Origin of the sequence: Marinomonas fungiae (assembly GCF_001418205.1) — a bacterium.
GTDB lineage: Bacteria > Pseudomonadota > Gammaproteobacteria > Pseudomonadales > Marinomonadaceae > Marinomonas > Marinomonas fungiae.
On the sequence record NZ_LIQF01000013.1, the window covers coordinates 1 to 101,416 of the forward strand.

86 protein-coding genes, 3 tRNA genes and 1 other RNA gene are annotated in these 101,416 nt (G+C 46.3%); 72 read left to right on the forward strand and 18 right to left on the reverse strand.

Annotated elements, in window-relative coordinates; all coding sequences use genetic code 11:
- The first annotated feature begins 15 nt into the window (after window positions 1-15).
- Both ASC49_RS19915 and ASC49_RS19810 read left to right on the forward strand, forming a co-directional pair.
- A complete protein-coding gene (locus tag ASC49_RS19915) occupies window positions 16-8,709 on the forward strand; it encodes a cadherin-like domain-containing protein (RefSeq protein ID WP_211262072.1) in 8,694 nt (2,897 codons plus the stop codon).
- A gap of 114 nt (window positions 8,710-8,823) precedes the next feature.
- The gene (locus tag ASC49_RS19810; RefSeq protein WP_055464216.1) at window positions 8,824-8,997 is read left to right on the forward strand and encodes a hypothetical protein; all 174 of its coding nucleotides are present in this window, start codon (window positions 8,824-8,826) and stop codon (window positions 8,995-8,997) included.
- Here ASC49_RS19810 and ASC49_RS15800 read toward each other — a convergent pair.
- A complete protein-coding gene (locus tag ASC49_RS15800; RefSeq protein ID WP_055464217.1) occupies window positions 8,987-10,558 on the reverse strand; it encodes a methyl-accepting chemotaxis protein in 1,572 nt (523 codons plus the stop codon). The genes ASC49_RS19810 and ASC49_RS15800 overlap by 11 nt on opposite strands.
- A gap of 244 nt (window positions 10,559-10,802) precedes the next feature.
- Here ASC49_RS15800 and ASC49_RS15805 point away from each other — a divergent pair, with 244 nt between their 5' ends.
- From ASC49_RS15805 to ASC49_RS15820, 4 genes are all read left to right on the forward strand, one after another.
- Window positions 10,803-11,840: a pirin family protein gene (locus ASC49_RS15805; protein ID WP_055464218.1), complete on the forward strand. Its 1,038-nt coding sequence runs from the start codon at window positions 10,803-10,805 to the stop codon at window positions 11,838-11,840.
- 220 nt (window positions 11,841-12,060) lie between these two features.
- Window positions 12,061-12,945 (forward strand): DMT family transporter, encoded by an 885-nt coding sequence (locus tag ASC49_RS15810; protein ID WP_055464219.1) that lies wholly within the window; start codon window positions 12,061-12,063, stop codon window positions 12,943-12,945.
- A gap of 15 nt (window positions 12,946-12,960) precedes the next feature.
- Window positions 12,961-13,311 (forward strand): VOC family protein, encoded by a 351-nt coding sequence (locus ASC49_RS15815; RefSeq protein ID WP_055464220.1) that lies wholly within the window; start codon window positions 12,961-12,963, stop codon window positions 13,309-13,311.
- Window positions 13,312-13,365: 54 nt separating this feature from the next.
- Window positions 13,366-13,566: a CPXCG motif-containing cysteine-rich protein gene (locus ASC49_RS15820; RefSeq protein ID WP_055464221.1), complete on the forward strand. Its 201-nt coding sequence runs from the start codon at window positions 13,366-13,368 to the stop codon at window positions 13,564-13,566.
- A 13-nt stretch (window positions 13,567-13,579) separates the two neighbouring features.
- Here the strand turns inward: ASC49_RS15820 and ASC49_RS15825 are convergent, their stop codons facing one another.
- From ASC49_RS15825 to ASC49_RS15840, 4 genes are all read right to left on the reverse strand, one after another.
- Entirely contained in the window at window positions 13,580-13,987 is a 408-nt protein-coding gene (locus ASC49_RS15825; RefSeq protein ID WP_055464293.1) for a DUF2721 domain-containing protein, read from the reverse strand.
- A gap of 118 nt (window positions 13,988-14,105) precedes the next feature.
- Window positions 14,106-15,122: an asparaginase gene (locus ASC49_RS15830; RefSeq protein ID WP_055464222.1), complete on the reverse strand. Its 1,017-nt coding sequence runs from the start codon at window positions 15,120-15,122 to the stop codon at window positions 14,106-14,108.
- Between the two features lie 16 nt (window positions 15,123-15,138).
- Entirely contained in the window at window positions 15,139-16,542 is a 1,404-nt protein-coding gene (locus ASC49_RS15835) for an aspartate ammonia-lyase (RefSeq protein ID WP_055464223.1), read from the reverse strand.
- Between the two features lie 73 nt (window positions 16,543-16,615).
- Window positions 16,616-18,031, reverse strand: coding sequence for an alanine/glycine:cation symporter family protein (locus tag ASC49_RS15840; protein WP_055464224.1), 1,416 nt, complete (start codon window positions 18,029-18,031; stop codon window positions 16,616-16,618).
- A 198-nt stretch (window positions 18,032-18,229) separates the two neighbouring features.
- Between ASC49_RS15840 and ASC49_RS15845 the strand changes: the two genes are divergently transcribed.
- From ASC49_RS15845 to ASC49_RS15875, 7 genes are all read left to right on the forward strand, one after another.
- Window positions 18,230-19,042 carry a helix-turn-helix domain-containing protein gene (locus ASC49_RS15845; protein ID WP_055464225.1) on the forward strand — a complete coding sequence of 271 codons (813 nt, stop codon included), beginning with the start codon at window positions 18,230-18,232 and terminating at the stop codon, window positions 19,040-19,042.
- A 22-nt stretch (window positions 19,043-19,064) separates the two neighbouring features.
- On the forward strand, window positions 19,065-20,312 hold the full coding sequence (locus ASC49_RS15850; protein WP_082443861.1) for an amidase family protein: 1,248 nt from the start codon (window positions 19,065-19,067) through the stop codon (window positions 20,310-20,312).
- A gap of 129 nt (window positions 20,313-20,441) precedes the next feature.
- A complete protein-coding gene (locus ASC49_RS15855) occupies window positions 20,442-20,714 on the forward strand; it encodes a PepSY domain-containing protein (RefSeq protein ID WP_055464226.1) in 273 nt (90 codons plus the stop codon).
- A 25-nt stretch (window positions 20,715-20,739) separates the two neighbouring features.
- Entirely contained in the window at window positions 20,740-21,255 is a 516-nt protein-coding gene (locus ASC49_RS15860) for a cytochrome b/b6 domain-containing protein (protein ID WP_055464227.1), read from the forward strand.
- Window positions 21,256-21,568: 313 nt separating this feature from the next.
- The gene (locus tag ASC49_RS15865; RefSeq protein WP_055464228.1) at window positions 21,569-23,128 is read left to right on the forward strand and encodes a methyl-accepting chemotaxis protein; all 1,560 of its coding nucleotides are present in this window, start codon (window positions 21,569-21,571) and stop codon (window positions 23,126-23,128) included.
- Between the two features lie 4 nt (window positions 23,129-23,132).
- The gene (locus ASC49_RS15870; RefSeq protein ID WP_055464229.1) at window positions 23,133-25,187 is read left to right on the forward strand and encodes an EAL domain-containing protein; all 2,055 of its coding nucleotides are present in this window, start codon (window positions 23,133-23,135) and stop codon (window positions 25,185-25,187) included.
- Between the two features lie 287 nt (window positions 25,188-25,474).
- A complete protein-coding gene (locus tag ASC49_RS15875) occupies window positions 25,475-27,376 on the forward strand; it encodes a PhoX family protein (protein ID WP_055464230.1) in 1,902 nt (633 codons plus the stop codon).
- A gap of 150 nt (window positions 27,377-27,526) precedes the next feature.
- Here ASC49_RS15875 and ASC49_RS15880 read toward each other — a convergent pair.
- Window positions 27,527-27,612, reverse strand: a tRNA-Leu gene (locus ASC49_RS15880).
- 225 nt (window positions 27,613-27,837) lie between these two features.
- Between ASC49_RS15880 and queA the strand changes: the two genes are divergently transcribed.
- The 5 genes from queA to secF all read left to right on the forward strand — a co-directional run bounded on the left by queA (window position 27,838) and on the right by secF (window position 33,309).
- On the forward strand, window positions 27,838-28,899 hold the full coding sequence (gene queA, locus ASC49_RS15885) for a tRNA preQ1(34) S-adenosylmethionine ribosyltransferase-isomerase QueA (RefSeq protein ID WP_055464231.1): 1,062 nt from the start codon (window positions 27,838-27,840) through the stop codon (window positions 28,897-28,899).
- 32 nt (window positions 28,900-28,931) lie between these two features.
- On the forward strand, window positions 28,932-30,050 hold the full coding sequence (tgt, locus tag ASC49_RS15890) for a tRNA guanosine(34) transglycosylase Tgt (RefSeq protein ID WP_211262073.1): 1,119 nt from the start codon (window positions 28,932-28,934) through the stop codon (window positions 30,048-30,050).
- Window positions 30,051-30,134: 84 nt separating this feature from the next.
- Window positions 30,135-30,461: a preprotein translocase subunit YajC gene (gene yajC, locus ASC49_RS15895; protein ID WP_055464233.1), complete on the forward strand. Its 327-nt coding sequence runs from the start codon at window positions 30,135-30,137 to the stop codon at window positions 30,459-30,461.
- Between the two features lie 74 nt (window positions 30,462-30,535).
- Window positions 30,536-32,389 carry a protein translocase subunit SecD gene (secD, locus tag ASC49_RS15900; RefSeq protein WP_055464234.1) on the forward strand — a complete coding sequence of 618 codons (1,854 nt, stop codon included), beginning with the start codon at window positions 30,536-30,538 and terminating at the stop codon, window positions 32,387-32,389.
- A gap of 14 nt (window positions 32,390-32,403) precedes the next feature.
- Window positions 32,404-33,309, forward strand: coding sequence for a protein translocase subunit SecF (gene secF / locus ASC49_RS15905; protein WP_055464235.1), 906 nt, complete (start codon window positions 32,404-32,406; stop codon window positions 33,307-33,309).
- Window positions 33,310-33,378: 69 nt separating this feature from the next.
- On the opposite strand, the gene asd is transcribed toward secF, so the two are convergent.
- Both asd and ASC49_RS15915 read right to left on the reverse strand, forming a co-directional pair.
- On the reverse strand, window positions 33,379-34,236 hold the full coding sequence (asd, locus tag ASC49_RS15910) for an archaetidylserine decarboxylase (RefSeq protein ID WP_055464236.1): 858 nt from the start codon (window positions 34,234-34,236) through the stop codon (window positions 33,379-33,381).
- 23 nt (window positions 34,237-34,259) lie between these two features.
- A complete protein-coding gene (locus ASC49_RS15915; protein WP_072242147.1) occupies window positions 34,260-35,732 on the reverse strand; it encodes an HDOD domain-containing protein in 1,473 nt (490 codons plus the stop codon).
- A 128-nt stretch (window positions 35,733-35,860) separates the two neighbouring features.
- On the opposite strand from ASC49_RS15915, the gene motA reads away from it, so the two are divergent.
- Entirely contained in the window at window positions 35,861-36,715 is an 855-nt protein-coding gene (gene motA / locus ASC49_RS15920; protein ID WP_055464238.1) for a flagellar motor stator protein MotA, read from the forward strand.
- A 9-nt stretch (window positions 36,716-36,724) separates the two neighbouring features.
- Complete coding sequence (locus ASC49_RS15925; protein WP_055464239.1) at window positions 36,725-37,627, forward strand: OmpA family protein; 903 nt, start codon at window positions 36,725-36,727, stop codon at window positions 37,625-37,627.
- A gap of 29 nt (window positions 37,628-37,656) precedes the next feature.
- Here ASC49_RS15925 and rsgA read toward each other — a convergent pair whose 3' ends face one another.
- Entirely contained in the window at window positions 37,657-38,691 is a 1,035-nt protein-coding gene (gene rsgA, locus ASC49_RS15930; RefSeq protein WP_055464240.1) for a small ribosomal subunit biogenesis GTPase RsgA, read from the reverse strand.
- Window positions 38,692-38,765: 74 nt separating this feature from the next.
- Between rsgA and orn the strand changes: the two genes are divergently transcribed.
- From orn to ASC49_RS15995, 13 genes are all read left to right on the forward strand, one after another.
- The gene (gene orn / locus ASC49_RS15935; RefSeq protein ID WP_055464241.1) at window positions 38,766-39,320 is read left to right on the forward strand and encodes an oligoribonuclease; all 555 of its coding nucleotides are present in this window, start codon (window positions 38,766-38,768) and stop codon (window positions 39,318-39,320) included.
- A 101-nt stretch (window positions 39,321-39,421) separates the two neighbouring features.
- On the forward strand, window positions 39,422-40,903 hold the full coding sequence (locus tag ASC49_RS15940) for a bifunctional ADP-dependent NAD(P)H-hydrate dehydratase/NAD(P)H-hydrate epimerase (RefSeq protein ID WP_055464242.1): 1,482 nt from the start codon (window positions 39,422-39,424) through the stop codon (window positions 40,901-40,903).
- 44 nt (window positions 40,904-40,947) lie between these two features.
- Entirely contained in the window at window positions 40,948-41,415 is a 468-nt protein-coding gene (gene tsaE / locus ASC49_RS15945) for a tRNA (adenosine(37)-N6)-threonylcarbamoyltransferase complex ATPase subunit type 1 TsaE (protein WP_055464243.1), read from the forward strand.
- Between the two features lie 107 nt (window positions 41,416-41,522).
- Window positions 41,523-42,851, forward strand: coding sequence for an N-acetylmuramoyl-L-alanine amidase (locus tag ASC49_RS15950; protein WP_055464244.1), 1,329 nt, complete (start codon window positions 41,523-41,525; stop codon window positions 42,849-42,851).
- A gap of 23 nt (window positions 42,852-42,874) precedes the next feature.
- A complete protein-coding gene (gene mutL, locus ASC49_RS15955) occupies window positions 42,875-44,872 on the forward strand; it encodes a DNA mismatch repair endonuclease MutL (RefSeq protein ID WP_055464245.1) in 1,998 nt (665 codons plus the stop codon).
- A gap of 3 nt (window positions 44,873-44,875) precedes the next feature.
- A complete protein-coding gene (gene miaA / locus ASC49_RS15960; protein ID WP_055464246.1) occupies window positions 44,876-45,808 on the forward strand; it encodes a tRNA (adenosine(37)-N6)-dimethylallyltransferase MiaA in 933 nt (310 codons plus the stop codon).
- A gap of 88 nt (window positions 45,809-45,896) precedes the next feature.
- Window positions 45,897-46,142: an RNA chaperone Hfq gene (gene hfq, locus ASC49_RS15965; RefSeq protein WP_055464247.1), complete on the forward strand. Its 246-nt coding sequence runs from the start codon at window positions 45,897-45,899 to the stop codon at window positions 46,140-46,142.
- 36 nt (window positions 46,143-46,178) lie between these two features.
- Window positions 46,179-47,468, forward strand: coding sequence for a ribosome rescue GTPase HflX (hflX, locus tag ASC49_RS15970; RefSeq protein ID WP_055464248.1), 1,290 nt, complete (start codon window positions 46,179-46,181; stop codon window positions 47,466-47,468).
- Window positions 47,469-47,506: 38 nt separating this feature from the next.
- Complete coding sequence (hflK, locus tag ASC49_RS15975) at window positions 47,507-48,745, forward strand: FtsH protease activity modulator HflK (protein ID WP_055464249.1); 1,239 nt, start codon at window positions 47,507-47,509, stop codon at window positions 48,743-48,745.
- Window positions 48,745-49,611, forward strand: coding sequence for a protease modulator HflC (hflC, locus tag ASC49_RS15980; RefSeq protein ID WP_055464250.1), 867 nt, complete (start codon window positions 48,745-48,747; stop codon window positions 49,609-49,611). The genes hflK and hflC overlap by 1 nt, the downstream gene beginning before the upstream one ends.
- Window positions 49,612-49,730: 119 nt before the next feature.
- Entirely contained in the window at window positions 49,731-49,928 is a 198-nt protein-coding gene (locus ASC49_RS15985; protein ID WP_055464251.1) for a DUF2065 domain-containing protein, read from the forward strand.
- A gap of 14 nt (window positions 49,929-49,942) precedes the next feature.
- On the forward strand, window positions 49,943-51,118 hold the full coding sequence (locus tag ASC49_RS15990) for an ATP phosphoribosyltransferase regulatory subunit (RefSeq protein WP_055464252.1): 1,176 nt from the start codon (window positions 49,943-49,945) through the stop codon (window positions 51,116-51,118).
- A gap of 40 nt (window positions 51,119-51,158) precedes the next feature.
- On the forward strand, window positions 51,159-52,457 hold the full coding sequence (locus ASC49_RS15995; RefSeq protein WP_055464253.1) for an adenylosuccinate synthase: 1,299 nt from the start codon (window positions 51,159-51,161) through the stop codon (window positions 52,455-52,457).
- 83 nt (window positions 52,458-52,540) lie between these two features.
- Here ASC49_RS15995 and ASC49_RS16000 read toward each other — a convergent pair whose 3' ends face one another.
- Window positions 52,541-53,536, reverse strand: a complete 996-nt coding sequence (locus ASC49_RS16000) for a GGDEF domain-containing protein (RefSeq protein ID WP_055464254.1) — start codon at window positions 53,534-53,536, stop codon at window positions 52,541-52,543.
- Between the two features lie 167 nt (window positions 53,537-53,703).
- Here ASC49_RS16000 and yegD point away from each other — a divergent pair, with 167 nt between their 5' ends.
- On the forward strand, window positions 53,704-55,065 hold the full coding sequence (yegD, locus tag ASC49_RS16005) for a molecular chaperone (protein ID WP_055464255.1): 1,362 nt from the start codon (window positions 53,704-53,706) through the stop codon (window positions 55,063-55,065).
- Between the two features lie 16 nt (window positions 55,066-55,081).
- Here the strand turns inward: yegD and ASC49_RS16010 are convergent, their stop codons facing one another.
- The 5 genes from ASC49_RS16010 to ASC49_RS16030 form a co-directional block, all read right to left on the reverse strand.
- Window positions 55,082-55,486: a DUF2069 domain-containing protein gene (locus tag ASC49_RS16010; RefSeq protein WP_055464256.1), complete on the reverse strand. Its 405-nt coding sequence runs from the start codon at window positions 55,484-55,486 to the stop codon at window positions 55,082-55,084.
- Between the two features lie 103 nt (window positions 55,487-55,589).
- Window positions 55,590-56,192, reverse strand: coding sequence for an NAD(P)H:quinone oxidoreductase (gene wrbA / locus ASC49_RS16015; protein ID WP_055464257.1), 603 nt, complete (start codon window positions 56,190-56,192; stop codon window positions 55,590-55,592).
- The gene (gene arsC, locus ASC49_RS16020) at window positions 56,192-56,536 is read right to left on the reverse strand and encodes an arsenate reductase (glutaredoxin) (RefSeq protein ID WP_055464258.1); all 345 of its coding nucleotides are present in this window, start codon (window positions 56,534-56,536) and stop codon (window positions 56,192-56,194) included. The genes wrbA and arsC overlap by 1 nt, the downstream gene beginning before the upstream one ends.
- 113 nt (window positions 56,537-56,649) lie before the next feature.
- Complete coding sequence (locus ASC49_RS16025; protein WP_055464259.1) at window positions 56,650-58,377, reverse strand: proline--tRNA ligase; 1,728 nt, start codon at window positions 58,375-58,377, stop codon at window positions 56,650-56,652.
- Window positions 58,378-58,410: 33 nt separating this feature from the next.
- Window positions 58,411-59,280 carry an SMP-30/gluconolactonase/LRE family protein gene (locus ASC49_RS16030; protein WP_055464260.1) on the reverse strand — a complete coding sequence of 290 codons (870 nt, stop codon included), beginning with the start codon at window positions 59,278-59,280 and terminating at the stop codon, window positions 58,411-58,413.
- 85 nt (window positions 59,281-59,365) lie between these two features.
- On the opposite strand from ASC49_RS16030, the gene ASC49_RS16035 reads away from it, so the two are divergent.
- The 25 genes from ASC49_RS16035 (at window position 59,366) to mutT (ending at window position 88,308) form a co-directional block, all read left to right on the forward strand.
- On the forward strand, window positions 59,366-59,791 hold the full coding sequence (locus tag ASC49_RS16035; RefSeq protein ID WP_055464261.1) for an HIT domain-containing protein: 426 nt from the start codon (window positions 59,366-59,368) through the stop codon (window positions 59,789-59,791).
- Window positions 59,792-59,882: 91 nt separating this feature from the next.
- Window positions 59,883-61,628, forward strand: a complete 1,746-nt coding sequence (locus ASC49_RS16040) for a DUF2786 domain-containing protein (protein ID WP_055464262.1) — start codon at window positions 59,883-59,885, stop codon at window positions 61,626-61,628.
- Window positions 61,629-61,809: 181 nt separating this feature from the next.
- Entirely contained in the window at window positions 61,810-63,327 is a 1,518-nt protein-coding gene (locus tag ASC49_RS16045; RefSeq protein ID WP_055464263.1) for a fumarate hydratase, read from the forward strand.
- A gap of 178 nt (window positions 63,328-63,505) precedes the next feature.
- Window positions 63,506-64,201 (forward strand): response regulator transcription factor, encoded by a 696-nt coding sequence (locus tag ASC49_RS16050; protein WP_055464264.1) that lies wholly within the window; start codon window positions 63,506-63,508, stop codon window positions 64,199-64,201.
- A gap of 25 nt (window positions 64,202-64,226) precedes the next feature.
- A complete protein-coding gene (locus ASC49_RS16055; protein ID WP_055464265.1) occupies window positions 64,227-65,549 on the forward strand; it encodes a sensor histidine kinase in 1,323 nt (440 codons plus the stop codon).
- 63 nt (window positions 65,550-65,612) lie between these two features.
- Window positions 65,613-65,964: RNase P RNA component class A (gene rnpB, locus ASC49_RS16235), an RNA gene on the forward strand.
- Window positions 65,965-66,125: 161 nt separating this feature from the next.
- A complete protein-coding gene (gene mraZ, locus ASC49_RS16060) occupies window positions 66,126-66,581 on the forward strand; it encodes a division/cell wall cluster transcriptional repressor MraZ (RefSeq protein WP_055464295.1) in 456 nt (151 codons plus the stop codon).
- A complete protein-coding gene (gene rsmH, locus ASC49_RS16065; RefSeq protein WP_055464266.1) occupies window positions 66,578-67,516 on the forward strand; it encodes a 16S rRNA (cytosine(1402)-N(4))-methyltransferase RsmH in 939 nt (312 codons plus the stop codon). The genes mraZ and rsmH overlap by 4 nt, the downstream gene beginning before the upstream one ends.
- Complete coding sequence (gene ftsL / locus ASC49_RS16070; RefSeq protein ID WP_072242150.1) at window positions 67,509-67,787, forward strand: cell division protein FtsL; 279 nt, start codon at window positions 67,509-67,511, stop codon at window positions 67,785-67,787. The genes rsmH and ftsL overlap by 8 nt, the downstream gene beginning before the upstream one ends.
- A complete protein-coding gene (locus tag ASC49_RS16075) occupies window positions 67,784-69,571 on the forward strand; it encodes a peptidoglycan D,D-transpeptidase FtsI family protein (protein ID WP_055464267.1) in 1,788 nt (595 codons plus the stop codon). Before ftsL ends, ASC49_RS16075 begins: the two co-directional genes overlap by 4 nt.
- Before the next feature lies 1 nt (window position 69,572).
- Entirely contained in the window at window positions 69,573-71,048 is a 1,476-nt protein-coding gene (locus ASC49_RS16080; protein ID WP_055464268.1) for a UDP-N-acetylmuramoyl-L-alanyl-D-glutamate--2,6-diaminopimelate ligase, read from the forward strand.
- Window positions 71,032-72,393 (forward strand): UDP-N-acetylmuramoyl-tripeptide--D-alanyl-D-alanine ligase, encoded by a 1,362-nt coding sequence (locus tag ASC49_RS16085; RefSeq protein ID WP_055464269.1) that lies wholly within the window; start codon window positions 71,032-71,034, stop codon window positions 72,391-72,393. The genes ASC49_RS16080 and ASC49_RS16085 overlap by 17 nt, the downstream gene beginning before the upstream one ends.
- Before the next feature lie 14 nt (window positions 72,394-72,407).
- On the forward strand, window positions 72,408-73,490 hold the full coding sequence (mraY, locus tag ASC49_RS16090; RefSeq protein WP_055464270.1) for a phospho-N-acetylmuramoyl-pentapeptide-transferase: 1,083 nt from the start codon (window positions 72,408-72,410) through the stop codon (window positions 73,488-73,490).
- A 6-nt stretch (window positions 73,491-73,496) separates the two neighbouring features.
- Window positions 73,497-74,846, forward strand: a complete 1,350-nt coding sequence (gene murD / locus ASC49_RS16095) for a UDP-N-acetylmuramoyl-L-alanine--D-glutamate ligase (RefSeq protein ID WP_055464271.1) — start codon at window positions 73,497-73,499, stop codon at window positions 74,844-74,846.
- Complete coding sequence (ftsW, locus tag ASC49_RS16100) at window positions 74,843-76,060, forward strand: putative lipid II flippase FtsW (protein WP_055464272.1); 1,218 nt, start codon at window positions 74,843-74,845, stop codon at window positions 76,058-76,060. The genes murD and ftsW overlap by 4 nt, the downstream gene beginning before the upstream one ends.
- Window position 76,061: 1 nt before the next feature.
- Window positions 76,062-77,135: an undecaprenyldiphospho-muramoylpentapeptide beta-N-acetylglucosaminyltransferase gene (gene murG, locus ASC49_RS16105; protein WP_055464273.1), complete on the forward strand. Its 1,074-nt coding sequence runs from the start codon at window positions 76,062-76,064 to the stop codon at window positions 77,133-77,135.
- Window positions 77,132-78,553: a UDP-N-acetylmuramate--L-alanine ligase gene (murC, locus tag ASC49_RS16110; protein ID WP_055464274.1), complete on the forward strand. Its 1,422-nt coding sequence runs from the start codon at window positions 77,132-77,134 to the stop codon at window positions 78,551-78,553. Before murG ends, murC begins: the two co-directional genes overlap by 4 nt.
- Before the next feature lies 1 nt (window position 78,554).
- Complete coding sequence (locus ASC49_RS16115; protein WP_082443860.1) at window positions 78,555-79,508, forward strand: D-alanine--D-alanine ligase; 954 nt, start codon at window positions 78,555-78,557, stop codon at window positions 79,506-79,508.
- A gap of 4 nt (window positions 79,509-79,512) precedes the next feature.
- Window positions 79,513-80,205: a cell division protein FtsQ/DivIB gene (locus ASC49_RS16120; protein WP_055464275.1), complete on the forward strand. Its 693-nt coding sequence runs from the start codon at window positions 79,513-79,515 to the stop codon at window positions 80,203-80,205.
- Window positions 80,206-80,269: 64 nt separating this feature from the next.
- Window positions 80,270-81,544 (forward strand): cell division protein FtsA, encoded by a 1,275-nt coding sequence (ftsA, locus tag ASC49_RS16125; RefSeq protein ID WP_055464276.1) that lies wholly within the window; start codon window positions 80,270-80,272, stop codon window positions 81,542-81,544.
- Window positions 81,545-81,587: 43 nt separating this feature from the next.
- Window positions 81,588-82,829: a cell division protein FtsZ gene (ftsZ, locus tag ASC49_RS16130; RefSeq protein WP_055464298.1), complete on the forward strand. Its 1,242-nt coding sequence runs from the start codon at window positions 81,588-81,590 to the stop codon at window positions 82,827-82,829.
- 111 nt (window positions 82,830-82,940) lie between these two features.
- The gene (gene lpxC, locus ASC49_RS16135) at window positions 82,941-83,855 is read left to right on the forward strand and encodes a UDP-3-O-acyl-N-acetylglucosamine deacetylase (protein WP_055464277.1); all 915 of its coding nucleotides are present in this window, start codon (window positions 82,941-82,943) and stop codon (window positions 83,853-83,855) included.
- 131 nt (window positions 83,856-83,986) lie between these two features.
- Complete coding sequence (gene secA / locus ASC49_RS16140; RefSeq protein WP_055464278.1) at window positions 83,987-86,677, forward strand: preprotein translocase subunit SecA; 2,691 nt, start codon at window positions 83,987-83,989, stop codon at window positions 86,675-86,677.
- Window positions 86,678-86,704: 27 nt separating this feature from the next.
- Complete coding sequence (gene argJ / locus ASC49_RS16145) at window positions 86,705-87,925, forward strand: bifunctional glutamate N-acetyltransferase/amino-acid acetyltransferase ArgJ (protein WP_055464279.1); 1,221 nt, start codon at window positions 86,705-86,707, stop codon at window positions 87,923-87,925.
- Window positions 87,925-88,308 (forward strand): 8-oxo-dGTP diphosphatase MutT, encoded by a 384-nt coding sequence (mutT, locus tag ASC49_RS16150; RefSeq protein WP_055464280.1) that lies wholly within the window; start codon window positions 87,925-87,927, stop codon window positions 88,306-88,308. The genes argJ and mutT overlap by 1 nt, the downstream gene beginning before the upstream one ends.
- A gap of 48 nt (window positions 88,309-88,356) precedes the next feature.
- On the opposite strand, the gene ASC49_RS16155 is transcribed toward mutT, so the two are convergent.
- Complete coding sequence (locus ASC49_RS16155) at window positions 88,357-89,154, reverse strand: response regulator transcription factor (RefSeq protein ID WP_055464281.1); 798 nt, start codon at window positions 89,152-89,154, stop codon at window positions 88,357-88,359.
- Between the two features lie 93 nt (window positions 89,155-89,247).
- Here ASC49_RS16155 and ASC49_RS16160 point away from each other — a divergent pair, with 93 nt between their 5' ends.
- The 4 genes from ASC49_RS16160 (at window position 89,248) to ASC49_RS16175 (ending at window position 92,096) form a co-directional block, all read left to right on the forward strand.
- Window positions 89,248-89,526 carry a peptidylprolyl isomerase gene (locus ASC49_RS16160; RefSeq protein ID WP_055464282.1) on the forward strand — a complete coding sequence of 93 codons (279 nt, stop codon included), beginning with the start codon at window positions 89,248-89,250 and terminating at the stop codon, window positions 89,524-89,526.
- A gap of 15 nt (window positions 89,527-89,541) precedes the next feature.
- Window positions 89,542-89,967 (forward strand): TIGR01244 family sulfur transferase, encoded by a 426-nt coding sequence (locus ASC49_RS16165; RefSeq protein WP_055464283.1) that lies wholly within the window; start codon window positions 89,542-89,544, stop codon window positions 89,965-89,967.
- A 130-nt stretch (window positions 89,968-90,097) separates the two neighbouring features.
- Window positions 90,098-90,709 (forward strand): helix-turn-helix domain-containing protein, encoded by a 612-nt coding sequence (locus ASC49_RS16170; protein ID WP_055464299.1) that lies wholly within the window; start codon window positions 90,098-90,100, stop codon window positions 90,707-90,709.
- 37 nt (window positions 90,710-90,746) lie between these two features.
- A complete protein-coding gene (locus ASC49_RS16175) occupies window positions 90,747-92,096 on the forward strand; it encodes a class II 3-deoxy-7-phosphoheptulonate synthase (RefSeq protein ID WP_055464284.1) in 1,350 nt (449 codons plus the stop codon).
- A gap of 90 nt (window positions 92,097-92,186) precedes the next feature.
- Here ASC49_RS16175 and ASC49_RS16180 read toward each other — a convergent pair whose 3' ends face one another.
- Both ASC49_RS16180 and ASC49_RS16185 read right to left on the reverse strand, forming a co-directional pair.
- Entirely contained in the window at window positions 92,187-92,945 is a 759-nt protein-coding gene (locus ASC49_RS16180) for a GIY-YIG nuclease family protein (RefSeq protein ID WP_055464285.1), read from the reverse strand.
- 96 nt (window positions 92,946-93,041) lie between these two features.
- Window positions 93,042-93,668, reverse strand: a complete 627-nt coding sequence (locus ASC49_RS16185) for an O-methyltransferase (RefSeq protein WP_055464286.1) — start codon at window positions 93,666-93,668, stop codon at window positions 93,042-93,044.
- A gap of 245 nt (window positions 93,669-93,913) precedes the next feature.
- On the opposite strand from ASC49_RS16185, the gene thrS reads away from it, so the two are divergent.
- From thrS to ASC49_RS16230, 9 genes are all read left to right on the forward strand, one after another.
- Window positions 93,914-95,830 carry a threonine--tRNA ligase gene (gene thrS, locus ASC49_RS16190; protein WP_055464287.1) on the forward strand — a complete coding sequence of 639 codons (1,917 nt, stop codon included), beginning with the start codon at window positions 93,914-93,916 and terminating at the stop codon, window positions 95,828-95,830.
- 29 nt (window positions 95,831-95,859) lie between these two features.
- Window positions 95,860-96,396, forward strand: a complete 537-nt coding sequence (gene infC, locus ASC49_RS16195; RefSeq protein WP_055464288.1) for a translation initiation factor IF-3 — start codon at window positions 95,860-95,862, stop codon at window positions 96,394-96,396.
- A gap of 73 nt (window positions 96,397-96,469) precedes the next feature.
- Window positions 96,470-96,664, forward strand: coding sequence for a 50S ribosomal protein L35 (gene rpmI, locus ASC49_RS16200; RefSeq protein ID WP_055464289.1), 195 nt, complete (start codon window positions 96,470-96,472; stop codon window positions 96,662-96,664).
- A gap of 40 nt (window positions 96,665-96,704) precedes the next feature.
- Entirely contained in the window at window positions 96,705-97,061 is a 357-nt protein-coding gene (gene rplT, locus ASC49_RS16205) for a 50S ribosomal protein L20 (protein ID WP_013661637.1), read from the forward strand.
- 110 nt (window positions 97,062-97,171) lie between these two features.
- Window positions 97,172-98,167, forward strand: a complete 996-nt coding sequence (pheS, locus tag ASC49_RS16210) for a phenylalanine--tRNA ligase subunit alpha (RefSeq protein WP_055464290.1) — start codon at window positions 97,172-97,174, stop codon at window positions 98,165-98,167.
- Between the two features lie 15 nt (window positions 98,168-98,182).
- The gene (gene pheT / locus ASC49_RS16215) at window positions 98,183-100,567 is read left to right on the forward strand and encodes a phenylalanine--tRNA ligase subunit beta (protein WP_055464291.1); all 2,385 of its coding nucleotides are present in this window, start codon (window positions 98,183-98,185) and stop codon (window positions 100,565-100,567) included.
- Between the two features lie 4 nt (window positions 100,568-100,571).
- Window positions 100,572-100,868, forward strand: coding sequence for an integration host factor subunit alpha (locus tag ASC49_RS16220; protein ID WP_055464292.1), 297 nt, complete (start codon window positions 100,572-100,574; stop codon window positions 100,866-100,868).
- A 382-nt stretch (window positions 100,869-101,250) separates the two neighbouring features.
- Window positions 101,251-101,327 (forward strand) — tRNA-Pro (locus tag ASC49_RS16225).
- Window positions 101,328-101,340: 13 nt separating this feature from the next.
- A tRNA-Thr gene (locus ASC49_RS16230) sits at window positions 101,341-101,416 on the forward strand.

The following is a 101,416-nucleotide window of genomic DNA, read 5'->3' on the forward strand; positions in this document are numbered from 1 at the left end:
AGTGATGCCAAGTACATGGCAGTGGCCTTCGCACCAGATGTCGCGGTGTATAGTCCCGATACAAAATTGGCTGACCAAGTAGGATCTATCGATATTACCTTTACTAACGGTGATGCCACTGGAGCCAATGCACAGACAGCCCATGATGGTTCGGAAGATTTTAATAACACCTCTCAGACATCTGTTAATTTAGGTGATGTAATTTCTACATCAGCATTTGATGACTACTTAAGTGATAACGGAGAGAAATTCACCGTTACGATCGATGATGGTAGCTACAAGCATCCAGATGCAGGAGCAGTGTATGAAGACGTAACTGTCGATACATCGCCAGTTACAACAACTATTGTCGATAACCCGTCTACAACCGATCAATCAGATGACTATCCAGGCTCTGATCAACCAACTGGCAGCTACGGTCCAGAAGACAGTATCTACGCTATCATTGAAAATAGTCCAACGGTCTTTGAAGGTAATGAACTAACGCATACTGTGAAGCTGGTTGATAAAGATGGTAAGGAAGTAACGGTTCCAACCGGTGAAACCATCACCATCACACTTACCTATAATCTAGATGCAACGGTAGATGCTGACTTTAAAAATGATACGGCCAAAACAGTCACGGTTACCATTGGCGAAGGGCAAAGTAGCGCGACGATTACGCATACTTCCAAAGATGATTTTGTGCAAGAAAGCGATGAGTCGTATACCGCAACAATAACAGCCATCAGCCAAGATAAAGATACCTATGAAAATATCGCCATTGGTGATGTGAGTGGGAATAGAAAATCCGCTACTGGAACGATCAAAGATGGCGTTAGTCTTGGTGATCCAGCTGATGCCTATGTCGATGAAGATGATTTTGTAGCCAGTGATGCAGCGAGCACTATTACAGACACCAAAACGTTAAATATCAGTGCATCAACCGATGATGATGACTATGTGCTGAGCTTTGTAGGTGCTCCTACGTTTACATCGGATGATACTAACTACTCAAGTACTGCACCCGCTAATTTGACATCAAATGGCACAGCCATTGAGTATGTCGTCAATAATAATACCATCACGGCTTATGCGGGCAATGGACGTGCAGATAGCGATAAAGTATTCGATATCACTCTAGATAAAAATGCACCTGGCGGTAGCAATGATAGCTATACCTATACTCAGTATAAAAATATCGATCATCCAACTGTTAATGTAGATGACAATGTAGTACTGACATTTGGCTATCAGATCACTGATCAAGGCGCTACCAGCGCCACCGAAGAGTTTACAGTGACTGTTAATGACTCATTACCTGAGGCTTCTCCAGATACTGTTACTATGGACGAAGACACGTTAGCAACGGATTCTGAAGCAACATTCTGGTTGTCCAGCGAAGACTTCAAAGGTGGTCAAATCACCATTGATAATGGCGATGGTACAGGTAATCGAACGCTAAATACCAGTGAGACCATCAACTTATATGACTCCAATGATAGCGATCACTCAAATCCCATTGGCGTGTTAACCAACAATGGTGATGGTTCGTTAACTTTCGTTCCCAAAGCAAACTACAGCGGTGCGCCAGACTTCGATTACACCGTAACGGATAACGATGGTGATACGGCGACTGGTACAGTAAATATTACCGTGACTCCTGTAACAGATACGCCACTTGGGTCCGATGTTAACATCAAGATTGTCGAAGATGATGCAAATACTCAGGAGGGCAGCTACTCAGTAGACCTAGAACTGAGTTTGCCAACATCCGGTGATGCGACCGATGAGACAGCAAATGATAGCGAAAACGATGAGCCGGAGCGCTTTGGTCTAATTACCCTGTCTAATATTCCAGATGGTGTCATCATAGAGAAAGCCGATGGCACAGATCTAATTAATGGCACAGCTAATACTGGTAACTCGCTCACCATTTATATTACTGATCCTGTGCAATACCATCATACCGATGTCACCGCTGAAGATGCGGATGTTTCATTGACACAAGCCGAATTTGAAGGCCTGAAGTTTATCCATGTGGAAGATGATGCCAGCAACTTCACGATCAAACAGAGTGTTACCGCCTATGAAGTCAATGATGATGGATCAGTTAAGGCTGATGTTACTCCTGTCACTAAAACCATTGATATAAAGGTCGATGTCTTAGCCGCGACCGATCCGGTCGAGCTAGTATTTAATGATGGAGATGCATCGCCAGGTGACGGTAATGTCGACAGCGATGGTGATAATAAAACCTACTCCAATACTATGGTAGAGGATACTTGGTTTGATATTGACTATATTCTGCGTGAAACCGTCAATGATAACGACATGTCTGAGGCTTACAGCATCAAACTGACGGATTTGCCAGTAGGCTCAACCATCAAAGTGGGTAGCAGTAACCATACCATTACAGCTACCGAAGCGACCAATGGCTACACGTTTGAATTATCAGGTAAAGAAATTCCAAACCTAGAGTTTAGACCTCCACAAAACTTTAGTGGTGATATTAAAGGCATCGGCATCAAGTTGATTGCCCATGACGATGATACGGATTCAAGTCACAGCGATGTTTCAACAACAGGTACAACGACGACTGTTCATACAACCATTTATGATACTTATGACCAAGTCACATTAAATCTATACGTTAGTCCTGATGCAGATAACGTAAAACTACCGGATCAAAGTACTCAAGAAGACACGGCTGTTAAGGCGTTCTCTGGTTTAGCGCTGAATGATAAAGATGGCTCAGAAAGCATCACTCAAGTTGTGATCAAAGATCTTCCAATAGGCTGGGTGCTTAAAGACCATCTAGGAAAGATACTTCGAACTGGAGACGGTAGTGCAGATGAAACTGTAGATATTACCAGGGTTGGCTTAGCGAATTTTAAAAATTACACACTCACTCCGCCAGCTCACAGCAGTACAGATATTAATTTATCTATTGATATAACTGTTCAAGATTCAGCTTCCGGTGATGTGAGCTACACAACAGATAACGAGACGTTTGAACACACATTGAAAGTAACCGTTACGCCTGTAGCGGAAGTCACTAGCCCTAATGACGGTGGTTCACTTAGTACGGATAGTGATGGTCTAGGTGTCCAAGATCTAACCATTAACCCAAATCACAAATACAGCAACAACCCAACAGAGGATGGTGAAGATCCAAGTGACCCTAATGCTGCTATAGCATGGTTTAAATTAGGTAAAGAAGGCACTACTTTCAATCTGAAAGATGGCTGGACGAACCAAGATGATCCTGATTTGGCTTACGATCAAACCGATAATTCTACACAGCAGCAGACAAACTCTGAGCAAACCTTCGCCTTATTCACCTTTATGGATAGCAGTAATAACCCTATTACTGGCTCTCAATATCGTTACAAGGACGGTAGTAATAATTGGGTGGAGCAGACTGATGCCAGTGGACGAGTGGAAATCCCAGTAGAATACTTGAACACACTGGAGTTTATTGCGCCGCCAAACTTATCGGGTGAGCATAAAATTCTAGTGGAAGCGAAAACGGTTGATCACGACGAAGATAATCCAAATACGCAAAATACCCAAATTAGCGGTGAGTCTTACCTAACCTTTACCATTGATCCAGTGGCGGATGATGTCACCGTCGCGATCAAACAGTCATTCGGCAACGAAGATGCTGGACGCAATGCCGATGGCACCGCTGATGATACAAGCGCAGCTAATGGTATCGATTTGAACGTTAGACTGACCACCGAAGACGATGATAGCTCCGAGTCGCAGACGATTATCTTAAGTAAAATCCCTGATGGTGCAGCTATTTACTACAACGGAATATTATATAAAGAAGATTCATCTCTAACTCAAATAGGTGCCGCTGACAATGGTCAATGGAAGGGCACTAATTATCAAGTCACACCAGCTGATTCAGGCGCTGGTACATGGAAAATCACTATTGATAACTTTGATAACGACGCTGACTTCAAATACATTCCAGTCTACAACGATAACCGCGATGTGGATCTGTTAGCGACGGCTTACTCAGTTGATGGAAGCAGTACCAGTACGCCTATTGAAGATCTAGAGATAAATATCAAAGTTCAGGGTGTCGCTGATACGCCAACTTCTAATGACAAAAAAGAGGTCGAGATGACTGACCTTGATGGGGTGAAACACATCTATCAAGCGGTGGTGCATGAGGACACAGCAAGTATCACGCTAGACAGTTTGTTTGTTGGCGATAAGGCCGTCTTTGGCTCAGATGATATTGATGACTCAGAAGATTTGTTTGTAACGATTAAGCTTACTCAAGATCAAGTGGATGCTGGTTTTGGTATCAGTGGCTCGGGTGTTACCCAAATTACGGCAACAGAGTGGATTGTTGAGTCTGTGAACTTTGGTAATGCTAACCTAGATATCCCTACAGACTTTAATGGTACGGTTGGTTTTAATTTAGACCTGCAAACGGTTGAAGACGATGATTTGAGTGGCAATACCCAAGGGGATTCTGACAAAGTTAACATTGGATTATCGGTGCTTGTTACTCCAGAAGCCGAAGGCACGGTCAATAATAGTGCGACCCAAAGCGAAGATACAGATCAAATTTTAGATTTCACCTTCTCTGGTAATGGTGGCCCGAACGAACAATTAACAGGGGTATGGATCAATACTGAAAGTATTCCTGATGGTATTGAATTGATTACAGCCTCACAAACATTGGTGAAAACCAACGCAGGTGAAAACTGGGTTAAGCTTGATGTTTCAAATAATACCGTTGAGCAAGTGATAGCGCGCTTCCAAGACAGCCGTCATGACAGCGATGCAGACTATACCTTTGACTTCCGCTATACCGTTTCGGATAGTTCGCCAGCAGGCGATCATCCGTACACAGACACGACGCCAACAGGCAATAGTTACGATGGTACGGTGCCAACGACAGATTACGTGACGGCGACCTACACTGTCACAGTCAATGCAGTGACCGATACCGCAACGCTAAATCTAGGCGCAATTACCGATGTTGATAGCGATGGCAACAATGACCTGACCTATGATGCCGGCACTCAACCAGTTACGGTGACGGTGACAGATAACACTATCTTCGAGGTTCCCTTTACGCTAATCGCCGATGATATGAGTAGCGAAGGTAGCAACGGTCAAGATATCGACGGCTCAGAAACGATTAAACAAACCGTTGAACTATTTGGTGTGCCAAAAGGTATTGATATCGAAGGTGGTACGTACTTAGGTGACATTACCGACAGTAATGGTGACTCCGTTCATACAGGGCGCTGGCGTGTAGATATTAATAATGATTTGACGATTGATAACGCTACGGGCGAAACCAACAGCATTCGCTTTATTGTGGACCGTGAGACCTATACGGATATCGATCAGGATATTACCATTCGTGTGAGTCACCAAGATAATGGCGGCAATACGTTATCGAATGACGTAACATTTAAATTAGTCATTGATGGTAATACTTTTGGTGATAACGGTATCGGTAGTGATCCTGCGTCAACCGATCCAATGGATCTTGTTGTGGAGCTCAACAATGTCGATTTTGTCGAAGATACGGCGCGTACATTAGATGACTTGGTAACCGTTACTGATGGCGCAACGGGCGGTGATAGCAGTAAATACACTATTACTATTAAAAACCTCGATGGGGCCTCTTTATCTGGTGCCGAGTATATTGACGAAGACGGTGGGTACTACACACTATCAGGTGAAGGTGACGTAGATGACGTAATGGCTTCACTAGGTCAGTTATCGATAACGCCAGATAGTAATGAAAACATTAATACACCAACGACGGTGGACTTTGATATTGCCATTACGACCTACGGTCTAAATGAACACAATAGCTACCCGATAGACGATGCTAGCTTTAAGATTGCGCCGGTTACAGATGAAAGTAGTCTGTCTATCACAGGCTCAACAATACAAGAAGATACCGCCACGGACTTTGTTATCAATTTGACTAACGCCGCAGATGACCCACGCCAAATATTGGTTGATGGCAAGCTGTATATTCAAGTGACTCAGACGGTGAGTACGGATGGTGGTAATCTAGGGGTATTTACATTAAATGGCAGTGCATTAGCCACTACAACGATCAATGCTAACGAAGTGACAGACGGTCAGTCGCCTTCGAATGCACTTCCTGCAGGTGATTATATCGTTATTGATGCTAACTTTGGTAACAGCATCACCATCACTTACACACCGCCAGCGAATCAGCACGGTAATGAAGTTAGCATTAAAGCTTGGGCGTTAACGCAAGAAAATCCGCAATCTTCTGGTTATAATACGGCAACTTGGCTTACTTCGGATGAAGTCACTGCAACGGTGCAGTCTGTGAATGATGGGTTGGTTAATCCTGACCCAATCATGGCGGGTGATGAAGATGGCATAGCATTGCTAGATCTAGGGGATAATGCGGCACTCGGAGATGACAGTGAAAGCATCACCTCAGCCACGCTTAGCGGTGTACCTTTAGGCTTTGAAGTTGTGCTAGATGGTGTTGTGCAAACGGGCACTATATCCGGTGTGGACGCTAATGGCGATTACCTTTACGACTACACCTTTAATGTCAACTCTATCGTCGATCTAGAAAAGATTGGTATTCAACGCACTGCGACGGTAGAGCACTTCTCTGGCACTATTGAAGTAGGATTGGCCATTACTGTGGGTGAATCCGGCAAAGAAAGTGCCCAGACCTGGCCTAATCTTCAGGTCAACTTCAATCCGGTAGCCGATGACTTACTGAATATGGAAGCTACGAAAACCTTTGGCGATGAGTACACTTGGACGGCACTGAACCTGAATGCCAACGTGGCGGATACCGATGGTTCCGAAACGTTAATGGTAACATTCGAGGGTACAACGACGCCTTTAGACGATACCGCGTTGTTCCGCCTAAACGGCACAGTGTTAGACGCACCTCAAGCGAGCTTTAATAGTGGTAAATGGACCATTACCAATGTGCCTTATGATCAGATCGGCGATATTGAACTGCTTTATCATGCTTTTAATGATGATATAGATGTGACGGTGCGAACGGTAGACAGCGTAACAGGTCTGCCAAAAAGTACGTTGACATCAGGTTCAACAGACACTTTCAACTTACGCTTGGATGAAAGCCAAACAATCACCACCGGCGACGAAGATAATACTATTGTCGTCACGACAGCTGATGGCGCGACCGTAAACTCTGGTGCCGGTGATGACACGATTGTTGGTGGTGCAGGGGATGATACCGCTATATATGGCTCAAATATTACCGATTATCAAATGCGCTACGATGTCAGCTCTGGAGAACTAACGATCTCAGGGATTGAGGGTACAGATACGCTAACCAATATCGAGCAGCTAACCTTCAACAGCACGACTTACACGCTTGAGTTAGGCTCTAATAATGGTGACACCATCAACGTGGCAGGCAGTGGACGTTACCTGATCATTGCCGGTGCGGGAAATGACAACATCACAGCCGATGCCGATGACTACATTGTGCCCGGTGATGCTAGTAGCTTGAGGACGCCAGTACTGTTTAGCTCGTTGGATACAACTGATAATGGCGGCACTGCGAACGATGGCATCATCATTGATGGCATCGTTGAAGGCATGTACTACGAGACCTCATCGGGCATCACAGGCTACACCGATGTCAACGGTGGCTTTAGTTACCAAGATGGCGACAGCGTGACCTTTAGCGTGGGTGGTGTATTGATCGGTACCGCGATGGCGGATGACTTGGCGCGTGGTAACGTCTTCTTGCAGGATCTTGCCGATGTGTCTCGTACCGACCTGTCTAATGACTACGTACAGAAAATGGCTGTTTTCCTACAGTCACTGGACAGCGAAGGCAACACTGCAGGCGGGATTCAAATATCGGCTGCATCGCGCGATGCCCTTGCTTCGACTTCGTTGAACTTAAGCTCGGCAAGCATGGACGACGTCAATAACTTACTTGTGAGCCAAGGTATTACGCCAGTAGAGCTGATGACGGCAATGGAGCACGTTCAAGACATGCTGGTCAACTACACTGAGCTTGAAGAAGAAGACTTTGGTGATGCCCTAGAAGAGCTAGTCGTCGCTGAAGAGAGTTTAGAGCAAGCTCTAGAAGAAACAGCCCCAGAAGCGGAGTCCGATGATAGCAACGACGGCAAAGTCGATGAAAACATCACCGAAGTAGAAGATGTCCTAGCGGAAGCTACTGACGCTACAGAAGATGCAACGGGAGCAGACATACCAGAGACTGACGTGATAGAAGAGGCTGAAGGCGATACCGTTGATGAAACGGAAGAGTCTGACTTGGAAGAAGGCGGTCTTTTAACAGATGACAGCTTGATGTTCGACGCTCCGGAAACAGTCTCGACTGAGACTGAGACTGAGACTGAGACTGAGACTGAGACTGAGACTGAGACTGAGACTGAGACTGAGACTGAGACGGCTGAAGAAGAAAGCTTCGATAGCTTACTGATCGACGATGCCATCATCATCGAAGAAAACGCCTTCGAAGAAGAGGGATCCAACTCAGAGCCTGAAGTCGAAATTCCAGCAGAAGAAGACATCTTCGAGCCAGAGTCAGAAGAAGTCCCATTGCCAGAGTCATCTCTTGAACAAGCTGCAGAAGAAACCGACTCTGATACAGAGCCTGCAAACGATACCGTGGTTATTTTGGATAACCCTGATATTCAACCCGTGCAAGAGCAGAACTATAGCGATTTCTAATATCAACTGAATGTAAAAAGCCCGTGATGCTGGCTAGCATCACGGGCTTTTTTATTTTTGTTACCCCGTCCTAAATGAGGTTGCCACTTTTTAATTGATAAATTGGAGAGTGCAATGACCGTAACAACTACGCGAACTCAACACGATTATTCTCTTGCCTTTAAATTGGCAGTTGTCGACCAAGTAGAAAAAGGCGAGTTCACATACAAACAAGCTCAAAACAAATACGGTATCCCGAACATGGCGTGTTTTCACGGATGTTGGCTTGCTGTAATGATTAATAACTAGCTTGAAATCCGATCCGAAAACCGCCCCAGTGTTTGCCTTTCACATAGATAGGGATAGATAGATCGTGCAAGATATCACCGGTGTCCCGCTTGTAGGTTTGCATTAAAAACGAGTCTGTATGTGCACCACAGCGACTGCCAGTAGGATCGCTAAAGATACGTTTGGTGCGGTTATTTACAAGATCTTTATCGTAATCACCTGTTAGCGGTTTTGTGTAGCGACGATTATGGGTGGGAAAATATCCTTTGCGATCAACTGCGCCAGCGTAGAGGATGTGTCGATGTCGTTCTAAGATTGGCTCTTGGATATCAGGTAGAAACTGATCAGTGAGCTGGTCATAAGCGGTTGAGTATTTAGTTGGGTTCGTATTAGAAATCGGTGTGTAAGTTTGATCAAATAAAGCGTCTAAACTAATTTTACCTTGATCGATCCAAGATTCGAACAGCTTGCCTATCTGATCTGCGGCCTGACGCCCCTCAGCAAGTGTGTCTTTAAAAAAGCTATCGTGTGGAATGCCATCTAGCGTTAAGAAAACACTTTCAGCCCCCTGGCTCAAGCCTCCTGCTTGATGCGAGAGCTCTTTACTACGTTGCGAAAGGGTTGCGAGAGAGACGCTGATATCGTCAATGGAGCTGTTGATCTGCAAGCTGGTGGATTGGAAGCCAAGGCTGGACTGCTTAATCTCTTCCATTGAGGTTGATGCATTTCGGACATCTTGCGTTATCTGCAAGAAAATCTTGGTCACATCGCCAAGTTCCTGTTCGAGTAATTGGCTTTGCTCAGTGACTTGGGCCATGTCATCGCGTGTGCGCAAGGTGTTATTACGAACTTCATTAAGCATATCTGCAATTTGCTGGGACGCCTCAGCACTTTTCCCTGCTAGGGTGCGAACCTCATCCGCGACCACAGCAAAGCCTCGGCCTTGTTCACCAGCGCGAGCCGCCTCGATGGCGGCATTCAGTGCCAGTAAATTGGTTTGCTCAGACACGCCCTTGATGACATCGGTAATGGTTTCGATGTCATCAGCGCTTTGTTTTAGGCGTTCCAGTTGTTCAGCCGCACTGTTGACAGCCTTTGCAAGTGCGGCAATGCGTTCAGCGCCTTCTCGCAATTTGTACTCTGACTGGGATGCAGCTTGTGCGGTTTGCTCCATTGTACCGTTCACCATCACAATGTGGTTTGACACTTGCTCACCGGTGGAGCTTAGATCTGAAGTGGCTTGGGAAATTTGTTGGCTATGATCTTCTACGGTCTGAATACTTCTTGTCAGGCTGTCTACAGCATAGGAAACCTCAGCAGAGCCAATCGCCATTTTAGAAGCAGTAGAAGACACATTTGCGGCAATGCGGCTGTAGGGAGTGGTAGCTTTGCCTTGGGGAGCGGATGTCTGGCCAGCTTGATTTCGTTGAAAAAACTTGCGGTGGCTAACCATGGCAATTACACCATTTGAAGCGCATACACACCACACTAGCACGGCAAACCAAATTGGGATGTCGAACTTGATAACACCTACTACTGACACAACAGCCATGATCAAGGTGGCAATCCATATCTGCACCATACAGTCACTCCACGTAATTTTTATTTTTTAGTCGCTTGATTAAAACATTTAGGCGGTGATAAAGCGTTATGAGTAAGACGAAAGTATTAGAGAACTGGCTAAAATTCATGGTTCTGCATAGTGCTTTTTCATTTAGAACAGTGCTTAAGAAAAGAATGAAGTATGGAAGTCATTGCCATCATATCGAAACAAATGGCTGCATACGCTAGGCTTGCAGGACAGTGACAGTTTACGGGAGAGAATCATGTCAGCAGCGATAAAACAGCGCCTAAAACTGCAAATGTTTTGGCCCACCTTCGACCCATTTCTATTTTGTGCGTTTCATAATGACCGCTTTCCTGAAGGTAATGGCACACTTGGCCCAGCTGCGTCGTTAGCGGGGCGAAACATTGGTCAAGACTTCGCAGATATTAATGGTTGGCGTATGTATCACGGTAGTAAGGTACCGGGCTTTCCAGCGCATCCGCATCGAGGTTTTGAGACAGTTACCATTGTTAACGAAGGCTTCGTCGATCATGCAGACTCTATGGGAGCAGCAGGGCGCTACGGTCAAGGGGACACGCAGTGGATGACGGCCGGAAAAGGTGTGCAACATTCGGAAATGTTTCCTTTAGTATACGAGGATAAACCTAACCCAATTGAGCTGTTTCAAGTTTGGCTGAACTTGCCAGCGAAAAGCAAAATGGTCGAACCTCATTTTGGCATGTTGTGGAACGAGCAAACCCCCGTCGCTAAACTGCAGGATAACGCGGGTAATGCAACGCAAGTCAAAATCGTGGCAGGCGCTTATAGGACCCCAGCGGGTGAGAATATTTTGCCCTTAGCGCCGCCACCGGATTCTTGGGCGGGTGATACCGATAATGAGGTTGCCATTTGGATAATTGACTTAGAGCCTAATGCCATATGGACACTGCCTGCTGCGAGTCGTGGCTTAAACCGTACGCTGTATTTCTTTGAGGGGAAATCCGCCCAAATGGACGGCACAGATGTGTCGGTACAGGAAGCTTATGTGCTTGACAGTAGCATTAGTGCTGAGATTCAAAATACCGGAACCAAAGCTCGTTTCCTTTTGCTGCAAGGGCGTCCAATAAACGAGCCAGTACAACAGCACGGGCCATTTGTAATGAATACTCGTCAAGAACTTCAGCAAGCATTTTCTGATTACCAGCGTACTCAGTTCGGTGGTTGGCCTTGGCAAGAGCATGATCAAACCCATGGTAAGGAGCAAGGTCGATTTGCCAAATTTGCCGATGGTCGGGTCGAAGCGCCAAAACCGTCTTAAACGCAACTATCCGCTTTGTGAATAAGGAAACACGGCTTAGCAAACTGGCATGGACGCCAAGTTCTTAGTTATCATTCTTCGAACGATTTAACAGCGTAAGGTATAAAATTAAGCATTCCGATTTGGAATGGTGGAGATTCTTATTATTCCTTTTACAAATAGCAATTAGGGGCGCATTCTTCCCGCTATTAAATAAATCTTTAGGAATACATACTTCGACATGTGGATTTTTGTCACTCTGTTTGCCGCGACCTGTCAGGCTTTTCGTACCGCCCATCAAAAAACACTTTCCCAAGAGCAAGGTTTTCTGCATGCGACGATGGCACGCTCCTTATATGGTCTACCCTTGGTTACGCTTTATCTAATCGTTTGCTGGTTCACAATAGGAAGTATCTCATTTCCTAATGCGCTGGTTTTTATCGCTTATGCGACGGCCTGTGCGGTGGCGCAGGTATTAGCAACGTACTTGATGCTACGTGTGTTTCAGTCCGGGAGTTTTGCCTTGGGGACTTTGTTGGCTAAGACCGAGGCAGTTCTGGCCGCTTTGATTGGTATTCCATTATTGCATCATTCTTTAAGTTTTATGGCTTGGATGGGCATTGTCTTGGGAGTGTTTGGGGCGCTGGTGATGAGCATTAAATTGCAAAACTTACGTCACGCTCACAAAGATATGTCTTTGATTGCAGGTCTTGGTAGTGGCTTATGTTTTGCGATTACCTCGGTCACTGCCTCGTTAGCCAGCCATTCTTTAGAAGGCTCGATTATTACCAGCGCTGGCGTGACGTTATGGTATGTACTAGCTTTACAGTCGATAATTTTATGTGGCATCCAGATCATCTTAACTCAGGATATGCGAGCACCGGTGAATCGATCTGTGAAGCTGAGTTGGAAAGTGGGTATTTTAAGTTCGCTTGGCTCGATAGGTTGGTTTACTGGTTTTGCATTGGTGAATCCTGCGTTGGTAAAAACCTTAGGGCAAGCGGAAATTTTGGGCACGCTTTACTTATCAAAACGCCGCTTTAATGAGCGCATCAGTGCGCAACAATGGTTAGGGGGCGTAATGATTCTAGGCAGTGTGATTTTGGTAACGATGGCCACGATTTGATTGAGGAGCTCGATCATGCAAAGTAATCATATTAATTATGTAGAGTTGCCCGCTAAGGACTTAGAAGCAAATAAGACGTTCTTTAGTCAATGCTTCGGCTGGCAATTTGAAGATTTCGGAGCGGACTACACGGCGTTCTCCAACTCAGGTTTGGAGGGCGGTTTCTTTAGCGCGGATTTCACCTCTCGACCACAGTCTGGCGCTGCATTAGTGGTGCTCTATAGCGATGCATTAGAAACCACGCTGGCGAATGTTGAGCGCTGTGGCGGCAGCATCGAACAGCCTATTTTTGAATTTCCTGGTGGCCGCCGTTTTCATTTTCTCGACCCTTGCGGCAATGAATGGGCGGTTTGGTCTAAACTATAAATCTTCCCACGTCCGTGCGGAGGAATCATGCTAGGCAGTAATGGAGGCACAGTAATGAACTCAGTCTTAACGAACGAATTGATCGGTTGCCCTTATTGCGGCGAAACCATTGAGGTGTTGGTTGAAGCGTCAGATGAAAGTTATGAGTACATAGAGGACTGCCAAGTATGTTGTCGCCCGATAGTGTTTTCTGTGGACGTTAGCATTTCTGGCGAGCAGACACTGAGTGTCTACTCGGAGAATGAAAGCTTTTAAGATAGGCTAGGAGTTAGCGCTTTTTGGTACTGTTTTTAAAGTCTACTTTGAAGTTTTTCAAATGCACATCTAAGGCATCACAGGAAATATTGATCTCACGTACGGACAAAAACAGTGAGTACAATAAGCAGGCGAGGCTGGCAGCAAAGATATAGCCACCAATTAGATCGTAATTCCAGTACAGCGCCATCATAGACACCACACACAAACAAAAGCTGATGACGCCAGCTTCCTGCATGCGTCGAATCAAATAGATGCGTTTTCGTAGATTGGCGATTTGTTGTTGAGTGCTTTCCGTACTGTGTTCGGGATCAAAGTTGCGAATTAGCGACGCCAGTGTGACGAAACGATTGGTGTAAGCAAGAAGCAACAACGACACGGCTGGGAAAAGCATGGCAGGTGTGGTCAGCGATATGGTCATATGCATCTTCTGGTAGTAAATGGGGATACCAGAATCATCCTCTATGGTTGTAATGGTTTCAACCTGCCATGTGTGTTTTTCGAAGCTTAAGCGTTATTGTAAGTTTCGAAATCGCGTTTTATTCGTTTACTTCTCCGATGACTGACTGTGACCAGTTGGCTTGAATCTCTTCGAAGCCATAGCCCTGAGCTAGCAACCAATGGACCTTGGTAAAGGCCGCTTCAAGGGTGATGTCTTTGCCATCTAAAATCGACAAGCGATTTAACAGCGACCCCGCCGCATAAGCTCCTTGTGACGTTCCGCCGTGAGCACATTGAGTCACATTGATAACGACTTTCTTGCGCGCTTGCATTGCCTCAAGAAATTCAACCAAATCTTGGTTGGAATCCGCGATATTGCCTGCACCATAGGTTTGTAAGATAACCGCTTTACATTGCGCATCCTCTAAAAAGCCTTGGTAAGCGCACTTGGGCAAACTTGGGTAGAGTGGAAGCACTCCCACACTGTTTTGTAAAAACTCATAATCACGAGCTTTGGGGGCCGCTGTGCGATGAGCATTCAACTGAGTGCCGATGAAGTTCTTGTGGATCGACAATTTTGCCAATGGCTCAGCATTAAATGATTGAAATGCGGCAAAGTCATGGCTTGAAAATTTGGTCACTCGGTTGCCTTGCATCAGTGTGTGATGGAACAATACGGTTGCCATCCCAAAGCTTTCTTCAGCGGCAATTGCCAAGGCGGCTTCAAGATTGCTGATGCCATCACTACGACTCATACCCAACGGGATTTGAGAACCAGTAATGATGACGTTTTTGTCACAAGCACCAAGCATATAAGACAGCACCGATGCGGTGTAGGCTAGTGTATCCGTACCGTGCAACACGATAAAACCTGCGTAAGCAGACCAGTTTTGTTGCAAGGTGTCATAGATTTTGCTCCAGTGACTTGGCGTAATGTTCGAACTGTCAATCAATGGATTGAGTTCAATTACGTCAAATTCCGGTAGGCCATTCAAGCTGTCGCCAAGAGTTTCTTGAATACGGCTGGCAAGGCCTGCCGCTGGGGCAAGGCCTTGCTCGGTCGGCACCATACCAATGGTGCCGCCGGTGTAGATAATAAGCAGTTTATCTGTCACTTTATCTCCTTGACGATCAGCTTTTTGCCCGAGTGGGAGCGATCATATTTTCTGGCTTCAGCAATTCATTTAACTCATCTTCGGTTAATAGTGCTTCTTCTAATATTAGCGATTTTACTGTCAGGCCGCTTAGCAATGCGCGACGTGCAATGCGTGAAGAATTGGCGTAACCGATACGAGGTACCAATGCTGTAATGATGCCAATGCTGTTTTCGACATGCGCCAAACATGCTTCTTGGTTGGCTTGGATGCCGCGGATACATTTGTGCTCTAGCATTTCGCACGCTTGCTTCAGCATTTTTAATGAGTTCAATAGATTATAGATAATCATTGGTTCCATGGCATTTAGCTGCAACTGACCTGCTTCAGCGGCTAATGTAACGGCCAAGTCAGAGGCCATTACCTGATACGCTGTTTGGTTCATGGCTTCTGGGATTACCGGGTTGACCTTACCCGGCATAATAGATGAACCAGGCTGCATTTCCGGTAGTTTAATCTCACCAAAGCCTGTACGCGGACCGCTTGATAGTAAGCGTAGGTCGTTGCTCATCTTGCTCAGTTTAATCGCCAAACGCTTTAAAATACCAGAGAAGAACACAAACGCACCCATGTCAGAAGTGGCTTCGACTAGGTTAGACGCAGGTACTAATGGCTTAGTTGAAATGGTCGCTAGCTTCTCCACCGCTTTCGCAGAATAGCCTTCAGGCGTGTTGATACCAGTACCGATTGCTGTACCACCAAGGTTTACTTCACACAGTAGCGCACAAGCTTCTTTAATACGATCAATGTCTTCGCCCAGGTTCACGGCAAAGGCATCAAACTCTTGACCAAGGGTCATAGGCACTGCGTCCTGCAGTTGGGTACGGCCCATTTTCAAAACGTGAGCAAATTCTTTGCCTTTTTCTTCAAGAGCAGCTTTGAGGGAAGCTAAAGAAGGCACAAAATTGTCCGCTGCAAATTGAATACCCAGACACGCGGCCGTTGGGTAAGCATCGTTAGTGGACTGTGAGCGGTTAACATCGTCATTCGGGTGAAGGTGTTGGTAATCTCCCAAACTATGGCCTAGTTTGGTCAATGCAATGTTCGCAATGACTTCGTTGGCGTTCATGTTGGTGGATGTACCTGCGCCTCCTTGAATCACATCAACGATGAATTGGTCATGATATTGACCATTGATCAAGTCCTGACAGGCATACACAATGGCGTCGGCTTTGGTGTCATCTAGCAAACCAAAATCTTGGTTGGCACGAGCGGCCGCAGCTTTCACCATTGCCAGAGCTTTAATGAGCTCTGGGAAATGCGAAATAGGGACGCCTGTGATCGAGAAGTTTTGTGCCGCACGCAGGGTTTGGATGCCGTAGTAGGCATCCGCCGGAACGTCTAAATTGCCAAGCAAGTCGTATTCAGAACGAGTATTCATAACAGCATCCTAAAAAATGGTGTGCAGCGATACCGAACACACTGCACACCCAAGGTGGAAAAAGTGTTCGTGCTTAGCGTTTAGGCCAAGCACTTTCATCCAAGTTAAGGTCAGGGAAGTCTTCCGCGGCAAAGGTAGGTGTTGTGACCCCCATTTTGCGTTGGTCTTCATAATGTTTCATGACACGCTTCGCTGGTTTAAACAGCAATGCTAGCGCAATCAAGTTCACCAAGGCCAATAGGCCCATGGTCAAATCTGCAAAGGCGAATACCGTACCTAGATCCAGAATGGCACCCACACAACATAGGCAAATGGTGATCACACGGAAGGCATTCATTACAAAATCATTGTTGCCACTATGGGTGACGTAGCTAACGCTGTTTTCGCCCAAGTAGTAGTTATAAAGGATGGTGGAGAAGCCAAACAGCAACAGAGCAATACTCACAAATACGCGACCCCATTCCCCCAGATGCGTTGCCAGAGAAGCTTGAGTCAGAGCGACCCCTTGAACTGAAGAATCTTGGATACTTGGATCGTAAGCTGAGCCCAATAAAATGATCAGAGCGGTACAAGTACACAGCAGGATGGTATCAATGAAGACTGAAAATGATTGTACAATACCTTGGTTGGCTGGGTGTGGAACGTAGGCCACCGCCGCAACGTTTGGTGCGCTACCGAGCCCCGCTTCGTTAGAGAACAAGCCACGTTTTACGCCCATCATGATGGCAGCACCGATACCACCACCGATGGCTGGCTCAAGTCCAAAAGCGCTTTTAACAATCAATTCCAACATGGCCGGGATTTCGGAAAGGTTTAGGGCAATCACGATAATCGCAATAAGTAGGTAGCCGCCAGCCATGATAGGCACCAGTACTTCTGCAACTTGTGCGATACGTTTAACGCCGCCGAAAATGATAAGGCCTACCACTAACGCCAAACCGATACCGCTAAAGTACAGCGGGATACCAAAAGCATCTTCTAGAGAAGTTGCGACGGAGTAAGACTGAAGCGTCGTAAAAGCGATACCGAACGTTGCAAATAGTAGAATAGAAAAAATGACGCTTAGCCATTTCCAGTGTTTACCAAGACCTCGCTCGATGTAAAACGCTGGACCTCCGCGGTAACTACCATCTTCTTCGGAGGACTTGTACATTTGGGCGAGAGTACATTCAAAAAAGCTGGTCGCCATGCCCATTAGGCCGACAATCCACATCCAGAAAATGGCACCAGGACCACCAAGGGTAATGGCGACTGCAACCCCTGCGATATTGCCGCCACCAACTCGGCCGGCAACAGATAATACTAAGGCTTGAAAGGAGCTTAGGTGTTTGTCGTCATGTTGGCGGTTTTTGCATGACAGGATGCTAAACATGTTGCCAAAATAACGAAATTGAACAAAACGAGAGGCGACAGTGAACCAAACACCTAAACCTATCAGTACGGCTATCAGCACTTTGCTCCATAGCAAGTCGCTAAGGATAGTTAACATAGATACTCCTAGTGATTTAATTGTATTTATTTGATTTGAGTAGGAGTGCTATTGAAACGAATTAGATGCGGAAAAGGGAGTTTGTAAATTGGTCTAAATAGATGTTATTTGGCGTATTAAAAGAGTCATCTAGCGCTACATTTGAGGTTTAACTACCCCTATGAAAGCGCTACTATGCGGACAATTAAGGGGGATTATATGAACGACAGCTTTCCGGAAAACTTACGCTTACTGTGCAGCTACTACAAATCCATTGCGGATGTGTGTCGACGCTTGTCGATCAATCGTCCACAGTTCAACCGCTATTTAAGCGGTACTACCTTTCCATCCAACAGTACTCTACGTCGTATTTGTGACTTTTTTGGTGTAGAGGAACACGAAATCCTGTTGCCACACAGCCAGTTTAGGCGCTTGCTACAGGTGCGCCCCATTGCGGAACAAGAGCCAGTTGCGAGCACGCCAGAGCAGCAGTATTTCGATCAGCTTAATAGCATCGGTCAGCATGGCATTGATAAATATGTGGGTTATTACTTTGAGTACTACTTGTCAATGGCTTACCCAGGCAAGGTTCTACGCACTTTGGTTTGCCTAGAGCGTCAAGGAAATAAAACCTACTACCAACGCACGGAGAGATTGAACCCGCGAGCCACGGGAAAGCCCTTCCATGGTATGTATAAAGGTGTCGTACAATTCCTAGGCGATCGTATTTTTTTACATGATTATGAAACCCTGACGAACTTAGAAATGACGCAAACCATTCTCTACCCAACCTTTAAAAACCGGGTTGATCGTCTAACGGGCCTGCGATTAGGGGTGTCGGGAAGTGGTGAGCGTATGCCATGCTGTACTCGCGTGGTGTATGAATTTATTGGTAAAGAAATTAAGCGTAATAAAGTTATGCGACTGCTTGGCTTATATGATTTTAATGATGAACGCTTAGACGATGATATTCGCGAGTCGATTAAAAATGACATTGCTGATGGCGAATGGCATTTTAGAGCTCGCTTTTAATATTAAAAAGGATGGATGCATTATGACGGACACCTTGCCTTGGCAATTGCGTGATTACAACACTTACTTGGAAACTGTGCGCAATGCAGCTCAAGCCGATGAAGAGCACATTCTGATTGCTCCTTTTGTTGAGCCAACTTCCTTATCAGAGGGAGTGTTAGTGGGTGCAGTGGTGTCTGTGAAAGCGACTTTCGATGTACAAGGCTATGCCACGACTGCTGGAACGAAGTTATTAGGCCAGGTGCCCGCAGAACAGGATGCCGACGCTGTGGCACGACTTAAAGCCGCAGGAGCAAGCATTTTGGGTCATACCAATATGACTGAGCTGGCGTATTCGGGAGTTGGGCTTAATCCCCATTACGGCACACCTCGAAACCCCCTAAATGCAGAGCGTATACCCGGCGGCTCCACCAGTGGCGGAGCGGTATCTGTGGCAATGGGGTTAGCCGATATTGCCTTAGGGACCGATACGGGAGGCTCACTACGAATTCCTGCTGCATTCTGTGGTTTGGTGGGGTTTAAGCCGACACAGCAATCCGTGCCCAGAAAAGGGTGCGCACCGTTATCTAATTCATTAGACAGTGTGGGGCCGATTGCCGAAGATGTTGCCACCTGTCGCTTGGCTTGGCAGGTATTGTCAGACAGCCAAAATACCGATATTAATGTTCAGGCGATGACTTTGATCGTGCCTGAAAATTTTGGTGTAGATCAGCTGGATGATTCGATCAAACACGGCTTTGAATCGGTGATTGCGCAAATCAAAGCGAACGGCTTTAACGTTGAGCAAATGTCGATAGATGTGTTTGAAGACTACAAACAGCTACCTGTTTGGCAGTTTTCTGCGATTGAAAGTCGCCGTCATTATGGTCAACTATTAGACCTAGAGTCCGAGCAGTTAGATCCGCGTGTTCGAAAACGTATTGCTCGCGGGGCAAGTGTCTCGGATCAAGAGTTTGCTGATACCTGTTGGCGGCGCCAACAACTGATTTCTCAGTTTCATAAACAATTTGACAATACGGTATTCTTATTGCCAACGGTAGCCTGTTGTGCTCCCAAGTTCAGTGATTTTGCCATGGATGAAGACTTTGACCGTATCAATTTACTTTGTCTAAGAAATACAACCTTCGCTAATGTGATTGATGGTTGTAGTATTTCATTGCCCTTTTCATATCAAGATGAACCTATGGGACTACTGCTAACCGCAATGAACGGGCAGGACACTGCTTTATTGGCACTGGCCGAGCAAATCGAATCTGTACTTCGCCGCTAAGACGAACTCTTCTCCAGCCCTACTAAGAAGCCTTTGTAAGTTTGTGCAAAGGCTTTTCTAATTAAGCTTTGTTTAAGAAAACCCTCCTACTCTTGCCTGGTTCTATTTATTTACCCTAGGAGAGAGTCCATGAAAGCATTACTAATTTCTTCCGTTATCACTCTAACATTTGCTGGTTCTGCCATTGCTGGCCCAAAGTGTACCGATGTAGAGCGCAGTTCTTGGATGTCACAAGACGCCATGAAACAACAGATTTCAGATCAGGGTTATCGCATCAAGAAATTCAAGGAAACCAGTGGCAACTGTTACGAAATTTATGGCTACGATAATAAAGACCGCAAAGTGGAAATCTACTTTAATCCGGTAACCGGTGAAGCAGTGAAAACTGAAATTGATGACTAACTAACACTGCGATTGGAGAGTTGTCATGACGGTAAGTCGAAGTATATGGGATCCTGTTATTAGGGTTTTTCATTGGACCGTTGCGTTTGCGTTTTTGCTGAATTTCTTCTTTTTAGAAGAAGGTGCAGATCCCCATGAATTTGCTGGCTATTACATTCTTTGTGCAGTAGCGGTGCGATTTGTATGGGGGATTTTGGGATCGAAAAACGCTCGGTTTGTGAACTTCTTTCCATCGATTTCAGGTATTAAGCAGCATATACAAGCGCTTCGTTCAGGTAAGATTCCTGAGGAGGACGGTCATAATCCAGTGGGGGCACTAATGGTATTTGCTCTGTTACTTGGTTTAACGGTTACTGGGCTAAGTGGCTGGGGATTAGATGGACTCTTCTGGGGGGAAGATTGGGCCGAAACATTGCATGAAGTGGCGGCGAATATAACCTTTAGCTTAGTTGTTGTGCACGTCTTTGCAGTGGTGATATTTAGTATTCTTGGTCCTCGCAACCTAATTTTACAGATGTTGTCAGGACGAATTAGTAAATAATCAAACTATACTTAAGTTGCTATTACCTAAGGAGCTCATTTGAGCTCCTTTTTTTATGTCGTAGCAGAGGAGTCATATTGTTTGTTGCTATTTGTTAATAGTGTGAATAAAAAGATCACTTACATGCTTATTTGGTGCTGAGTATTCTTATTGAAATCATATATCGAATGCTTATGTTTTGACTTATATCATCTTAATTATGTAATACGTAATAATTTTGTAAAAAAATATTTCTGACAGGTTCTACCTTCGCTGGTTTGTTGGCATTATCCGCCGGCTTAGTATTACAACAATTTATTGCCATGGAACGATTATGAGGAAGAACCTTCCTGTCACTGCAAATGAACGTCGCTTTTCCCAAGACACGCTTCTTATTTCGACAACAGATGTAAAGGGACGTATTACAAGCTTTAATCAGGAATTCGTTGAAATTTCTGGTTATGAGCCAGAGGAGTTACTTGGTCAGCCTCATAACTTAGTACGTCATCCTGATATGCCTTCTGCGGCTTTTGAAAATATGTGGCAGACCCTTAAAGCAGGGAAAGCTTGGATGGGATTGGTTAAGAATCGCAGTAAAAATGGCGACTTCTATTGGGTTGACGCTTATGTAATGCCCATGTATCGCGATGGCAAAGTTATTGGCTATGAATCGGTGCGCTCTTGTCCAAAGCGCGAAGATATCAGTCGTGCTGAAAAGTTCTATGCCAACGTAAATACCCCCAATCCATTTACTAAGATTAAAACTTGGTGCTTAACACCGTGGTTTTGGTTGGCCTTGGCAATGCTGTCGCTTTTAACTATGCAGGGGCTTATGGGCGGTCAAGCTACACTGGCTTTGGCACTTTGTTTTAGTCTTGCTTTTAGTGTCATTCAAGCAGTCAAAAATCAGCGCACCCTATCAGCCATAAGAGAGAGTCTAGGTGAAAATGCTTTTCAAGATCCGTTGATTGCCAAAACCTACTCTGATTACTCTGGGTCCGCCGCTCGTTTAGTGCTAGGTATCAAGTCACTTCACAGCCGTATGATAACGGTTCTGACACGTATTGAAGAGTCCAGTGCCGACGTTGAAAAGCAAATGGAGACTTGTTATCGCGGACTCGAACAGGGCCGAGTGAAATTAACAGACCAAAATAATCAAACCGACTTGATGGCAACAGCCATGACAGAAATGTCTTCAACGACAGATGAGGTATCACGTCATGTGGCGGAGACAGCTGACTTTACTCAAACTGGCGCCGCGCTTACTAAAGATGCTGTGGAGCTTGGTAGTAGAGTAAAAGGTTCAATTGGTGAACTAAAAGAGCGTGTGCAGTCTGTCGAGCAGGCCATTCAAGGGGTGCAATCGCTAACGGAAAATATTATTCACGCTACCCAGTCAATTGATCAAATTGCCGAACAAACCAATTTGCTTGCCTTAAATGCGGCGATTGAGGCCGCCCGAGCTGGGGAGCATGGCCGAGGTTTCGCGGTCGTGGCGGATGAAGTGCGTAACTTGGCGAGTAAAACGCAAGCGTTAACCCATGATATTGATGAGCAAATTCGTGCGCTACAAGACAGCGTGACGCATTCTGCTAAGCTTGCTCATCAAGGTGGTGAGGCCTCGTTGATGAGCATGAGTTTGGTGGAGCAAGAGGAATTATTGATTCATCAGGTCACGGAGCGGATGGATGATATCGCTGAACGCACCATGCAAATGTCTGCAACAGCAGTGCAGCAAGCCGGTGTAGTTGAAGATAGTAGTAATCAAGTGGTTCGCATTGCCCAGTTAGCCCACGAAAATACCGAATTAATGGAAATGCTCAGCAATGCAGTTGAGCGGTCCATGCGTTCCTCTGTCGATTTGCACGAATTGGTACAGCGCTTTAGGAAATAGGAATATGAGCAGTCAAGAGGGAATTTTGTACCAAGCGCTGTTAAATGCAGCGGCGGATGGAATCATTATTATTAATTACCGAGGCATCATTGAAACTTTTTCTCCTGCAGCAGAGCAGCTGTTTGGCTATCAGGCTGAAGAGGTGATTGGTCGTAACGTATCGATTCTGATGCCAAAAGAGATAGCAATAAAGCATGATGAATATATTCATGGTCATCTAACCACGGGTAAAACGGAAATTATTGGCCGTGGGCGCGAAGTCGTGGCGTGTCGTAAAAATGGTGAATTGTTCGAAATGCACTTGTCGATTGGTAAAACCATTGGTTTAGATCAAAAGCCTGCTTTTGTTGGTATTTGTCATGACTTAACAGAATACAAGCGCGCACTGTACCAGCTTGAGCGAATCGATATGCGCTATCGAAGTGTATTTGATAGTCAAGGTCTGTTTATTGTGCGCATGACCTTAGACGGCGAGATTATGCTAGCCAACCGCACGTTTGAAAGCTTATTCAATGTGCCAGTTACCAAGCGCGTTGATAAGTTCGTCGACTGTTTATTTGAAAGTAGTAAAAGTGAGTTTGTCAGCCGTCTGGAAATGATGCGTCATGGTGGAGAAAATGAGTTTAAGTTGCCTCTAACCCTGCAAGTAGGAGGGCAGTGCAATGAGGTGGAGTGGTGGCTGCGTCGTGTGACAGATCGCGATGGTACGCATATTCAGGCGGTGGGTATTGATGTCTCTGAAAAAGTCATTGCGGCAAATGAGGCTTTTTTCTTAAAGCATTTTGATACGGTTACTAGGCTGCCAAATCTTGAATTCATTCGTAAAAAATTTGATCTTTTGGGGCCCGCCAGTAAAGCGCAACCTTATGCTTTTGTTCAGTTTGAATTAGCCAACTTAAAACGCATACTGAAGCTGGACGGTAATACAGAGGTAGATGAGAAGTTACGACGTATTACCTCCGTGTTTGATCAGGATTCGACTATTGTCATGGCAAGTCGCCTTGCGCAGGGATGTTTTTTAGTCGTCTATCGCGTACCTCATTACTGCGATGTAGAGGATTATGTCGGTGCGTGTTTGAACAATTTGCAAGAGATGTTGAATTTACACGAGGTTATCGCGACGGAGCTACGGGCTGGTTGTGCAGTGTATGAGCCGGGTGAAAGTTTTGATCAATCAGTGGCTCGTTCGCATATGGCTCTGGTTCATTCTGAGCAAGAAAATATTCCGCTGGTGCTCTATAACGAGGCAATTCAAAAGCAATATGAGCGTTCTAAGCTGATTGAAAAGAATCTTCTGACCGCATTAGGTTTGGGTAAGATTAAGGTCTTTATGCAACCCAAAATAGACTTGCGCTCAAAAGAGGTGTGTGGATTCGAAGCCTTAATGCGCTGGCACGACAGCAAATTGGGTTTTGTCTCGCCCCTTGAAATCATCAATGTGGTCAATGAATTGGATTTAGTGGTTGAGCTGGATAAGTACATCATTACTAAGACACTTAATGCGATTCAAGCACATCGTTCGATATTCTGTGAAGCGACGCCGGTCTCAATCAATGTCTCTGCTCGAAGCTTTGTGCGTAGAGATGTGATTGAGCACTTGATTTTGGGGTTGCAAGAACGAGGGTTGCCATCTCAAGTGGTTGAAGTGGAAGTCACCGAGGATGCGGTTCTTTCCATCGGAGAAGCCGTGAAAGCGAATGCGGATCTATTGCGTACTCATCGCATAAAGATTTGTTTGGATGACTTTGGTACGGGGTATTCTGCATTGAGCTATTTGGGCAAACTGCCGCTAGACAACTTAAAAATAGACCGCGCCTTTGTTAATGATGTGAAAACCCATCGCGGTCGTGTGATGTTGGAAGCCATCGTCTCGATTGCTAAATCTCTGAACTTAACGGTGACGGCCGAAGGGATTGAAGATCAGGAGCAGCACGATATTTTAGCAGGAATGGGGTGTGATTTTGCTCAGGGTTTTCTCTATTCCAAAGCCATACCGACTGAAGATCTTCACCAGTTTTTATCTGGGCGTCGAGAGTGTTCTCAGTTTCTGAACTCTTAATCCTATTTGAGCTAAAAACCTACCTTTCGTTTGGTTCAGGTTATTTTTAGAAGTAACCTGATCTTCATTTGTATGGCGTCTTTACCTGAGCATAGATTATCGGCCATAGTTTCTAACGTTTTAATATAAAAGAGCTTTTCTTCACGATCACTTTAAATTGTAATCAAATTGTCACTCAAATATCACGCAAATGACATTCAATCACGGCTAAATATGTTTCGAATGAAACCTATTGCGCAGCCAGAGCGCGAATAAATACAAACAATTGATAGATTGAGGGAATTGCAATGTCAGTTAAGCACGATCAAATGCTAGGTTTTGATGAGCACGATGAGTTAGTCCGTCCAGCGGTTGAAGTGGTTGAATTTGAAGAAACAGCGAAAGCGATGGTGTCTCGTCGTGGTTTCTTAACCGGTGGTGCTGCAATGGGCGCAACAGCGTTTGTTATGGGTTCAACAACACTGGCGGCAGGTAAAGCCTTAGCGGGCGAAGAGATGAAAATGTCTCGCCTAGCATTTGAAATGGTAAAAGCGAATGCGCTGGATACTGTGACTGTGCCAAAAGGTTACAACTGGCAGGTGTTGGCATCTTGGGGTGAGCCGCTATTCTCGAACGCACCAGAATTTGATCCAGCAACAGGTGGAACCGGTGAGTCTCAGGAACTAGCGTTTGGTGACCACAACGATGGTATGGCGCTATTCTCTCACAACGGTCGTCAAATCCTTTGTGTTAACAATGAATACACCAATGCTACGACGCTGCATGCTAACCGTGCAGATGGTAAGCCGATCAATGCGGATGACGTGCGTAAAAACAAAGCAGCACATGGTGTATCTGTGGTTGAAATCGCGCGTAAAGACGGTAAATGGGGCATTGTAAAAGATTCTGAATTCAACCGTCGTATTACTGCTGATACGGAAATGGACATCACAGGTCCTGCACGCGGCCATGATCTAATGAAGACCAAAGCCGATCCAAAAGGTGTGGTAGCGAAAGGTACTTGGAACAACTGTGGTAACGGTCAAACGCCATGGGGTACTTACCTAACGTGTGAAGAAAACTTCAACGGTTACTTCTCTTCAAGCTCAGCTGACTTTGCGCTAACGCCACAAATGAAACGTTACGGTATCAGCCATAAAGACCGTGGTTACAACTGGGCGCTAGCGGACGATCGCTTTGATCTGTCGAAAGACCCACAAGAGCCAAACCGTTTTGGTTACATCGTTGAGATCGATCCACTAAACCCGAAAGCGCGTCCGAAGAAACGTACGGCACTAGGTCGCTTCAAGCACGAAAACGCGGAAGTCGAAGTGGCAGCCAACGGTCACGTGGTGGTTTACCTAGGTGATGATGAGCGTGGTGAATTCCTATACCGCTTCGTATCTAAGAACAAATACGTGGTGGGTGGTGACAACACGGATCTTCTAGAAGAAGGTACGTTGTATGTTGCTAAATTCAACGAAAACAACACTGGTCACTGGATTGCACTAACGCCAGAGTCGACTGGCATGAGTGCGCCAGAAATCGCGATCTACACTCGTGAAGCAGCTTCCAAAGTGGGCGCGACGACGATGGATCGTCCTGAGTGGGTAGCGTCTAACCCGAACAAAGCAGAAGTTTACTGCTCTCTAACGAACAACAAAAACCGTGGCGTTAAGCCAAATGCGGGTGGCGATGAAACACCTGCGGTAGGTCCAAATCCACGTGTGAAAAACAACTACGGCCAAATCGTTCGTTGGGTACCAGCTAACCAAGATCACACTGCTGAGAAATTTACTTGGGATCTATTTGTCCTAGCGGGTAACCCTGCGGTTTACGATGATGCTTACGCGGGTTCTAAGAACGTCAACAAAGACAACATGTTTAACTCTCCAGACGGCTTGAAGTTTGACAAGAAAGGCATGCTTTGGATTCAAACGGACGGCAACTATTCAAACGAAAAAGACTTCGCTGGTCAGGGCAACAACCAAATGTTGGTAGGTGATCCAGAAACAGGTGAAATCAAACGTTTCCTTGTGGGTCCTAAAGAGTGTGAAATCACTGGTGCAGCGTGGAGTGCAGATCGTACGACCATGTTCGTAAGTATCCAGCACCCAGGCGAAGGTGGTAACTCTAACTGGCCAAACGGCGGCACACCGCGTTCAAGTGTGATCGCGATCTCTCGTGATGACGGCCAAATGATTGGCTAAGTTTCCAATTTGAAGTTTCCTGCAACGGCGCCTACTAAATAGGCGCCGTTTTTTTGCTTTGGTGCTCAAGAGAGATTTGCTGATTGCTTGTCAGTGGCTAAAACGAAAAAAGCCCCAAGCTTTCGCTTGGGGCTTTTCGCATCATAAAGATGGTACCAGTGGCCGGACTCGAACCGGCACGCTTTATAGGCAATGGATTTTGAATCCATCGTGTCTACCAATTCCACCACACTGGCTTTGAAAAAGGTGAGGCGTATTATGGTTATTTATTTTGGGGTGTCAACGGTTTTTTCCGAAATAAATCAAAAAACTTTAGCTTGATTAGCTTTTGTTTAAAAGCTGACCAAAAGCAAAAATTAACCAAGCAGTTAAATGGGAAATCTTCTTATATCGTACCCAAGTGAATAGAAATTCGCTAAAATGCCGCATCATTTTTCTAGGTTGAAGTTAAAATAGCTATTATGCGCGTTTCTGATTATCGCTTTGAGCTACCTGAGGAACTCATTGCACGCTACCCGATGCCTGAACGAACGGCGAGCCGCTTGCTTAAACTTGACGGCCCAACAGGCGAACTGTCACACCATACATTTAAAGATGTTTTAGACTTCGTTGAACCGGGCGACTTAATGGTGTTTAACAACACCCGAGTGATTCCTGCTCGGCTTTACGGCCAAAAAGCGTCGGGCGGTAAGCTTGAGCTGTTGGTTGAGCGTTTGTTATCAGAACACGAAATCTTAGCGCATGTTCGTTGTAGTAAGTCACCTAAAGTCGGTAACCGTTTAGAACTGGGTACAGACCGGGGTGCTTGCCATGGAGCCGAGATGATCGGTCGTGACGATACCTTGTTTCATTTGCGCTTTGATGAGCCGGTGCTAGAAGTATTGGAAAAGGTAGGGCACATGCCTTTGCCACCATATATTGAGCGTCCTGATGACGAAAGCGACCAAGAACGTTATCAAACGGTATACAACAAAACCCCGGGGGCGGTGGCAGCTCCGACCGCAGGTTTGCATTTTGATGATGCCTTGTTGGCAAAATTAAAAGAGAAAGGGGTGGATACGGCATTCGTCACTCTTCACGTAGGTGCGGGGACTTTTCAGCCCGTGCGTGTTGACGATATCAAAGATCACGTGATGCATTCTGAATACGCTGAAGTATCACAAGAAGTCGTTGATAAAGTGCGTGCCACCAAGGCCGCTGGTAAGCGAGTCATTGCCGTTGGTACCACCAGTGTACGTTCGTTAGAGTCCGCTAGCCAAACGGGTCAGATTGAACCGTTTGCGACCGATACCAGTATTTTTATTTACCCTGGTTATGAATTTAAAACCGTTGATGTGTTGGTGACTAACTTCCACCTACCAGAATCGACCCTCATCATGTTGATCAGCGCTTTTGCTGGCTATAGCAATGTGATGAATGCTTACCGCGTTGCTGTCGCAGAGAAATACCGTTTCTTCAGTTACGGCGATGCCATGTTTATTACTCGAAACCCAAAGGCCGAAGGGCCGACTGCTGAGGAATAAGACGAATGTCAGATAAACGTCCAGAGTGTTTTATGGACTTTGAGGTGTTAGCGACCTCAGGTAAAGCTCGCCGTGCGCGCTTGAGCTTTCCTCGCGGCGACATTGAAACGCCTGCGTTCATGCCTGTTGGTACCTACGGTACTGTTAAAAGTATGTTAACCAAGGATATCGAAGCCATTGGCGCGGATATTATTCTTGGTAATACTTTCCACCTTTGGTTGCGTCCAGGAACGGATGTGATTAAAGCTCATGGTGACTTGCATGATTTTACTCAATGGCAAAAACCTATCCTGACCGACTCGGGTGGTTTCCAAGTATTCTCTTTGGGTGATATGCGCAAAATCACTGAAGAAGGCGTTAGTTTTCGCTCGCCTGTCAACGGTGACAAGGTGTTCCTGAGCCCTGAGATTTCGATGCAGGTGCAGCGCGATCTAGGCTCTGATATCGTGATGATTTTTGACGAATGTACGCCATACCCAGCTACCGAAGATGAAGCAGCAAAGTCCATGCGCATGAGTTTGCGTTGGGCTCAACGTTCGAAAGATGCCCATGGTGATAGTCCATCCGCATTGTTTGGTATCATTCAAGGCAGCATGTATGAGCAGTTGCGCGACGAATCTTTAGAGGGTTTAACCAATATTGGCTTTGATGGTTACGCCATCGGTGGTCTATCTGTGGGTGAGCCTAAAGAAGACATGGTGCGTATCCTCGATCATTTAGCTTACAAAATGCCGGAGGATAAGCCTCGCTACCTAATGGGGGTGGGTAAGCCTGAAGATCTAGTTGAAGGTGTGCGTCGTGGTGTGGACATGTTTGACTGTGTTATGCCAACGCGCAATGCGCGTAACGGTCACTTGTTTACTTCTGAAGGCATTGTGCGTATCCGTAATGCCTTCCATCGGTACGACACGAACCCATTAGATAAAGAATGTGATTGTTATACTTGTAAAAACTTTTCTCGGTCATATTTACATCATCTAGACAAATGCCAAGAGATGGTCGGTGCACAATTAAACACCATCCATAACTTACGTTACTACCAGACATTAATGGCGGGATTGCGTCAGGCGCTAGATGAAGGTAGATTTGATGCCTTCGTAGATGAGTTTTACGCGAAACGTGGTATGGAAACTCCACCACTGAGTGAGTAACTGTCGATAGAATTGTCAAAGTTGTGCAACTATTTACTAAATACATGCGCAAACCGTTTTTTTAACCATTGGAGAGTAAACACCATGATCGCTTTGATCTCACCAGCATACGCTGAAGGTGCTGCACCAGCTGACGCAGGGATTTTCAACCTTGTATTGTTGGTTGGTTTTGTTGTTATCTTTTATTTCTTGATGTGGCGTCCACAAGCTAAACGCACTAAAGAGCATCGCAACCTGCTTGCTTCTTTGGCGAAAGGCACAGAAGTGGTAACAAATGGTGGTGTTCTAGGTCGCGTAACGAAAGTTGATGATAACTACGTTGTACTAGAAGTTGCCGATAACATTGAGATGAAGTTCCAGAAATCTGCAGTTGGTGCAGTGTTGCCAAAAGGCACTCTGAAATCGATCTAATGTTATGAGAAAAGCGCCTAGCGGCGCTTTTCTGCTTTCTTGGTCATTTTATTTGTTAGCTCCAAGGACCTTACATGCTCAACAAGTACCCCTTGTGGAAGTATTTGCTTATCCTGCTAGTGATCGCGCTTGGCGTAATTTACGCACTGCCAAACCTCTATCCAGACGATCCAGCACTTCAACTATCCACTCAAAAATCCACTTCTGTGGTTGATCAGCGCACCCTTGCAACAGCAGAGAAAGCTCTTCAAGACGCTGGAATAGATCTAAAACAAGCCGAAGTGACAAGCGCTGGCGGTACTCTGCGTTTTAACAACGGTGAAGACCAATTGGCTGCAAAACCCGTCATTGCTGCAGCTTTAGGCGAGAATTACGTTGTGGCACTTAACTTGGTGCCAACAACACCTGAGTGGTTGTCTTCCATTGGCGCGGGCCCTGCAAAACTTGGTCTGGACTTACGTGGTGGTGTGCACTTCTTGTTAGAAGTGGATACGCCTGCGGCATTGAAGCAGCGTTTAGATGTTGCTGCCAGTGAAATGAAAAACAGCATGCGTACGGAACGTATTCGTTACCGCAGCGTAGAAGTGAACGGCGGTGTGATGTCGATTCGCTTCTTGCGTGAAGAGGATCAGCAAGCGGCACTTGAGTTGCTGCAAGATGAATTCTCAGAATACGTTTACAATACCTCTAACGATGGCACTGATTACTTTGTTGAGATTGGTTTCACTGAAGCGGCTCGTGCTGAAGTGGAAGCCTATGCATTGCAGCAAAACTTAACCACGCTTCGTAACCGTGTAAACGAGCTTGGTGTGGCTGAACCATTGGTTCAGCGTCAAGGTAGCAATCGTATTGTGGTTGAACTACCAGGCGTTCAGGACACTGCCGCGGCGAAACGTATTATCGGTGCCACGGCGAACCTAGAGTTTCGTTTGGAAGCAGGTCTTGATGCTAATGCTGCGGATGTCGATACGCTAACGTTTCGTGATGGCAGTGGTCGTACGGCTCGTTTAGAGCGGGATGTGATCATCACCGGCGATAGTGTCGCGGATGCAAGCTCGTCTTTTGATGAGAACGGTCGTCCGCAAGTTAACATCAGCCTAGATGGTAAAGGCGGTTCACAGATGGCTCGTACTACACGTACAGCCGTGGGTCGTAATATGGCGGTGGTGTTCATCGAGCATAAGAGTCGTAGTCGCTTTGTTGAAGGTGAAGATGGCAAGCTGACCGAAGTGCGTCGTAGCTACAGTGAGAAAAACATCATTTCTCTTGCTACGATTCAAACGACCTTGGGTAATTCGTTCCGTATCACCGGTCTTGATAGTCCTCGTGAATCCTCTGAGTTGGCGCTGTTGCTTCGTGCGGGTGCTTTGGCTGCGCCGATTTACTTCGTTGAAGAGCGTACTATCGGTCCAAGTCTAGGTGCTGAGAACATTCGTTTAGGTGTGTTGTCGGCACAGATTGGTCTGCTTGTCGTGATGGCATTTATGCTGGTGTACTACAAGGTATTTGGTTTGTTTGCGAACATCTCGCTAGCACTAAACATCGTTTTGTTGATGGCCTGTATGTCGTTGTTGTCAGCGACACTGACTTTGCCGGGTATTGCAGGTATCGTTTTGACCATGGGTATGGCGGTGGATGCCAACGTACTCATATTCTCTAGGATACGGGAAGAGCTCAAAGCTGGCTTGCCGAGTCAACAAGCCATTCATTCTGGTTTCAATCGCGCTTTTACAACCATTTTGGATGCTAACATTACGACCTTGTTGGTGGCGGTGATTCTATTCGCGGTGGGCACGGGGCCAGTTAAAGGCTTCGCTGTGACACTTTCTCTTGGTATTTTGACGTCTATGTTTACGGCGATTGTCGTAACGCGTGCCCAAATTAATTTGGTGTACGGCGGACGTAAAAATAAGCGTTTATTTATCTAGGAGATGGCGAAACGATGAATATTCCATTTATGGCAATGCGCAAAGTCGTCGCGATGATCTCGATTGCGATGGTGCTGGTTTCTTTAGGCTCTCTGGCGGTAAAAGGTCTTAAGTTTGGCCTAGACTTTACTGGCGGTAGCTTGATTGAGGTGCAGTACGCTAAGGCGCCAGCGCTGGATGAAGTGCGTACCTTGCTAGCAGAAGGTGATTACCAAGATGTCACGGTACAGAACTTTGGATCGCCAGTTGATGTGGTGGTGCGTATGGGGAATGCCTACACGCCAACCTTGGGAGATGAGGTGCTAAGCACGCTGCGCGATAACGGCAGTGTGAAAGTTGAGTTAATGCGCTCTGAGTACGTGGGCGGTCAAGTAGGTGAGGAGCTGCGTGAGCAGGGTGGTTTAGGTATGCTGCTAGCTCTAGCCATCGTGATGGTATACGTAGCAGTACGCTTTCAGTTTAAGTTCTCAGTGGCTTCGGTGGTGGCGTTGGCTCACGATGTGATTATCACTTTAGGTATCTTCTCTCTCTTGGGGCTGGAGTTTGACCTGACGGTGTTGGCTGCTATTCTGGCGGTGATTGGTTACTCGCTAAACGACACTATTGTGGTGTGTGACCGTATCCGTGAGAACTTTCGTATTATGCGGGATACTACACCATACGATTTGATTAATGAGTCTATCAATCAAACTCTGGATCGTACGATCATTACATCGATGACGACCTTGTTTGTCTTGGTGGTATTGTTCTTCTTTGGTGGTGAGAGTATTCACAACTTCTCTCTAGCGCTGCTGATCGGTATTTTGATCGGTACTTACTCCTCTATCTTTGTAGCGGCCAATCTATTGTTGGCGCAAAATATAACTCGCGAAGATTTGGTGCCAGCACCAAAAGAAGAGCTAGAAGACGAGATGCCATAAGGTATTTCTATGGTGAATAAAAAACCCGCACAGTGTGCGGGTTTTTTATGATTGGGTGTTTTTCTTTGGCTAAGCGATAACGCGACCAAACTCCATGCCCATACGTGTTTGGCTGTCCGCTTGTAGATGTTTTTCCCATTCGGCCACGTCTTTGCCAAATAGCACAATCGCGGTCGAGCCAAGCTTAAAGCGGCCCATTTCCTCACCTTTTTTCAGTTCAATGTTGGCAAGCTTGTCGTAGTCCCAAGTCTGTACTTGTTTGCTAAATGGTGTCACTTGACCTGTCCAAACAGTCTCAATGCTGGCAACGATCATGGCACCGACAAGAATCACAGCCATAGGCCCTGCAACGGTATCAAAGATACAAACGGTGCGCTCGTTACGTGCAAACACATTTGGGATTTGTTCAGCGGTCACTTTATTGACGGAGAAAAGTTTGCCTGGCACATGAATGGTTTTCACCAGCTTGCCATCTAATGGCATATGTACGCGATGGTAGTCACGAGGTGACAGGTAAACTGTGGCAAATTTGCCACCAAGGAATTGATTGGAGAGCTCCGCATCGCCACCAAGTAGCTCTGTTAAGCTATAACGGTGACCTTTGGCTTGGTAGATAGTTCCATGATCAATGCTGCCAATTTGGCTGATGGCGCCGTCTGCAGGGCATGCAATTACTTTGTCACCTTGAGCAATGGGGCGCATTTCAGGTTTGATTGCGCGCGTGAAAAAATCATTAAAGTTGCGATAGCTTAACGGATTCTCATTGATCGCTTCACTCATATCGACTTGGTATTTTTTAACAAACTGGCTAATGAAAGTGTTTTTAACTGGCTTGTTAGTACACTCCGCAATGCGACCGACAAAGCGAGAGAGGGCTTTTTGTGGAGTAATATGCTGAACGAAAGCAAAAAGCTTGTCTTTATTCACAAGTGTATTCCTAATACGATAATTTAGTCTGCAAGTTTTATAACACGTTTAAAGGTGTCAAATTGATTTCGGTCTAATTGGCCTTTACCTGCCAACCAGTAAATGTAAGTTTCTTGCTCATTGATAGGTGAGGAAGCGAGGAATAGGTGCTGTTTGCCATTGAGTAGCGCGTCAATCCCATCCGGTAAATCTTTTGTCATACTGGCAAATTTGTTTTCATCAAAGTGCACCGCCACACGTTTGCTGACTAGCTTAGCGATTACGCCAGAGGGAGAGTTCCACTTGATCTCTTTTAGCGTTTTCACATCATAGCCAAATTGCAGCAGCGGGCTAAGTTTGTTGTCGCTTGTTGTGTGCCTAAGGATGAGGACTTGCTCACTGTGGCCTTTAAAAATAGCTAAGAGAGCTTTCATAGCAAGGGTAGTGCGCTGCTTATGATCGGTAATGCCTTTTAGCTTCGTTTGAAGTTGCGCAAGGGGTGTTACTTTGGCTTTCTTAGCGGCGCTTGCAGCGCCTGTTGTATGTGTAAATAGGGCTGGCGATAGTAATTGCGCTGCTAGGCTATGTTTGGCCGGATGTCTAACATCACGAGCGGCTTCTGTTGTGGCGAAATGCGTGACTTGAATGGCATCGCCAAGGCGAATGTGAATAATCGCCGCAATGACTCGATAGAAGAATGGGAGGTTTTTACTTCCCCAGCCCACTATATTAGCTTCCTGTGAAACACGTGTTGCACAGTATGCCAAAATTAGCGGGCTATTCATCAAAATAGTGATGCGTTTGTCTTCGGCAAAACCGGGTAGTTGATCTGGTGTGTGGGTCAAGCGGGCGATGCTTTGTAATTCTTCGGCTGTCGGGACTTGGTCTGTTAAAAATGATTCAATGATGACTGTTGGTACTTTCCAGTACTTGAATAGGGCAACGGTAAGTTCATCGATACGACAGCCTAAAGATTCATTTTCGGCCGTAACATTGCTCTCGCCGCGCCGAACCCGCTGGGTTAATTGCTCCATTTCGTCGTGGGCATGGTACCAAAGCAACCAACGAACCGCATCACGAAAAAAAGTGATCCAAAAAACATCTTCCACATGGCTGATTTTCTTTTCAATAGCCCAGCGGCGAGCTATGGCGGCTGCTTCATAACTAATTTGCACTTCACGAGAAAAAGCGCGATGGGCGGGGTTTTTGCCGTTCGCTATATAAGAATCAAGTGCATCAAACACCTTGCTAATGCCTGCCATGCCAATCATTGAGGCTGCGTGTATCGGGCTTTTGATATCGTTGCGCTTGTATTCAACCATGGTGTTGGCTTGGTTGAGGATAGCAAAAGCCAGCATCGGTTCAGAGGCGATGTTTTTTTGCATTCTATCAAGCGTTTCATCAGGTGTTTTGATTTGCTTCTTAAGCTTAGCGATGCTGTCAGAGCCAACTGGAAACTTCCTGTCTTGCAGATAGAGTAGCCATTCATTGAGGCCAAAGGGTGACTTATTCATCATAGCTCGTTACATTTAAGGCTCAGGGCATTGTTAAATAATCGTTGCATTGCCGTTTCTATTGCATGGATGCACTAATCATACTGTATATTGTCTGGTGAGCATACACTGTCAAAAAGTAGGATGTAATAATGTTCGTAATCGCTGGAATGCTGATTGTTATTGTAAGTGTTGTTACAGGGTATTTGGCGTCTCATGGAGAGCTGTTGGCATTATGGCAGCCGTTCGAGGTACTGATTATCTGTGGTGCAGCGTTAGGTGCTTTTTTAATCGCCAATCCAGCGTCCTTGCAAAAGAAAACCTTTAAGCTTTTGCCGCAAGTGTTACTTGGTAGTCGTCATAATCGAGGCTTTTATTCCCAGTTGTTGACCTGTGTTTTCAGCCTGTTTCAGCGTAGTCGCCAAGATGGTTTTTTAGCAGTGGAACAAGATGTGGAGGCTCCGTTTGAGAGTGAGCTCTTTAATCGCTTTCCGGATGTGGTTCGAGATCGAGAATTGGTAGAGTTTTTCACGGATAATTATCGTGTCTTTACAATCACCGGTATGCCTTCCCATGAGCTTGAGGCCATGATGGATTCCGAATTGGAATTGGTGTCGGAAGAGTTGATTGCTCCTGGTCACGCAGTCAACCGAGTGGCCGAAGCATTGCCTGGTTTCGGTATCGTCGCTGCGGTATTGGGTATTGTTATTACGATGGGGTCGATTGGTGGGCCAATGGAAGAAATTGGTGCGCATGTTGCCGCAGCCTTGGTCGGTACGTTTCTTGGGGTCTTTTTTGCTTATGGCTTCGTGGGACCAGTATCAGCTCACCTTGAGCGTCTGGGGGAGCAAGAACTTCAAGCGTATCTGTGTGTTAAGGCCTGTTTAAGTGCTATGGCGTCTGGCCACCCTCCAGCTATTTCGGTTGAAGCAGGGCGTAAACTTTTGCCGCCGCATCTTCGACCAAGTTTTATTGAATTGTCAGACCTAGTGAAGCAATTTCGTTAAGGGGACGTCATGAATAATTACGACCCCGTCATTCGCCGCGTAAAAAAAATCAAGAAAGGTGGTCACCACGGTGGCGCATGGAAAATTGCGTTAGCGGACTTTGCTTTGGCAATGATGGCGTTTTTCTTGGTGCTATGGATTATTAATGTGGCGTCGCCAGAAGAATTAGCGGCCATTGAAGGGTATTTCAATGATCCTGCCGGTTTTTCAACGGCCGGTTACAGTAATAAACCAATTGATTTGGGCGGAAGCCCTGCAATGAGTACTGAGCGTAAGTTGGATATGGATTTGCCTGAACCCGGAAGTACCCCAAAATTAACCGACGAAACTGCTCAGCGTGAAGGCAATAATGGGGATGAGCTAGAGAAAATGAACGCCATGTTGGTGGAGCAATTCAAGAGCTTAGATCGCATTAATTCCAATAATCACAGTATGCGTATTGAGATTACTCCTGAGGGTGTGCGTATTACCTTGATTGACGATCCTGATAAACCGATGTTTGAACGCGGTAGCGCGCAATTAGTGCCTGATATGGAAAACACTTTACTGTCCATGGCATCCGTGTTTAATCAAGTAAAAAACCCGTTGGTTATAACTGGTCATACGGACTCATTGGCATTTATTGGTAATGGGTATCAAGATAATTGGGACTTGTCGAGTGAACGCGCCAACGCTGCTAAGCGTGCTTTAGTTGAAGGCGGGGTTGCCCAGCGACGCATCGCTCAGGTGATCGGTCTAGCGGATACGGTGCCCTATAATCGAGTAAATCCTGATAGTCCGGAGAACCGACGTATTTCCATTACCTTGATGACCGATTCTGCTTACAAGAGGCTGCTTGAAAGTAGCCGTCGTCGCTTTGGCGGAGAAAAAATCCAGCTGGATTCTTCTATGACCCCCGAGACTGTCTTCTAGGGGGGGCATAGTTGAATTAAGAGTTGGCGCTAGAAGGCGTCGTTGTCGCGAATCGATTGACGAATGCGAAGGTAGCTTTCAAAACGGTGTGCGGAGATTCCACCTTTCTCAAGAGCTTCACGGATGGCGCAGCCTGGTTCTTGCTCGTGAGAGCAGTCGCGGAACTTGCAATAGCCAAGGTGGGGGCGAAATTCAACAAAACCTTCCAGTAGTTCCTCTTCGCTGATGTGCCATAGACCAAATTCACGAATCCCAGGCGAGTCAATCAAGTCACCTCCTGATGGCATATGGAATAGACGAGCCGTTGTTGTTGTATGGGTGCCTTTTTTACGCTTCTGCGATAGCTCGCCAACACTAATTTCAATGCCTGGCAGTAGGGAGCCGATTAATGAGGATTTCCCTACTCCTGATTGACCTACGAAAACGCTGATGCGATCTTGTAAAAATGCATGCAGCTCGCTCATGCCTTGTTCATTTTTGATCGACGTACGTATTACTCGGTAACCAAGGTTTATATAGGTGCTGAGTAGATTCTCTAGATCTTCTTTATTAGACTCATCGATTAAATCACATTTATTCAAAAGAATAACGGGCGGAATATCGACGGTCTCTGCTGCCACAAGATAGCGATCTATAAGGTTGGCATGGGGAACTGGTTCTGCTGCGATAACGATGACAATAAAGTCAATATTGGCTGCGACCGGCTTTAGGCGACCATGCATATCAGGGCGCTGCAGTAGGGTATCACGATCTCCTCGAGCTACCACGACACCACCTTCATTTTGCTTCGGACGCCAAACCACCTTATCACCGGTGACCAATTGACCAAGGTTAGCACGCATATTACAGCGGGTGCTTATGCCAATATTAGGCTCTTGTGTGCCTTCGACCTCAACTTGTGTGCCAAAGTGAGAGATGATGATGCCTTCGGTCTCGGGCCCTAGATCAGAAGACTGTAACGTCTCCTCGGCACGGTCAGCACGCTTTTGTGTGCGCTCCATGCGTTCTTTTTGAATCCGCTCAATGCGCCAGGCTTGTTGTTTGGTCAGCTTTCGTTTTGACATTCGTATTTGTAGGTCGTTAATTTAAACGCATAGAGTATAATGGCTGGCAATTAAAATACAGGACTGAGTGCGATATGAGTTACAGTGAAGACAACCTGATCTGGATTGATTTGGAAATGACGGGGCTTGAGCCGGACACGGATACCATCATTGAGATTGCGACAATTGTCACGGACAAAGATCTTAATGTCTTGGGAAGAGGACCTAACTTAGCGATTCACCAAGAGAAGGCGGTAATGGACGCTATGGATGAATGGTGTACCACGCATCATGGTCAATCAGGTTTGACTGAGCGCGTGCTGAATTCAAAAATTACTATGGCGGATGCTGAGGCACAAACGATTGCATTTCTAGAGCAATATTTGCCAGCGGGTAAATCGCCAATCTGTGGTAACAGTGTCGGTCAAGACCGCCGTTTCCTCTATCGGTATATGCCTAAGCTTGAGGCTTACTTTCACTATCGTTACTTAGACGTCAGTACCATTAAAGAGTTGGCGAAGCGCTGGAAGCCAGAAGCTCTTGATGGGTTTGAGAAAAAGGGCTCGCACTTGGCTCTGGACGACATTATTGAATCTATTGAAGAGCTAAAACACTACCGCAAAACCATGTTTGGTCTTGAGGCCAAATAAACTTGCTTACGGCGTGGGCTAACGCCCACGTTGCCATATATTTCCGCTATGCTTGTCTGATACGCTTATTGACCTACTGATAAGATCGGGAGACAGCTGTCATGCCATCCGTCCTTCTTTCTAAACGCTTTTTAATCCCTCTTTTTGACATTGCTGGTATTCGCGCTCGTGAACAAGCTAGCTTTGCTCACGAGGGAGCGAGCTTTCCTATGATGTTGCGAGCAGGTAAGGCGTTATATGACCATATTCTGCGTCGGCACCCGACTATTACACAAATCGCTGTGGTAGTGGGCGGTGGTAATAATGGCGGCGATGGTTGGGTGGTGGCCCAGCTTGCGGCTCAGGATGGCTTGCAGGTAAGAGTGTATGATGTGGCTAGCTCGCCTAGAAAGGGAGATGCTAAGCAGGCCGAAGAGCGTGCGGTTGGGCACCCACGAGTCGAAGTGAAGAGCTCTGATGAGCTTGAATACGAAACGGCCGCTGTGGTTGTCGATGCGTTGCTTGGTATTGGTTTTCAAGCACCTTTGTCAGACGTCTATGAGCAAGTCATTAATGCTATAAATCAATTGTCCAGCAAAGGGGTTTGGGTTGTCAGTGTTGATTGCCCGAGTGGATTGGACCTTCATTCAGGTCAGGCAGTGCTGGCTGTGCATGCTGATTTGGTGGTGACCTTCATTGGCGATAAGCTCGGACACTATTTGCAAGATGGTCCCGTATACTGTCACGAAATCGTCACAGAAAACTTGCAAGCTGTTGACTTGTCTGAGCAACCGCAAGCATACTTTCTCGCGCCTGCCGCACTTGATCATCATTCTCCTTGCCAGCGAAATTTAAACTCTCATAAGGGAACTTATGGGCACGTCACTGTCATAGGGGGGGATCATGGCTATGGCGGCGCAGCCATTATGTCCAGTGAAGCGGCGGCTAAGGCTGGCTCGGGAACGGTGAGTTTATTTACCCGAGAAAAACATGTGTCAGCCTCGTTGGTGCGTAATCCGAATGTGATGGCTGTTTCGTATGAACAGGCGGATATTCAATCAACCTTGAGAAGTTCTCAATCAGTGGTTGTCTTGGGGCCTGGCTTAGGGCAATCAGAATGGTCTAAGGCAGTTTGGCAGCAATGTCAGCCGTTAAATCAGCCGATGGTGGTTGATGCAGATGGGCTCTATTGGCTTGGGGTAAGCCCAATTAAACGGGAAAAAATGGTCGTTACGCCTCATCCGGGTGAGGCGGCGCGATTGCTTAAAAAGAGCATTAAAGAAATTCTTCAAGACTTGCCTCGTGCGGCTAATTTAATAGCTAGTCGATATCAAGCGGTAGTGGTGTTGAAGGGCGCGACAAGTATCGTGGCATCACCAGATGGACGCATGATGATTGTCGGAAAGCCTTGTCCAGGTCTTGCAAAAGGTGGATCAGGTGATGTGTTAAGTGGAATGGTGGGGGCATGTTTAGCCTATTACCAAGACGCGTTTGAGGCTGCGGTCGTCGCCACAGCATGGCACAACAAAGCAGCGCAACGTTGTGGCGCTGAGCTCGGTATGATTAAGATGCAGCCATATCAATTATTGGATTATTTGGAATGATTTTGCGCACACGGGTGTGTGTAGATAAGTGAGTATGTAAACGTATGTTAGAAAGAGAAGTGTTTGGCGAAGAAGCCATGGAGTTGTTCGGGGAAAATCTAGCAGCATCACTCAAAAGAGGTGGAGTGGTATATCTAGACGGAAATCTAGGCATGGGTAAGACAACATTGGTGCGTGGTATTCTGCGTGGCTTGGGCTATGTCGGCCCAGTTAAAAGCCCAACTTACACCATTGTGGAACCTTATGACTTGGACCAAGTGGAAGTGTTTCATTTCGACTTGTATCGAATTAGTGATGCGGAAGAGTTGGAGTTTATGGGGGTCCGTGATTATTTTAAAGACGGAGCTTTATGTTTAGTGGAATGGGCCGAGATGGGAGAGGGGGTGCTGCCAAAACCTGATTTAGTGGTGCATTTAAATTTAGTTCGCCATGGGCGTTCTATTTCCATTGAACCCAAAACTAGCTACGGTGTCGAAGCGCTAGCGGAGATCACCCTACGGCTTGCCAGCTGATTTTTAAAAAGGAGGCCTTGCCTCCTTTTTTATTCTCAAGACACGTCTATTTGAGATCAAAGTCGGCAAGCGTTATAGTGTCAACATATACTTGCTAGCTGTATGATATGTATAAAAAAATCTTTTCTCTTAATTGGCTATGGCCAGTGCTTTTGCTGACGATGAGTGTTTTCGCGCAAGCTGCTCAGGTCAAAGACATTCGTGTTGCTCAACAAACGGGAGCAACACGCCTTGTATTTGAGCTGGACGCATCGGTCAGTCATCGAATGTTTCCTTTAAGTAATCCTGATCGAATTGTGCTGGATGTCAGTAATGCTGATATCTCGCAGGATGTGGTTAACGGTCTGTCCGCATTGTCGTCAGATGTATTAATGCGTGTTCGTTATGCGAAGCGTGATGACGGCATGCGTTTTGTGTTAGATCTCAATAAAAAAGTGAAAGCCAAAACCTCTGAATTATCCGCTTCAGGTGAGTATGGCCCACGCATCATGGTGGAACTGGAATACGGTGCGCAGAACAATACTGTTGCAGTAGTTAAGAGTCTTGCTTCTATTTCAGATGAAAAGCGTGATGTGGTAGTCGTGATCGATCCAGGTCATGGAGGCAAAGATCCAGGAGCCTTGGGGCAATATAAAGTACGTGAGAAAGATGTTGTATTGTCGATTGGTCTTGAGTTGGCAAAGCGTTTAAATGCAATTCAAGGTATTAAAGCGGTCATGACGCGATCTACTGATGAGTATTTGCAGCTGCGTGATCGCTCACGAATTGCTCGAGAAGCTAATGCTGATCTTATGATTTCTATTCATGCGGATGCATTCACTAAACCTTCTGCTCGCGGGGCGTCAGTCTGGGCTTTATCGCTCAGTGGAAAAACCTCTGAAATGGGGCGTTGGTTAGCGCAACAGGAGCAGGCGGCTGATTTGGTAGGAGGTATCTCCTTGGATGATAAGGATCAGTTGCTTGCCGAAGTCCTGTTGGATATGTCGATGAACTCGACCATTCAGATGAGTTTAGATATTGGTGAGAAAGTGTTACGTGAAATGAAACAGGTTGCTGTGTTGCATAAAAACTCGGTGCAACAAGCAGGCTTCGTGGTTTTAAAATCTCCTGATATTCCGTCCATCTTGATTGAGACTGGGTTCGTCTCGAATAAAACTGAAGCGAAAAACCTATCGAGTGGCACTTACCGTCGTAAGCTGGCGGCATCGATTGCTGAAGGGGTGGAAGATTTCTTCTTCTCAAATCCACCTGACGGTACCTATATTGCGTGGCGTAAAAAACAATCTGGTGGATACACTTATACAGTTTCTAAAGGCGATACGCTGTCGGAAATTGCGCGTAAAAATGGTGTTTCATTGGACTCTCTGCGCTCGGCCAATACCTTGCGTAATGATGTGATATGGGTGGGGCAAAAACTATCCATTCCGGCAGGATAAAATTCGCTTTATGAAGGAAGCTCATGTCTAGAATTAACTTGCTATCCCCGCGCCTAGCAAACCAGATTGCAGCGGGTGAGGTGGTAGAGCGCCCAGCATCAGTGGTTAAAGAGTTGCTTGAAAATAGCTTAGACGCTGGAGCGACACAGCTTGATATTGATATTGAACAAGGCGGTGTTCGAGGTATCAAAATTCGTGATAATGGTAGTGGTATTGTAAAAGATGATTTGTCTTTGGCGCTAAGTCGACACGCTACCAGCAAGATTACAACTTTAGATGATTTGGAGGCAGTGGCAACCCTTGGTTTTCGCGGTGAGGCGTTGGCGAGTATTAGCTCAGTGTCTCGACTGCATTTGACCTCTTGTGCTGCAGGTGAAAGTGAAGCGTGGCGTGTGGAGGCTGAAGGCAAGGATATGGCCACTTCCGTACGACCGGCCTCGCATCCTCAGGGTACGACCATTGATGCACGAGACCTATTTTTTAATACGCCAGCGCGCCGCAAGTTTTTACGTACTGAAAAAACCGAATTTGGTCACCTAGAAGAAGTCGTCAAACGTCTTGCTTTAAGTCGTTACGATGTGGGTTTTCGTTTAAATCATAACGGTAAACAAGTCTATGATTTACGCCCGGTGCAGGATCAATTGCATGCCGAACATCGATTAGCGACGCTACTGGGTAAGAAGTTTATTGAAAATGCCTTAACCATAGATGTAGAAGCGGCTGGTTTACGTTTATGGGGCTGGATCGGTTTGCCGACCTTCTCTCGTTCTCAAGCGGATCTGCAATATTTCTTTGTGAATGGACGTGTGGTACGTGACAAGCTCGTGGCTCATGCGGTGCGCCAAGCCTATCGAGATGTCTTGTACAACGGTCGGCATCCGACCTTTGTGTTGTATCTGGAACTCGATCCAGGGACAGTGGATGTTAACGTTCACCCGACCAAGCATGAAGTACGTTTTCGTGATGGTCGTTTGGTGCATGACTTCCTGTTTAGTCGTATTCATAAAGTCTTGGCTGATGTTCGCCCAGAGAGCGGTATGTCTGGCAGTGCGGAAAACCCGATTCAACGACAAGAGCCTCAGATTCAAGAGCAAGAAAACCTCGGCCTAGGTCACCCAAGTCAGGCTCGAGATTTGTCTTGGATGGCTGCTGGTTCATCGCCTCAGTCTAGAGTGAGCGGCGTCTATTCTGGTGTTGGAAACTATGTCCCAAAAGAAGGGCCAAGCGTTGCTGAAGTAACTGGGCAATTAAGTGCAGTTTCACAAATGAGCGACTTTGCGCGCCAATTTGCCGATGAGGAAATTGATCCAGAAACTGGTGAGATTAAGTCCATTGTGCCGAGACAGCCTCTTGTAAACACTTATGCGTCGTCGCTTGTCTCGCAGCAAGACGAAGGAACGGGCAGGGTGCGTGAGCCTCTACCGCGGCAAGGTATGACGCCACCGCTAGGCTTTGCCATCGCGCAATTGCACGGTATCTATATCCTTTCTGAAACCGAGCAAGGCATGATTATTGTGGATATGCATGCTGCCCATGAGCGCATCGTTTACGAGCGAATGAAGACCGCATTTTATTCGAAAAATGTACCATCACAGCCGCTATTGGTGCCTATTAATGTCTCGATATCTCAGGCGGAAGCGGATTTGGTAGAAGATAACCATGAGGTCTTTGTGCAGTTCGGTTTTAATATCGAACGCTCCGGTCCTGAGAGTGTCATGGTACGTGAAGTGCCTGTCATACTGATTGATGGTGATATTGAAAGCTTGGTACGTGATGTGATCAGTGATTTGGTGGTTAACGGGACAACTGATCTATTGCAGGCGCGTGCCAATGAGTTGATGGCAACCATGGCTTGCCATGGTGCGGTACGAGCTAATCGCAAGCTTTCGATTGCCGAAATGAATAGTCTTCTGCGTGATATGGAAGTGACTGAGCGCAGTGGGCAATGTAATCACGGGCGTCCAACTTGGACGCAGTTGTCGATGTCTGATTTAGATAAATTGTTTTTACGGGGCCGTTAAAATATGTCCAAACCTAAAGTTGTCTGCTTGATGGGGCCAACCGCCTCAGGTAAGACAGGCCTTGCAGTCGAACTGGCTAGCCAGCATGGCTATGACATTATTAGTGTCGACTCTGCACTTATTTACAAAGGAATGGATATTGGTACAGCAAAACCTGACGCTGAAACACTTGCCATTGCTCCTCATCGCTTAATCGATATTATTGATCCGAGTGAAAGTTACTCGGCGGCGGATTTTTTGACGGATGCTGAGCGAGAAGTGGCGGATATCGTTGCACAAGGTAAGACCCCTCTGCTGGTTGGTGGAACCATGATGTACTTTAATGCGTTGCAGAAAGGTTTAGCGCCCATGCCGCCAGCAGATGCGGCTATTCGTGCTGAATTTGATCAGCATGCGGCGCAATTTGGCTTAGTGAGCTTGCATGAGCAGTTAAAAGAAATTGATCCAGTTGCGGCGGCGCGCATTAACCCGAATGATTCTCAGCGCTTACAAAGAGCGATTGAAGTCTATCGCTTAACGGGTAAAACCATGACTCAGTGGTGGGCGGAACAAGAGGCGCAAGAGCTGCCATTTGATCTGGTTAATATTGCCGTTATGCCACAGGAGCGTTCGGTGCTGCATCTGCGTATCGAAGAGCGTTTTCGCATCATGATGGAGCAAGGCTTTCTGGCTGAAGTCGAAGCCTTGTATGCACGTGGCGATTTAACCATCGATATGCCATCGGTGCGATGTGTGGGATATCGTCAGTTGTGGCAATACCTTGAAGGTGAAGACACCTTAGAGGAAGCAATTTTCAAAGGAATCGTAGCAACGCGACAATTGGCAAAACGTCAACATACGTGGCTGCGTGGCTGGGACGATCTGGTTATTTTTGATAGTTTAAATCAAGATCTTTTAGGACAAACCTTGAAATACTTGGAAAGCAAGATTATATAAGGGGAAATCATGAAAGATTTGTTGTATTATCTACGGTATTGTTTTGCCAATATTTTAATTATAAGTTTGCTTGCTTAAGGAGATTCCGATGTCAAAAGGGCAGTCACTACAAGACCCTTACTTAAATGTACTTCGTAAAGAGAGAGTACCTGTTTCTATCTTTCTTGTGAATGGTATTAAATTACAGGGACAAATCGAGTCATTTGATCAGTTCGTGATTTTGTTGAAAAACACAGTAAGCCAGATGGTTTACAAGCACGCAATCTCGACAGTTGTCCCATCTCGTACTATCCGTCTACCGTCTCCTGATCAGGCGGAAGATACAGCAGAATAAGTTTGTTCTAACTAGGACAAACAGAGGTTATATAACTTGTTTTTCGAACGCCCTGAAAGTGGTGAAATTGCTGTCCTGGTCCACATCGATTTTCATGATATCAACGATAATCATGGACCAGAAGAGTTCGTAGAACTCGCTATCTCTGCTGGTGCAGATCCTGTCGCGGTTGTGACAGGATCTCGGCAAAGACCTGATTCGAAGTTCTTTGTTGGTACCGGCAAATTAGAAGAAATCAAAGATATTGTGATTCGAGAAGAGGCTCAAGTAGTGCTTTTCGATCATGCCCTATCTCCTTCCCAAGAACGAAATCTAGAAAGTGTCTTGAAATGCCGTGTACTAGATCGTACCGGCTTGATTCTTGATATCTTTGCTCAGCGTGCGCGTACCCATGAAGGTAAGCTGCAGGTCGAGCTTGCTCAATTGCAGCATATGTCAACCCGACTGATTCGTGGTTGGACCCACCTTGAGCGCCAAAAAGGCGGTATTGGTATGCGTGGTCCAGGTGAAACCCAGTTGGAAACCGACAGACGTTTGCTACGTGAGCGCATCAAAGCCATCCAAAAACGTCTTGAGAAAGTAAACTCACAACGAGATCAAAGTCGTCGTGCTCGTTCTCGTTCAGATGTGCCAACGATTTCCCTTGTCGGTTACACCAACGCAGGTAAGTCGACCTTGTTTAACCGTGCAACTGGCGCTGACGTCTATGCCGCAGATCAGTTGTTTGCGACCTTGGATCCGACCTTGCGTCGTCTTGATCTGGAACAGGTTGGTACCGTGGTGTTGGCGGATACGGTAGGTTTCATTCGTAAGTTACCACACCGTTTGGTGAAAGCCTTCCAAGCGACTCTAAAAGAATCAGCTGAATCCGACTTGCTACTGCACGTGGTTGATGCGGCGGATATTAGTCGTGATGACAACATTGCTGCGGTTGAAGAGGTGTTGGAAGAGATTGGGGCCAATGAGCTGCCGACGCTTAAAGTATTTAACAAGATTGATGCTTTACCGACGGGTGAGCCGCGTATAGATCGTGATGAACACGGGAACCCTGTGCGGGTTTGGTTGTCTGCTCGAGAAGGGATTGGTATTGATTTATTAGAGCAAGCAATTGCGGAATTATTGTCTGAAGATATTGTCAAAGACACCATTGTAGTCCCTTCAAATCAAGGTCGCTTTAGGGCGATGTTGTTTGAGCAAGGGGCTGTAAAGGGTGAAACTTACAATGAATTAGGGCAATCTGTGCTTGAATTATGCTTACCTCGTAAGGATTATTTACAAATTCTTGCTAGAGTAGGTATGTCTGAAGATCAAATTCAGGCAGCCTAAGTCACCGGATTATCATTACAAGAAAGTGGAGATGTAGTATGGCCTGGAATGAACCGGGTAATAACGACAACGACCCATGGAACACGGATAAAAACCGTAATAGCAATGGGGGGCGTGACCAAGAGCCCAATAATGACCCTTGGGGTCGTCAAGGTCAAAATGGTGGCAAGGATCAGTCACCACCAGATCTAGATGAGGCCTTCAATAAGCTAATGGATATGCTTGGCGTAAAGAAAAAACGCGGCGGCAATGGTGGTTCCGGTTCTAATGGCGGCTCAGGAATGGGTGGCAAATTTAGCAGCGGATTGCTTGGTGTTGTCGTAGTGGGCTTATTTGCACTTTGGGCCGCTACTGGTATTTATCAGGTGGATCAACAGGAGCGTGGTGTTGTGTTACGTCTTGGTAAGTTTCATGAGACGGTTATGCCAGGGTTACACTGGAATCCGCCAATGATTGATTCTGTGACTAAGGTGAATGTAACCAAAGTTCGTTCCCATGACCATAAAGCTCTGATGCTAACGGTTGATGAGGCTATCGTCGAAGTTGGGGTCTCAGTTCAGTACTCAATTCAAGATCCGCGTGATTTTGTTCTTAACGTTCGCGCTCCAGAGGATTCCTTGGCGCAGGCTGTGGAAAGTTCATTGCGTCACGTGGTGGGTACAACAGAAATGGACCAGATCCTTACAGAAGGTCGTGAAGTCTTGGCTGCTGATGTGAAAGAGCGTTTGCAGTCATATATTAACGATTACGGTACAGGGTTGTTGATCTCTAAGGTGAACGTGGAGAACACGCAAGCGCCAACGCAAGTTCAAGAGGCGTTTGATGACGTGATCAAAGCGAAAGAGGATGAGCAGCGTGTGCGTAACGAGGCGGAATCTTATGCCAACGGTATTATTCCGGAAGCTCGAGGCCGTGCTCAGCGTATTCGTGAGGAAGCCGAAGCTTATCGCTCAGAGATTGTTGCTCGTGCGCAAGGTCAAGCCGATCGTTTTGATCGTCTCTACCAAGAGTATGCGAAAGCGCCTGCTGTGACTAAACAGCGTTTGTATCTAGAGACGCTTGAAACCATCTATAAAGACGCTAATAAAGTTATTATTGACACGAAAAATGGTAATAACATGATGTATTTGCCACTGGATCAGATCATGAAGCAGCGTGGTACATCGTCAAATGCTAGTAGTTTGAATTCGTCTTCGATTAGCTCGTTAACCGATCAGGTCATTGCTGAAATTCGAAGCCGTCAAACGTCTAGTACGGTACGTGAGGGGAGAAACTAATGAAAAACCTATCTTTTGCGATTCTGTTTATCGTATTGGCTGCGGTTTTAGTGGCTTCTCAAACACTTTTCGTAGTGAAAGAAACTGAACGTGCTGTGGTGCTGAAGTTTGGTGAGATCGTCCAAGCGGACGTTCAGCCTGGCTTGCACTTCAAATTACCTATCATGAATGAAGTTAAAACATTCGATGCGCGAATTCTGACAATGGATTCTCGTCCTCAGCGATACTTAACGCTTGAGAAAAAAGCGGTGATTGTTGACTCGTACGTGAAATGGAAAATTGCTAACGTAGCGCGCTTCTATCAGGCAACGTCTGGTGATGAGTTTGTTGCTAACCGAGTGCTTTCTTCTCGTGTTGATACCGGTCTGCGTAACCAATTTGGTGAGCGTACCATGCACGAAGTGGTGTCTGGTCAGCGTGAAGAGTTGATGACTGAGTTGCGTGATCGCATTGATGAAGTCGCTCAGAATGAGCTTGGTATCACTATTGTTGATATTCGTGTAAAACGAATCGACCTACCACCAGATGTGAGTGAGTCGGTTTATCAGCGTATGCGTACCGAACGTGAACGTGAGGCTCGAGAGCACCGCTCAAAAGGTCTTGAATTGGCAGAAGGTATTCGTGCCGATGCCGATCGTCAGCGTGTTGTTCTAGAAGCAGAAGCGCAGCGTGATGCTGAAATGATTCGCGGTGACGGTGATGCGCAAGCGGCTGCAATCTATGCAGAGGCTTACCAGAAAGATCCGAAATTCTTTGATTTCTACCGTAGTCTACAGGCTTACCGAGAGAGCTTCGCTAACAAGGGCGATGTGTTTGTCTTGGATCCTGATGGTGAATTCTTTAAGTACTTTAAAGAAACCAACTAAAGAGTCGGTTTTTGGCTGACTTGTTGGTGGATATGCCTGTAAGTCAGCCGTATAATCGTGATAGAATCAGCAAAACCGGGTTAAGCCCGGTTTTTTAATGGTCAAAATATAGAGAGTCTATGCAGGAATTGTTGCATTCGCTTCTAGTCGGCTTCAGTTTACTACTGATTGTTGAAGGGGTTTTACCATTTTTGAAGCCAAACTTATGGCGTGAAATGATGGTAAGAGCGATCGCGAGTTCGGATAAAAACTTGCGAGTGCTTGGGGCGGTGAGTATGTTTCTTGGATTAACGCTCCTATTGCTGGCCCGAAGCTAAGAGGATACAGATTAATGACGCTAGCAGATCGCTGGTTGCTTCCAGATGGTGTTGATGAGGCTTTACCAAAACAGGCCGCTAAAATTGAACATCTAAGAAGAACACTGCTTAATCTCCACGAAAGTTGGGGTTACCAGTTGGTAATTCCCCCTCTAATCGAGTACCTAGATTCTTTACTAATCGGCGCAGGCTCTGACCTAGAGATCGAAACCTTTAAAGTGATTGATCAACTATCCGGTCGATTAATGGGGATTCGAGCAGATTTCACATCTCAAGTAGCGCGGATTGATGCGCACTGTCTAAAAAATGACGGAGTTCAGCGTCTAAGTTACTGTGGTAGCGTACTGCGCACGACACCTGCTGGTTTGGATGGCACTCGCAGCCCAATTCAACTTGGTGCTGAGTTATACGGTCACAGTGGTATTGAAAGTGATTTAGAAATTTTATCGCTTATGCTGGATACTCTGACCCATGCTGGTTTGTCTAAAGTTGTATTAGACGTTGGTCATATTGATGTGGTGCGCGGCGTCATGGCAGCATCTGGCTTATCAAGTGATCAAGAGGCTAAGCTTGCGGACTTATACCGCGCTAAAGGCTTACCGGAACTAGAGGCCTTTCTAGCGACAACTGACCTTGATGAAAATGCTAAGCAGTGGCTTTCGGCATTGCCACGTCTATGTGGTGGTGTTGAAGTGCTTGATCGTGCTGAAGCGGCATTATCCGGTGTTAGTAACTCTGTCTCAAATGCACTAGCGCAAATTCGCGCGGTCGCTGAGGTTGTATGGACTCGTTTCGCTTCGGTAGGTCTGCATTTTGATCTATCTGATATGGAGTCCTACAGTTACCACACGGGTCTAGTATTTGCTGCGTACGTACCAGGTCATGGGAATGCCGTTGCACGAGGTGGACGATACAACTTCATCGGTGAGGTGTTTGGTCGTTCTCGTCCAGCAACAGGCTTTAGTACAGATGTTAAGACATTGGTTTCTTTGGCTGATGTGACGGTTTCTGAGCGCTCCAGTGTGTTGGCACCTGCTGCACATAACGATGCGCTGTGGCAAAAGATTCAGTCTTTGCGCCTAGAGGGATACCGTGTAATTCAACAGCTTGATGACAGTACCAATGCATCAGATTTTGATTTCCAGTTAGTGGCTGATGGCAGTGACTGGAAACTAGTTTCAGTTAAATAATCGAATTTCGGTTTTGAAAATCTTAAGCGAGACCATAAAAATGGGTAAGAACGTTGTTATTCTAGGCACTCAATGGGGTGACGAAGGTAAAGGTAAGGTCGTTGACCTGCTAACAGAAGATGTTGCAGCAGTAGTGCGTTTCCAAGGTGGCCACAACGCTGGCCACACTTTGGTAATCGACGGCAAGAAAACAGTATTGCACCTGATTCCTTCTGGTATTCTTCGTGACGGTGTTCAGTGCATCATCGGTAACGGTGTTGTATTGTCTCCAGCAGCGCTGCAAAAAGAAGTTGCTGAGCTTGAAGAGCAAGGCGTTCCTGCAGTTGAGCGTCTAAAAGTAAGTCCAGCATGTCCGCTTATTCTTCCTTACCACATCGCAATGGACCAAGCGCGCGAAGTGGCGAAAGGTGATAAGAAAATCGGTACAACCGGTCGTGGTATCGGTCCTGCTTACGAAGATAAAGTTGCTCGTCGTGCAATCCGTGTTGCTGACATCCTAGACAAAGAGCGCTTTGCTGAAAAACTTAAAGAAGTGTTGGCATACTACAACTTCATGCTAGAAAGCTTCTACAAAGTTGAGCCAGTTTCATATGACGAAGTATACGAAGAAGGTCTGAAAATGGCTGAATTCCTGCGTCCAATGGTGACTGACACAATTAACCTACTGCACGATCTGCGTAAAGCAGGTAAGAACATTATGTTCGAAGGTGCGCAAGGTTCTCTACTAGACGTTGACCACGGTACTTACCCTTATGTAACGTCTTCAAACACAACTGCAGGCGGTGCGCCAGCAGGTACTGGTTTTGGTCCGCTATACCTTGACTACGTGTTAGGTATTACTAAGGCGTACACGACACGTGTAGGTTCTGGTCCTTTCCCAACAGAGCTTTTCTGTGAAGATGGTAAGCGCCTAGGTGAGCGTGGCCACGAATTTGGTGCGACGACTGGCCGTCAGCGTCGTTGTGGTTGGTTTGATGCGATGGTGCTTCGTCATGCAGTACAGATCAACTCAATTTCAGGTATCTGTCTAACAAAACTTGATGTCTTAGACGGTTCTGAAGTGATCAAAGTATGTGTTGGCTATGAAGATGCTAACGGTAACCCAATGTCTGGTTCAATGGTTGATAGCGAAAGCTACGAGCAGGCTAAACCAGTTTACGTTGAACTGCCTGGTTGGTCTGAGTCTACTGTAGGTGCGCCGAGCTTTGAAGCGCTTCCAGCAAATGCTCAAGCTTACATCAAGTTCATCGAAGAGAAGGTTGGTGTGCCAGTAGATATTATTTCTACTGGTCCAGATCGTAACGAAACAATCGTTCTTCGCGATCCGTTCAAAGCTTAATGATTGAGTTTTGATAAAAAAGCCGAGTCAATTGACTCGGCTTTTTAGTTTCAAGGGCTCAAAAAATGTTGATAGCCTAACGCTTAAAATAAATCGATATCGCCATGTTCCACATGGTTCGATTTTGCTAAGCCTGCGGCAACGATTTCGTCATAGAACGTTACTCGATTGCGACCATTTTTTTTACTGTAATACAGGGCTTGATCTGCTTGGTCCATCAAAGTGACATGGAAGGTGTCGTTTTGGAATTCACAAACACCAGCGCTGATGGTGATGGGGGATAGATTGTTCATCACAATAGACTGTACGTTGGTCAAAAGCGCATTAAGCATGGTGGCGCATTGCTCTCGTGTGAGATCGCGCATCAGGATGACAAACTCTTCTCCACCAAAGCGGAATAGCATGTCATCTTGTCGGAATGTCTGGCGTAAAATTCGTGACATGTGAATAAGAACTTCATCGCCGTATAGGTGACCAGCACTGTCGTTGATTACCTTGAAATGGTCTATATCGATAATCGCAATCCAGTTTGATCGTGTATCGTTGTCATCTTTAAATGCTGAGCCTTGATACAGTTTCACAATTGACTCTTCGAATGTCTTGCGGTTCATAAGGCCCGTTAACTCATCCGTTTGAGCTTCAGCTAGCAAGGAGCTGAAATTACTGTAAATACTCAACATGCCTTTAATAATATAGCTTTCAGATCGCCCTGGTTTATTGTCGAGCGTGATAATTAAATACTGGTTCTGCTGACGGCTCTGCTGTAATACATGAAATGATGTGTACTGATCGTCATGGGCTTTCATCAGTTCATCAAGGTGCCAAGTGTTGATATAGTCCAGTGAGGCGCGCGTGCTCTCGGGTACACGAATATCTTGATAACGGTATTCACATGATTCGCCGTTGCTCAGTGAAATTTCCATAGTCGGCTCATCTTGGCCGTTTAGGGTAAGAATTGAGGTGCGGATAGGGCTTAAAATATCACGAATACTTTTTAGCAGGCTAAAGGCAAGCAGTTCCTTGTCGCGTTGCGAGGTAAAGTTTTCGATATGGTGCAGGATGTTGTTGGAAATGCTCAAGCCTAATCCCCTAGGTAGCTACATAATAACTGAACTATGATTAAAAATTATTATAAACCTTATGAATAGGTCGATACAGAACTAATTAAGTGCAGTGGCCTATCTTATGATTCTCCTCATAGTATGTTAGAGTCCGCGCCCCAATTTTAATTCTATGAGGTTGTTGCGTGTATTGCGGATTTGATTACGGTACGTCGAACTGTGCGTTGGGTATTTTACAAGACGGAAAACCAGTCTTAGCTGAACTGGAAAACAATCACCGTTATCTTCCTTCAACGGTATACGCACTGAGTCGCGACTTTATTAGTGAAGCCGTGGCAAAGGGATTGTCTCAAAGTTTGCGTCCTGAATTTCTTGAAAGTCGCAAAGGTATTTTGGCTCGGGCTCGTCGTTTTCGAGTGGAGGAAGATTATGAAGCAGATGATCAGGTGCTGTTCTTCGGGCGAGAAGCTTTTGCTGAATACTACCAGTTTCCCGACGAGGGCTATTTTGTTAAATCTCCGAAATCCTTTCTAGGTGGTTCAGGTCTTCGTGCTGAGCATATTCAGTTCTTTGAAGATGTTGTAGCGGCTATGATGATGAATGTGAAGCGTCGTTCAGAGGAAAAATTTCAGCAGGAAATGAGGCACACTGTGATTGGTCGTCCGGTGAATTTTCAAGGGTTGGATGCAGAAGAAAGTAACCAGCAAGCATTGAAAATTCTAACGGTTGCAGCTCGTCGTGCGGGGTTTGAAAGTGTTGAATTCCAATACGAGCCCATTGCAGCAGGCTTAGATTTTGAGCGCAGTCTTGAAAAAGATCAGACAGTATTAGTTGTTGATATAGGGGGAGGTACCAGCGATTGTGCCATGGTGCGTATGGGGCCAAGTTATCGTGAACGTCTTGACCGTGCCAATGATTTTTTATCCTACACTGGTGAACGTGTTGGAGGGAATGACTTGGACATTCAGTTGGCAGGACGCCAAATCATGCCATTGTTTGGTATGGGAGCAGAGCTGAAAACAGGCTTGCCAATGCCGACACAGCTGTACTGGAATGCTGTCACGACCAATGATGTTACCGCGCAAGCGATTTTTAACAGCCTTGAAACCAAGCAGCAAATGGATCAGTTGCGTCTAGATATGGTGAAGCCCATATTAATGGATCGCTTTAAAACTCTGCGTGAACACAAGCATAACTTCCATATCGTCAAAGACGCCGAAGAGGCCAAGATTCAACTGTCCGATGTGATGAAAATGCATGTGGATTTAAGCTATATCGAAGCGGATCTGCAACTGGATTTAGAGCGTGAGCAGCTGGCGCAAGCTATTATTCATCCGGTCGAAAAAATGGTTGCTTTGATGCAAGATGCGATTGATCAAGCAGGGGAGCGTCCAGATGTGATTTACATGACGGGAGGTTCTGCTAAGTCCCCTGTGATTCAGGCAGCGGTACGAGAGCAAATCGGCGATATTCCACTGTTAGATGGCGACCACTTTGGTAGTGTGGCGAGTGGCCTTACAGTTTGGGCTGATCGAATTTTCCGCTAGAGTTTCCACATCAGGATTAAGTGACTGGTAGTTCACTTAATCCTTTCCAGCGTGCATACAGCATGCCTAGGCAAAACAGACCAGCTCCTAGTAGCGCCTCACTCATACCGATTGGCCAAAGGGTCGGATGAAACCAATGGGTGACGCCTGAGGTAAAGTAAAACAGGCTGATAAAGCACACGCCAATTGCACCTTTATAGCTGCCGTTTAAGCTTCCCCAAAGGGATAGTGCTAGAGGTAGTAGAATGGCGCTTAGTAGCAGAAGGGGGTGCTTTAGCTGAATGTCTGACAACATCAGATGCCACCAAGCAATGACCGCCATCAAGCCAAGATGATTGAGAATTAAAATGGGGCGGTAAGAGCGGCACAAGGTATCGTAATACCTTTGTTCTGATCGTGTGATGGAAAAACGTTTCGCCATGGCTTGCTCTGCTAAATATTTAGTAAATGAACGAGCGAGCTATAATACGTGCTAATAGTTCGCTCATCATTGATCTAAGTCGCATTGGTTTGAGTTGCTCGGGCTAACGCTTCTTTAGTTTGGTTGCGAGTTCTGCGATACGTTGGCCTTGTGCCTCGCATAAATTAATTTCTTCTGCACTAAGACCTGTGTATTGCGTCTGGGGAGCAAAATGGGTCACGCCGTAAGGCGTACCACCTGTTGCCGTGGCAATTAGATCGCGATTCTTGTAGGGTAGGCCCGCCCAAATCATACCGTGATGAAGCAATGGGATCATCATTGACTGAATCGTCATTTCATGGCCGCCGTGCATGGTGCTAGCACTAGCAAAACCACAGGCAGGCTTATCGGCCAGCTGACCGCTCATCCAGATAGGGCTGGTTTGATCCAACATCAGCTTCACTGATGCAGCCATGCTACCGAAGTAAGAGGGTGAGCCAATGGCTAATCCATCACAGTTGGCGAAGTCATCCAGTTCGCAAAATGGGTAACCGTCCTCTGGGATTGATGCGCTGGTCTGTTCGTGGCTAAACGAAGCTTCAGGTAACTGGCGCACGACGACGTTGGTGTTCGGTACGCGCTGTGCACCGCGCGCGATGTGCTTCGCCATGGCGGCAACAGAACCGTGACGGGAGTAAAAGACGACAAGAATATTGGTCTGACTCATTAGAACAGCTCGAGTACAGATTCTGGTGGACGACCAATCTTGGCTTGGCCGTTATGAATGACAATTGGTCGCTCGATTAATTTTGGGTGATTAATCATGGCCTTGATCAAGGTGTCTTCGTCTTGCTCTTCTTTTAGGTTTAATTCTTTGTAGACATCCTCTTTCGTACGCATTAACTCGCGTGCAGATGTCATGCCTAGCTGTGCTAGCAATGTTTTGATGGTATCAGCTGTTGGTGGTGTTTGTAGGTATAAAACCACTTCAGGGGACATGTTGTTTTGCTCAAGTAGCGCCAGTGTTTCGCGAGATTTGGAGCAACGAGGATTGTGGTAAATAACAGTCATACTTGGCCTCAATAATGGATGTAAAATCGCTGAAAGTATGGCGTCTTATGCTAACCAAGACGCAAATAAAAAAGCAGAATGAGGGCTGCTCATTCTGCTTTTTTGGGATTAGCTTACGCTAGTTTTTCTAGTAAGAAAGCCACTGCATCAGCGACTGCAATGTCTTCGCCTTCGCCAGTTGCACGGCTCTTGTATTCAAGTGTGCCTTCTTTTAAGCCTCGGTCTCCCACTACGATTCGGTGTGGGATGCCTAGTAGTTCACAGTCAGAGAATTTCACCCCTGGACGCTCTTTACGATCGTCTAGGATGACATCTACGCCTTTCGCTTGAAGTTCATTGTAAAGTGTTTCGCAGGCGTCACGAACGGCTTCAGACTTCTCATAGTTCATGCCAACGATTGCGAGTTCAAATGGCGCAATCGCTTGTGGCCACTTGATGCCTTGCTCGTCGAAGTTTTGCTCAATCGCCGCTGCAACCACACGTGAAACACCGATGCCGTAGCAGCCCATGTACATCACTTGCGCTTTGCCGTTTTCGTCAAGTACAGTCGCTTTCATCGACTCAGAGTAGGTTTGACCTAGCTGGAAGATGTGGCCCACTTCGATGCCGCGTTTGATCACGATGTTGCCTTTGCCGTCTGGAGAAGGGTCGCCTTCCACCACATTGCGGATATCCGCAATTTCAAACTCGTCGCAATCACGCGCCCAGTTGAGGCCTGTAACGTGGTAATCGTCTTTGTTGGCACCAGCGCAGAAGTCAGATAGAACAGCGGCAGAGCGGTCAACGACCACGCGAATACCAGCTGCTTTTAAACCTTGTGGGCCGATTGAACCTGGTTGACAGCCGATCTTAGCGATGATGTCAGTTTCAGAGGCGAATTCAAATGGCGCTACCGCACCTTTGATTTTCTCAACTTTGATTTCGTTGATCGAGTGGTCACCACGCAGAACTAAGGCAATGATGTTTGGCTCACCGTCTTCGTCCACGCCTTTGATCAACATGGTCTTAATGGTTTTCTCAACCGGAAGATTTAAGAATTCTGCTACTGCTGCAATAGTTTTGCAGTTCGGTGTGAAAACTTCTTTAAGCTCTTCCGTTGGCGCATCAGGTGCTTCTTTAAGGCACACTGCTTCGGCTAGCTCTACGTTGGCAGCAAAATCAGAAGAGTCGCTGAACGCGATATCGTCTTCACCAGAGTCGGCAAGTACGTGGAATTCATGCGAGTAAGCACCGCCGATAGAGCCTGTATCCGCCTGAACTGGACGGTAATCTAAACCAATGCGATCGAATACTTTGCAGTAGGCTGCGTGCATCACATCGTAGGTTTCTTGCAGTGACTCACTAGAGGCGTGGAATGAGTAAGCGTCTTTCATCAAGAATTCACGTGAACGCATTACACCAAAACGCGGACGTACTTCGTCACGGAATTTGGTTTGAATTTGGAAGACGTTAAGCGGTAATTGCTTGTAACTGCTTAGCTCATTGCGGGCGATGTCTGTAATGACTTCTTCGTGGGTTGGGCCAAGGCAGTAGTCACGGTCGTGACGGTCTTTAAGGCGCAATAGCTCAGGACCGTATTTTTGCCAACGGCCTGTTTCTTCCCAAAGTTCTGCTGGCTGAACGCCAGGCATGACTACTTCAAGAGCGCCTGCCTTTTGCATTTCTTCACGAACGATGTTTTCTACTTTCTTAAGAACTTTTACACCTGTTGGTAACCAAGTGTACAAGCCTTTTGATACTTGGCGGATCATCCCCGCACGGATCATAAGTTGGTGACTGGCTACCACTGCATCAGAAGGAGCGTCACGTAGGGTAGAAAAAAGATAGTTGCTTGCGCGCATAATATGTCGTCTTTCTATAAATAAGTGATGAAATTAACCCGCAAAGCGGAATTCAATTTGGCCTTCATTTTCAACATCTAAGGCAAAGATGCCGCCAGCTTGCGGGAATTGCTCAAGTTCGGCGTCTGTTTGTGCTGCTCGGCAAGTGGATACGAATAACGTCTTCATATCTTTGCCTCCAAATGCCACCATGGTCGGGTAAGTCGCTGGTAGCGGGTATTCTGCTAGAATCTCACCTGCTGGACTGATTTTTACCACGCGTTGGCCTTGGTATAGGGCTGACCAGTAATTACCGTTGGCATCGACTGCTGCACCGTCAGGGCGACCATTCCCACGAGGGAATTCTATAAAGGTACGCTTGTTCGTTGCTGAGCCCGTTGCAACATCGTAATCAAATTTGTATACGATGTGATTAGGTGTATCTGAATAGTACATGGTCTTCTGATCAGGCGAAAAGGCCAAACCATTAGATGTCCACGCTGCTTGGTCTAGTAAGCGTTGTTCGCCTTGTGCAAACTGGTATAAGCCACCTAGAAAAGCATCTTTGGGCGAATACATGGTGCCCGCCAAGAAACGTCCCGCAGGATCACAACGGCCATCATTGAAACGCGTGGTTTTTAGGTCGTAATCTGCTTTCCAGTACAATGTTAGAGGGCCATTGAACTCTGAAAAAGTGTAAACACCCGAGCGAAAGGCAGCGATAAAGCCGCCATTTTTAGCTAGGGAAAAACAACCGATTTCTTCATCGAAGCGGCGCACGTTGTGATCACCCGAAACGGTGTTGTAGGCGTGCAATTCAAATGAATCGATGTCAACAAAGTAAAGAGTCTGAGTTTTTTCATCCCAGCGAGGGCACTCTGCGAGTTTGGCTTTTGCGTCTAAGACACAACGCATTTCCGTCATGGGAACTCCAAGTCGTAGGGTAGAATTAAAAATAGAATGCTATAGTGCTTATGTAAGGCCACAAAGTAAATAGGAAGTCAGTTACATGTTTGAATTAGATGCGGTTTTAGAAAGAGATTCGGTGTGGGTTGGCGATTTTCCACTTTGTCAGTTGCGCCTGATTAATAATCGTAAGGCGCCATGGTTTATTTTGGTTCCTAAGTGCGAAGAGGTTGAGGAAATTCATCACCTTGATCAGGAAGAAAGGGTGCAGCTGATGGCAGAAAGTTGCCTAGTAGCGGAAACCATGCAGGACATTTTCTCACCGGATAAATTAAATGTTGCCGCCATTGGTAATAAAGTACGTCAATTACATTTGCATCATGTTGCTCGATTTGAGTCTGATGAGTGTTGGCCAGAGCCTGTATGGGGCAAAATGACACAAGAAGTCTACTCTGAAGAAGAGTTGGCGAGTATTTTGCAGAAGGTAACGGGTCTACTTGCAGATGATCTAGTGACAGCGTACAAATAATGGCCAGATTGCTTCACTCTCGTGTGTATTGATAAAGTCTTGAAGTAATTCATGGATGCAATGGGAACAGACAACAAAGGGCGGCATAAGAATGAGTATAAGACGCAGAAAAAAAGCGATTGGGAAAGTTGTTAAGCTTCTGAATCTAGCAACGTCTACAAATTCGAGTGAATCCTCTATGGCGCTGCGTCATGCAGAGTCCATAATTTTTCAAAACGCTCTGTCTCAGGGTGAAATACCCATGTACCAATTGTGCGATCGTACCATGCTATTTAAAGTGAACTGGAGCGGTACACCAAGACATGCAAAGATAGACAAACCAACTGTTACAACGGAATCCTTTGCTCAACGACGGTTTAGCGAGAAACCTACGGATGCGAGCAAAGCTTATGCAAATGCTCGTACGATTCTGGATGATTTGGACGAGGCGTTGGTAGAGGGTGCTGAACAGCAAGAAACGTTCACACAGCTTGATGAGAGTGAAGATGAGCTGATCCAAGCACATGACGGTGCTACTGATTGCGACACAAAAAACATGGATGTAGAAGATGATCAATCAATCAAAGTCGATGAGTCTCTGGCTCAAGCGGCATTTACTCCACAAGACTTGCACTGTGAAACAGGTGCTCCTGAATCCTTAGTAGATGAATTTGAAACCGTTGCTGATGTTGACAGTGAACCACAAGACGAAACCTTCTCAGAGCCTCAAATGAACGCATCAGAAGAAAAAGAGCCGATTAGTGAAGAGCGTTTTTACAGTCATGATAACGTGATTAACGCAGCCAACGCGTTCCGCCCAACGGGAGAGCAGTTTAAAGAAACGCTACGTAATCAATACGCTTCTAGTAATCCAGATGTGCCATTCGAAGAAGATTCTTATTGGACCAAAGTGCATGGCATGTTGGTCGATTTTGATGAGTCTGCCGTGTTGGTTGAAATTGATGGCTTAGAAGGGCAGGTGGAACGGGCTCAAGATGCGCTAAAAGAGAAGCGCAGTGTTCGAGCGGCAGTAGAGCAAGAAGAGCTGCGCGAACGCTCCGAGCGAGCGCGAATTGAGCAGAGTTTTGAAGAGGCGATCGAGCGTGCATTTCAAGCTAGGGCACGCGCTTATGAAGCTTGGGAATCAAAGCGCGCGCAAATGCGCGTGGACTCCATGCGCGCCGAGCAGGATGCTCAGCAGGGTTATTCAGAGTTGTGTGACCGCTTGAATGGCTGTAAAGAGCAATATGCTCAGCATTTGCAGTTAAAAGAAGACTATCGCGCCGCTAAGATTATGCATGAGCTGCGTCGTCATCTGGCGTTGGCTGCGCGCGGTGATGATCAGGCTTCGCTTTCTTATGAAACCGTGATAACCATTATGCAGGAAAGTGGTTTAAGTTTGCGCGATCTAGAATTCTCAGATATCCGCAATAAGAGCTTATTCATTCGTTTATTGGAGCGTGAAAGCGCGCAAATTGCGGATGTTCATGAGCGTGAGCAATATACCGAAGAGATGCTGGATAAATTCTTGATGATGAGTCGACAAGAATCCTCTAATCGTTCTTCAGAGAATCCCATTGAACGGGTTGAGCGTTTACTAAAAAGCATCGAAGGGGTTGGCCATTTCGAAAGTCAAAAATTGATCGAGCAAGTGCTGAAAATGATGGAAAGTCATCAAATCAGTGTGCGAGATTTGGATTATGGTTGTATTAATAAGTACTCAGTGTTTATTTGCTTGATCAATTGGGAGGCGGAACAAATTCATTCTCTGAGTGAGCGTGAAAAGTTCACAACTTCCATTCTTGAGGAATACGTACAATATTCTGTTAGGAACCCTCGTTCCTCCCAAAAAGCCTAGTTAGCAAAGTGCTTGCTTGGCTCATTTCACAAAGCATGGGGCTTTTTCCTAAGAACTGGCTCCATTGATGTCATGAATGTGCGCTATATTTACTGAAAATTTTGCTTTTGCCTTTTAATGCCTCGACGCATCTTTTAACATTCTGCTTCCCCATAAAGCATAATTCTCAGCAGGAGAGGCCATGAGCATTATTAAACAGGACGATCTGATCACGAGTGTGGCAGATGCCCTACAGTTCATCTCTTATTACCATCCCCTAGATTTTGTAAAAGCAGTTCATGAAGCGTATGAGCGTGAAGAGAGTCAGGCTGCAAAAGATTCTATGGCACAGATTCTTATCAACTCACGTATGTGTGCGGAAGGTAAGCGCCCAATTTGTCAAGATACGGGTATCGTGACAGTTTTTGTTAAAGTGGGTATGAATGTTCAGTGGGAAAGCTCTATGAGCGTGACTGACATGATTAACGAAGGTGTGCGTCGAGCTTACCTTCATCCTGATAACGTACTACGTGCGTCGATTCTTGACGATCCTGCTGGTGCGCGTAAGAACACTAAAGACAATACGCCTGCTGTGATTCACATGGAGATTGTGCCAGGTGATACCGTAGAGGTGCATGTTGCCGCGAAGGGTGGTGGTTCGGAAAACAAATCTAAGCTGGCGATGCTGAACCCATCTGACTCTATTGTTGAGTGGGTGAAGAAAACTGTGCCAACAATGGGCGCGGGTTGGTGTCCACCAGGCATGTTGGGTATAGGTATCGGTGGTACGGCTGAGAAGGCGATGGTGATGGCGAAAGAATCGCTAATGGAACCAATCGATATTCATGAGCTGAAAGCGCGTGGCCCACAAAATCGCGTAGAAGAACTGCGTCTAGAAATTTTTGAAGCGGTTAACAATCTAGGTATCGGCGCACAAGGTTTGGGTGGTCTAACCACAGTGCTTGATGTGAAAATCATGGATTACCCTACCCACGCGGCATCTTTGCCAGTGGCGATGATTCCGAACTGTGCGGCAACTCGCCACGCACACTTTGTGCTTGATGGTTCGGGTCCTGCCGATCTTGTTCCGCCATCACTGGATGATTGGCCAGACATCACTTGGGAAGTGGGTGAGAGTGTGCGTCGTGTTAATTTAAACGACATTACCCCTGAAGCGGTAAAAGAGTGGAAACCAGGTGAAACCGTTCTTCTTAACGGCAAAATGCTTACGGGCCGTGATGCGGCACATAAGAAGATGGTTGAAATGATGGCTAATGGCGAAGAACTGCCAGTAGATCTAAAAGGCCGTTTCATTTACTACGTGGGTCCAGTAGATCCAGTGCGTGACGAAGCGGTAGGGCCAGCGGGTCCAACTACGTCTACGCGTATGGATAAATTCACCCATACCATGCTTGAGAAAACTGGTCTACTAGGCATGATCGGTAAAGCTGAGCGTGGTCCGGTTGCTATTGAAGCGATCAAAGAGTTTGGTGCGGTTTACTTGATGGCCGTGGGTGGCGCAGCTTACCTCGTATCGAAGGCGATTAAGAAAGCTGAAGTGGTAGCGTTTCCTGAACTAGGTATGGAAGCGATCTATGAGTTTGATGTTGTCGACATGCCGGTAACGGTTGCTGTTGATGCAGCGGGTACCTCAGTGCACTTGACTGGCCCAGCAGAATGGAAAGCGAAAATCGAAGCGCAAGTAGTTGAAGTTAAGTAAGTTTTAACGCCGCTTTGTTTCTAAAACGCCCTGCTGGCATTGTCAGTGGGGCGTTTTTATTGGGCAATCTGTCACTTCAATTGCAAAAATTGTCAGTTCTTTGAAAAGAGGGGTTTCTTTGTTCGTCTACTACCATATTATGAATCTGTCAAACAACTTTACATTTTAAGGGTTGATTATGGTTAAGATGCTTTTAGCGGACGATGATGCTCGTCTATCGGATTTGGTAAAGGAATACTTCGACGGTGAAGGTTATGAGGTGACTCATGCTTGGAACGGTCAGGAAGCGTTAGATTACATGGAACAAGATCGACCTGATATTGTTATTCTTGATGTCATGATGCCGGTATTGGATGGCTTTGAAACCTTGAAGCAAATCCGTAATAAAAGTGCGATACCAGTCATTATGCTGACGGCCAAAGGCGATGATATTGATCGTATTTTAGGGTTGGAAATGGGGGCGGATGATTATTTGTCTAAGCCATTTAATCCACGTGAATTGTTGGCGCGAATTAAAGCCATTCTGCGCCGTTCTTCGCAAGAGCGTGAAGATGACCCAATGTCAGATCTGGATTTATCTGATGTCTTGTTGCGTCGTCGTGACCGCACAGTTTACTTGCACAATGAGCCGGTAGAGCTAACCACGTCAGAATACTCGCTGCTGGAATGCATGATGATGGTGCCTGGTCAGGTAATGACTAAGCAAGAGCTGTCAGAGAAGGCTTTGGGGCGTAAGCTAACCATGTATGATCGCAGTCTGGATATGCATATCAGTAATCTACGTAAAAAAGTAGGTAACTTTGAAAATGGTGAGCCGCGCATTAAAACAGTTCGCGGTGTGGGCTACATCTTCGTAGATGGAGCAGAAAGCTAGGCCAATAGCGCTGGTGCCTAATTGTATGAAAAATACCTTTTTACGCGTTTTCTTAGTTGTGTTGTTCTCAAACATGGTTGTCGTGGCAATCGGTCTAGGCGTGGTTGATTTTGTTAAAGATCGAGACCAGGTCTCAGCCGATGTGCTGGGTGATATTGGTGTTAGTTTAGTCTCTACCTATGAGAAAAGTGGTACCAGCGCGCTGCAAGAGCAGGCTAGGAGTTTTGAGAAGCAGCTACAGGGCAGTATTTTTATCTATCAAGAAAATGGGCGTCCTCTATTACGTCCATTGCCACGTAATTTTCGAGACTCAACGTCTTTAGAGGAGACGGTGGGTTCTGAAGATGCGCAAGCGCTTGCTGATGCTCGACGGAGTCAATTCATTCAGGTGATTGGTGCCAGTAATACCCAATATCTTTTAGTGTTTAGGCCGCAAGATAACAATGATGGAATCAGCCCTTGGGCGATTGCTATGTTGTCATTGCTTGGCTTGTTTGTTTCCAGTGCAATTCTGGCCTATTGGCTGATGGGGCCCTTACTAAAGCTGCAAAAAATTACCCGTTCTTTTGGTCAGGGAGAAATGACAGCGCGGGTGGATAGCCGCCTCGTGAAACGTAAGGACGCGATTGGTAATTTGGCGCGAGAGTTTAATGAAATGGCTGGACGTATAGAAACGCTTTTGACTTCAAAAGAGCGTCTCTTGCGTGATGTGTCTCATGAGTTGCGAACGCCTTTGGCTCGTATCGAGGTGGCGCTGACTATTGCAGAGGATAAGCACGGTCAGCCTACTCAGCAGAGTTATTTAGATCGAATTCGCAATGAGTTACATGAGTTGGATGAATTGATAGGTCAGGTATTGACCTTGTCTCGATTAGAGGCGGCATCCATGCAGAAGAGTCAAATCGACTTGCAATTGTGGCTTACTGACATCGTTGATGATGTGCAGTTTGAGTCCCAATTGCGCGGTATCACGATTACTAAAACAGGAGATCAGCCTAAAGCCCTGTTTGGTGACTCAGTGCAGTTGCGTCATGCGGTAGAGAACGTCTTGCGTAATGCTTGTTTTTATTCCGGTGAGGGTGGTTCGGTGGAAGTCAGTTCATCAGAGGTGGATAAGCGAGCGATTATTTCTATTAAGGATAATGGGCCTGGTGTTGCTGAAGAAATGTTAGAAAAGATCTTTCATGCCTTTTTCCGTTCGTCTTCTGCTCGTGAGTCTAATAGCGGTGGTTTTGGTGTCGGCTTGACTATTGCTAAGCGAATTGTGCAGGCCCACAACGGCGAAATTCAAGCGTTCAATCGTCCTGAAGGCGGTCTAGAAGTGCGTTTCTGCCTGCCAATTGCATAAATTTAAGCGTGAAAGCGCTTTTTTTCTTGCATTTGGCGCTTCACCCTGTAGTATGCCCCACCGCAAGTTGGCCAGACAGTCGCCGCTTTGACTTGTTCAAAGGGGAGGAAAGTCCGGGCTTCGCAGGGTGAAGTGCCAGGTAACGCCTGGGGGGCGTGAGCCTACGGAAAGTGCAGCAGAAAATACACCGCCTAAGCAGTTTACTGCCGGTAAGGTTGAAATGGTGCGGTAAGAGCGCACCGCGCACCTGGTAACAGTGTGTGGCAAGGTAAACCCCACTTGAAGCAAGACCAAATAGGAACTCATTGGTGTGACCCGCACTGAGTTCGGGTAGGTTGCTTGAGCCATGCAGTGATGTATGGCCTAGATGAATGACTGTCCACGACAGAACCCGGCTTATCGGCCAACTTGCTCATTCTCTCCCTCTGTTTACCTCCAAGTTTAAATTTCTCGAAAGCAAACCGCAGATAAAGCAAAACAGTTCGCCAAATGGCGAATTTTTTTTGGGTTTTTTTTACCTATTCGAAAAATTAGTGTTAAATTGTGGGGTAAAGTGTCGATAAGTGGGATATGGGCATGTTCAGAGGTATTCATCAGGTCAGTGTGGACGCAAAGGGGCGAATGTCCTTGCCGGCACGCTTACGTGATGAGTTTGAGCAATACGATGATGCGGGTGTGGTGGTGACGATTGATCCCATGTCGCGCTGTTTGTTGCTTTACCCCTTGTCTGAATGGGAGCAGATTCAAGCCAAGCTTGATCGACTTCCATCCTTTCAACCGCAAGCGCGACGATTGCAGCGTCTATTGGTGGGTCACGCGACCGATTTAGAGCTGGACAGTGCTGGGCGATTGCTGTTGCCCGCACCGTTGCGGGAATTCGCCAAAATCGATCGCAAATCCACCTTGCTGGGGCAGGGTAAGAAACTGGAAATTTGGGGCTTGGAAGAGTGGGAAGCTCAGCGTGAGGAGTACCTGTCCGAAGTCAGCCTAGATAATTTAGAACTCGATACATTAATGGATATCTCTCTATGACAGATGCAACACCAGAACACATCAGTGTCATGCTGAACGAATCGGTCGATATGCTAGTGACCGATCCGGCTGGGACGTACGTTGACGGAACGTTTGGTCGCGGCGGGCATACACGTTTGGTGTTGTCACGCCTAACAACAGGCAAAATGTTGGGCTTTGATAAAGACCCTGTGGCCATTGGTCATGGTAAAACCCTTGAAGCAGAAGACTCTCGATTTACCATTGTGCAAGACAGCTTTGCCAGCATGGCTGAGCACATTCCAGAAGTCTTTGGCGCTGATAAAGTTGACGGCGTAATGATGGACCTAGGGGTTTCTTCACCGCAGCTGGATGATGCCAGTCGCGGCTTTAGTTTTATGAATGACGGTCCGCTGGATATGCGTATGAACCCCAATGCGGGCATGAGTGCAGCCGACTGGATTGCTGTAGCAGCAGAAAAAGAAATTGCCGATGTGATGTATCAATACGGTGAAGAGCGTTATTCACGACGCATTGCCCGCGCCATTGTCGAATATCGCTCTCATACCCCCATTACTACCACCAAGCAGCTGGCCAAAATTGTGGCTGAAGCACACCCGGCTTGGGAGAAAGGAAAAAACCCTGCGACACGTGCTTTCCAAGGTATCCGTATTCACATCAATAATGAACTTGGCGATTTGGAAACAGGCTTGGAGGCGGCGGCTAAAGCACTGAAAGTCGGTGGTCGTTTAGTGGTTATCAGCTTCCATTCTTTGGAAGATCGAATTGTTAAGCAGTTTATGAAGAAGATGTGTAAAGGGCCTGATTTACCGCGTCATTTGCCAATTCAAAATGCTCATTTGGACATTCACTTCAAAACCGTGGGTAAGGCGATTAAGCCTTCGAAAGGGGAAGTGAGTGATAACGTTCGCTCGCGCAGTGCAGTATTGCGTGTTATGGAGCGAATCAGTGAATAACCACACGACAAAGCTGCTGTCATTCGTAGTGACGCTGTTGTTGCTAGGCGTGATGGCCATTGTCTTGGTTATTCAAGTGTACGACTTTCGCAGGGACTTCGCGTACCTGCAACAGTTAAAGAAAGACGAAGTGAACTATGAAGTGGTTTGGGGGCAGCTCTTGTTGGAACAAAGCGCCCTGACCCAACCAAGTCGATTGGAACAAGCAGCAATAAGGGATTTGAATATGCATGCTCCGACCCCGGAAGAATTGGTCATTGTGAAGCCATGAACACAAACGAACGTAGTTTATCACCCAGCCGTTGGCGCCTGTATTTGGTGTACGGCATTGCATTCCTTCTATTTGCTGTTGCCGCGGGGCGCTTGTTTTACCTCACGGTGTTGGATAAAGAATTCCTACAAAACCAAGGGGAGATGCGTGCCGTACGAACGGAATCCATACCAGCGACCCGTGGCATGATTTTGGATCGCAACGGTGAGCCGTTGGCGGTGAGTACGCCGACTTGGACAGTGATCGCGAACCCTAGAGATCTTTGGGCGCTTGCTGAAGACCCAAAAAACCTAGCAAAGCCCGTTGGTGAGCGCAAAACACCTGAGCAGGAAATTGCTCGTCTTGCTGAGGCTATGGGAGTGGGGTCGGCACTTTTGAAAGAGCGCTTTGAAGCAAACCGCAATAAAGGTTTTATGTATCTGAAGCGTCAGATTCCACCGCATGAAGCGGAGGCGATACTTGATGCTGAAGTCGTGGGTGTTAGCAAGATCAAGGAATACAAACGCTTCTACCCAGCCGGTGAAGTGACGGCTCAAGTGGTCGGTTTTACCAACATTGATGACAAAGGCCAAGAAGGTCTTGAGCTTGCTTACGATCAGGCATTGCAGGGTAAGCCAGGCGAGTTTTCTTACATGAAAGATCTTAAGGGCAATATCATTCGTACCCTAGGTCAAGAAGTACCAGAGCAGGCAGGCGAAAACATCGAGCTAAGTATCGATATGCGCCTGCAATATTTGGCTTATCGTGAATTGAAAGCGGTAGTGACTGAGCAGCGTGCTAGCTCGGCTTCGGCGGTTATCTTGGATGTGCGTACGGGTGAAGTGTTGGCCATGGTGAACCAGCCATCGTTTAACCCAAATGACCGATCTGACCTTGAGCCAGAAGAATTACGTAACCGTGCAGTGATTGACCTATTTGAGCCTGGCTCAACCATGAAGCCCTTCTCCGTGACAGCCGCGTTGCGTTCTGGTCAATACAATACAGAGTCGATTATCGATACCAGTCCGGGCTACATGAAGTTTGGTCGTTACACCATTCGAGACTTCAGAAACTACGGTAAGATTAATCTTGAAACGGTATTGGTTAAGTCAAGTAACGTTGGTACCTCTCATATTGCCTTGTCGCTACCGCAGGATACCATTTGGAACATGTTCTATGAGTTAGGGATTGGTTCACCTGTTGGTTTGGGTTTCCCCGGTGAAACCACAGGTAAATTGCCAATGCACCCTAAATGGCATCCTTCTGAAATCGCCACCTTGTCTTATGGTTACGGTTTAGCGGTGTCTACTTTACAGTTGGCGCAAGCTTATATGGTGCTGGCGAACCATGGTTACAAGGTGCCTGTGACGCTCTTTAAACAGGATATGCCACCACAGGGTGAGCAGGTGATTCCAGCTAATATTGCTCAAGATGTCGTACACATGCTGCAAGCGGTGGTGACGGAAGGTTCAGGTAAAAAAGCGCAAATTCCAGGTTACAACGTGGCAGGTAAAACCGGTACGGTGCACAAGGTAGGTGAGGGTGGTTATGCATATGATCAGTACATCTCACTGTTTGCCGGCGTAGTGCCTGCAACAAATCCTCGTTTAGCGATGGTTGTTATGGTCAACGATCCAAAAGGTCGTAAATACTATGGTGGTGAGGTTTCTGCGCCAGTGTTTTCACGTGTGATGGAGGGCGCTTTAACAATGCTTAATATTCCGCCTGACCGTCCTGAAGGGCTGCGTGAAGTACGCTTAGAAGAGACTGATAAGGCACCTTATCGAATCGTGCAAGGAAACTAATATGTTTACCTTCGAACAGCTTCTACATTGGCTAACGCTCGAAAATTGTTGGCAAATTGAGCAAAATGAGTATCGGTCTTTAGAGACCGATTCTCGTTTAGTGGGTCCTGAAACGGTCTTTATAGCTCTGCCTGGTGTGTCTAGTAATGGCTGGGATTATTTGGAGCAGGTCGCGGAAAAAGGCTGTACTGTTGCGCTCATCCCAAAGGGGCTTGGTATTACCTCTGACTCCATGGTTCTGCTTGAAGTGGAAGCCATTGAGCAGGTGCTAGCCCAACTGGCTCGCCATGTATATGGTCCTGTACCGCAGCATATTGTGGCTGTGACAGGGACCAACGGTAAATCAAGCATCTGTTACTACATTGCCCAGTTAGCACAAGCCCTTGGTCTAAAGAGTGCCATGATTGGAACTTTTGGTATTGGGGTTCTGGGGGATTTGCAAGAAGCTAAACAAACGACGCCTGATTTGCTGACCTTACACAAACTTTTGTCCTCCTTTGCAAAGCAAGGCGTAGATTTGGTGGCTTTTGAAGCTTCTTCTCATGCCTTGGATCAACAGCGTCTAGCTGGTGTGCCTGTGTCAACGGCCGTTTTCTCAAACCTTACTCGCGATCATCTTGATTATCACGGCTCAATGGAGAATTATGCTTGCGCCAAGCGTCGCTTATTCGAGTTTGAATCTGTCGAGCATGCTATCGTCTGCGCCGACTCTGACTATGCTGACTTTATGGTTGCGACGACCGCCGCTCCAGTGTGGCGTTACTCTGCAGAAGTAGAGAAGTGTGATGCGGTGCAATTCTGTGTGCTCGATAAGGTGTTTGAGCAAACCGGTGTTCGTTTAAATATCGGGGTGTTGAATAAAGAGTATTCGGTTTTGTTGCCCTTGCTTGGGGATTTTAATGTGCAAAATGCCTTGGCTGCGCTGGCCTCGGTGTTGTCCGTGGTTGATGTGCCAGAGAAAGCGATCCCGATGTTGTCCAATCTACAAGGTGCGCCAGGGCGTATGGAGTCCTGTAAACTAGAAAGCGCACCATTGGTGTTGGTCGATTATGCACATACCTCAGATGCGCTGGATGTGGCGTTGCAGGCTATTCATGCCCACGCTGCTGGTCGTGTGATTTGTGTCTTTGGTTGTGGCGGTGATCGCGATAAGGGCAAACGGCCAATGATGCTCTCGGTTGCGCAACAGCAAGCAGATTTTGTTTGGTTGACCTCTGATAATCCGCGTACCGAGTCACCTCAAGCTATTATTGATGATGCCTTAGTTGCACTAGATGATGCTCTGGCTGAAGTGCGAGTCGAGGTGGATCGTCATCAGGCAATTGCTCAAGCGATTGCTATGGCAAGACCAGAAGATATTGTTTTAATTGCCGGTAAGGGGCATGAAACCTACCAAGAAATACAGGGTGTTCGGCACCATTTTGATGATCGAGAAGAAGCCCAAGCGGCGTTGAAGGCCTATGTTGCAAAAGCTTAAATTGTCTGATATCGCGAACGTGGTGGGTGGTCGTTTAATTGGCCAAGATGCTGTTGTGATGGATGTCTCAACGGACTCTCGTGAAGTGCTTGAGCAAAAGCTATTTGTTGCACTGGTGGGAGAGCGGTTTAATGGTCATCAATTTACCGACCTTGTCATGCAACAAGGGGCGACCGCTGTTTTAGTCAGTGAGCCCGTGACAGCAACACCTAGGATTGAAGTGGAAGATACCGCCCAAGCCTACGCTTTAATTGGCCGTATGGTGCGCCGATTGTTTACTGGGCCAGTGGTAGCGATTACCGGTAGTAATGGTAAAACTAGCGTCAAAGACTGGCTTGCGAGAGTCTTGTCTGAGCATGGGCAGGTACTGAAAACCCAAAGCAATCTGAATAATCAAATCGGTGTACCGAAAACACTACTGAATTTGTCTGCTGCGGATCAATATGCCGTGATCGAAGCTGGCACCAGTTTCCCCGGGGAGATTGAAAAGCTTGGTCAAACGATTGAGGCGGACGTAGTGGTGCTAACCAATGCTAGTGGTAGTCATTTGCTTGGCTTTGGCTCAATCCAAGGCATTGCTATTGAAAAAGGTATGCTGTTTGAAACGGCTAAGCCGAACGCTACGGTCGTACTGAACGCCGATGATGCTTCTTACGACTATTGGTTGGGGCGTGTTGGAGAGCGAGAAGTTCGTTCGTTTTCATTTACTGATCCAAGTGCCACATTGTATGCAAAGACTGTCCAAGAAACAGTTTCTGGTTCAAACACTACCCTAGTCTATCGTGACGAAACCTATCGACTGACTCTAGATCGTCCTGGAAAACATCATATTGCGAACGCCATGGCCGTGGCGCTCGCAATGACCGCTTTGGGTTTTGCGTTAATAGATGTGGTGGCGCAATTAAAACATCCGGAACAAGTGCCGGGTCGAATGGAGTTACTGACCTCAAAAAATGAGGCCGTTGTTATTAATGATTGCTACAATGCCAGCCCTAAATCTGTCGAAGCGGCCATAGATGTCTTGGCGCTGTATGCAAATCAGACAAAGTGGATGGTGCTAGGCGCTTTAGGTGAGCTAGGTGATCAAGAAACGGCGATCCACCTTGGGCTTGGAGAATATGCAGCCCAATCAGGCATTGAGCATTTGATTACGATAGGTCCGATTGCAGCACATGCCGGCGAAGGATTTATGCAAACAAAAACGTCTGAGCAGCAGGTGCACCCTTGCCAGACCAAAGATGAAGCGTTGGCGATTCTTGCTGCGCTCAATTCAGAACATGTCATTTTGGTGAAGGGCTCACGCTCGGCCAGAATGGAAGATATTGTTAACGCTCTGAAAAATTAGGAATTAGCCTAGCCATGCTACTGCTTTTAACAGCTTACCTTAGCAAATATTTTACCTTCTTTACGGTGTTCAACTACCTGTCGTTACGTGCGATTTTAGGTGTATTAACGGCACTGTTTATCTCCCTGTTAATTGGTGGCAAAGTGATTCGTTTGCTGCAACGTCTACAAATTGGTCAGGCAGTGCGTGATGACGGTCCGCGATCGCATTTGAGCAAAGCCGGTACCCCCACTATGGGGGGGGTTATGATTCTATTTTCTATTTCAATCAGTACGTTGCTTTGGGGGGATTTAACCAATCCTTATATATGGGTGACCCTGCTAACCATGATTGCTTTTGGAGCCGTTGGTTGGGTGGACGACTACCGTAAAGTAGTGGAGAAGAATTCTCGTGGTTTACCTGCTAAATGGAAGTATTTCTGGCAGAGTGTGTTTGGTCTGTCGGCTGCTATTTATTTGTATTCGATTGCTTCTACGCCGGCGGAAACCTCTTTGCTTATTCCGTTGTTTAAAGATGCTGTTATTCCTCTTGGTATTTTCTTTGTGGTTTTTACCTACTTCGTCATCGTTGGTACCAGTAATGCTGTGAATTTGACTGATGGCTTGGATGGGTTGGCAATTTTGCCAACCGTATTGGTAGGTGGTGCATTGGGGTTATTTGCCTACTTAACGGGTAACATCAAATTTGCCGATTACTTATTGATTCCTTATGTGCAGGGCACCGGTGAATTGATTGTCTTCTGTTCTGCTCTAGTTGGCGCGGGTTTAGGTTTTCTCTGGTTCAACACTTATCCTGCCCAAGTTTTCATGGGGGACGTGGGGGCTTTAGCGCTTGGTGCAGCATTGGGTGTGATTGCCGTGATTGTGCGTCAGGAATTGGTGCTATTTATCATGGGCGGTGTCTTTGTTATGGAGACCGTTTCCGTGATTTTGCAGGTGGCATCTTACAAATTGACCAAGCGCCGCATTTTTCGCATGGCACCGATTCATCATCACTTTGAATTGAAAGGCTGGGCTGAACCCAAAGTGATTGTACGTTTCTGGATTATCACTGTGTGTTTAGTTTTGATTGGTATAGCGACCCTTAAGGTAAGGTAATCCGACATGTCATTGATTTCTTCAGATCGCGTGCGTGCTGTCGTTGGTTTAGGTGTAAGTGGCGTTTCCACGGCAAAGTTCCTCGCTAAGCAAGGTTTAGATTTCTATGTGGTGGATTCCCGTGAGAATCCACCGGGCTTGGATCAAGTAAAGCAGTTTTGCCCAGCTGAGCGAATCTTCACTGGCGGCCTAGAACACTTGAAAAATTTGGCTGTCACCGAGTTGTTTGTCAGTCCGGGTATTGCACTTGCTACGCCTATTTTGCAGGAATTAGCGCAAGCTGGTGTGCAAATGCGTGGTGATATAGATCTATTTTGCGATTATGCAAATGCGCCGGTAATTGCTATTACGGGTTCTAATGCTAAGAGCACTGTGACCACTTTGGTGAATGAGTTGTTGTTAGGCTTGGGTAAGCGTTCTGTGGCGGGCGGAAACCTTGGCTTGCCGGCGCTGGACTGTATTGCCGACGATATTGATTTTTATGTACTGGAGCTTTCCAGCTTCCAATTAGAAACCACGCATGCCTTAAAGGCTGATGTCGCTTGCTTGCTAAACGTGACTGAAGATCATATGGATCGATATGATGATTTATACAGCTATCAGCGTGCGAAACAACGTATCTACCGTGGTTGCAAGGCGGCGGTGTGCAATAAGCAGGACATACTGACGGCACCGTTACTGGCGCAAAATACGCCAGTACGTGCTTTTACGAAGAGCAGTCCGGATCTAAAGGAATTTGGCTTATTGAAAGATCCTGATGGGGTTTGGTTGTCTAAAGGTGTCAAGCGTCTGTTTAATACGGAGGATATCAAACTCAAAGGTGAGCATAACTACGCTAATGTCTTGGCCTGCTTGGCCATTTTAGATGTGTTGGAGCTACCGATTGAGGCGCCGGAAGTGGCGCAGGTATTAGCGACTTTTGCTGGACTGCCGCACCGTTGTGAAACTGTGCGCGAGTTGGATGGGGTGGCTTTTATCAATGATTCAAAAGGCACCAATGTGGGCGCAACTTTGGCGGCCTTAGAGGGCTTGGGTAATAAGCATGAGAAAACGATTCATTTGCTAGTAGGTGGGGTTGGAAAGGGGGCCGATTTCTCACCTTTGGCGCCAGCCTTAGCAAAATTCGTCAAGCATCTTTATGTATTTGGTAAAGATGCTAGCAAGATCGTCGACATCGTACCTGAAGGGACGTCATACTCTGAACATGTCGAATTGGCTGATGTGATGGGAGCTGTAAAAACTCAAGTAAAACAAGGTGATATTGTGTTGTTTTCACCAGCGTGTGCAAGTTTCGATCAGTATAAAAACTTCGAAGCTCGTGGGGATCACTTTGTCGAATTGGTCAATAAGTTATGAATATTCGCGCCATTCTAGAGCCGATTTCATACAAGGAGTTTCGTCAGATTGACCCCGTTTTTACAGCGTCTGTGGCATGCGTATTAGTGCTTGGAATTGTGATGGTGTCCAGCGCTTCGATTTTTTTATCGGAGACGAAATATGGCCATCCGTTTTACTTTATGGCGCGTCAAGTCATTTATTTAATGATCGGTTTGGGTTTTGGCTATTTCATGATGTCCATCCCTACTGAAACCCTGCATAAGTGGGGGGTTCCATTAATGATGTTCTCGTTGTTGCTGCTGATCTTGGTGTTGGTGCCTGGTATAGGCAAAACGGTAAACGGCAGTCGGCGCTGGATTAATCTGTTGGTGTTTAACTTACAGGCTTCGGAAGTCGCCAAGGTCTGTATGGTGGTTTACGTCTCTGGTTATTTGGTGCGGCGGGCTGATCGTGTTCGGCAACAATTGATTGGTTCGGGGATGCCTATGGTGGTGTCCTTTTTGTTTTTGATCTGTCTGCTTTTGGAGCCTGACTTTGGGGCTTCGGTGGTTTTGATCGGTACTGTTATTGCTTTGCTGTTTATCGCGGGGGCGCCGATTTACCAGTTTATTGGGTTGGTGATCGCGGTTATCGGGGCGCTTGGGGTGGTAGCGATTTCGGAAAGTTACCGTGTTAAGCGCTTGATGAACTTTGTTGACCCTTGGGCGGACCCTTACAACGAAGGATATCAGTTATCGCAGGCATTGATTGCTTATGGTCGTGGCGAGTGGTTTGGGCTTGGCCTGGGCAATAGTGTTCAGAAATTAGCGTACTTGCCAGAGGCACACACCGATTTCGTATTCTCTATTTGGGTAGAGGAAACGGGGATGTTTGGTGGTTTGCTGTTGCTAGGCGTGTTCGCAGTGATGCTTGCTCGAGTGTTTAAAATTGGGCAAACGGCCATGCGTCAGGAACGGCTGTTCCAAGGCTATATGTGTTTTGGTTTTGCTATTTTGATTTTGGCTCAGGTCATTATCAACGTAGGGGTGAATACCGGCTTTCTGCCAACCAAAGGTTTGACTTTACCTCTGATTAGTTATGGCGGCAGTAGTTTGATAATCACCTTAGCGAGTTTGTTTGTGGTGGGGCGTGTTGATATTGAAAATCGACGTCTAGAACCTATCGAAGAGAAAGAAAAAACATCGTCTAGAGGACGAAAAGCCAAAGATATGATGGAAATAGGGGACGTATAAGGTGTCTAAGCCGAAAAAAGTAATGCTTATGGCTGGCGGAACCGGTGGGCATATTTATCCTGCTTTGGCGTGTGCCGAGAAATTTTCATCATTAGGAATGGAAGTCTGCTGGATGGGGGCTGCGGGGGGCATGGAAGAGACTCTGGTCCCGAAGCATGATATTCCTTTGCATACGGTTTCCATTAAAGGTGTGCGAGGTAAAGGTGCTCTAGGATTGCTATTAGCACCTTGGCGCATTGCTCACTCCATCGGTCAAGCGGTAGCCATTATGCGCCGTGAGAAGCCTGATTTGGTGCTAGGAATGGGGGGCTTTGTTGCTGGTCCCGGTGGTGTCGCAGCGAAGTTGCTGGGGGTGCCGCTGGCAATCCATGAGCAGAATGCCGTCGCTGGCACCACTAATAAATTGTTGTCTAAGATTGCCAAGCTTAAATTGCAGGCCTTTGACGGTGCTTTGCCAGGTGCTTTAACAGTAGGCAACCCCGTTCGCGGTGCGATTCTGTCACAAAAAACTAGAGCGGTTCGCGAAGAGTCTTCACGACCTGTTCGTTTGTTGGTTGTGGGGGGGAGTCTTGGGGCAAAAGCGATTAACGATGTGGTGCCACAGCTGTTAGCTAATTGGCAACACGAAACTCGTTTAGATGTTTGGCATCAAACGGGGGCGAAAAATTACCAAGCGGTGCAGGCGGACTACGAAAAGCTAGGTGTATCAGCACGAGTCGATGCTTACATTGACGATATGAGTCAAGCCTATTATTGGGCGGATGTTGTGTTATGTCGTGCTGGGGCTATGACAATAAGTGAATTGGCGATTGCTGGCTTACCTTCGATTTTGGTGCCATATCCACATGCGATTGACGATCATCAAACGGCTAATGCGCGTTCATTGTCTCAGGTGGGTGCGGCCTATTTGATGCCGCAGACAGAGCTTAATCTAGCTAGCTTAGAGAGCTGTCTAATCGAATTGACAGACGATACGAATAAATTACAAACCATGGCTGAGCACGCAAAACTGGCGGCTCATCCTGATGCCACCCAGACGGTGGTTTCTCAGTGTATAAGGTTAATTAAGAAATGATGGAAGCAAAATTTCGCTACGATATCCCTACAATGCGCCGAATTCAAAATATCCACTTTATCGGTGTGGGCGGTGTAGGCATGTCAGGTATTGCTGAGGTGTTGTGCAACCAAGGTTACAAGGTTAGTGGCTCTGACATGAAGGCTTCCACAACGACCGAGCGCTTGTCGCAACTTGGTGTTGAAATTTTTATTGGTCATCGTGAAGAAAACGTTAAAAACGCTCACGTTATTGTTGTGTCGAGCGCGATTGATAAAAGTAACCCCGAGATCAAATGGGGCAAAGATCATCGTATTCCAATTGTACGTCGCGCCGAAATGCTTGCTGAGCTGATGCGTTACCGCCATGGCATTGCAGTGGCCGGAACGCATGGTAAAACAACGACGACCAGTTTGATGGCCTCTATCTTGGCGGCGACGGATGAGTCACCGACATTCGTTATTGGTGGTCGTCTGACCAGTGCCGGGGCGAATGCGCAACTGGGTAGCAGTAAATACCTCGTGGCAGAAGCGGACGAAAGTGATGCGTCCTTCCTGCACTTGCAACCGCAAACCGTTATCGTAACCAATATCGATGAAGATCACATGGATACTTATAACGGCGACTTTGAGCAAGTTAAGCGTACCTTTGTGGAGTTTATTCATAACCTGCCGTTTTATGGTCTGGCGGTATTGTGTGTTGACGATGAGAACGTGCGTGAAATCATGCCTGAATTGAGTCGCCCAGTGTTGACCTACGGTATTGATCATGAAGCTGACTTCTATGCAACGGAAATCTCGCAAAAAGGCCGTTTCTGCGAGTTTTTAGCGCATCGTCCGGAAGGAGAGCCACTGCGTATTCGTTTACCGATGCCAGGTCGTCACAACATCCTAAACGCACTGGCAACGATTGCTGTCGCGACGGATTTAGGGGTTGATGCAGCGGCTATACAGGCTGGCTTAATGGGCTTTGAAGGTGTTGGTCGTCGCTTCCAAGAGCAAGGTGATTTGAAATTGCCAGAAGGCGGTAGCGTGATGTTTATTGATGATTATGGTCATCACCCAAGTGAGGTGAACGCGACGATTAAATCGATTCGTGCTGGCTGGCCAGAAAAGCGTCTAGTAATGGTTTATCAACCGCATCGTTATACTCGTACACGTGATCTGTATGAGGACTTTGTAAAGGTATTGTCAGATGTGGACGTGCTGTTGTTGCTGGATGTCTATGCGGCGGGAGAGCCCCCAATTAATGGTGCAGACAGTAAATCCATGTGCGGCAGTATTCGTCAGCGTGGTGCGCTTGATCCGGTTCATGTCGGTAGTGAGGAAGATTTACGTTCAATCTTGGCAAATGTTTTACGTCCTAACGACTTGCTGATCACTCAAGGAGCTGGTGACATAGGGGCGATTTCGAAGAAGTTGGCGGCAGAGGGTATTTGAGATGAGTCTATTGAAAGAAAAAACCGTTGCCGTCATCTATGGTGGACGTTCTGCGGAGCGTGAAGTTTCCTTGGAAAGTGGCACGCGCGTGGCGCAAGCTCTTGTAAATAAAGGTTATCAAGTTGTGAAGGTGGACTTGTATGGCGAAGGAGCCAAGCAAGACCCTGTAAAACAGCTAATGAATACTGACTTTGATATGGCCTTCATCGCCTTGCATGGCGGTGAAGGTGAAGATGGTCGCGTTCAAGCGTTGCTAGATATGTTAGAGAAGCCTTACACCGGTAGTTTGCCTCTAGCATCAGGTTTTGCAATGGACAAAGCGCTGACGAAACGATTTTGGCAGGGTATTGGTATTCCTACGCCAAATTACTTGTGCTTTAGCGGCGAACCAAATATCGATCAAATTAACCAGGAAATGAGCTACCCGTTGATTATTAAGCCGTCCCGCGAAGGCTCAACTATCGGTATCAGTAAAGTAAATGATGCCTCTGAGCTCGAAAAGGCGCTAATGGATGCCAAACGTTATGATTCTGACATTTTGGTGGAAGAGTTCGTTTCTGGGCCTGAGTTTACTGTCGCAATCATTGATGATGTTGCCTATGCGCCGATTGGACTCAAGCCTGCCCAAGGGCACGCCTTGTATGATTACGAAGCTAAGTATTTGGCGGATGATACTGAATATCTTCTGCCTTGCGGTTTGTCGGATGATCTTGAACTTGAGATTCAAGCGTTGGCGCTTGATGCTTACCGCTCATTAAATTGTCGTGGTTGGGGCCGAGTAGACATCATGCAAACCGAAGACGGTTGTTTCACCGTGTTAGAAGTTAATACTTCACCGGGCATGACGTCTCACAGTTTGGTGCCGATGGCTGCCGCATATGCCGGCATCAATTATGATGATCTAGTAGAAATGATTATTATCAAAGCTTGGCAAGAAGCCATAGAGGCCCAATGACACTATGCGCACGGCAGCGTTCCTAGGCGCTATATTATTGATTGTATTTGCCTTGTTTCAGGATAACCCAGATCAAGTTGCCTCTGACGCGCCAATGTTCGATATTCGCAAGATTGAGGTGGTAGGAGATTTGCAATTTGCTGATCGAGACGCGTTGCAGCGAAGTTACAACCAATTGCTTGGTAGGGGGTTGTTTAATGAGCCTATGGAAGCGCTTAAATATGTTGGTGAGCAACCTGCTTGGGTGGAGTCCGCTAAGATTCGACGAGTATGGCCACACACGCTACGTATAGAAGTACACGAGCATAAGCCAGTGGCTTTGTGGAATGATGGGAAGGTTATTACCGCTAGCGGGAAAATCATTGCGCCATCTAGTGCACCCAATTTGCCGCTCACTCAGTTATCTGGGCCAGCTGATACAGAGTCAACCGTGCTTGATCAATTTATCTTGATCAGTCAGCTATTGTCTACCACTACTTTGCGGGTAGCCAAATTAGAGTTGGAGAATCGAGGTGCTTGGAATATTTCATTCGCGAATGGTGTTAGCGTAAAACTCGGTCGTGATGCGGTTTTAGAGCGATTACAGCGCTTTGTAGCAGTGTATAAAAGTGATTTATCGGGTAGAATAGATCGGATTGCATCAGTCGATGCCCGCTATCCTCATGGGGTGGCGGTGAAATGGAAACCTGAACAGTGAAAGTTGGTCTGATTGTTGCTTTTTTAAGCAGTAATGTGTTGGTTGTTGGATTGCTAGGATTTTTATGATTGTTGGATTAGACGTTGGCACTTCAAAAATTACCTGCGTAGTCGGGGAAAAAGGTGTTGATGGTGTAATGGAAGTCGTTGGTGTAGGCACTCATGCTGCAAAAGGCATGAAACGTGGTGTCGTCATCAATATCGAGTCCACCGTGCAATCTATCCAGCGAGCAGTTGAAGAAGCTGAGCTGATGGCAGGCTGTAATATTCATTCAGTTTACGTGAGTGTTGCAGGAAGTCATATTCGCAGCCAGAACTCACACGGTATTGTGGCCGTGAAAGATGGTGAAGTGCAGGTTGAAGACATTGAACGTGTAATTGATGCTGCACAGGCAGTACCAATTTCATCGGATCAACGTTTACTGCATGTTTTGCCGCAGGAGTTCAATATTGATTCCCAAGAGGGAATTCGTGACCCGCTTGGCATGTCAGGCGTGCGTTTGGAAGCGAATGTGCATCTGATCTCAGGCGCAGCGAACGCAGTGATGAACGTTGAGAAATGCATCCGTCGCTGCGGTCTTGAAGTCGACGGTGTGATTTTGTCGCAGCTTGCTTCAAGTCAAGTGTGTTTGAGTGAAGACGAAAAAGATTTGGGTGTTTGCTTGGTTGATATCGGTGCGGGAACATCTGACATTGCTGTCTGGCTGGACGGTGCTATGCATCACACAGCGGTAGTGCCAGTTGCCGGAGATCAAGTAACCAATGATATTTCAATGGCACTAAGAACGCCTACTCTCCACGCTGAGAACATTAAGATCAAGTATGCTTGTGCAATGTCTAGTTTGGCTTCGGCTGATCAACGCATCGAAGTGCCAAGTGTTGGGGACCGAAAACCAAGATCAATTTCTCGCCATGCGTTAGCTGAAGTTGTTGAAGCACGTTATGAAGAGATTTACAAGATGGTGCTGGATGAGTTAAATCGTAGCGGTTATGCCGAACGTATTCCTGCTGGTATCGTCATTACTGGTGGTACTTCCTTAATGGAAGGGGCGGAAGCCTTAGCTGAGCGTATTTTTGATATGCCAGTTCGAATAGCGCCTCCTCACCTCACTAACGGGGTGACTGAGATGGTGGATAACCCAAGCTTTTCGACCAGTGTTGGTTTGTTAGAATATGCCGGAGTAGGTGTGCCGGTGCCGGATGCTGTAGAGCCATCTGCGCAGGTAAAGACACCGAAGAAAAAGTTTCTGCCCGAAGTGGCGAGCGGTGAAGCCAAGCCTGCTTTCAGTCCAGCGAAGGCGTGGCACAAAGTAAAAGACTGGTTTCAGAGTTATATTTAGTCAGGAATGACAGCAGAATTATAGGAGCTTAAAGCCCATGTCCATGAACGTATTTGATTTAGCCGAAGAAAACTTATCAGACAATGCTGTCATCAAGGTAGTTGGTGTAGGTGGCGGCGGCGGTAACGCTGTTAAGCACATGCTTGAAAGCAACTTGGATGGTGTTGAATTCATCTGCGCGAATACAGATTCAAAAGCACTTATTGGTTTGGATTCAGGTATTACGCTGCAGTTAGGTACGACCGTCACTAAAGGTCTAGGTGCAGGGGCTAATCCTAGCATTGGCCGTGACTCTGCTCTTGAAGATCAAGAGAAAATTACCGAATTGCTGACTGGCGCCGATATGGTGTTCATTACAGCTGGCATGGGTGGTGGTACTGGTACAGGTGCTGCCCCAGTAATTGCTAAAGTTGCCCGTGAATTAGGTATCTTGACGGTTGCTGTTGTAACAAAGCCGTTTCCTTTTGAAGGGCGTCGTCGCGCGAAAGTTGCAGAAGAAGGTATTAAAGAGCTGCGTGATAACGTGGACTCTTTGATTACCGTACCGAACGAGCGTCTACTGCCAGTGCTAGGTAAGAATATCTCTTTGCTAAAAGCGTTTGGTGAAGCCAACAACGTATTGTTGAATGCGGTACAAGGTATTACCGACTTGATCATGCGCCCTGGCCTAATCAACGTCGACTTTGCTGACGTGCAAACGGTTATGAAAGAAATGGGTATGGCGATGATGGGGTCTGGCTCGGCAACGGGTGAAGATCGTGCGCGCGTTGCAGCAGAAGCAGCGATTCATAATCCACTGCTTGAAGATATTAACTTGAAAGGTGCTCGCGGCGTACTTGTAAACATCACGGCAAACGATGAGGTGGGTCTTTCTGAGTTTACTGAAGTCGGTAATATCATTGAGGAATATGCTTCCGAGGATGCGACTGTCGTGATTGGTTGTGCGATTGATCCGAGTGTTGGTGAAGAGATGCGTGTAACTGTGGTTGCGACCGGTCTAGAGGGAAGAGGCGGTGAAGCGCAGATGCAATCGGCTGTCGGTGCGACGGTTTCAGCAACTGCTTCTGTTTCAGCATCACCTGCTCCGGCTCCAGCGGTAGAATCTGTTCCGGTTAGCGTAGTGTCATCTCAGCCTGAAGCATCAAAGCCGGTGGTTGAGGCGACGATTAATAAACCAGAACCAAAACTAAGTGAATCCACTAGTACTGCTAGCTCGGCTCAGAGTGCAGATGACAAGCTATCATACTTGGATATTCCGGCATTCTTGCGTCGTCAAGCGGACTAAGAAAAAAGTTTGCGCAAAAAGTGCGCAGCTTTGGGGTTCTTAATTGTATAAAACGACACTTGTTGGTATTATTCCGGCAAATTTTAACTGTCATCATATTGTAGGAATATAATGGTACGTCAGCGCACGCTTAAAAACATTATTCGCGCTACTGGAGTGGGCTTACACTCTGGCGAGAAAGTTTATCTAACGCTTAAACCGGCGCCAGTGAATACTGGTATTGTGTTTGTGCGTACAGATCTTGAGCCACCTGTAGAAATTCTTGGCTCAGCTCAATCTGTTGGCGCTACCAATTTCGCAACGGCTCTACGTGATGGTGAGGTAACGGTTAGTACAGTTGAGCACTTATTATCAGCTATGGCTGGTTTGGGTGTTGATAACTGTTATGTTGAGTTAAGTTCAAGTGAAGTGCCATTAATGGATGGTAGTGCAAGTCCTTTTGTGTTCTTGCTTCAATCTGCTGGCATCGAAGAGCAAGAAGCTCCGAAGAAATTTATTCGTATTAAGAAGCTAATCCGTGTTGAGGATGGTGATAAGTACGCATCGCTTGAGCCGTTTAATGGTTTCCGTTTATCTTTCACAATCGACTTTCAGCATCCAGCGATCGATGAAGAAGTCCAGTTTACGTCGGTAGATTTTTCAACGACTACATTTGTCAAAGAAATTTCTCGCGCTCGTACATTTGGCTTTATGAAAGATATCGAATACTTTAAAAACAATAACCTAGCTCGTGGTGCAAACATGGAAAATGCTGTCGTTCTTGACGACTACCGTGTATTGAATGACGAAGGTTTGCGTTACCGTGATGAGCTTGTTCGTCATAAAGTATTGGATGCGATTGGTGATTTATACCTACTTGGTCACAGCGTAATTGGTGAATATAAAGCATTCAAATCGGGTCACGGTTTGAATAACAAACTTCTTCTTGAATTGTTGCAAAACCAAGATGCTTGGGAATATGTGACTTTTGAAGAGGATGAGGCATTGAATCCGATTTCGTTTACGGAATCGGCAGCGATTGCCTAGTTATTAAGCAAAATTTTAAAAAGCCAGACTTATGTCTGGCTTTTTTCGTTATAAGGGCTTGATAATTCATGTTTCGGAGCTATTTACCATGTTAGACTCTAAATTATTCTAATTCTAAGTTGTGTTGAAATATGTTCGGAACAGTCATTAAAAAAATTGTCGGTACTAAAAACGACCGAGAAGTGAAGCGTTATAAGAAAGTCGTCTCTCAGATCAACAAGTTAGAAGAGACCTTTAAAGGATTAACCGATGATGATTTGATGGCCAAGTCGAATGAATTTCGGGAGCGTCTGGCCAAGGGTGAGTCGCTTGACTCTCTTTTGCCAGAAGCTTTTGCAACGGTTCGTGAAGCCAGTAGTCGTGTCATGGGGATGCGTCATTTCGACGTGCAAATGATCGGCGGTATGGTGCTTCACGAAGGGCGTATTGCAGAAATGCGTACAGGTGAAGGTAAAACGCTCGTTGCAACTTTAGCTGTTTATCTTAATGCCTTGGCAGGTAAAGGTGTCCATGTTGTTACAGTGAACGATTATCTGGCTCGTCGAGATGCGAACTGGATGCGTCCGCTGTATGAATTTTTGGATATGAGCGTTGGCGTGGTACATGCGGGCCAAGAGCGTGAAGAAAAGCGTACTGCTTACCAATCCGATATCACTTACGGTACCAACAATGAGTTTGGTTTCGATTATTTACGTGACAACATGGTTTTCCGTATGGAAGACCGTATGCAGCGCGAGTTAGCGTTTGCTGTTGTCGACGAAGTGGACTCGATCCTAATTGATGAGGCGCGTACGCCTCTGATAATTTCTGGTGCGGTAGAAGATAGCTCAGAACAATATCGTAAAATCAATACGCTAGCGCCTTTGCTAATCAAGCAAGAAGAAGAGGGCGAAGAAGTTGGCCATTACACCTTTGACGAGTCTCAGCGTAATGTTGAGCTAACCGAAGACGGTCACCAATTTGTTGAAGCGTGGTTGGTTGAGCAGGGTCTACTAGAAGAAGGTGATAGCCTTTACGCTGCCAGCAATTTACAGCTTTTACACCATGTTTATGCTTGTATGCGTGCCCATGTGGTGTTCAAGAAAAATATCGACTATGTGGTTCAAGATGGTCAAGTGGTCATCGTCGATGAGCATACAGGTCGTACTATGCCAGGCCGCCGCTGGTCCGAAGGTATTCACCAAGCAGTGGAAGCCAAAGAAGGTGTCAAAATTCAGGCAGAAAGCCAAACCTTAGCTTCGACTACCTTCCAAAATTACTTCCGTTTGTATGAAAAGTTGTCCGGTATGACGGGTACTGCGGATACCGAAGCATTCGAATTCCAGCAAATTTATGCTTTGACCGTTATCGTTATTCCTACCAATAACCCTGTGCAGCGAAAAGATTTCAATGACTTAATCTTCATGAGCACTGAAGAGAAGTTTGAAGCAATTGTAAAAGATATTGAAGAAACGGTACAAAGTGGTCGCCCAGTATTGGTGGGTACAGCATCTATTGAATATTCTGAATTGCTATCTAGTTTCCTTGATAAAAAAGGTGTTAAACACAATGTACTAAACGCCAAGCAGCACGAACGTGAAGCCGATATCGTTGCGGAAGCGGGTCGTCCTGGCGCAGTGACCATTGCTACCAATATGGCAGGTCGAGGTACTGATATTGTGTTAGGTGGTAACCTGCAAGTTGAATTATCACAGCTTCCTGAGGATGCCACTGAAGCACAAAAAGACGCCTTGAAAGCGGATTGGAAAGCTCGTCATGAAGCGGTACTTGCTGCTGGTGGTCTACATATAATTGGTACAGAGCGCCACGAGTCTCGTCGTATCGATAACCAGTTGCGTGGTCGTGCAGGTCGACAAGGTGATGTGGGCTCTTCGCGTTTCTATTTGTCCCTTGAAGATAACCTAATGCGTATCTTTATGTCTGATCGCATCAAGAAGATGATGCAGGCTTTAGGGATGGAGAAAGGCGAAGCCATTGAGCATAAAATGGTCTCAAATGCCATTGAGAAAGCGCAGCGTAAGGTCGAAGGTCGTAACTTCGATATCCGTAAACAATTGCTCGAATACGATGATGTTGCAAACGATCAGCGTCAGGTGATTTACCGTCAGCGTTACGACATGATGGTGTCAAATGACTTGTCTGGCGCTATTGAGTCGATGCGTGAGGAGGTAGTTTCCAATCTCATTGATGAGTATATCCCCCCACAAAGCATCATTGATCAATGGGACCTTGAGGGGTTAGAAGAACGTATTCGCAATGAATTTGGTCTTGAACTTGCGATTCAACAATGGGTGGCAGAGGATAAAAAACTCTACGAAGAGCCATTGCGTGAGAAAATCTTGCAAGCCTTCATTGATGATTATGCGGCGAAAGAAGCTATTGCTGGGCCTGAGGGGCTGCGAAATTTCGAGAAACAGGTGCTTCTGCAGGTGCTGGACACGCTTTGGAAAGAGCATTTGCAAACGATGGATATGTTGCGACAAGGTATTCACTTGCGCGGTTATGCCCAGAAAAACCCAAAACAGGAATACAAGCGTGAAGCGTTTGAGTTATTCCAAAATCTTCTGGATCAAATTAAATTTGATGTGATTCAGATCGTTACACGCGTGAAAGTGCAATCTGCTGACGAAGCAGAAAAGATTGAAGCAGCACGTCGTGAGCAAGAGGCTAAAACAACCATGACCACCAATGTATCTGACGCTGGTGATGCTCAGACTAGCGGTGCAGCGTCTGCTGGTGATATGCCGCGTGTTGGTCGAAATGAGCCTTGTCCATGTGGTTCTGGTAAGAAATACAAACAGTGTCACGGTAGTTTAGTTTAGTCATTTAGTTTAAAGCGAGAGGCCAATATGGCAGTTGGATTAGGTTCTTTTCCTGTAATTCCTTCAATTTCTGGTGTGCGTTTTGCGGCCATGGAAGCAGGTGTTAAAAAAGCAAACAAAAAAGACGTGGTTGTCTTTGAGTTGGCAGAAGGTTCTGCGGTTGCAGGTGTCTTCACGCAAAACCAGTTTTGCGCAGCGCCTGTTCGAGTTTGTCGAGAGCATCTTGCAAAAGCTAAACCGCGCTATCTTGTGATCAATACCGGAAATGCCAATGCGGGTACGGGTAAATCTGGTATGCAGAATGCCCTGCTCACTTGTGAAACCCTGGCGAACCTTACCGGTGTGGCATTAGAGCAAATTCTGCCATTCTCTACTGGTGTTATTGGTGAGCCGCTGCCCGTTGCAAAAATCACTAAAGTATTGCCAGATGCATTGGCTTCTTTGACCTCTGAGGGGTGGGAGAATGTAGGTCGCGGCATCATGACGACAGATACCTTGCCTAAAGGTTCCTACCGTCAGGTAGAGTTGTCGGGTGTGACAGTCACGATTGGTGGTATCTCGAAAGGTGCGGGCATGATTCGTCCAAACATGGCGACTATGTTGGGCTATATTTTTACTGATGCTGCTGTAGATCAGCTTGCTTTGCAGGCGCTATTGAAAGATACGACCGACCAAAGTTTTAACCGAATTACCATTGATAGTGATACGTCGACTAACGACTCTTGCATCGCTGTTGCGACGGCGCAAGCGGCTAATCCTGTAATTACTGACTTTACACAAGGTGACGGTGCAGTGTTTGCCGCAGCTTTCCTTGAGGTAATGCAAGAACTAGCGCATGCCATTGTTCGCGATGGTGAGGGAGCAACTAAGTTTGTTACCGTTGAAGTGAAGGGGGCAAAAATCAAATCAGATGCGACTAAAACAGCATTTGAGATTGCTCACTCGCCGCTGGTAAAAACTGCGCTATTTGCTTCTGACCCAAACTGGGGGCGCATCCTTGCTGTAGTGGGTCGTGCTGGCGTTGAGAATCTAAATGTAGATACGGTTTCTCTTTCGATTAATGGTTGTGAAATCGCTCGTGAAGGTGGTCGCTCACCAGATTACAACGAGGAAGCAGGCCAAGAAGCTATGAATCCTGCAGAGATCCATATTGTTGTGGACCTTGGGGCTGGGGAAGAGTCGGATATCGTTTGGACAACGGACTTCTCGCATGAATACGTGACCATCAATGCTGAGTACCGCACCTAATGGTTATTCGTGTTGCTGCGGGTATTATTATGCGCGATGAGCAAGTGTTTATCGCGCTTCGCTCGCAAGATAAGCATCAAGGCGGTTGTTGGGAGTTTCCTGGCGGCAAGGTTGAGCTTGATGAGGAACCGCGTGCGGCGTTAGTGCGTGAGCTCGAAGAAGAGTGTGGTATTCAGGTCAACGTGTCCTCGCCATTTCAATTGATTCGTCATGATTATTCGGATAAGTCAGTAGAGTTGCACTTTTTTAAAGTAACTGATTTTGATGGCGAGCCTCATGGTAAAGAGGGTCAAGAAGTCGCTTGGGTATCGTTGAAAGACCTTACCAGTTATACGTTCCCTGAGGCTAATGTGCCAATCGTGAAGGCGCTGCTTGCTGCTTAACGTTACAGAAGATTTATGCGAGATAAAAACGGCCTTATAGCCGTTTTTTTAATCCAAAATCTTATGTAGTAATACGCGAAGTGTTTCCGGTTCAAAAACCTTATCACAAATGGCATCAACGCCTTCTTGCGTGATGTTGGCCAGCTGAGGTTGGTCAGCGTTCGAGGCAACCATCAATATAGGTATATGAGATAGATGTTCAGTCATGCGAATAGTGTGAGTGAACTCGATCCCATCCATTTCAGGCATATTGTAATCAGTGATGACTAGGTCATAGCTTTCATCGCTCATTAGGGTGATCGCGTCAGCACCATTAGCTGCTAAGTCGATGTTTACAATCCCCATGCTCTCCAGTACCCGTCTAATGTGTTTTTGGGCTAGGCGGCTATCATCGACAATCAAAACCTGCATTTCATGTGGGTCAATCAGCTCTAAATCGATTTCCTGTTCCATGCTTAAGTCGAGTGTTGCATTAATGGCCCTTTGTAGGTCTTTATGGGCAAAGGGTTTTGGGAGGATTGCGATGACGCCTGCTTGACGCAGTGTTTCTAGCATCTCACGATTTCGCTCGCTGGAAACGAGCATAAAGTTGATGTGCTCAGTTTCAGGATGCTTCTTTATTAAAGTGATGAGCGTTTCCGCTGTGCCATCAGGTAAGTACATTGAAGAGATGACCAAATCTGGCTCATTTTCTTTAATGGCGTAAATAGCAGATTTAATGGAGTCGGCAAATGCTAAATGGCGGATTCCAGTTTCTTCAAGTGCTCTTTGAATGATCTTTTGTTGAGTGGAAGACGGCTCTACTAGCAGAATCGACAGCTCTTCCGAAGATGGCATTAGTCCCATACTACCCTCTGTTGCTAAACAAGTTATACTAACCGAATGTAACACAGCTATTTCTGTGTGTATTTACAATTGGTCAATAAAAGAGGTTTTTAAATGGCGACAGCAAGTGCCTGCCATATCTTGGTAAAAACCAAGCAAGAAGCAGAACAGTTAAAGTTGAAGTTGGATAATGGTGCCGACTTTTATCAACTGGCTAAGAAATTTTCCACTTGTCCATCTGGTAAGAAGGGTGGTGACTTAGGGGAATTTCGTAAAGGTGATATGGTTGCACCCTTTGATAAGGCGGTCTTTGGTGGCCCTTTATTGAAGGTTCAAGGCCCAATTAAAACCAAGTTTGGTTTCCATCTAATCAAAGTGCTATACCGTTCTTAATAAGGAAGTCGCAGTATGAACATTACTGAATTGTCGTCTCACTACTTTGTTTCACCGCAAATTGAGCTTTCCGATATTAATGCTCTGAAAGAGCAAGGTTTTGCTGTAATTGTCAACAATCGACCTGACGGTGAGTCGGAGGATCAGCCAAGCAGCGCTGAGGTTCAGGCTGCGGTGGAGCAGGCGGGCCTGCGATATGTTTGCAATCCGGTTGATCTGCAAAATCTTTCTCATAAGGAAGTCTTAGTTCAAAATGAATTAATAGAAACCGGTGATAAAGTATTTGCTTACTGTCGTACTGGTACGCGCTCATCGGTTTTATGGGTGCTGGCTAATCAAAAAGACGAAGCTTCATTTGTGACGTTAGTGGCTGATGTAATGCGAAAAGGGTTCGATTTAGGGCGTTGTTTGCCTGCAATGGAACGTTTGAAAAAAGCGTAATCCCCTTTTTTCTCAAAAAGCCCGCAAAGCGGGCTTTTTTGTGGCAATTAGTAATAAGTTGGTCGATTATCATATAGGTCAACCGAGTTTATTTTAGTAAACTTGTGGAGCGTAAAGGAGAAAAATGCAGATGGTAAGTCGACCCTCGTTAGAAACTGCTACCGCTTCAGACCCAGATCGTTTCGTCGAGCCCTTAGAGCTTGGTAAGCGTGTAAAAGAAATTCGCCTAACAAAAGGCTGGACCTTAGAGGAAGTAAGCAAGCGAACAGGTATTGCTCGATCAACCTTGTCTAAAATTGAAAATGATCAAGTGTCGCCCAGTTTTGCTATTGTGCAGAAGTTGATTGGTGGTCTAGGTATGGATTTGCCGCAGTTGTTTGTGGAAACGCAGGAGCATTCGATTGCTGGTCGGCGCGATATTACACGCTCTGGTCACGGTGAGTCTCATCCAACCGCCACCTACGAGCATGAGCTTCTCAATTACTCGATTAGTCGCAAAAAAATGGTGCCGTTTAAGACGATTGTGCGTGCGCGTAGTTTTTCTGAATTCAAGGAGTGGGTGCGCCACGATGGTGAAGAATTTCTCTTGGTTCTATCCGGCTGCGTGATATTTTATTCCGAGTTTTACGAGCCGGTAGAGCTAAATGAGGGTGATAGTGTGTATTATGATGCAGCGATGGGTCATATCGTAGTGTCTAATTCTCCTGAAGACGCGCAAATTTTGTGGGTAGTGGCCCGCTAATAACAGTGGAAGAACAGTAAATTATTATAGGGGTGTTATGCCTAATTCATGGGACGTAGAGAGCTGGCGTCATAAAACGGCTTTACAGCAACCAGAATACCCAGATGCGAAAGCGCTTGCTGGTGTTGAACATACCTTGTCTAGCATGCCACCTTTGGTGTTTGCTGGTGAGGCGCGTCAATTACGCACCGACTTGGCTGAGGTTGCAAAAGGTAACGCATTTCTCTTGCAGGGTGGTGATTGTGCTGAAAGCTTTGCTGAGTTTTCTGCTAATAATATCCGTGACACCTTTAAAGTATTGCTGCAAATGGCAGTGGTGATGACCTACGCGGGCAAGTGTCCCGTTGTGAAAGTGGGTCGTATGGCAGGGCAGTTTGCTAAGCCTCGTTCCGCTGGTACTGAGATAGTGGATGGCATTGAATTGCCGAGTTATCGCGGCGACATTATTAATGGTATCGAGTTCAATGAAGGTGCGCGTATACCGGATCCTGAGCGTTTGGTGAAGGTGTATAACCAAAGTGCGGCGACAATGAATTTATTGCGCGCTTTTTCTCAAGGTGGTTTTGCCGATCTTCATCAGGTGCATCAATGGAACCTGGATTTTATCAGTGCGAGTCCCGCTGGTGAGCGTTACCAATCGATTGCCAACAAGATTGATGATGCATTGCAGTTTATGGAAGCGTGTGGCATTGGTGCAGGCACTTCTCAGTTGCGTGAAACGTCATTTTACACCTCCCATGAAGCCTTGCTGTTGCCTTACGAACAGGCGCTAACACGTCAGGATAGCTTGACTGGAAAATGGTATGACTGCTCTGCGCACATGTTATGGATCGGTGATCGCACTCGTCAAATCGACGGTGCTCATGTGGAGTTTTTACGCGGTGTGCATAACCCGATTGGCGTAAAAGCGGGGCCATCTATGGACCCAGAAGACCTGCTGCGTTTGTGTGATATTTTAAACCCGAATAACGAAGAAGGGCGTTTAAATATCATTGTTCGTATGGGTGCAGATAAAGTGGCGGATGGCATGCCAAACCTTATTCGTGCGATTGAGCGCGAAGGCAAGAAAGTGGTTTGGAGTAGTGATCCGATGCATGGTAATACGGTGAAAGCGAGTACGGGATATAAAACTCGTAAAGTGGATGATGTGTTACGTGAAGTTCAGCAATTCTTCGAAGTGCATAAAGCCGAAGGGACTTACCCGGGTGGTGTGCACTTTGAGATGACGGGGCAAAACGTCACGGAATGTGTGGGCGGTGCCTTCCAAGTCACAGAAGCAGATCTTGCAGATCGTTACCATACGCATTGTGATCCGCGTCTAAATGCAGATCAGTCGTTAGAATTGGCATTTATGATTGCCGAAACTTTGAAAAAAGCTCGGGCGTAATTTACGTTTCAAGTTTTTCTTGATGGATAGTAAAAAGCCCCTTGGTGTTGATACACCAAGGGGCTTTTTTTTAAGCGTTTGAGGCTTGAGTTAGCCTTTGCGGCGGCGAAATGCAGAGGTTGCAGATTTAGCAGTAACATCTAGTTTGGCCATGATCAAGGCCATTTCGTCTGCTTGCTCAGCTTGTTTTTTGCGAAGCTCTTCTGCGCGTTCCGCCTTGGCTTGTTTCTCGGCTTCGCGAAGCATTTTCTGAATGCTGCTTGAGCTACGAGTTGTTGCCGTTTTGGTGGCGGGTGCCGTAGTGCGCTTTATCGTTGACGGCTTAGTTGGGTCTTCGACCTCAATTGATGCTGGTGTATCAAGGCGATCTTCACCAATTAGCTCACCGAAAAAGGAGGCAGCCGTTGGTTTAGGTGCATCTTTTGGTAGTGCTACTTTAGGCATTTCGGCAGCTTTCTTGGCTGACGCTGCAGCCTTGCGAGCCGACGGCTTTTTCACAGGCTCTGCAGTGGAGTTGCCATTAGTGTCAAACATAGCTTTTTTGCCAAAATCAAAAGATTTTACTTTTGCAGTTGTTTGACCAATTTTGTAGCCGCGAAGACTGTCTGCGTTGTAGATTGCAATGTAGTCTTGCTCTAGTTCGTAAAGCTCTTCTTTGTCGCTTGTCTCGAACAATTCTTCTACTGTGAATGCGTCAACGCCGTGAGTGCGAATCTCTTCATACAGTGGGTAATCTAGGTCTTCGTTTGCTGCTTCGACATATTGTTCAAAGCGCTGAAAACCACTGTTAAAAGAGGTCCCGACGTAGTGCTTTCCAGTGACATTATTGATGATTTTGAAAACAACCAAAATTCCTGCCTCTTGAATTCTTACAGTCAAATGCAAAGCATAGCCAACCTCGCCTATACAGAGACGATGTCTGGTGCTTGCAAAAATTAATGAGTTTTAAAGTTTGAAAACGAGATTTAATCCGTCTCGTACGTGGAGGTGAACATTCTCCACTCTCGGATCTTGAGCGATACGCTGGTTCATTGCATCCACTGCTATATCGCTGTTCTCTTCGGGAGAGAGTACTCGTCCTTGCCAAATAGAGTTGTCTATTATGATTAAGCCGCCGCTGCGAACCAGTGGTACTACTGCTTCATAATAGTTGAGATAGTTGCGTTTATCGGCATCGATAAAAACAAAATCAAGTGGCTCCTTTATTGTTTGGATGGTATCCAAAGCGGGGCCAAAAATGGGGGTGATCTTGCTCCCGAACGGGCTGCGATCAAAGAATTTCTGTGCAAACTCAATTGCACGAGGGTTGGTTTCACAGCAAATTAATTTGCCGTCTTCAGGCATGCCTTCTGCAATAGATAATGCAGAATAGCCTGTAAACATACCGATCTCTAAAGCGTTCTTAGGTTGATGGATTTTGGCTAACAACTTTAGTGTGCGACCAATTGTGCGACCCGATAACTTGTTCGGGTAGCCCATGTCGGAGTAAGTCTTATCGACTAGTTCCAACAAAAGGTCTGGCTCTGGTTGAGTAGTCTCAACGCAGTAGTTGTCAATTGCTTCGTGATCCATAAGGCCTAAATTTCTTGGAAGGGTTGTTGTGAAACGAGCGCCATTTTACCTTCTTGAGGGGGAAAGTCCATGGCTGAAAAGCACAAAAAAAGGTTGATTTTTGTATCGCATGATGCGTGTTTTGTTGCAACTATGAATATCTGCATCTAAGGTCGCAAAATGCTCTAATAAGTGTTAGGTTATAGCGCTTAAATTTCCATGTGCTCTTTCGTATGGAGCACCACTGACTCCGATAGGGGAAACAAATGCCAGTAATTACTTTACCAGATGGAAGCCAGCGTACTTTTGCTGAGCCCGTTACATTAATGCAAGTGGCTGAGGACATTGGTCCCGGTCTAGCCAAAGCTACCGTTGCAGGTAAAATCAACGGTCGTTTAGTCGATGCCTGCGAAGTTATCAGTGAAGATTCCGATGTGAGCTTGGTAACGGGACGAGATGAAGAAGGTCTTGAGATCATTCGTCACTCATTTGCCCACCTGGTAGGTCATGCCGTAAAACAGCTGTTCCCTACAGCTAAAATGGCTATCGGCCCAGTTATTGATGAAGGCTTTTACTACGATATTGCTTACGAACGTCCATTTACGCCGGAAGATATGGCGGCGATCGAAGCACGTATTGGTGAGCTGATTAAAAAAGATTACGACGTTATCAAAAAGATGACGCCGATTGATCAAGCACGTGCTCAATTCCTTGAGCGTGGTGAAAGCTACAAAGTGCAATTGATCGATGATATGGACGAGTCTGTAAAAGAAGTAGGCTTGTACCACCATGAAGAATACATGGACATGTGTCGTGGTCCTCACGTGCCAAACACTCGCGTACTACGTCACTTTAAATTGATGAAATTGGCTGGTGCATACTGGCGCGGTGATTCAAGTAATGAACAGCTTCAGCGTATTTACGGTACAGCTTGGTCAGACAAGAAAGATCTAAAAGCTTACCTCACACGTATTGAAGAAGCTGAAAAACGAGATCACCGTAAACTAGGCAAAAAACTAGATTTATTCCACGTTCAAGAAGAAGCGCCTGGCATGGTGTTTTGGCACCCTAAAGGCTGGAAGCTGTATCAGACAGTTGAGCAGTACATGCGCCAGAAGCAACTTGAAAACGGATACCAAGAGGTGAAAACACCTCAAATCGTAGACCGTGTATTGTGGGAAAAATCTGGTCACTGGGGTAAGTATCATGAAAACATGTTTACTACTCATTCAGAAAACCGCGACTACGCTGTAAAACCGATGAACTGTCCTTGTCACATTCAAGTGTACAACCAAGGGCTGAAGAGTTACCGCGACTTGCCATTCCGTATGGCTGAGTTTGGTTCTTGTCACCGTAATGAGCCTTCTGGTGCATTGCACGGTATTATGCGTGTGCGTAACTTCGTACAGGACGATGGTCATATCTTCGTTACTGAAGATCAGATTCAGTCAGAAGTGTCGGCTTTTATCGACTTATTGCATGAAGTGTATGCGGATTTGGGTTTCGATCAGATCATTTACCGTTTATCTACTCGTCCAGAGCAGCGTGTAGGGGCGGATGAAGTTTGGGATAAAGCTGAGAAAGCCCTGTCTGATGCATTAGATAATGCTAAATTGGATTGGGAAGAGCTCCCAGGTGAAGGTGCTTTCTATGGCCCTAAAATAGAGTTTTCTTTGAAAGATGCCATTGGCCGTGTATGGCAATGTGGTACTATTCAGGTAGACTTCTCTATGCCAACGCGTTTGGGTGCGCAATACGTATCAGAAGACGGTTCACGTCAAACACCTGTTATGTTACACCGCGCGATCGTAGGTTCCCTAGAGCGTTTCCTTGGTATTTTGATCGAAGAAACGGAAGGTGCATTCCCTGTTTGGCTAGCGCCAGAGCAGGTTGTGGTGATGAATATCACTGATCGCCAGGCCGAATATTGTGCGAATTTAGAGAAAACTCTAAATTCTAAGGGCTTCCGTGCAAAACTTGACTTGAGAAACGAGAAGATCGGGTTTAAAATCCGCGAGCATACTCTGCAACGAGTACCATATTTGATCGTTGTCGGTGATAAAGAAGTCGAAAACCAGCAAGTTGCTGTACGTACTCGTACCGGTGATGATCTTGGTGTGATGAGTATTCCAGAATTTGAGGAATTGCTTCAAAATGAAATCTCACGCCGTAGTCGTAAATAACAAATGGAGATAGAGCTATAAAAGGTAATATGAATCGTGGACGTACAACTGCTAGTAAGCAGCGTCCTCTAATCAACGAAAACATTCGAGCTACCGAAGTGCGCCTAATCGGTGCTGAAGGTGATCAAATTGGTGTTGTTTCGATTGAAGAAGCACTGGCCGCTGCAGAAGAAGCAGGTCTAGATCTAGTGCAGATTGCTGATTCAGATCCGATTGTTTGCAAAATCATGGACTACGGTAAGCATATCTTTGAGCAGAAGAAAGCTAAGGCTGCTCAGAAGAAGAATGCGAAGCAAATCCAAATAAAAGAAATGAAATTCCGTCCAGGGACGGAGGAAGGGGATTATCAGGTAAAACTCCGCAACCTGATACGTTTCCTTGAAGGAGGGGATAAGGCTAAGGTTTCTTTACGTTACCGCGGCCGTGAAATGGCCCATCAGGAGCTTGGCATGCAACTTATGAACCGAGTCGCTCAAGACTTGGAAGAGTATGGTGTAGTAGAGCAAGCTGCGAAAATGGAAGGTCGTCAATTGACTATGGTGCTGGCCCCTAAAAAGAAGAAGTAATAAAAGTGGCTAAGTCTTTGACTTAGCCCTTGTTATTACATTTAACATTAACGAATGCGAGAGTGGTTTTACCATGCCAAAAATTAAATCTAACAGTAGTGCTCTAAAGCGCTTCAAACGTACCGCTAACGGTTTTAAACATAAGCAGTCTTTCACTAGTCACATTTTGACTAAAAAGTCTACTAAGCGTAAGCGTCAACTTCGTTCAATGCAGCAAGTTAAATCTTGCGACAAGCCATTGATCGTTCGCATGCTTCCATACGCTTAATCGATATTTTCAGTCAACAACTAGTTAAAGGGTTTATATTATGCCTCGCGTAAAACGTGGTGTTCAGGCTCGTCGCCGTCACAAAAAGATTTTAAAGCAAGCTAAAGGTTACTACGGTGCTCGTAGCCGTGTATTTCGTGTAGCGAAACAAGCGGTTATCAAAGCTGGTCAATACGCTTACCGTGACCGTCGTCAGCGCAAACGTCAATTCCGTGCTCTATGGATTGCTCGTATCAACGCTGCGGCTCGTATCAACGGTCTATCTTACAGCCGCTTCATCGCTGGTCTTAAGAAAGCTTCTATTGAAATCGACCGTAAAGTATTGGCTGACTTGGCAGTTTACGAGAAAGAAGTTTTTGCTGCGATCGTTGAAAAAGCGAAAGCAAGCTTGGCTTAATTGAGACGTAGTGCCTAGAGTGAACATACATTTGATGTGTCGTCACTCAAGCAGTCTTTGATAGGGGAAGAGCCAACGCTCTTCCCCTATTTTATTTTTTGGAGTATGAAATGGAGAACCTAAAACAGATTCTTGCTGACGCCTTAGCTGCGGTAGCTGCATCTGATAACGAGGCCGGTCTAGATGAGGTGCGTGTTCAGTACCTTGGTAAGAAAGGTGCTCTAACGTCGCTTCTAAAGCAACTCGGTAACGTTGCGCCAGAAGACCGTCCTAAATTCGGTCAATTGGTAAACGAAGCAAAAGAGCAAGTTCAAGAGAAAATGACTGAGCGTAAGACTGCTTTAGCAGCGGCAGCATTGAACGCAAAACTTGCGAATGAAACGATCGATATTACTTTGTCTGGTAAAGGCCAAGAGATCGGTGGTTTGCACCCCGTTACACGTACTATGGAACGAATTGAAAACTTCTTCCGTGGTATCGGTTTTGACGTAGCATCGGGCCCTGAAATCGAAGACGATTACCATAACTTCGAGGCGCTTAACATTCCAGCGCATCACCCAGCGCGAGCTATGCAAGACACTTTTTACTTTAATCCGAATACGGTTCTGCGTACGCACACGTCTCCAGTGCAAGTTCGTACCATGGAAAACAACCAACCGCCAATTCGTATTATCTGTCCTGGTCGCGTATATCGTAGTGACTCTGACCAAACTCACACACCTATGTTCCACCAAGTGGAAGGTTTGTTGATCGACGAAAACATTTCTTTTGCGGATCTGAAGGGTATTTTGCAACAGTTCCTAAACGTATTCTTTGAGGATGACCTTAAAGTGCGTTTCCGTCCAAGTTACTTCCCATTCACTGAGCCATCGATTGAGGTGGATATCATGCGTACTAACAGCAAAGGCGAAGAGTCTTGGTTGGAAGTGTTAGGCTGTGGCATGGTGCACCCGAAAGTGTTGGAAATGTCTGGTATTGATCCAGAGAAATACACTGGTTTTGCCTTTGGTATGGGGGTCGAGCGTTTCGCTATGTTGCGTTATAAAGTAGACGACCTACGCATGTTCTTCGAAAACGATCTTCGTTTCCTAACGCAATTCAAGTAAGGACCAGGGCTAACTATGAAATTCAGTGAAAATTGGCTAAGAGAGTGGGTCAATCCAGCCGTAACAACGGATGAGCTTGTGGCTCAGGTGACGTTGGCTGGTCTAGAAGTGGATGATGTAGAGACGGCGGCTGGCGTATTTACTGGCGTAGTCGTAGGTGAAATTCTCACGGCAGAACCGCATCCAAATGCTGACAAACTACAAGTGTGTACCGTTTCTGACGGTACCGAGCAGTTTCAGGTTGTGTGTGGTGCGCCGAACGCGCGTCCGGGTATTAAGATTCCATTTGCTAAAATCGGCGCAGTTCTTGGCGGTGATTTCAAAATTAAGAAAGCGAAGCTACGTCAAGTAGAGTCGTTTGGTATGTTGTGTTCAGCGTCTGAGCTAGAAATCAGCGATGAGAACGATGGCATTCTTGAGTTGGCTGCGGATGCGCCAGTGGGTGCGGATATCCGTGAGTACCTAAACTTAAATGACAGTATTATTGACGTTGATCTAACGCCAAACCGTGCTGACTGTTTAAGTATTGCTGGTCTTGCTCGTGAAGTGGGTGTGATCAACAAGGTTGACGTGACGCCTGTTGCCATCGAAACGCAAGCGGTAAGTATTGACGATAGCTTCCCAATTCGCGTTGACGCGACAGAAGGCTGTCCACGCTACCTTGGTCGTGTGATTAGGGGTGTGAACGTGAAAGCGGAGTCACCGCTTTGGATGGTTGAGAAGCTACGTCGTAGCGGTATCCGTTCGATCGATCCAATCGTTGATATCACCAACTACGTGATGATCGAGCTGGGTCAACCAATGCACGCATTTGACCTAAGCAATCTAACTGGTTCAATCGTTGTTCGTTTGGCAGAAGATGGCGAGAAAATCCTTCTATTAGACGGCCAAGAAGTAGCATTGCGTTCTGATACTATGGTCATTGCGGACGAGCAAAAAGCGCTAGCGATTGCCGGTGTGATGGGGGGTGAGCACTCTGGTGTGAACGACCAAACACAAACAATCTTTTTAGAAAGTGCTTTCTTCGCACCATTGGCGCTTGCAGGTAAAGCACGTTCATACGGCTTGCACACTGACTCTTCACACCGTTTTGAGCGTGGTGTAGACGCGACGCTTGCTGCTAAGGCAATGGAGCGTGCGACGCAACTGATCCTTGAAATTGCGGGTGGTGAAGCAGGCCCGGTAAATGAAGCTGTAACGGAAGCGAATTTACCAAAAGCGAACCAAGTGACACTGCGTCGTCAGAAACTTGATCAATATCTAGCAACGTCTTTAGATAAAGATTTAGTGACAGACATTCTGTCTCGTCTTGGTCTAGAAATGGTGGAAGTGACCGATGAGAAATGGGTAACGGTTGCACCGTCACACCGTTTTGATATTGAGATCGAAGCGGACTTGATCGAAGAAGTGGCTCGTATCTTCGGTTACGACAATCTACCTTCTTCAATGCCTACGGCTGCGGTGAACTTCACGCCGGCATCGGAAAGCAAAACGCCGATTCAATCATTGCGTGCAACGTTGGTGTCTCAAGGTTATCAAGAAGCCGTGACGTACAGTTTCATTGATCCTGTGCTAAGCAAGCAGTTCTTCCCAGCGATCGATCCCGTACCACTAGAAAACCCAATTTCTGGTGATATGGGTGTGATGCGACCAAGCTTGCTACCAGGCCTTGTAAAAGTTTACCTGCACAACCAAAACCGTCAGCAATCACGCGTACGTATCTTTGAGACGGGCAGCCGTTTCGTTGGCGATGTGAACAACCTAGATGAGCTTGATCAGAAGCACCAAGTGGCAGGTTTAATTGCCGGTTCTCGCTATCCAGAAGGTTGGTATCATAACAACGAAAAAGTAGACTTTTACGACCTTAAGGCGCACGTAGAAGCGTTGTTCGATTTGAATCAAGGCGCTAAGCCCGAGTTTGAGCGTGCTGATGAAACTTATTTGCATCCTGGTCGTTCTGCTTATGTATTAGTGAATGGTGAACGTGTAGGTGTCATCGGTGAGCTTCACCCACAATTAGCGAAGCAGCTTGGTACAAACCAAGCCGTTTATGTGTTTGAGGTCGATTTAAATACAGTGCTAGGTGCGAAGCTTCCTGAATATCAGCGCGTGTCCAAGTTTCCTGAGGTGCGTCGTGACCTTGCTTTGCTGGTCGATCGTACGACACCAGTAAATGAGCTTGAAAAGGTGATCGCGGAGAATGCTGGTGAAGCCTTCCAAAAAGTCGCAGTATTCGACGTTTATCAAGGCCAAGGCATTGATGAATCTAAAAAAAGTGTTGCTTTGGGCTTGACGTGGCAGCATCCTTCACACACTCTTAGTGATGAAGAAGTGAACAGTGCGGTGGAAGCAGTCACTGGTGCACTGGCTGAGAAACTCGGAGCAGTTATTCGGGGGTAATGATATGGCGTCCTTGACGAAAGCAGATATAGCGGAAAACTTAGTTGATTCTCTTGGTATGAGCAAGAAAGATGCGAAAGACCTTGTTGAGAGTTTTTTTGATACAGTCAGAGAAACTCTTGTGGAAAGAGAGCAGGTGAAGTTATCAGGTTTTGGTAACTTCGAAGTGCGCGAAAAAAGTCAGCGTCCAGGACGTAACCCGAAGACAGGGGAAGAAATCCCAATTACGGCGCGAACGGTTGTAACCTTTAAACCAGGACAAAAACTTAAGTCCAAAGTTGAGAGTTACATGGAAGAATAAGCGCTGAAACGCTCTAATAAAAACCGCTGGTGGCAACACCAGCGGTTTTTTTATATGCGTTGGAGCCGCTCAGTAAAAGTGCATTGACGGCATTTAAGAGAGAAAAGGGTGCTTTCCCGAGGCGCCAAATTGGCGACGTGAGGCAGTGGAAGTTTATCTGCAGTGAAATGCTCCGATGCTTTTGGGTGCTTCTGAAAGCCTTGTGAACTCTAGGATTGCAGGATGATGATCAATTTTTGTATATATATAAAGTAGTTAGCGGTTTATTGGTGACAGTGCTTTTTTTTGATTTAATGTAAAAAAATCAGAAAAAAGCCTTCCCTTTTCGATTCGTTATAGTAATATACGCACCCGCTGACAGGGGCAGCGCCCAAGTTAGTAACGGGGCGTAGCGCAGCCTGGTAGCGCACTAGCATGGGGTGCTAGTGGTCGCAGGTTCAAATCCTGCCGTCCCGACCAGACAATTTGATATGCCGCTATAGCTCAGTTGGTAGAGCACCTGACTTGTAATCAGGGGGTCCCGAGTTCGACTCTTGGTGGCGGCACCA

Excerpts from the sequence above, each read along its gene's own strand:
- ASC49_RS19915 (WP_211262072.1), top strand. The coding sequence starts at position 16 with ATGGCAGTGGCCTTCGCACCAGATGTCGCGGTGTATAGTCCCGATACA.
- ASC49_RS19810 (WP_055464216.1), top strand. The coding sequence starts at position 8,824 with ATGACCGTAACAACTACGCGAACTCAACACGATTATTCTCTTGCCTTT.
- ASC49_RS15800 (WP_055464217.1), bottom strand. The coding sequence starts at position 10,558 with ATGGTGCAGATATGGATTGCCACCTTGATCATGGCTGTTGTGTCAGTA.
- ASC49_RS15805 (WP_055464218.1), top strand. The coding sequence starts at position 10,803 with ATGTCAGCAGCGATAAAACAGCGCCTAAAACTGCAAATGTTTTGGCCC.
- ASC49_RS15810 (WP_055464219.1), top strand. The coding sequence starts at position 12,061 with ATGTGGATTTTTGTCACTCTGTTTGCCGCGACCTGTCAGGCTTTTCGT.
- ASC49_RS15815 (WP_055464220.1), top strand. The coding sequence starts at position 12,961 with ATGCAAAGTAATCATATTAATTATGTAGAGTTGCCCGCTAAGGACTTA.
- ASC49_RS15820 (WP_055464221.1), top strand. The coding sequence starts at position 13,366 with ATGAACTCAGTCTTAACGAACGAATTGATCGGTTGCCCTTATTGCGGC.
- ASC49_RS15825 (WP_055464293.1), bottom strand. The coding sequence starts at position 13,987 with ATGACCATATCGCTGACCACACCTGCCATGCTTTTCCCAGCCGTGTCG.
- ASC49_RS15835 (WP_055464223.1), bottom strand. The coding sequence starts at position 16,542 with ATGAATACTCGTTCTGAATACGACTTGCTTGGCAATTTAGACGTTCCG.
- ASC49_RS15840 (WP_055464224.1), bottom strand. The coding sequence starts at position 18,031 with ATGTTAACTATCCTTAGCGACTTGCTATGGAGCAAAGTGCTGATAGCC.
- ASC49_RS15845 (WP_055464225.1), top strand. The coding sequence starts at position 18,230 with ATGAACGACAGCTTTCCGGAAAACTTACGCTTACTGTGCAGCTACTAC.
- ASC49_RS15850 (WP_082443861.1), top strand. The coding sequence starts at position 19,065 with ATGACGGACACCTTGCCTTGGCAATTGCGTGATTACAACACTTACTTG.
- ASC49_RS15855 (WP_055464226.1), top strand. The coding sequence starts at position 20,442 with ATGAAAGCATTACTAATTTCTTCCGTTATCACTCTAACATTTGCTGGT.
- ASC49_RS15860 (WP_055464227.1), top strand. The coding sequence starts at position 20,740 with ATGACGGTAAGTCGAAGTATATGGGATCCTGTTATTAGGGTTTTTCAT.
- ASC49_RS15865 (WP_055464228.1), top strand. The coding sequence starts at position 21,569 with ATGAGGAAGAACCTTCCTGTCACTGCAAATGAACGTCGCTTTTCCCAA.
- ASC49_RS15870 (WP_055464229.1), top strand. The coding sequence starts at position 23,133 with ATGAGCAGTCAAGAGGGAATTTTGTACCAAGCGCTGTTAAATGCAGCG.
- ASC49_RS15875 (WP_055464230.1), top strand. The coding sequence starts at position 25,475 with ATGTCAGTTAAGCACGATCAAATGCTAGGTTTTGATGAGCACGATGAG.
- queA (WP_055464231.1), top strand. The coding sequence starts at position 27,838 with ATGCGCGTTTCTGATTATCGCTTTGAGCTACCTGAGGAACTCATTGCA.
- tgt (WP_211262073.1), top strand. The coding sequence starts at position 28,932 with ATGGACTTTGAGGTGTTAGCGACCTCAGGTAAAGCTCGCCGTGCGCGC.
- yajC (WP_055464233.1), top strand. The coding sequence starts at position 30,135 with ATGATCGCTTTGATCTCACCAGCATACGCTGAAGGTGCTGCACCAGCT.
- secD (WP_055464234.1), top strand. The coding sequence starts at position 30,536 with ATGCTCAACAAGTACCCCTTGTGGAAGTATTTGCTTATCCTGCTAGTG.
- secF (WP_055464235.1), top strand. The coding sequence starts at position 32,404 with ATGAATATTCCATTTATGGCAATGCGCAAAGTCGTCGCGATGATCTCG.
- ASC49_RS15915 (WP_072242147.1), bottom strand. The coding sequence starts at position 35,732 with ATGATGAATAAGTCACCCTTTGGCCTCAATGAATGGCTACTCTATCTG.
- motA (WP_055464238.1), top strand. The coding sequence starts at position 35,861 with ATGTTCGTAATCGCTGGAATGCTGATTGTTATTGTAAGTGTTGTTACA.
- ASC49_RS15925 (WP_055464239.1), top strand. The coding sequence starts at position 36,725 with ATGAATAATTACGACCCCGTCATTCGCCGCGTAAAAAAAATCAAGAAA.
- rsgA (WP_055464240.1), bottom strand. The coding sequence starts at position 38,691 with ATGTCAAAACGAAAGCTGACCAAACAACAAGCCTGGCGCATTGAGCGG.
- orn (WP_055464241.1), top strand. The coding sequence starts at position 38,766 with ATGAGTTACAGTGAAGACAACCTGATCTGGATTGATTTGGAAATGACG.
- ASC49_RS15940 (WP_055464242.1), top strand. The coding sequence starts at position 39,422 with ATGCCATCCGTCCTTCTTTCTAAACGCTTTTTAATCCCTCTTTTTGAC.
- tsaE (WP_055464243.1), top strand. The coding sequence starts at position 40,948 with ATGTTAGAAAGAGAAGTGTTTGGCGAAGAAGCCATGGAGTTGTTCGGG.
- ASC49_RS15950 (WP_055464244.1), top strand. The coding sequence starts at position 41,523 with ATGTATAAAAAAATCTTTTCTCTTAATTGGCTATGGCCAGTGCTTTTG.
- mutL (WP_055464245.1), top strand. The coding sequence starts at position 42,875 with ATGTCTAGAATTAACTTGCTATCCCCGCGCCTAGCAAACCAGATTGCA.
- miaA (WP_055464246.1), top strand. The coding sequence starts at position 44,876 with ATGTCCAAACCTAAAGTTGTCTGCTTGATGGGGCCAACCGCCTCAGGT.
- hfq (WP_055464247.1), top strand. The coding sequence starts at position 45,897 with ATGTCAAAAGGGCAGTCACTACAAGACCCTTACTTAAATGTACTTCGT.
- hflK (WP_055464249.1), top strand. The coding sequence starts at position 47,507 with ATGGCCTGGAATGAACCGGGTAATAACGACAACGACCCATGGAACACG.
- hflC (WP_055464250.1), top strand. The coding sequence starts at position 48,745 with ATGAAAAACCTATCTTTTGCGATTCTGTTTATCGTATTGGCTGCGGTT.
- ASC49_RS15985 (WP_055464251.1), top strand. The coding sequence starts at position 49,731 with ATGCAGGAATTGTTGCATTCGCTTCTAGTCGGCTTCAGTTTACTACTG.
- ASC49_RS15990 (WP_055464252.1), top strand. The coding sequence starts at position 49,943 with ATGACGCTAGCAGATCGCTGGTTGCTTCCAGATGGTGTTGATGAGGCT.
- ASC49_RS15995 (WP_055464253.1), top strand. The coding sequence starts at position 51,159 with ATGGGTAAGAACGTTGTTATTCTAGGCACTCAATGGGGTGACGAAGGT.
- ASC49_RS16010 (WP_055464256.1), bottom strand. The coding sequence starts at position 55,486 with ATGGCGAAACGTTTTTCCATCACACGATCAGAACAAAGGTATTACGAT.
- wrbA (WP_055464257.1), bottom strand. The coding sequence starts at position 56,192 with ATGAGTCAGACCAATATTCTTGTCGTCTTTTACTCCCGTCACGGTTCT.
- arsC (WP_055464258.1), bottom strand. The coding sequence starts at position 56,536 with ATGACTGTTATTTACCACAATCCTCGTTGCTCCAAATCTCGCGAAACA.
- ASC49_RS16025 (WP_055464259.1), bottom strand. The coding sequence starts at position 58,377 with ATGCGCGCAAGCAACTATCTTTTTTCTACCCTACGTGACGCTCCTTCT.
- ASC49_RS16030 (WP_055464260.1), bottom strand. The coding sequence starts at position 59,280 with ATGACGGAAATGCGTTGTGTCTTAGACGCAAAAGCCAAACTCGCAGAG.
- ASC49_RS16035 (WP_055464261.1), top strand. The coding sequence starts at position 59,366 with ATGTTTGAATTAGATGCGGTTTTAGAAAGAGATTCGGTGTGGGTTGGC.
- ASC49_RS16040 (WP_055464262.1), top strand. The coding sequence starts at position 59,883 with ATGAGTATAAGACGCAGAAAAAAAGCGATTGGGAAAGTTGTTAAGCTT.
- ASC49_RS16045 (WP_055464263.1), top strand. The coding sequence starts at position 61,810 with ATGAGCATTATTAAACAGGACGATCTGATCACGAGTGTGGCAGATGCC.
- ASC49_RS16050 (WP_055464264.1), top strand. The coding sequence starts at position 63,506 with ATGGTTAAGATGCTTTTAGCGGACGATGATGCTCGTCTATCGGATTTG.
- ASC49_RS16055 (WP_055464265.1), top strand. The coding sequence starts at position 64,227 with ATGAAAAATACCTTTTTACGCGTTTTCTTAGTTGTGTTGTTCTCAAAC.
- mraZ (WP_055464295.1), top strand. The coding sequence starts at position 66,126 with ATGTTCAGAGGTATTCATCAGGTCAGTGTGGACGCAAAGGGGCGAATG.
- rsmH (WP_055464266.1), top strand. The coding sequence starts at position 66,578 with ATGACAGATGCAACACCAGAACACATCAGTGTCATGCTGAACGAATCG.
- ASC49_RS16075 (WP_055464267.1), top strand. The coding sequence starts at position 67,784 with ATGAACACAAACGAACGTAGTTTATCACCCAGCCGTTGGCGCCTGTAT.
- ASC49_RS16080 (WP_055464268.1), top strand. The coding sequence starts at position 69,573 with ATGTTTACCTTCGAACAGCTTCTACATTGGCTAACGCTCGAAAATTGT.
- ASC49_RS16085 (WP_055464269.1), top strand. The coding sequence starts at position 71,032 with ATGTTGCAAAAGCTTAAATTGTCTGATATCGCGAACGTGGTGGGTGGT.
- mraY (WP_055464270.1), top strand. The coding sequence starts at position 72,408 with ATGCTACTGCTTTTAACAGCTTACCTTAGCAAATATTTTACCTTCTTT.
- murD (WP_055464271.1), top strand. The coding sequence starts at position 73,497 with ATGTCATTGATTTCTTCAGATCGCGTGCGTGCTGTCGTTGGTTTAGGT.
- ftsW (WP_055464272.1), top strand. The coding sequence starts at position 74,843 with ATGAATATTCGCGCCATTCTAGAGCCGATTTCATACAAGGAGTTTCGT.
- murC (WP_055464274.1), top strand. The coding sequence starts at position 77,132 with ATGATGGAAGCAAAATTTCGCTACGATATCCCTACAATGCGCCGAATT.
- ASC49_RS16115 (WP_082443860.1), top strand. The coding sequence starts at position 78,555 with ATGAGTCTATTGAAAGAAAAAACCGTTGCCGTCATCTATGGTGGACGT.
- ASC49_RS16120 (WP_055464275.1), top strand. The coding sequence starts at position 79,513 with ATGCGCACGGCAGCGTTCCTAGGCGCTATATTATTGATTGTATTTGCC.
- ftsA (WP_055464276.1), top strand. The coding sequence starts at position 80,270 with ATGATTGTTGGATTAGACGTTGGCACTTCAAAAATTACCTGCGTAGTC.
- ftsZ (WP_055464298.1), top strand. The coding sequence starts at position 81,588 with ATGAACGTATTTGATTTAGCCGAAGAAAACTTATCAGACAATGCTGTC.
- lpxC (WP_055464277.1), top strand. The coding sequence starts at position 82,941 with ATGGTACGTCAGCGCACGCTTAAAAACATTATTCGCGCTACTGGAGTG.
- secA (WP_055464278.1), top strand. The coding sequence starts at position 83,987 with ATGTTCGGAACAGTCATTAAAAAAATTGTCGGTACTAAAAACGACCGA.
- argJ (WP_055464279.1), top strand. The coding sequence starts at position 86,705 with ATGGCAGTTGGATTAGGTTCTTTTCCTGTAATTCCTTCAATTTCTGGT.
- mutT (WP_055464280.1), top strand. The coding sequence starts at position 87,925 with ATGGTTATTCGTGTTGCTGCGGGTATTATTATGCGCGATGAGCAAGTG.
- ASC49_RS16155 (WP_055464281.1), bottom strand. The coding sequence starts at position 89,154 with ATGGGACTAATGCCATCTTCGGAAGAGCTGTCGATTCTGCTAGTAGAG.
- ASC49_RS16160 (WP_055464282.1), top strand. The coding sequence starts at position 89,248 with ATGGCGACAGCAAGTGCCTGCCATATCTTGGTAAAAACCAAGCAAGAA.
- ASC49_RS16165 (WP_055464283.1), top strand. The coding sequence starts at position 89,542 with ATGAACATTACTGAATTGTCGTCTCACTACTTTGTTTCACCGCAAATT.
- ASC49_RS16170 (WP_055464299.1), top strand. The coding sequence starts at position 90,098 with ATGGTAAGTCGACCCTCGTTAGAAACTGCTACCGCTTCAGACCCAGAT.
- ASC49_RS16175 (WP_055464284.1), top strand. The coding sequence starts at position 90,747 with ATGCCTAATTCATGGGACGTAGAGAGCTGGCGTCATAAAACGGCTTTA.
- ASC49_RS16185 (WP_055464286.1), bottom strand. The coding sequence starts at position 93,668 with ATGGATCACGAAGCAATTGACAACTACTGCGTTGAGACTACTCAACCA.
- thrS (WP_055464287.1), top strand. The coding sequence starts at position 93,914 with ATGCCAGTAATTACTTTACCAGATGGAAGCCAGCGTACTTTTGCTGAG.
- infC (WP_055464288.1), top strand. The coding sequence starts at position 95,860 with ATGAATCGTGGACGTACAACTGCTAGTAAGCAGCGTCCTCTAATCAAC.
- rpmI (WP_055464289.1), top strand. The coding sequence starts at position 96,470 with ATGCCAAAAATTAAATCTAACAGTAGTGCTCTAAAGCGCTTCAAACGT.
- rplT (WP_013661637.1), top strand. The coding sequence starts at position 96,705 with ATGCCTCGCGTAAAACGTGGTGTTCAGGCTCGTCGCCGTCACAAAAAG.
- pheS (WP_055464290.1), top strand. The coding sequence starts at position 97,172 with ATGGAGAACCTAAAACAGATTCTTGCTGACGCCTTAGCTGCGGTAGCT.
- pheT (WP_055464291.1), top strand. The coding sequence starts at position 98,183 with ATGAAATTCAGTGAAAATTGGCTAAGAGAGTGGGTCAATCCAGCCGTA.
- ASC49_RS16220 (WP_055464292.1), top strand. The coding sequence starts at position 100,572 with ATGGCGTCCTTGACGAAAGCAGATATAGCGGAAAACTTAGTTGATTCT.